We start from the raw sequence: 114,878 nt of genomic DNA, 5'->3' as shown, positions 1-114,878 counted from the left end.
CTGCGACGAGCTCGGACGCCGGCTCGACGACCTCTGGAACACCGCGCCGATACCCTTCCGCCCGCAAAATGCGGGCGCCTATGACATCCCTCAGCTCACGTTGCGGCCCGACATCGCGCCGGGCCAATCGGGCTTCGCCGCGCATGTGGCATAGCGAAGCCTGAGCGGCGTGCCGCGCCGCTCAGGTGGCGGCGACGCCGGCCGGCTGCGCTTCGATCGAGTCGACGCGATCAGGATAAAAGGCGAGGCGGCTACGGATCTCGCTGACCGCCTCGTATGGGTGCTCATAGGTCCATACGGCATTCACCGCTCGCTCGCCGCCGGACGGGATCGAGAAGTACGAGCAGTCGCCCTTGTAGGGGCAGTATGTCGCGTGGTCCGTGCGCTGCAACGAGGACATGTCCGTGTCCTGTCGCGGAATGTAAAAAACCGGCGGGTAGTTCGCCTCGCGCAACGTCAATGCGTCTTTCGTGTCGGCAATCACCTTGCCCGCCACCGTGACGATCACGCGAGACGGATTGCGTTCGATCGAAATCGGATGGTCAGGGCCGGGAATCTTCACTGGCTTCGTCATGGCGCCTCTCCTCGAGTTTGGCTCATCAGGCCGGAAAGCTCGTGTCTGCGAGGCATTGTGGCACCAATCGACTTTTGCCGTTGAGACCTCGGCACCAGTGTGGGGAATCGCTCGAAGTCCTGCGAGATCGGGCTGAGACGCCCACTGCGTCGCGCCATCTCGTAACCGTGTGTGCTGAGCCCAACCAGACTGTGCTGTGCGACGCCTTGGATCTCACACGGCCCGTTTCTTATTTATTGTCCAGCGATTGACTCCGACAGGAGCAGGTCTGTAGGCTTGCACGCTGATGGTTTGTTCATCAGGACCTCGTATATGCCTACCCTTGCACGATTCGCTTCGCCCCAACAGAAAAGTCTGAGACGCCGCGTCATCGCGATCTATGGCGTCCTCGCCGCTTTCAACATTGGCGCCTGGGTCTGGGCCTTCATCGCCTTCCATGGTCACCCTCTGCTTCTTAGCACAGGGCTGCTCGCATACGGGTTCGGCTTGCGCCACGCAGTCGATGCGGACCATATCGCCGCAATCGACAACGTAACGCGCAAGCTGATGCAGGACGGGCAACGCCCCGTCACCGTCGGTTTCTTCTTTGCTCTCGGGCATTCGGCCGTAGTCCTCCTCGTCGCGGCCGCCGTCGCCGCGACCGCGGCCGCCCTGGAAAGCCGGATCGAGGACTGGAAGGGCTTCGGCGGCGTAGTGTCGACGAGCGTATCGGCGCTCTTCCTGTTCCTGATCGCCGCAATGAACGTCGTCATCTTGCGAGGCGTATGGCGCGCGTTCCGCAAGGTACGTCGAGGCGAACCTTACGACCATGACGATCTCGATTTGCTGCTGAACAGCCGCGGGCTGATCGCCCGGCTATTCCGGCCGATGTTTCGCCTTGTTTCGAAGCCGGTCTGGATGCTGCCGCTCGGTTTCCTGTTCGGCTTGGGCTTCGATACGGCGACCGAAGTCAGCCTGCTCGGAATTTCCGCAAGCCAGGCGGCACAGGGGCTGTCGATCTGGATCGTGCTCGTATTCCCCGTGCTTTTCGCGGCCGGCATGTCGCTCGTCGACACCACTGACGGCGTGCTGATGCTCGGCGCCTACGACTGGGCATTCGTGCGCCCCATCCGCAAGCTCTATTACAACTTGACGATTACTCTCGTATCCGTTGTCGTTGCAGTGCTGATCGGCAGCATCGAAACGCTCGGCCTGCTGGCGGGCCGGTTCAATCTCAAGGGCGCAGTTTGGGATCTGATCGGTACGCTCAACGACAATTTCAACAATCTCGGCTTCGTCATCATCGGCGTGTTCATTTTTGCGTGGCTCGCATCGTTCGCGATCTATCGTGCGAAAGGCTACGATCAATTGCCCGTGCGTGCGGCAGAGCAGTAGTGCCGAGCATCGGCCGACGGAAGGAACCCGCGCTCTTTACGATTTGCGAGGGTTCCGCACAATGCACAACGCACATCGCCGCAAATCAAGCGCGCATAGATTGACCTGTCATTCCACGGCAATCAGTAAGTATATGAAATATTTACCGACATAAACACTTATTGGTGATGACTCGGAAAAAACTGCGCTATATGCTCCATGAATAAATACGGGGAGTTTGCAAAACTTTGCAAAAAAATAGAATTGCGACCCGTCACGCCCCTCCTCTAGAATGGCATCCGCGAAAAATATCGCGCAAAAAGAAGAACCGAGGGAGCGCGTTGAATGAGCTTGCGAAGTATCTCAAGTACGTTACGGGGCGGTTATGCGCAATATCAACGGCTGATCAAGCTCGATACCCGAGCTGGGCCCGATCGGCTGGTCCCGTTGCTGGTCAAAGGCACCGCTCGGCTCGGCCGAGACTATGAATTCACGGTCGAAGCGGCCGCGGTGCGCGACGGCGACCCCATCGATCCGCGCAATTTGCTCGGCGAGGCAGTCACGCTATGGATTCAACAGGCCGGTGGCGCCTATCTGCCGATTCATGGCTATGTCCACGACTTCGTCCAACTTGGAACCGACGGAGAGTGCGATTACTATCAATTGCGCTTTTCATCGTGGCTCTACTTCCTTGGCCTGCGCCGTGACATGCGCGACTGGCAGGAGCAGCGTGGCGAAGGGATTTTGACCGACGTGTTCGCGGAACACCGCCAAGCGGTCCAGCGTTACCGCTTCGAGTTGCGCAAACCGATGCCTTACTACTCCTATCGCATGCAGTGGGAGTATGACCTCGACTTCGTCTATCGCAGTATGGAGGAAGCCGGCGTATTTGGGCGGTTCGAGTTTTCCAACGACGGCAAGTCGCACACGCTCGTCATCGTGGACAGTATCGGCGCACTTCCACCGCTCCAGCCGCAGGTCGTATCGCTCGGCCACGCGGGCGCCGGCGAAGAATTCGATGGTTTCGTGTCCTGGCGGGAACGGCTGCGCTTGCAAAGCGCACGGTTTACCGCGAGCACCTTCGACTACAAGCGGCCCGATCTGTCGAAGCGCGTCCAAGCCGACACATCGACTCCCGAATCCCTGCGTGCGCAGGGCGAGATTTATGAATACACGGGCGCCTACGGCTGGGGGGCACGGGAGGACGGCGAGCGTCAGGTCGCCAACCGTGCCGAAGAATGGGAATCCGAACTGCAGCGAGTCGACGCCGTAGGGGGATTACGAGCGGCGTTGCCTGGCTACTGGTTCACGCTGTCTCGCGGCGCGACGCACACCGGCGGCTCTTCGGGCGATAACGAATACGTGATCCTCGGTGTGGATTGGGCGATCCGTAACAATGTGCCCGGGATGAACAGCTACCCCGCCTTCGATGACAGCCTGCGCGAGGAAATCGAAGCGCAAGCGCTCACGAAAACAGGGTCCACTATCGCGCACTTCGATGGCAGTCAGGGCTTCTTTCAGGTGAAAGTGGAACTGCAGCCGCGTCGTGCACCGTTCCGGCTGGCCCGCGAGCACCGCAAGCCGGAGATGTCGCTCATGAGCGCCATTGTCGATGCTGCCAATGGAGAAGAAGTCTCGACCGACCGCCTGAACCGCGTCAAGGTGCGCTATCCCTGGTATCGCGACTCGCGTGCTTCTTGCTGGGTGCGGGCGGCGTTTGCCGACGCGGGAGACCAACGCGGAGCCATCCACCCGCTGCGTGGCGGCGACGAAGTCCTCATCGACTTCCTCGGCGGCGATTGCGATCGGCCCGTTATCGTCTCGCGCGTCTTCGGCGGCGCGAGTGAACCCGTATGGCACACCAACGGGCTCCTCTCGGGTTACCGCTCGAAGGAGTACGGCGGGAGCGGCTACAACGAGCTCGCGATGGACGACTCCACCGGGCAAAATCGCGTCCGACTGTACTCCACCAGCTACCAGACGCAGCTTCATCTTGGGTACCTCATCGACCACACGAATAACACACGCGGAGCATTTCTCGGAAGCGGCTTCGACCTCAAGTCGGACGCCTATGGTGCGATCCGAGCAGGCCGAGGGCTCTACGTGTCGACGCATCCCACGTCAGCCGTCCAGCCGCTAAACGTGACCGCGGCCAGCGAGCAGCTCACGGGCGCGGAAAGCGTAGTCGACATGGCATCGCAAGCGAGCACGGCAAACCATGCCGAGAGCCTCGATGAGGGCCTGCACGCGCTGAAGCGCTTCACGGATGCGACGCGTTATAGCGTGACGGGCAGCATGGGAAGCGGTGCACATACCGCCGGAGGAGGCACCGGTAATGCGAACGGCTTCGCGTTGCCGATCATGTTCCTCGCGAGCCCCGCAAGCATGGGCTTGTCGACGCAGGATTCGATGCAGGTCGCGGCGAACCAGCACGTCAACGTCGTCAGCGGTCAAAGTACGCACATCGCAACAGGCAAGTCACTGGTTGCAAGCGCCATGGAGAAAGTCAGCCTGTTCGTGCAGAACGCCGGCATGAAGCTGTTTGCCGCCAGGGGCAACGTCGACATACAAGCGCAAAGCGATGCCATCACGGCTGCCGCATTGAAGGACATCACGATTACGAGCACCGATGGCCGAATCGTGCTGTCGGCGGAGAAGGAAATCTGGATCGGCGCGGGCGGCTCGTACATCAAGATCACCGCTAACGGAATCGAGAACGGTACGTCGGGCCAGATCGTCGAAAAGTGTGCGAGCTGGGACAAGCCGGGGCCGGCCACGATGCGGATGCCCGCTCAGATCGCCAGCGCGCCCAAGGGCTGCGCATGGAAGCTGGCCTCAGCGTCGAGCGACAGCGCCTCGAGCGTTGCACTGGAGTGAAGGCCGTGGATGCATCCGACGATCAACGCCGCGCAGACGCGGAATCGGTGCAAATCGAGGCGGCCACGATCGCGCTGCGCCGACACTTCGAGCGGCAGCATCGTGATATGCATTGCCTGCTCGTAGTGGACTCGGGAATGCGAGCGTTACCGCCAGCAAAAAACGGCAAGCCAACGTTTGAGGACTTGCCTCGCGCTGTCATCGAGGTCGACCACCCGGCGTTTCCCGCTGAGCATCAGCCCTATCTCCTGACACTCGATTTGTCACAGCCGCAAGACTGCATGTTGCTTTTCGACAGCGTGCGCGTCGCTTACCACGATCGGCGCCCCGATGACGTCGCGCAAGGGCTCGGACAGCGGATCGGCGGCTGGCTGGCAAGCTCGTTACCGGCCGATGAAGTCGCTGCGCACTGGTCCAAATATGTACTGCAGCAGGACGGCCGCGAGCGAACGTGCGCGCTGCGCTTCTATGACGCGCGCGCGTTGAGTCTGCTCTGGCCGGTGTTGACGCTCATGCAGCAGGAGACGCTGCTCGGTCCCGTCAAAGCGTGGTATGCGCTCGATGCGTGTGCTGAACTCCGTACGTACAAAGGGCTCTATCCGCCGTCGCGGGCTGAACTGCTGCTCAAGCCGGGGCAATGGAATGCGATCCACCGACATGGCTTGATCAATCGCGCACTGGCGCTGCATATGGCGGCAACGGGCCGACAACCGACGCCTGACGAAGTGAAAGCGGCTGTGGCGAGCGCGGAACGCGCCGAGCACTTTGGATTGACTGACAAAGACGACATGATCGCCTTTATCGGGCATGCGCTAGCGTGGCATCCCTACTTCGATAGCCATCCACGCGTCATAGAGGCTTTGCGCGAAGTCTCGACGGACTGCTTCTACACTGCCGCCGTCAGCACGATCAGGCCTGAAGAGATCGAGGAGATCAGGAGCGGCAGCTGGCTCGCCGGACAGAAGAACGGCACGAGCCGATCGTGGGCGTGAGACGAGATGAAGAGCGCAAAATGAAATGCGATAACTGCGAAAAGGCGGGTTTGCCGATTCTTCCGGTGCGCTACACGGTGCTGCCCAAGAAGGCGCCTGTGAAGCTGCCCGACGGCCTCAGCGGGCACCGTGTGACCGATGTGGCGCTCACGGAGCACCGATACGGTGTACGGACCTTGCGTGAAGGCTGGGTCTACCTTTTCTACGAGCGAGGCGCTCGTGGCAATCGCTACTGGGAGGCGTACCGGGTGACAGAAGACGGGCGCCTCTGGAAGCAATCTCTGCCGCTGCCGCGAGAGCCCCATACAGATCCAGCCTGCGCTAAGGCGGGCATCGCGGTGCCGATGGACATCATCGCGATCGAGCAGCCGCACAAGTGCGGCAAGGTCTACATCGCGTTTTCCGAGCACACCTGGCATCAGGAAGTTTTCGAGCAATACGCAAACGATGCATTCGCGGCTCTGCGCGAGCACCGCATGCAGGCTATCGAACCGGCAAGCTGGATTAACGGCGGCGCGGATCCGCATGGGCATGCCGTGGAGGCCACCGAACGCCGGATCGATGACGTCGTCGAGTACATGCCCGGCTTCGATCCCAAGCAGCTCGAGCTACCCGCGGCGCCGCATCCCTCAAAGCCGGCGCCACCGTTTAGCGATGCAACAGGGGCTTACAAGTCGGAATGGCTTCAAAAAGAAACGACTCGCTATCCGTTGCATATCCGGCAAGCCACGCCGGATTCCGCGAGCGCGGCGCTCGTCAAACTCATGCACGCCGTCGGCGAGACGGCCGACGGAAAACACCATCGGCCGATGATGCTCGGCTTGTGGGATGCGGTCGGTGTCGTGCATGAGCTGAACGGTTTCCGCAATGAGCCGCTCGCATGGCTGAACCAATATGCGAGCGAAGAACGGCGCTTGCAAGTCGCGGCACTCAATGACATAGAAACGGCGCACCGAGTCGTTCGCTCCAAGGAGGAACAGGAGTTGAACACTCAGGAGGACATGGCGAAACAGGCACAGGAGATGACCGGACTCGGGCGACCCGGAGCGCGGGCGGCGTTGGCCGCGCAGCGCGTGCAGGCGCTGGCTAGCGCGTCACCGTCCCGCGTCGAGCAGATCAATGCCTACTACGACGACATGAATTGGATGGCGGTCAACCAGATTCCGGGCAGCTATCAAACCCGCCTGTATCAGTTGGCCCGCTCGACCAACGCGGTCAACCCCGCCGCGTTTGCGAATTACACGAATCCCGAGCGCGATCGAATCATGGCCGATGCACGCGCTTTCGCTCAGGCAAAGCCCGGTTCGCACGACCGCGCCCTGAACGAAATGACGGCTTACCGATGGTCCGTTTATGAGGCACGCCTCGATCGTCCCGCGATTAATTTATTCAGCCAGCATTACCGGGCGCTACAGCACGACGTTTATACGTTGCAGGAAACGCGCAGCGATGACGTGGGGCAATGGCTGCTGAAGGCGCCGTTGCTGTTGGACACGCTCGAGGATTACAACTCGAACGACGTCACCGATAGTCTGGCGTTCGAGATCGTGGTGAGCGAGGCGCTATGCGGTCTGGCGAATACCCCCAAGGGAAAGAACATCGTCGACGCCCTCGTCAACAAGTGGGATCCGACGCAGGCCGAGAGTTTGATTTGGCGCGTGATTGCGTTGAACAAAATCAGTGCCCGCATCGAGCTGCGCAAGATGCTGGAAACTGCGCGCGCCCACAAGGACTCGCCGCTGGACAAAGGTTTCGATACGGTGGCGGGCGCAGCTGCCGGGGCCAAGACACTGATCGGCTATTACAAGAATTTGACCCAACTGGCGCTCGAAACCGACGAGAAAAAGATCACCCCGATTGGCAACCTGCTGCGGAGGCTCGAAATCGACCAGTTCGGCATGGTCGTTGGCGATGCGATCTTCGCTAAGTTCCGCGTCAATCAATTGGGCGACTTTGTCGGCGAGAAGATCATACAAACGCTGCTCCTGCAGCGCGCGGGCGTGTCGTATGAAGACGCGATGGATTTGGTGCGCAAGCAGGCGGAAGTCGAAAACGCGAGCCGGCAGGAGACGATCCAGCGACTTCTGAAAACGCGTGGCTTGCTGCGCGCGCCAGCGCCAGAGGGATCTGCTCCGGCTACGCAGGCGTTGTACGACATATGGGGGAAGGTCAAGCTCAACGACGATGGCGTGAAGCAATTGCGGACGCAGCGGATCGCCGTAGTCGCAGCGCTGCTGGAAGCCGTCAACTTCGCGCACCTGTTAGCTGGTGCGCCGGATAACGATACGCGACTGAAGCTCGTGCAGTCGGGCGCGTCACTGTGCGCTTCGGTTATTACCATCGTTATGTCGCCGTATTACGCCACAATTAAGGAATCTATCCGCGCGCAGAGTTGGAAGTTCGTTGGCGGCACGCTTGGGGGCGCAGGGTCGATGATTTCGGCGTGGATGGACATCGAAAAGGCCGCTACCGCCCAAGGCAAGGGACAAGGTGATCTTGCTGGCCTCTATTACGTTAAGTTCTTTGGCGGATTTATTGTTGGCAGTTTGATGCTAATCGACTCCACAAGTACGGCCGCGCCATTGCTTAAGAAACTGGCTGTACGCTACGGCTCGGAGGCGGTAGCCGCGGCGGTCGAAGCCTTTACCGAGCGAGCGGCGGTCTTCGCCGGCCTGCGGGCTGTCGGGATGATTATCGGCTGGGAAGGGACAATCGGCCTACTTTTGCTTCAAGCCCTCGCGGACTGGGTAACGCCAGATGCACTCGAAGCTTGGTGTTCGCGCTGCGCGTTCGGCACCGGGCGAGAAACGCTATTTCGTGTCACCGATCACGATGTCAAACGCTATATCGATTGCTCTCAGCAGGACAAAGACTTTATCGACGCTATGGCGAGACTGTCATGAAAAATTCTAGACTCGATATCCCAACTGTACTGCTGCGAGGAAAAATTTCCAACCTGCAGCGCACCCGGCGCAGCCATGACTTTGTCTTGACGCAAGCTCAGCAGTGGCAAGTCGGCGCGACTGCAGTTGGAGCCGCAGCGCTGAATATGGGGGCTGCAGGAATCGGCCTTCTGAATATGGCCGCCAATTCAGACGAAGAAGCCGACTGGGTTCGATTTGAAGTAGACGGCAAGGAAATCGAGGGCTGGCTATGGATGATGCCGATGCGCAACAACGACAACGTAGAAGTGGTAGCACAACAAGTCGGCGAAAACCGCTACGTTGCCTACTCTGTAATGCGCAAAAGCGATAATCTGCTGGCGGTCTACCCGCACGCCACCGCGGGTAGAAAGGCGCATTACAAAAATATCATGCGCATGATGTTTCTGACTTTTTTTATTGTCTATCCAATTTCGATTGTCGCGTTTTACATCGCCGGAAATGGCTTCGGTGGAGATCCAATCGGATTTTTTTCTGACATGGCTCTGTATGGGGGAGCCGCCTTTATTATGGTTTTTATAATATTTTACCGGGTTGCTCGAAAATTGATGAACTTCGCCTACATGGCAGAGGCGATCTTCCGCGCTTACGGTTGGCCAGATGCCGAAAACATCGACCTCCGCAAGACCTCGCGCGAGAACCGTCGCGAAAATAAACTGCCTAATTACGGCAACTTCTATTTCCGCTACAAGTGACGGCCGCTGCTGACAACGCCATCGCCGCGATTGCAAAGCTTTCATGAAGAAGATCAAGCCTGACATCTCCACCGTTCTGTTGCGCGGGCGCATCTCGAACTTGCAGCGCTCCCGGCGCAGTCACGACTTTGTCTTGAGTCAGGCCCAGCAATGGCAGGTGAGCGCCACCGGTTTGGGCGCAGCCGCAATGGGCATGGGAGCAGCCGGCATCGGACTCATCAATATGGCTGTCAATTCCGACGAAGAAGCCGATTGGGTCGAGTTCGAACTAGACGGGAAACGTATCGAAGGGTGGCTATGGATGATGCCGATGCGCAACGGCGATAATGTCGAAGTCGTGGCGCAACAAGTGCTGCACGATCAATACATCGCCTACGCAGTCAAGCGCGAGGGAGATGACCTATTAGCGGTTTACCCGCATGCCACCGCGGGCCGAAAAGCACATTATAGGAATATGAGAAGATTGATGTGGCGATCGTTTCTCGTTATATACCCAATCTTTTTCCTTATGACCTACTTTGCAAGCGAAAGAGTAGGTGGGATAGGGCTAGATGATTTGCTTTATCTAAATGGTTGCATAGCAATCGGTGGATCCCTTATGTTTGGCATCCTTTTTTATCGCGCAGCTCGAAGATTGGTGCGCTTTGCGTACCTGGCAGAGGCGATCTTCCGCGCTTATGGTTGGCCAGACGTAGAAAACATCGACCTCCGCAAGACCTCGCGCGAGAACCGCCGTGGAAACAAGCTGCCGAACTACGGAAACTACTATTTTCGCTACAAGTGAGGGTAGATGAATCTACTGCAGGAAGACGAGGAAACCATCCATGATCAATCTCATTCGCGTAGGCGACGGCACTGACCACGGCGGCAAAGTGATCACCGGCTCGCCGACGATGAGCTTCGACGGCCGCTTCGTGGCGCGCAAAGGTGACGAAGTCTCATGCCCCAAGCATCCGGACATCGCGCCGAATGTCATCGTCGAAGGCGACGAATCGATGACTGACGAAGGCGTTCCGATCGCGAGGCAGGGGCACAGGGCAACGTGCGGCTGTCATTTGATTTCGAGCCTCATATCGTGAGCACGAGTACCCGATGGTCCCGCAGATATCGCGACACGACAGCCTCGCCTACGAAGAGGCCCGGCGAGAAAATAGCAGCGCGATCGTCGCAACAGCAAATCCAGCCCCTGCGTAGAACGTGGTCGCAGCACCGAGTCGGTCCCACAACTCGCCTGCAATAACGCTGGAAACAAGCGTCACGATCCCGCTCAGCAGATTGAAGAACCCGAACGCAGTGCCTCGAAGGTGTGCGGGCGCGGCGTGCGATACCATCGTAGCGAGCAGTCCCTGCGTCATACCCATGTGCAATCCCCAGAGCGCGACGCCGACGAGCACGACGGTCCAGTGCGAGCCGTGTGCAAGCACGATATCAGCGGCCATCAACGCAATGAGACCCGCAGCCAACAGTTTCCGGTGACTCATTGCATCGGCGAGTTTGCCAAACGGATAGGCCGACAGCGCATAGACGATATTCATCGCCACCATCACGAGCGGCACCAACGCAACGGGAACGCCGCTCGCCATCGCTCGCAATACAAGAAACGCCTCGCTGAACCGCGCCAGGGCGAACACAGAGCCAACAACAACGACCCACCAGTAACGCGCGCCCAATTGCTCGAGGTTATGCCAGCGAATCGGGTTGACTCGGCGTGTGCGGGGCACCTTCTCGGGCTCTTCCACCCCAACGGTCAACAATCCGACGGCGATCAAACCGGGCACGACGGCAACCCAGAACGCGAGCCTGAAGTTGTCGGCGGACGCAAACATGATGGCGACTGCGAGTAGCGGCCCCAGAAACGCGCCGACCGTGTCGAGCGATTGACGCAGCCCATAGGCCGCGCCTCTGAGATGAGGCGGCGTAACGTCGGCAACGAGCGCGTCGCGGGGAGCCCCTCGAATGCCCTTGCCAACGCGATCGATCACTCGCGCGGCCACTACGACACCGATGCTTGGGGCGATGGCGAACAGTGGCTTGCTCAACGCACCCAACCCATATCCAGCAACCGCGAGCCACTTCCGATTGCCAAGATAATCGCTGAGACTGCCCGAAAACACTTTGACGATCGGAGCCGTCGCCTCCGCGATACCTTCGATGAGCCCAATGGCCGTCGCGCTGGCACCGAGCGTCGCCATAAGGAACATGGGCAACAAACTATGGATGATCTCGGACGAAACGTCCATGAAGAGGCTGACGCAGCCCAGCACCCATACGCTGCGTGGAATCTGTCGAAGAACACTGATCCGCGGTTCGGTTTGCATCGGCAATAGCTCTGAACGAACTCTTCATCCTCGATATCGGCGCAGTATATCCGCTCCGTATTCCAGCTTTGCCAACGAAGCGGAAGCGTACTGTCGACAATCGTAGGAACCGCTGGAAAGCCTTGCGCCACATGTCACTAGGGAGACACCGCCAAATCTTGCACGAAAAGCGCGACTCCGCACTACGCGCGTAGAACCGTCACCCCCGCTTTCTCGATGGGATCGGTTAGCTTCGAGTCAGCCGATTCCTCGACGATGATCGCCTGCGCCAAACCGATATCGCCGATGACATACGGCGAAGCGGCATTGAGCTTCGCGGAAGACGCCAGCACGACAGTCTCCGCTGCGCGGCCGGCGAGCGCGCGTTTGACGTAAGCCTCTTCGAAGTCGCCCGTGCTCAAGCCGGCCTTCGGATGCACGCCTGTCACGCCCATGAAGTAAATGTCCGCATGAACGTGCGACACGGCCTCCACGGCCGCGGCGCCGACCGTGACGATCGAATGCTTGTAGAGCCGTCCGCCGATAAGCACCACTTCGATCGACGGATGATCCGCGAGCGCGACCGCGACGCTTGGGCTGTGCGTTACGACGGTCGCCGAGAGATCCACGGGAAGGCTGCGGACCAGGTGCGCCGAAGTCGTCCCGCCATCGATGATCACAACCTGCCCCGGCGCGATCATTGCGGCGGCCCTGCGTGCAATGCGTTGCTTTACGGGCGACTCCATCTCCTCACGTTGCGCGAATGGCGCAACCGCCGGCGACGCCGGCAATGCGCCTCCATGCACGCGCTGAAGCAAGCCCTCGGCCGCCAGTTCACGCAAATCGCGGCGCACCGTATCTTCAGAGACATCGAATCTGACGCTCAGCTCGGTTGCCAACACTTGTCCATCGCGCTTGAGCGCATCGAGGATCGCCTTCTTTCTTTGACTTGTCAGCATGGCCATGCACGAATTATCTTGAAATTGCACGAATATGCACGCTAGTATAAGCGATGTCGGACAACGAGGGGAACCACAATGACGATGACGTCGATGAAAGACCGCGTGCGCGTGATCGATACGCAGGTGCTGGCGGATGACTGGTACGTGCTGAGGAAGGTGACGTTCGATTTCCTTCGCAGCGACGGAACGTGGCAGCGTCAAAGCCGCGAAACCTACGATCGCGGAAACGGCGCAACGATCCTGCTCATCGATCCGCACTCGAGCAACGTCGTATTGACGCGCCAGTTCCGGATGCCGGCGTTCGTGAACGGGTACGACGGAATGTTGATCGAGGCGGCGGGCGGGCTTCTCGACGATGCCTCGCCCGATGTGCGCATTCGTGCGGAGGCGGAAGAAGAGACCGGTTATCGGGTCACGCACATTCGTAAGGTCTTCGAAGCATTCATGAGCCCGGGGTCCGTCACGGAGAAGCTTTACTTCTACATCGGGGAATACGACGCATCGATGCGCGTCGGCTCCGGCGGCGGATTGAAGGACGAAGGCGAAGATCTCGAAGTCATCGAAGTGCCATTACGTAGGGCGCTTCAGATGATCGAGCAAGGGGAAATCATCGACGGCAAGACGATCATGCTGCTCCAGTACGCCGCACTGCACGAACAGGAGCTTTTGTCGGTTCACCGACACGACCACCGCGGCTGAGCCGCAAGAACTGGTAACAAGCTGCTGATTCACGCCGCACATGCGAGCTTTCGGTCGGTGCGTCCGCGCTTATCTTCGTTGCCGTCGGGGCACGGACGCCGATCTCTCAGCGGAAAGGCGCGGCCATGCCCGCGATGCCATCCCCGAGCTGCACAACGAGAGGTCGCCCATGATTCGTCACATCGACAAGTCCGCATTTCATCCACGCCGGCGCGCGACGGCGTCGGTTATCGTCCCGCTCGTCGCGCTAGCGGCGACGATTCAACTCGCCCATGCGGCAAGCTTCAAGTGTCCGCACAATGCTTCGGTGTCCGAAAAGCTGATATGCAGCGATCCGCGGCTCTCGGCGCTGGACGATAAGCTCGCCGTCGTCTATCGGCTCGCCAAAGATGCCGCCCCGGTGCCCGATGCGATAGAGGCGGACCGAGTCGCGCAATGGCAATGGCGCCAACACAACTGTACGGACAAGGCCTGTGTCGCGGACTGGTACGAGCGCCGCATACGCGAACTCGGTGCCGACATTGCCCATGGACGAAACGCGGAAGTTGCCATGCTTGCCGCCAACATGGAGGAACAGCACATCGAACCCGAAGCGAGGGCCGCCGTCGTTCAGTTGAAGGGTTTAGGCGATGCAATGACCGTCGACAGCAACGGCAATCCGCGAGTCGATCAGCGTTCGGCAGCCTGCGCGAGCAAGCCCGGCCCCGACAGTTGCTTCGTTTCGAGCGCCCATGAAGCCGTCGCGGGATTGGACAAAAAGGAAAAATAACGGAAGCGTCACGAAGACAACGCGCGCGGGAGCCGTGTCACGTCCGAGCCGAACCGGACGCTCGTCAGTGCCGGTGCCGATGGTGAATGTCGGGAAAATGCGCGTGCGTGTGCGTGATCGGCAGATGCGAATGCGGATGCACGTGCGGCTCATCGCCGCTATACGGAAAGTCATGATCATGTTGATGATGTTCATCATGACGGTGCCGATGCGTGTGCGCGAGCGGTTCATGAGTGTGCTCATGCTCGTGTCGCTCGCGCACATGGAGCCAGACTCCGATAGCCATCAAGCCTGCCGCGATCCAGAACAGGGCCGGCGGCCACGCGGGCCAGATCGCAAGCGAAAGCATTACGCCGAACAACGGCGCGACCGAAAAGTAAGCGCCCGTTCTCGCCGTTCCGAGGTGGCGCAGCGCCACGACGAAAAGCACAAGACTCACTCCGTAGCCCGCGAACCCGGTCAGCATGGCGGCCGCGATCGTCAGCGCGGACGGGAGATGCGTCCCAGCGGCAAATGCGATCGCCAGGTTCACGGGCCCTGCCACCAACCCCTTCAGACCCGCGATCACCATTGCGTCGTTCGTCGACACTCGGCGCGTCAGATTGTTGTCGATAGCCCAGCACAGACACGCGCCGACGATCAGCAGCGCGCCAGTAGCCAACCCATGCCCGCCCGGCTGCCATGAAAGCAGGACCCCTCCCGCAACGATCGCGATCATCCCGAGGAAGATCTGCAGATCGACATTTTCACGAAAGACGACCCAGGCAATGACCGCCGTCAGCACCCCTTCGAGATTGAGCAGCAGTGAGCTCGAGGCAGCGGGCGTCGTCGACAGGCCGAGCATCAGCAGCGCGGGGCCCGCCACACCACCGGCCACGATCGCGCCGGCCAGCCAGGGGAGTTCGCTCTTTTGGATGCCCGCGCCATCGATATGCTTGTCGCCGGTTAGGTCTCCTGACAATCGGCGAACGATAATGGCGATGCCCAACCCCAAACCGCTACCGAGATAGAAAAGCCCCGCCACCATGAATGCGGACGTCGATCCGAGCAACGCCTTGGCGAGGGGTGTCGCCGCGCCGAAGAGCGCCGCGGCGACGAGCGCAGTCAGAATCGCAGTCAATCTCGGGTTCATCGAAGCAGCCAAATTGATTGGTCAAGGTCGAATCGCAGCATACCCGATCGCAATCAGCCTTTCGACGCGGCTATCGAAGCCGAAGCATCGAGGCGCCGGTAATTCGACAACGCGGCAACTACTCAGAACGTCACAACCGTCCGCAACCCCACCACCGCCTCATTGCCGATCCGCGCACCGCCTTCTGTCGGATTCGGAATACCGCCGCCCGGCCGGAAGAAGTATTGGAAATCCGCCTGCAACAGCCACCATGGCGCCACCTGGTACTGGTACGTGGCCTCGACGACGGTTTCGGCGGAGCGCACCGGATAGCCGGGCGTGGTCAACGCGGCCGTATCGCGATCGAATGCGCGCGCGCTCGCACCGATATTCGCGTAGCCGACAGCAAGGCCGACCGAATCGTTGTCACGCCCCTTGAACGGCGCCTTCAACACGACGCCCGCGTCGACGTTGAAATTGACGACGTTGCGGTCGCCCGGCGCGCCCATCGCGCGAGTAAACACGCCCAATGACCGCGGGCTGTCGGGGCTCGGGCGCCAGACCATCTGATCCGCCACGGCATAGACGCTCCAGTTGCCGCGATGCGTAGCGGGCACGCCGCTCGAGAGCGGGCTCGCCAGCGAGACGCCGCCGCTGTCGTAGTGCTGATCGGAGAAGCGCGCGTTGTTATACCAAAAGCCGATCTTGTACGTGCCCGGCAATCCGCTTGCTTGCGGCGACGCCGAGCCCTCGGCCGGCGGCTGGTTGATCGCGTACTGGAGTTCGCCGATCAAGAGCGCACCGTTGTGAAGATTGAACGTCGTGCCACTGGCGTTCAGCTTCTGCACGTCGCCAGTGCCCGGCGCCGGATTACCATCGAAGACACCGCCCAGGACGGTCAACGAATTCGTCGGCTTGAAACGCAGTCTCACGCCGAGTGACGACAACGGGTAAGCGGGGCCGCCGGCGGGCATATCGGCAGCAGGCAGCACGGGCCAGCCGAACGTCGCGTTCACGAACGTCGCCGAATATTGGCTGACGATGAATTCCTGGTCGAGACTCTGCTGACCGACCTTCACGTCGAGCTTGTCTCCCAGCGACTGCTGATACCAAAGCTCCCACAAGCGCGTCGTGGCCTCGGCCTCGACGCCGCTCACGCTCTGCAGCGCGCCGAGGTGCGACGCAGTGATGCCGCGGCCATGGATCTGCAACGCGTCGACGAAGAACTGGCCGCCCTTGATCCCCAACGCTTTTTCCATATCAACGTTGAGGCCGAACTGCGTGGCGCCGTCGTAGGCAAGGCCTCGCTTCGACCCGCCCGTGAAGTTCCCAAAAAGCTCGCTCGTTTCCTGGATATTCAACGTCACACCGTAGTTGCCCAGCCAGGTCCGCAGTCCACCCATATCGCCCAGCAGGTTGCTGCGCTCCCAGAACCCGGTTGGGGCCGCCGGTGCAGCAGGGGTTTCAGGTGCGGGGGCCGCGGCTGTTTCGGGCGAAGGTGCGGCCGCCTCGGCGGGCGCGGAAGCCGCCGCGACGACAGGCGCGGAAACGGCCGCGCTTTGCGTTTCCGCGCGGGTCGCCTCGGACGCGGATTCCGCGTAAGCGGGCATAGCCGCGCCCGCGGTGAGCGCGAACGCGAGCAGTGTCCCTGTGTAACGGGACGGCGTCGCCGTCGCGAAGGCGGCGCCGGCAAAGGCGAGAGTGGAACGAACCCGCATAGATGCGCTGTCACGGAGAATGGGCGGGATTTGGCGAACGAATATCATTTGTCTTCTCGATTGCGATTTGGAACCGCGCCGGTTCATGCGCCCGCGAACCAGCGGGCGCGACCAGCACCGTCGATGCACACTGGCACGTGCCCGAAGCACGCGGCGAACGGTCGAACAAAAAGGAAGCGGCTCGAGAAGGACCGTGGGCATCGGTCCCGAAACAAGCGCGCTGACCCGGCAATCGCGGTCAGCGGCACTGGAGATCAGACGTCGCTAACGCACGATTGCGAATTGGCTGCCGGCTCGCACCGGCCGACAAGATCGACTACTACTTGCGTCCACGAAGGACTCCTCTTTCGAAAACAGGGCGGATTCTATGCGCGGTGCTTCCGCTCCCGCAAGTAAAAAAATCGTGACAATCCGATGTGTTGAAGAATCGCATGGCCGCATGGCGCGGCAGCGGTACTTCTGCGTTGTTGGAATGCCACAGACACCGTCATCGCAGATGACGTCGTTCGCAACGCTAAGCAACGGATCCGCAACGCTACTCGGCATTCGTGGTGAGCTGGGCGGCGACGAACTCCTCGCCGATCGAATCTGCCGCCGTTCCGGCATGCACTGCGGCCTCAGTCCAAAGCTCGCTGTCGGGAAACCAGAAAGCGTCGCGACGAGGGGGCGAAGCCAGTGCAACGGGCAACGCGGGATTGAATATCTTCGACCAGGCCGACAAATACGACGGCGTCTTCACGAGAAACCCGCAATTCGCAAGCAGCAGGCAAGTCAGCAGTGCTTCACGAGCGATTTCCAATCCGGGGTAGCCTGCAAAATGCACGGGCACATTGCCGCTCGCCAGATATTTGGCGGGCGCCACATTGACGCGCACGCCGAACGGCCAGTCCAGAAAATAATCGATGAACTCGGGCTCGTCGCTCGAAATGAAAATGCTCGTCAAATGCGGATGTGAACGGAGGACGGACGCGACGAACGTGCAAAAGCGCTCCCACGAAATCGTCTCGGCTTCCAGCTTCTTGTCCGTGCCTCTATAGTGAACCGCGAGCGTCGATTCGCCGAGGTCCAGCGCCTGGCTGATCGCCGCAACTTCCTCGGCGATATGCGCGGCAGGGCGGTAATGCGAGAGGAACAACTTGCTCGCGCTCTCGATCCTCAGCTTTTTTTCATACTTTTTGCGCAAGCCGAGGTGAACCAGATCGTTGACTTTGGACGTCCGGATTTGTCCGGGCTGCAACGCGGCGCGCGGTTCCTGGACCGTCTCGAAGAGCTCCGAGAACCAGTCGACCTTCCCGTCGGGGTCCCCATAAATCTTTCCGCGCGCGGAGATCCGCGGAGTCAGATGCTTCTCCTCGCAATGCATGAGGACGAACAGCACCATCTGCAACACCGAAAAAAATCCGGATATCTCGTAGATATCGATCGAGAAGACATCCTTGTTGAGACGCTGCCTGGTATGTACCGCAAGGCGGGCGGGCGTGCCGACGAAATATTTGAATCCCTCGCTGCGGCGGATCTTTTTCACGAGATCCAACACGTCTCCGTACATTCGCACTCCTAATCGATCAGACCATTACCTCGAAATTCGCCACCTGCCGGCCGCGTGGGGAACGCTGGCTAATGATAATGGGGCGGCAAGGTCCGCAGGACAAAGTTACTCCGTTGTGTGATGTCACGCACATTGGAATCGGTAATCGGAGGGGCGCCGCGCGGGCCGCGGATCCACGAGGCGCCTGGATCGCGGTCAATCTTCGGATCGATCGGCCGGCGCTTCACTCATTGGCTTCAAATCGCCGAGCAAGGTCGGCAGCAACTCGCAGACGGTGGGATGGATGTGGACCGCACGCTGAACGACCGTATAAGGGGCCTTGGCATACATTGCATCGAGAAGGCAATGGATCGCTTCGTCGCCGCCCACCCCCAGAATCGCAGCGCCAAGAATCTCCTTGGTATCGGCATCGACCGTCACTTTCATGAAGCCCTGCGTCTCGCCCTTTTCGACCGCGCGGCCCACGCGTGTCATCGGGCGAATGCCGACGAGCGCGTTGCGGCCCGCATCGCGGACTTGGTTCTCCGTCATCCCGGCTCGCCCGAGCGGCGGATCCACATAGAGACCGTACGCGACGATACGGTCGCGCACGCTGCGGTTTTCACCCTCCAGTAGGTTGGAGGCCACGATCTCGTAGTCGTTGTACGAGGTATGCGTGAAGGCGCCCCGCCCGTTGCAGTCGCCGAGCGCCCATACCCCCGGCACGCTCGTATTCAATTGATCGTCGACCGTGATATAGCCGCGCTCGTTGACCTCGATTCCCGCGCGCTCGAGCCCGAGGTCGTCCGTGTTCGGCGTTCGCCCCACTGCAAGCAGCAGATGCGAGCCGACGACTTCGCGCGTGCCGTCCTTGCAATCGAGGTTGACGGCGATTCCATTCCCGCGCTTTTCGGCCGCCATGCATTCCGCGTGCGTTTCGATTCCTACGCCGTCGTTGCGCAGGATCTCTTCCACCGCCTTGGAGACGTCCTCGTCCTCACGCGAAATCAGCCGCGCGCCTTTCTCGACGACCGTCACCGCGCTGCCGAAGCGCCGGTACATTTGAGCGAACTCGAGACCCGTATAACTGCCGCCGACGACGATCAGGTGCTCGGGCAGGAAGTCGAGATCCATCATCGTCGAATTCGTCAGATAGTCGACTTGGTCGAGCCCCCGCATCGGGGGAATGAACGGTCGCGTCCCGACGTTGATGAAGATGCGCTTTGCAGTGAGCAATTCGTCGTTCACGCGCACGGTGTCGGCGGATTCGAAACGCGCGTGACCGTCGATCACGGTGCAGCGCGCAAGACCTTTGAGCCAGCGCTCGACGCCTTTGCGCGAGCGCCCCGAGATCTCGTCCTTGCGCGCCTTGACGCGCTTCATGTCGACCTCAACGGCACCGCCTATGGTCACACCGTAATCGCTCGCGCGACGCGCGAGATGGGCCGCGTAGGCACTCGCCACGAGCGCCTTCGTTGGAATGCACCCCGTGTTCACGCAAGTGCCGCCGAAGAGATTGCGCTCGACGATAGCAACTTGCATCCCCGCCGAGGACAGCCGGGCGGCGAGCGCCGGCCCGGCCTGGCCGGTGCCGATGATGATCGCGTCAAATTGAGTGGTCATGCTGCTTCACCTTTGCCAGTTATCACTGCGTTCAGCGAATGCGGTCAGTACGGCATCGATTCGATCTGAACCATGATAGGCGAAGCATGCATGACACACAGGGGAATCGATCGCCAACGCAAGTCGGAGACCGGCGTTCGCTCGTGAGCGGCGGCGCGGCGCAGCGCAGCGCAGCGATCGTGTGCTTCGGCTTCTCTTACTCGTCGTGCTCGTGCCCGTGGCCAAGGCCCAGCCCCGGCAAGGCACGCGTGCCCTCTTCAGCGACCGAGTGCAGAAACTCGGGCTTCAGATCGAGCAGACGAAGGATCGTCGGCGCCACCTGAGTCGTGTGAACGGGCGCATCGATCGTGCGAGCGTGACGAATGCCGGGGAACGAGACGACGAGCCCCAGGTGGCTATCGTCCGGCGCGTTGCCGCCATGCTCTTCGTCCTTCTTCGTGCTGGACGTATAGATGACGCCGGGGTTCGGCTGCACGATGATGTCAGGCGTGCGTCCCGCTGCCGGATCGCCGAAGCGCTCCGCGAGGCGCGAGCCCGAGAGGATGTACGCTTGCGGCCCGTCGGCGCAGATGCCGGGCGCGTTGCAGCCGAGATTCGCGTTGAGCGTCGCGACGACGGCGTTCAACTGGCTCCGGTCGCGCAGCCAGATGAGGCCGACGTCATCGGTCTGAACAAAGCCCGTGTCGACAAGCCCGGTACCGTCATTGAGGTTGCCGCTCGCCGTATTGTTCTGGCCGAAATTGCCGTTCGGATCCAGGTAGTTGTTGGCTTCGAGCAGTTTCGTCAACGTATCGCCATTCTTGACGAGCTTCGTGTGGTCCGTCGGCGATTGGCCGTGCTTCGCCGTGACGATGATCGCCGTGCTCGAATAGAGATTGCGTTGCTTCAACTCTGAGACAAAGCGGCCAAGCGCATCGTCGACATAGGCGATCGCGTTCGTCACGGCCGGGCCGGGCGTGAAGCTGGCGTCGAGATAGCCGCCGCCTTTGGCGACCGGCGCCTTCTCCGCCACGCTCAACGTCTGAAAATTCGTGCCGAAGAGCGTCGGCACCGAAGCGCTCGCCGTACCCGTCGAGTTCTTGCCGTCGATCTGATTGATGATCGCCTGCACGTGGTAGTTGTCGAACTTCTCGGTGTGCGAATAGACGTCGGTGTAGTCCGTGCCCGTCGCGGGATCGATCGAGTTGATCTCGGTGCGCGCGAGGTCGTCGACGCCCTTGCCCGACGGCCCGTTCAGCCAGTCGTAGCCCCATGCGTGCTTGTCGGCCCATGCTGTGCGCGCGCCCGCAAGGTGCTCTTTCACGACTTCGAAGATCGTGTTCGTCTTGACGTAGTTGTGCGGATAGACGGGCACACAGGCGCCGCCCACGAGCGCGTGCGGAATCGCCTGCGGATTGAAGGCGCCGCCGCCGTCGAGATGAGTCAGCGCGCCGCCATTCTCAGCATCGATGCCGGTCGTCTCGTCGAATACGACGTTCCAACCCTGCTTGCCCGAGCAGGTCGTGTCCGACGGCGCGTAAAGCGTGCGGTCGTACGACACGTCATAGAAAAGCCCCGCGCTCTTCGGCGAGCCGCCCGTTACGAGGGCGGCGAGGCCGGGGAACGAATCCGACAATCCAGGCGTGTAAGCATTCGTGTAAGTCACGCCGGATTGGGCGAGCACCGCGAGATTCGGACACGTGTTCGCGCTGATGCAGCGCGCCACGTCCTGCTCGTGCAGGCCGTCGATGCTGATGAGCAGCACATGCTTCACATCGGGCTTCGGTTCCGCGTGCGCGGCCGGATGAACACCCACTGTAATCGCGCCAGTTGCCAATAGCGCGCCGAACAGAGACCGCCGCTTGCCATTTGTCATTCCTGCCTCCTTGTTGTGCAACAGAACGGGACTGCGTAAGCGGGACTGCGTAAGAGGTCGAATGTGGGCCATCGGTAAGAATCGGTAATGACAACGAGCTTTCAGAAAGCTATCGACGATATCAGTAAGGCAGCAAGGAGATGCTCGACGAAGGCGATGATCGATCTCTTGTATGCATCGCCGGCGGCGACGACTTCGCACGGACAAAGCGCGCTCGTCATTCGCGCGTCCGCGTGCTACAACCGTCTGGCGAATCGATCGCCCACCCTGGAGCCCTAGTGAAAATCGACACGACCACCGTCCGGCTGGTCCTCGCCATCGTTGAGGAAGGCAGCATTTCGCGCGCTGCGGACAAGCTGAATCTCGCCGTCGCGGCCGCATCGCGCCGCGTGTCGGACCTCGAGCAACAGCTCGGCGCAACGCTCTTCAGGCGGGTACCCCATGGCGTCGAAATCACGGAAGCCGGCGACAAGCTGCTCCAATACATTCGGCAAATCGACAATCTCGTCGACCGCCTCGAAGGCGATGCGCAAGCGCTCAAGCACGGTCTCGACGGACGCATCATCATCGGCGCGCCCAAAGCCGTCATCATCGAATTCCTCGCTCGCGACATTGCCGGGCTTCAGCGCAAATACCCGGGCATCAGCCTGAAAATCGTCGAGGAGAACAGCAAAATCGTGCAGCAATTGCTGCGCGACAAAGTCATCGATATCGGCATATACGAGAAGAAGAGCGGCTTCCTCGATTTACCGCAGTCGCTCTACAGGCAAGACCGGCTCGTGCTCGTCTATAGCCGGCCGCATTTTCGATTCGCCGACGAGCCCCTCGGCATCGACGATATTCTCGATGTTCCGATCGTCAGTCTTGGAAAGGGATCGGCGATCTTGTCCGCGGTGCAACGCGCCTATCGCAGCCGCGGACGGCATTTTCCCAACAATTTCACCGCGAACGGCTTCGACACGATGCTGGCCATGGTGCGCCATGGTCTCGGCGTCGGTTTGATGCCGCCCGAGGTCTTGCGCAGTTTTCATCCCGAGGAAACGCTCGGCTCGGTGCAGCTAGAAGGCGACTGGCATCACCGCAGCTACGTCCTTTCCGCCGTCGATTGGCACGCACAAGAGCAAACATTGCGCAACGTCGTCGCCGAGCTTCTCGCCCATTCGCCCGCCGAATAACGCGGCGAGTTCGAGATTTCGCAATCGGCGAAATCAGGCATGACGGCCCGATGCTTGCGAGAGGCGCCGCGCTGGCGGACAGTTGGGCGTACAACCCATTCCCATTGGGAGGAGACGCCAAATGACGAAAGCCGCTCAGTTGCCGCTGGAAGGGATTCGCGTACTCGACGTAACCCAGGTCATGGCGGGTCCGTTCGCCTGCATGATGCTCGCCGATGCCGGCGCGGACGTGATCAAGGTCGAACCGGTCGAAGGCGACCAGACGCGTAGTGCGATGGGCTTCAAGATGAAGGGCCCCGACAGTATGGGCTTCCTGAACCTGAATCGAAACAAGCGCTCGATTGTGCTCGACCTCAAGAGCGACGAAGGGCGCGAGACCTTTTACGAGCTGGCGAAGACCGCCGACGCCATCGTCGAGAATTATCGGCCAGGCGTCGTGCAACGGCTACGGATCGATTACGAATCGATCCGCAAGATCAATCCGAAAATCGTGTACGTCAGCATTTCGGGTTTCGGACAAAGCGGGCCTTGGTCTTCGCGGCCCGGCTTCGACCTCATCGCGCAGGCCATGTCGGGCGTAATGAGCGTGACGGGCTACAAAGGCGGAAAGCCGGTCAAATGCGGGGTGCCCGTCGCCGATCTCGGTTGCGCGCTGTTTGCCGTCTATGGCCTGCTCTCCGCTTACATCGGTGCTCAGAAGACGGGGGTCGGCCAGCACATCGACGCGTCGCTCCTCGATTCGGCGATGGCCTTCGCGATCTGGGAGATGTCGGATTACTGGGGCACGGGCGTGCCGCCGGCTCCGCTCGGTACCGGCAATAAAATGAGCGCGCCCTATCAGGCCGTCAAGGCGCGCGATGGCTATTTCGTCATGGGCGCGACGAACCAGAAGCTATGGACCAGGCTCTGCGAATTGCTGGAGCGCCCGGACCTCGTGAAGCATCCGGACTTCGAAACCGTCTCGCTGCGCCTGAAAAATCGCGAGGCGATGATGGAAATTCTCGAGCGGGAGTTCGCCCGGCGCGACAGCGCCGATTGGGTCGACGCGCTGCTCGCTGCCGGCATCCCGGCCGGCCCGCTCCTCTCCTATCCCGAGGCCTTCGAGAGCGAGCATGCTCAGCACCGTCGCATGTGCATGGAAATCGATCATCCGGTCGAGGGCAAAGTCAAAAACATCGGCTTCCCTGTGAAAATGCTCGGCACGCCGCAACAAGTGCGCCGCCACCCGCCACGCCTCGGCGAGCACAACGACGAGATCCTCGCGGAAATCGAGAGGAGAGCATCATGAGCGAGGAAATCGGGCTTGTCGTGCATCCGTCGGGTGCGGCGGAAATCGTGATCGACCGTCCCGAACGGCACAATGCCATGACGATTGCGATGTATGAGTCGCTGCTTGCGCTCATCGATCAATGCGAACGTGATCGCGATGTGCGCTGCATCCTGCTCAGAGGCGCCGGCGGAAAATCGTTCGTTTCGGGGACGGACATCGGCTACTTCAAGGACTTTCGCGATGGCCGCCAGGGCGTGGCCTACGAGGCGCTTATCGAGCGCGTGATCGGCGCCGTCGAACGGATTGCCGTACCTACGATCGCCGTCATCGACGGCTGGGCCGTCGGCGGCGGCCTGGCCCTCGCGACCGCGTGCGATTTCCGCGTGTGCAGCGATACGTCGCGGTTCGGCGCACCGATCGCGAAGACGCTGTCCAATACGCTTTCATCGCGCAATATCGCGCGGCTGCAGGCAGCCTTCGGCGTGCCTCGCGTGAAGAAAATGCTGATGCTCGCGGATTACCTGACGGCGCGCGAAGCGCTCGATTGCGGCTATGTCTATGAAGTCTCGGCGCAGGATGCGCTCGAGACCGCGGCGCGCACGCTCGCCGAACGGCTCATGGCACTTTCGGCGGTGACACAGCAGGCGGTCAAGGAAAGCCTGCGTCGCATCGTCGTCGAGCAGCGGCTCGACGACGAGGACCTGATCGAAGAGGTGTACGGCAGCGTCGCTTTCCGGGAAGCGGTTGCCGCGTTTATTTCCGGCTCGACGAAGAAAGGCCGCTGACTGCGTTGCGCCGCTCGCGAACGGCGTTCGCGAGCAGATCGAGGACAGGCTCCGTTTGCGACCATGCCAGACAGGCGTCGGTGATCGAGACCCCGTACCGCAGCGGCACGCCCGGTTTCAAATCCTGGCGGCCCTCTTCGAGATTGCTCTCGATCATGACGCCGATGATCCGCTCGTCGCCCTGCGAAAGCTGCCGCGCCAGATCCTGCGCGACTTCGATCTGGCGAATATGCGACTTGCCCGAATTCGCATGCGAGCAATCGACCATGACTTGCTCTCGCAGGCCCGCCGCCTTCAATACGCCACACGTATCCTCGATGCTGGCGCTGTCGTAGTTCGGCCCCTTCTTTCCGCCGCGAAGAATGACGTGCGCATCGTCGTTGCCGCGCGTTTCGAAGATCGCCGCCATGCCCATCTTCGTCATGCCCATGAAGGCATGGCTCGCGCGCGCCGCGACGATCGCATCGGCGGCGATCTGCACACCGCCGTCGGTGCCGTTCTTGAATCCGATCGGGCTGCTGAGGCCCGATGCGAGCTGACGGTGGCTTTGGCTCTCGGTCGTGCGCGCGCCGATCGCGCCCCAAGCAATCAAGTCCGCGATGTATTGCGGACTGAGCAGGTCGAGAAATTCGGTACCCGCCGGCAATCCGAGGCCATTGATATCGAGCAGCAGTTGCCGCGCGCAGCGCAGCCCTTCGTTGATGCGGAAGCTGCCGTCGAGCCTCGGATCGTTGATATAGCCCTTCCATCCGACCGTCGTGCGCGGCTTCTCGAAGTAGACGCGCATGACGATGTATAGGTCGTCCTTCAGTGCATCGGCCGCGGCTTTCAGCCGGTGGGCGTAATCGAGGGCCTGGTCGTGGTCATGAATCGAGCAGGGACCGACCACGGCGAGCAGCCGATCGTCGCGGCCGTGCAGGATGTCGCCGATGGTTTCGCGGCTACGCTCGACGAGCGCCTGCACTTCGGGCGATACGGGCAGTTCGTCCTGCAGCAGCGCGGGTGAAATGAGCGGACGGACCGCGCCGATGCGGACGTCGTCGATGCGGGTCGTGTCCTGCGTAACGTCGGCAACGCCTACCTCTTTGTCGTGCAGAGGATCGTCGATGCTTCTCATGGAAAATCTCCGGAATATGCGGGCGCAGGCGTGATTATCACTCACTTCGGGGGGCGTCGATCGGAGCCCGTCGTCCCTCTGAATGATCAGTCGCTCCAACCGTCGCATTGGACGACGAACTCACCAGCGTCTACACTCAGCCGCATATCAACAGCCGGAGCCTTTTATGACAGAGCGACAGCGCATTTCATCGGGATCGGAATTCGAGGAACTCATTGGCTACAGCAGGGCCGTTGTCGAGGGTGACTGGGTTTTCGTTTCCGGAACGACCGGATTCGACTATCAGGCCCGGACGATCTCCGACGACATCGTGGAGCAGACGGAGCAATGCATGCGCAACATTGGCGACGCGCTGAATAAGGCAGGCGCGACGTTCGACGATGTCGTGCGCGTTCGTTACATCTTGCCTGACCGCAACGATTTCAAGGCGTGCTGGCCCGTTTTGCGCCGCTATCTCGGGAATGCGCGACCGGCGGCGATGATGATCGAGGCCGGCCTGTTGGACGAGCGCATGAAGATCGAAATCGAAATCACGGCGAAGCGGCGCTAACACACTAACGGCTGTACTGCCGGACGAGCCCGCTTTCAAGGCATATGCCGATATGCGCGTGAAACCGCGTTGATCCGTTCGGACTAGTCTCTGGCAATAGAGGTCTTTCCATCCGAAACGGTCGCCTCAAGAATGCTCGCCGATCTCGAATCGACACGGCCTCGTTCGAGATCGACCGGGCTCAACGCCGCGGCAAGTTTCTTCCGATCGAGACCGCCTTCCCAGGCCGACACGACGATCGACGCAACGCCATTGCCTACGATATTCGTCAGCGCCCGGCACTCCGACATGAATCGGTCGATGCCGAGGATCAGCACCATGGCGCTGACAGGCACCGTCGGCACGACCGACAGGCTCGCGGCGAGCGTGATGAAACCCGCGCCCGTCACCCCCGTCGATCCTTTGGAGGTCAGCATCGTGACGAGCAATAGCGTGACCTCCTGCCCCAGCGTCAAATGCGTATTCGTCGCCTGCGCGAGAAACAGCACCGCCAATGTCATATAGATATTGGTGCCGTCGAGGTTGAAGGAGTACCCGGTCGGCACGACGAGCCCGACGACGCCGCGCGGGCAACCGAGCCGCTCGAGCTTGTCCATCAATTGCGGCAGCGCCGCCTCGGACGTTGACGTGCCGAGCACGATCAGCAGCTCGTCGCGGATATACGCGAGAAAACGCCATAGGCTGAACCCGCACAAACGTGCGATGGTGCCCAGCACGATTGCGACGAACAGAAACGCGGTGAGATAGAAGACGCCGATGAGCTTGAGCATCGGCAGCAGGGAGACGATGCCGTAGCGGCCGATCGTGAACGCCATCGCACCGAAGGCGCCGATCGGCGCGAGACTGGTAATCATCCTCACGATCCGAAAGAACGCTTTCGATAGCGTTTCGATCAATTGCGTCACGGGCGCGGCGGGCTCCCCAAGCAGCGCGAGTGCGGTCCCGAACAACATAGCGATCAGCAGCACAGGCAGGATATCGCCCTGAACCAACGCACCGAGAAACGTATCCGGTATCACGTGCGCGATAAAACCGACGAGACCGTCACCGTGCGCGGCCTGCGCCGCATAACCCTTGACCGCGCTCGCGTCGAGCGTGGCCGGATCGACGTTGAAGCCCTCGCCGGGCGAAAGCAGATGCGCGGCAAGCAAGCCGATCGCCAGTGCGAGCGTCGACGCGAATTCAAAATAGAGCAACGCCTTGCCGCCGACGCGCCCGACTTTCCTCATGTCCTGCATACCGGCGATACCCGTGACCACCGTACAGAAAATCACCGGCCCGATGATCATGCGCACGAGCTTGATGAAGAGATCGCCGAGCGGCTTGAACGCGACGGCAACCTGGGGCGCGACGTGCCCGAGCGCCACGCCGGCGACGATGGCAGCCAGCACCTGAACATATAGGACGGTATAGAACGGCTTGCGTTTCATGTCTCCTCCATTTTTAGAGGCAAAGCGATGCTCCCCCCTTCTTCTAGCGGAAGGGAATCGGCATTGCGGATTGCGAGAATATCGGCGCGGTGGCGCTTACATCACCTGTGCCCAGGGATGACGCGTGAAGTGCGCACGTTCGAACGATTCGATGTCGGCAAGAGACGCAAGCGTGAGATCGACCGCGTCCATACCGTCGATCACCATGCGCTTGTGACGCGCGCCGATGGGGTAGGTGTAGGTGCTGCCTGATGCCGACGTCACGGTCTGCCTTTCGAGATCGATCCGCAACGACGCACCGGGCGTCCGAGTCGCTTCTCGCACCAGCGCATGGACGGCGTCGCGTTCCAATTGGACAAGAAGCAGGCGGTTGTTCATCGCGTTCGAATAGAAGATCTCCGCGAAACTCGGCGCGATCACCGCGTCGAAGCCGAACTGCTGCAGCCCCCATACTGCGTGCTCGCGGCTCGATCCGCAGCCGAAATTCGCCCCGCCGAGCAGAATGCGCGCGTTCGCGTAAGCGGGCTCGTTGAGCACGCAGTCCGCGCGGGGCGCGGCACGTTCGTCGAAACGCAAGTCGTAGAGCAAGCCATCCGCGAGACCGGCCTTGTCGATGATGCGCAAAAACTGCTTGGGCATGATCTGGTCGGTATCGAGATTGTCGATGGGCAGCGGTACCGCGCTGCCTTCAATGGTCGTCAGTCGCTTCATGATGCGTGGGCCTCGAGCGTGCGGACATCGGTGATGCGGCCGGTTATCGCGGCGGCCGCCGCCATTGCCGGGCTCATCAGATGCGTGCGGCCGCCGCGTCCCTGGCGGCCTTCGAAGTTGCGGTTGGTTGTCGACGCGCAGCGCTCGCCGGGTGCCAGCACGTCGTCGTTCATTGCAAGGCACATGGAGCAGCCCGGCTCACGCCATTCGAAGCCTGCCTCGATCAGCGTCTCAGCAATGCCTTCCTGAACGGCTGCGCGGCGCACGCTGCCGGAGCCCGGCACCACCATCGCTCGCACGCCCTCAGCCACGCGCTTGCCCCGTACGATGGCGGCGACCGTCCGCAAGTCCTCGATGCGCCCGTTGGTGCACGAACCGATGAAGACGCGGTCGATGCGCGTGCCCGCGAGCGGCCGGTTGGCTTCCAGTCCCATGTAATCGAGCGCGCGTCGCAGCGATGCGGCGGCTTCGGGGCTTGGCTGCGCCGCTTCATCGGGAATCGGCTCGTCGATCGCGATGGCCTGATCCGGACTCGTTCCCCAAGTGACGAAAGGCGCAATGTGGTGCGCGTCGAACCGGTGCTCGATGTCGAAGTGCGCATCGGCGTCGGAGTACAGGCCGCGCCAGTCGTCTACCGCTGCTCGCCACGCTGCTTCATCGAGGGAAGGCGTGTGAGCGCGCACATAGTCGAAAGTCGTCTCGTCGGGCGCAACCAGCGCGGCCCGTGCGCCCGCTTCGACCGTCATATTGCAAATCGTCATGCGCGCTTCGGCGGAAAGCGAAGCGATGGTCGATCCTCGAAACTCGACCGCGAAGCCGCGTGCCCCTTGCGCGCCGATGCGGCTGATCAGCCATATGACGATGTCCTTCGCCGATGTGGCGTAAGGCAGCGCACCATCGATCGTGATGCGCATGGTGCGCGCGAGCCGATAGACAAGCGTTTGCGTCGCCAGCACGTGCTCGACCTCCGAGGTCCCGATGCCGAAGCCGAGCGCTCCGAGCGCGCCGTACGTCGTCGTATGGCTGTCGCCACATAGCACGACCATGCCGGGACGGATCAGCCCGAGTTCCGGCGCGACAATGTGCTCGATGCCTTGCAATGGATCGTTCGCGGCGAAAAGACGGATGCCCGCGCGCTCGCAATTGCGGGCGAGGTTGTCCGCCTGCAACAGCGACGCCGCATCGCGAATCACGCGCGGCGATTCCGCATGTGTCGGAATGATGTGGCTCACGACGGCAAGCTGCTGGCGCGGACGGCGCACCGTGCGGCCGCGAGCATCGAGCGCGCTGAAAGCTTGCGGGCTCGTGTACTCGTTCATCAGATGCAGATCGACGTACAGCAGGACGTTCTCGCCATCGATGCGCGATATCACGTGCGAATCGACGAGCTTTTGGTAAAGGGTTCGGTTGGGCATACGTTACTGGGTCAGAAAGGGCAATACCCGGTCGAGCAGCAGTTGCGGCGCTTCTTCGGGAACGTAGTGACCGCAGGGCAGCGACTCGCCCTGCACTTGCGGCGCATAGGCCCGCCACTCGGCGAGCGGATCGAAGCATTGCTCGATGACGCCCTGCGCACCCCACAACGCCATGAACGGACAGGCGATCTGTTGTGCTGCATCGAGCGTGGCACGGTCGTGTTCGAGGTCGATCGTGATGCTGGCGCGGTAGTCCTCGCAGATGCCGTGCGCCGTGTCGGGATCCGACAGGCAGCGCAGATATTCCGCATAGGCTTGCGCCGTGAACGGCGCGAGGCCCGCGCTGCGCGCGCCGATGGTTTGTTTGAGGTAAAGGTCGGGGTCCGCTCGGATGAGCGTCTCCGGAAACGGCGCGGGTCGCACCAGCATGAACCAGTGCCAGTAAGCGCGCGCGAATGCGAACGACGTCTGCTCATACATGGCGAGTGTCGGCGCGACATCGAGCGTGACGAGCCGCGTCACCGCAGCGGGATGGTCGAGCGCCATGCGTGCGCCGACGCGCCCGCCGCGGTCGTGACCAATTACCGCGAACGACTCATAGCCGAGACTGCGCATGAGTTCGACCTGGTCTTGCGCCATGCGCCGCTTCGAATAGTTCGAGTGGTCCGCGGCGCCTGGCGGCTTGCCGCTGTCGCCGTAGCCGCGCAGGTCGGCGGCAACCACGGTGAAATGTTGCGCGAGCGCGGGCGCGACCTTGTGCCAGATCACGTGCGTCTGCGGATGCCCGTGCAGCAGCAAAAGCGCCGGCCCGTGCCCGCCCTTGATCGCGTGAATGGTGATGCCGTCGACGATCGCCGATGCATCGCTGAAGCCTTCGAACATGCTTGTCTCCCAACGTGGGTTCGAGTCTAATTGATGACGCATGCGATTGGGTTTCCGAGAAAGCAATCCGATCGTAACTTATGGGAACGAATCAATGGACGGCTTCTCCGATTTGAATGTGTTCGCGCTCGTGGCGCGACATCGCAATCTTGCCGCCGCCGCTCGCGAATTGGGCGTGACCCCGCCCGCCGTCAGCAAGCGGCTCGCGCAGCTCGAGCGGCGCCTCGGCGTGCGCCTGATGAACCGCACCACGAGGCGTCTGAGCCTCACGCCCGAAGGCGAGCTGTATTTGTCGAGCGGCTCACGCATTCTCGACGAACTCACGGAGTTGGAGCAGCTCGTCGCGCGCAGTCGAGGCGAGCCGACTGGCCTTCTGCGCGTGAATGCGTCGTTCGGATTCGGGCGTGCGCGTATTGCGCCGGCGGTGTCTGAGTTCGTCGCGCGCTTTCCCGCGATGAAGATCCAGCTACAGCTCACCGATCGGCCGATGAGTCTTCAGGAAGAAGGCTTCGATATCGGCATTCGCTTCGGCGAGGTGCCCGATGCGCGTGTCAACGCGCGCTTGCTGCTGGAGAACCGGCGCGTCGTGTGCGCATCGCCGGCTTACGTCGAGCGGCATGGCAAGCCTTCGGTGCCGCACGATCTGACTCGCCACGCGTGCATCGTGCTGCGCGAGAACGATTCGGCTTATGGCACTTGGCACTTTTCTCGCGGCAAGCGCGCGGAGACGATCAAAGTCGATGGGGCGCTATCGAGCAACGACGGAAGCGTGGTCCTGCAGTGGGCGCTCGAAGGGCGCGGCATCGTCGTGCGGTCGCAGTGGGAAATCCAGGGCCATCTCGAGAAGGGAAAACTGATACCTTTGCTGGAGGACTGGTCGCTGCCGAATGCGAACATCCACGCAATCTATCTGGAGCGAAACCAGCTTTCGGTCAAGCTCAGGACCTTCGTCGATTTCCTCGGCGAATATTTGCGAACCTCCGCGAAAGCGCGATGACACCCCTATACATTTCGATTAGTGGCGCCTCGGCGAGGCACGCGCGACGACGCTGGTGTTTTGCCCGTTGTCCAATCTCTGAGCCCAATACACTTCGATTTCTTGCACCAACTCCAGCGGCGGCGTGCCGTAATTTTCAAGCGCCGCCTCCTTCCGGCCCTCGATGAGAGCCCACTGGAATAGCGCGAGCACCGCTGCCGCGCCAGCCTTGTCTTTAGCGTCGGCCTGTAGCAGGACGAAAACGACGCCGGGAATGGGCCAAGCTCCATCGCCGGGCGGATTCGCGACGGTCTGATAGAAATCGTCCTCGCGTCCCCACGCCACCGTTTCCACCGCTGCATTGAAACTCGCGGCCGACGGCTCGACAAACGCGCCGCTCTTGTTCTGGATGATCGCGTAGGGCAAGTGCGCGGGCGCTGCATAGGCCAGTTCGACATAGCCGATTGCGCCTTTGATCTGCTTCACATAGGTGGCGACGAGCTGATTGCTCGTGGCGCTGCTCCCCACCGGCCACTTGACCGTCAGGCCGCGGCCCACCTGGTCGCGCCATTGCGCACTAACAGCGCACAAGTAGTTCGTCCAATTGAAGGTCGACCCGGAGCGATCGCCGCGATGAACCACGACGATCGGCAGATCAGGCAGCGCGAGGCTGGGATTGATCGCCTTGATGGCCGCGTCGTTCCATTTCTTGATCTTGCCCAGGTAGATATCGGCCAGCAGCGCGCCGGTCAGGTGAAGCCGTCCCGTGGCAATGCCATCGAGGTTGATCACCGGCACCAGGCCACCCGCCGCCACCGGAAACTGGATGAGGCCCGCGGCGCGCAATTCAGCCGGCGTGAGCGGCATATCCGACGCGCCGAAATCGACCGCACCGGCCTTTAGTCGGTCGATGCCGTTTCCTGAACCAATCGCATGAAAGCTCACCTGCTGACCGGTTCTTTCGAAATACGAAGCGGCCCACTTCTGCACCAGTGGATCGAAGAAGCTCGAGCCGGCACCCGTGATGCCGCCGGCGGCCTGTGCCGCCAGCGTATAGCCGGCAACGAAGCAAGCAACCGAGGCAGCGCGGCACACTGGCCATAGGTCGCGGGCGATTCCGGCAATGAGCGCAAAGACCGGGACGGCATTGGTTCGCTGAAATTTGTTGTTCATCGCGGCGCCCCTCATAGAGCTTTCCGGCTACGTCCGCTCATCCGTCAAAGGGTCGTGGCACGGCGGCAGGTGCCAATGACTGTATGCGCTCACTTCACGGGTATGAATAAGGCAGCCGTCCTAAAAGGGACTAAGGGATTGCCTTATTCAGCACTCGGGCACCGCCCTATTGGCTTTCGATCCACTGAATGGCAAAGCGCATCAATTCCTTGCCGCTATGGATATCGAGCTTTTCCTTGATATTGGCTTGATGGGCCTCGATGGTCTTTACGCTGCGATTCAGTTTCTCGGCGATTTGGCGCGCGCTGAAGCCGAGCCCGATGAGGTGCAGGACTTCGAACTCCCGTTCCGACAGGCTTGCAATCGGACCCTCCGGCCTCTTTTGAGGCACCATGAGCGCCCGCGCCAATTTCTCGTGCATGGCTGCGCTCAGATAGATATTGCCGGCCAGCACTTCGCGAACGGCGCTGACGACATGATCGGTGGCCTCGAGCTTCATCAGATACCCGTTTGCGCCGGACCTTAGGGCACGCTCGGCAAAGAGGCTCTCGTCATGCATGCTGAGGACAAGGATCGGCAAGTTCGGGTGCCGATGACGGAGGGTCTTCACCAGATCCAGTCCGGAGTCCGATTGCAGACTGATGTCGACGATGGCAATGTCAGGCTGGCAGGCCATCGCCGCCAAGGCTTCCTCGGTGCTGGCGGCCGCAAAACAGACGTGGAGATCCCCCTGCAGATTCAGCAAATGCGTCATCCCTTCCCGGATGATGGGGTGATCGTCGACGATCAGGACTCGAGTCTCAGAGCCAGGGCTAGACGATTTCGCGTGCACGGCCGAGTCCCTCCGATAGCGGGTAGCTGATAGCGACCGTGGTACCGCCCCACACATTGCGCGTCACGGTACAAGCGCCGCCTAGAAGGCTTGCCCGGTGACGCAGATTGTGAAGCCCCAGTCCCGAGACGCGCTCCATCTCTTCGAGCCCGACGCCGACCCCATCGTCGCTGATTGAAAGCGTCTGCTTGCCATCCGCTCGATCCAGGTCGATCCAGATACGACGGCCGCGGCTATATTTCAGCGCGTTGTTGACGGCCTCCTGTGCCGCACGGTACAGATTGTTTTGCATCAGCGGATCGGGCAAATCCACGTCCGGCGAGATTTGCAGCACGCACTCCACGCCGTTGAGCGTGCGAGCCGTCTCCGCCAACTCATGCAACGCGGCCGGGAGCCCACCGTATTCCATGGCAACGGGATCGAGGCCATGGGCAATCCTGCGCGTCATGAGGGACGCCTGCTTCACCAATTCGACGATGATGCCCGTATCGTCAGCGGCGGGATGGCCTTGCGTTTGCAGTTTTTGATCGAGGGCGGCGCAGTAGAGGCCCAGGCTGGTCAGATGTTGCCCAAGTCCATCGTGCAGTTCCCGGCCCATCGCTCTGCGCTGCTGATCGCCGATCCGAATCAGCTCTCCCTCCAACAAGCGGCGCTGCGCCATCTCCTCCTTCAATTCGCTGTTCGTGTTTTCCAAGTCTCGGGTACGCTCCTGGACTCGCCGTTCCAGTTCGATATGAGACGCCCGCAGCAAACTATGAACACGCCGTTCCTGAGCGCGTGCCGCCACCAGAAGCAATCCGGTTACCGCCATGACATTAGCGAAGGCGCACCATCTGACGAGGCTGTCCACCGGCGATTGAGCCGCGAAGGGCCCTGTGCCGTGAGTCGTGCCCCAGATGGCGACTAGGCAAACCATCAAGGTAGCGATGGTGGTGCCCACCCGATCGAAGCGCAGCGCCGCCCAGATAATGAACGGAAAGATCGCGAGGGCCGCGGGATAGTAGCCGTGCCCCGCGAGTTGCGGGGCGCCGAAGATCAGATAGCTGACCCAGAACGTCGCAACGGTCAGCACGCACGCCTCTATGGTGTGCCCCGCGGAGCGAATAGTGTTGGAATGGGCAAGGCAGTTGAAGAGCGGTGGGGCCACGACCAGAACCCCCATCATGTCGCCGAGCCACCATTTGAGGAAGGCCGCGCCGTACGCGGCGACCGGCACCAAGCCCACTTGGAGCAAGGCCGTCGCGCCAATCAGCGCGCTGATTGACGTACTCAGCACCGCCGCCAGGCCGACGAAGGCCAACACGTCACTGATGCGATCGAGACTGATCCGGAACCGAGCCAAACGCTTCAATGAGATCGCCGCCGTCAACGTTCCTACCATTGAGCCGACGCCAATCACGGCAGCCACAGGTACGGGAACGCCCACGGACACGTTGGCCAGAAAGGAGCCTATGGCAATTCCGGGGGCGGCCGCGACGCCCAGAGCGAATAGCGCCACCAGAGCGATGCCGCTCGAAGGCCAAACGAGAGAGATTGCGCCGCCCACGACCGCATAAGCAAGCCCTACCCTCGCACCCGCGTAATACGCCAATACAACGATCCCGGTGTACGAGATGAGGCGGAACCTGGAATTGCCACGAATGGTAACCATTGTTCGCCTCGAATTTCAGGGGAGGCAGATCTTAGCTCGCGTCGAGGCGTTCTTTCGTCAGTCGGAATGCGGCCTAAGCGACGGCGTGACGAAAGTTGCGGGAAACTGCGTATCTGTCGTAAGGATTGTCGTAGGCGGCGCCACGTTAATCAAGCGCTACAGAGTGCATCTTTGCGGTATTAAATACGGCGGCGTCCTGTGGCGCAGCTTCGGATGACGCGGTTTTGATGTTCCCTTCAAGCGTTTTACGCAATTTAGCCGGCTTCCGGGCCTTTCACAAAGGCGAGTCGGGTCCATTTCACTCCGATCCGCCGATTTTCGTTTTGCACCGATTCGGTTTGGAGATTGAGCACGGGTTGTAAACCGTGGGCATGTGCCAGCTCGATGGTCTCGTCGGCCGAAACATCGAACATCCGTCTTCCGGCTGGAACCGGACCATGCCGTAAAGACATAATCAGCATGCCGCCGCCAGACAAAAGAGCGCTCACGTTCGCCATCGATCGGCGTCGCTCTTCCTCGTCGAGATGCATCCAAACAGCCGTCAGCATCGCGAGTTCAAACGGCCTCTTCCTTGAGCGTAAGAGGGGCAGGTCCGGCAAGCTATCGTCGACCCATTCGATTCGAGGCGAGGAATGCAGCTCCATTCCTGCGTTGCGCAACTGATCCACGGGCTCGACGGCCACGACGCTGTGCCCCATTGCTGCAAAGGCAGCCGCGTCGGTCCCGATGCCCGCCCCAATGTCGAGAACGGTCGACGGGTTGGCTGGTATCAGATGCAATATGGGTCTGTGATGTTCGGCAAACGAAACGCGCCGCCATTGCTCGACGAGAAGCGGCGCATTCTCCGCGTAGCCCTCGGTGCCGCTCACGTTATCGGACACTGCGGTCTCCCGGTTCTGGCCCTGGTGCTTTAACCAAGACTGCAGTGGTGTCTTTGCCACTATCCCGATTGTTGTTATGTTCGTGTTTGAACGAGGTACGCGATAGTCTCCGACGTCGGCATACCCGTGCGCTTTGGCTAATCATGGATCTACTAGTCTTCAAGCTCGTCGTCACGCCGCTGTTGCTGTTGGCTGCCACCCTGGCCGTTCGCCGCTGGGGCGAGGCAATCGGCGGGCTCCTCGTAGGCCTGCCGCTCACGTCCGGGCCGATCTCGGTTTTTCTGACTCTGGAGCATGGACCTGCGTTTGCAGTACAGGCTACGGCAGGATCGCTTGTCGCGACGGCCGCCCAAGCGGCGTTTTGCGTTGCGTATTGCAGAATGGCACGCGTGGGGTGGCCGATAGCCCTCGCAGGCGCATGTGCCATGTTTTCCATCGTAGCCGGCCTTTTGCAGCAAAGCTGCGCTATCGGAAACCGGCCTGTTTATCGTCGCTATCGTGGCCATCGCACTCGCGCTCATTCTCATCCCTAACAAGGCAGCCCCAACGGGTAAGCTCGATCCGCCGTGGTGGGATTTGCCCCTGCGTATGGCGCTCATCGCGGGCCTGGTCGTCGGCGTGACGCTCATCGCGCCTTACGTCGGTCCCGAGGCGAGCGGCGTACTCGCGTCGTTCCCGTTCATGGCGATCATCCTTGCGGTTTTCACTCACCGCATGATCGGCCATACGGCCGCGCAACAATTGATGCGCGGCATGGCGGCGGGACTTTTGGGCTTTGCCGCGTTTTTCTATTTGCTGAGCCTGATGCTGACGCGCTTGAGCTTGTTTGCCGCTTACGGTGGTGCGATTTGCTGCACGCTCGCAATACAAGCGATCTGGTTGTACCGGATGTGCCTGCCGGTCACACTGCCGACGGAGTAGTCGGCAGCGCGGCGAGCTTGGGAATGGGCTAAACATCCGTTCAGAAAATGAAGCCGGTGTTGACGAATTTCGAGTGGTGGTCGGACACGATCGCGTCGAGCAGTTGCTTGCTGCTGTCCGTCTGCTTCGCCGCGACCATCGAGCGGATGGAAAACGCGCGCAGCGCATCGGTCACCGAGAGCGTCCCTTCCGCCGAATCCTTGCGGCCGGCAAACGGGAACACGTCCGGCCCGCGCTGACACTGACAGTTGATATTGACGCGGCACACCTGATTCACGAGCGGGTCCACGAGCGCGCCGATCTGCGCCGGATCCGAACCGAAGATGCTCACCTGCTGCCCGTGCTCGGACGTCGTCACGTAGTCGAGCGCGGTTTCGACATCGTCGAACGGCGCGACGGGGATGATCGGCCCGAACTGCTCTTCACGATACAGCATCATACCTTCGGACACCGGGTACACGACGGCCGGGTAGAACAGCGTCTTGTAGAACACCCCGCCCGATGCGTTGACGACCTGCGCGCCTTTCGCCTTCGCATCGTCGATCGCTTCGCTCATGTAGGCGGTGCGGTGCATGCCGGGCAGGGGCGTAATCGCAACGCCTTTTTCCCACGGCATGCCGATCTTCATCTTCGCGAGTTCTTCGGTAAAGCGCTTCAGGAACGCGTCGACGATCGAACGGTGAACGAGCAGCATCTTGAGGGCGGTGCAGCGCTGGCCATTGAACGACAATGCGCCGAGCAGACATTCCTTCACGGTCAGTTCGAGATCGGCGTCGGGCAGTACGATCGCGGCGTTCTTCGCGTCGAGGCCGAGGATCGCTCGCAGCCGGTGCGACTTCGGGTGCTGCTTCTTCAAGTGATCGGCGACCTTGCTCGATCCGATCAGCGCGAGCACGTTGATCTTGCCCGACGCAAGCATGTGCGGGACGACGACCGCGCCCGGCGCGTAGATGGTATTGATCACGCCTTTCGGAAACGCATCGCGGAATGCCTCGAGCAGCGGCTCGAACAACAGGGTGCCGTACTGTGGCGGCTTGAACACGACGGTATTGCCCATCAGGAGCGCGGGGATCAGCGTCGCGAACGTCTCGTTCAGCGGATAGTTATATGGCCCCATGCACAATACGACGCCAAGCGGCGTGCGGCGAATCTGTCCGATCGTACCTTCCGCGATCATGAAACGCGAGTTCGCGTTGTCGAGCTCCTTCAGCGCGTCGATCGTCTGCAGCATGTATGTGACGGTGCGATCGAACTCTTTCTGCGAATCGGCGAGGCTTTTTCCGATCTCCCACATGATCAGATTCACGATCAGCTCGCGCCGGGCAACCATTCGCTTGATAAAGTCCTGCATGCAGGCGATGCGTTGTTCGACCTTCATGGTCGGCCATTCGCCGCGACCGGCGTCGTAGGCGCGCACGGCGGCATCGAGCGCCGCGTCGCTCTCCGGCTCACCCATCACTGGATAACTGCCGATCTCGACCTGCTCGATCTCGCCGTCGGCCTGCCGCACGCAGACGGGCGATAGCACGGTCTTGGTCGCGCCGTCCCAGGGCTTGAGCGTGCCGTCGACAAGCGACACGCGCTGGTGGATCGGCGATTTCAGCCTGAATTCGGCCGGGATGTCTTCAGAGGCGGGAAATAACTGCTGTAGGTAGGCGGAATCAGGCATGGCGGTCTCGCTTGACTGAGGGCTCGAGCAGCCAATTGTACGGCCGCCCGGCGCGACCTACCTTTATAACGGAGGATTGACGTTCGCCGGAGCGGGTGGTCACCGCAACCAAGCCCGCCCCCGTTGCAAAGCGCGTCGACGATTGCTGCACTCATCAAACGCGCTTATGCCACCGGCGCACCATATCCGCCGCCACCCGGCGTTTCGATGACGAATGTGTCACCGGGCGCCATCTGCGCGCCGCCGACATGTGCAACAGGCACGATGGTGCCGTCGGCTCGCTCGACGTAGTTGCGCCCGAGCGCGCCCGCCTCGCCCCCCGCCGCACCGAATGGCGCATGCACGCGGTTGTTCGACAAGATCGACGCCGTCATCGATTCAAGGAAGCGAATCCGCCGGATAGCGCCGTTGCCGCCGCGCCAGCGCCCTTCGCCGCCCGACCGGCTGCGGATGAAATGCGATTCGAGCCGCACCGGATACCGCCATTCGAGTACCTCGGGATCGGTCAGCCGCGAATTCGTCATGTGCGTCTGCACGGCATCGACACCCTCGAACCCGGGCCCCGCGCCACTGCCGCCGGCGATCGTTTCGTAGTATTGGTGCCGTGCGTTGCCGAACGTGAAATTGTTCATCGTCCCCTGGCTCGACGCGACACGGCCGAGCGCGCCGTAGAGCGCATTCGTGATCGCCGAAGAGGTTTCCACGTTCCCCGATACCACCGCGGCCGGATACACCGGATTGAGCATCGATCCTTCCGGCACGATCACGGTCAGCGGCTTCAGGCACCCGGCGTTGAGCGGAATGTCGTCGCCCACGAGCGTGCGGAACACATAGAGCACCGCCGCCATGCACACGGCCTTCGGCGCGTTGAAGTTGTTCGGCAACTGCGCCGACGTACCGCGGAAGTCGATCTGCGCGCACCGAGCGCACGCATCGACGCGGATCGTGACTTCGATCACCGCTCCGTTGTCGAGCGGATAGCGATAATGTCCGTCCCGCAGTGCGCCGATCACGCGCCGCACGGCCTCTTCGGCGTTGTCCTGCACGTGCCGCATATAGGCACGCACGACGTCTTCGCCGAACTGCGCGATCATCCGGCGCAGTTCTTCGACACCCTTCTGATTCGCCGCGATTTGCGCGCGCAAGTCGGCCATGTTCTGCTCGACGTTGCGCGCGGGATAACGGCCCGACGCGAACAGCGCGCGCGTCTCGCGATCGCGCAACGCGCCGCCGGAGACGAGTTGCCAGTTGTCGATCAGCACACCTTCTTCGTCGATATGAGTCGAGTCGGGCGGCATGGAGCCCGGCGTAATCCCGCCGATGTCGGCATGGTGACCACGCGAGCCCACATAGAAGAGCGGTTCGGCCGATCCGTTCGCGAACACCGGCGTAATGACCGTCACATCGGGCAGGTGCGTGCCGCCATGATAGGGATCGTTGAGCATGAACACATCGCCATCGCGCATTCGTCCGCGGTTGCGTTCGATCACGGTGCGGATGCTCTCGCCCATCGAGCCGAGATGCACCGGCATGTGCGGCGCGTTGGCAATCAGATTGCCGTCGGCATCGAATATCGCGCACGAGAAGTCGAGCCGCTCCTTGATGTTGACGGAGTACGCCGTATTCTGAAGCGTCAGCCCCATCTGCTCGGCGATCGACATGAACAAGTTGTTGAAGATCTCGAGTCGCACGGGATCGGCGTCGGTGCCGAGCGAACGGCGTGTCGGCAGCGGAACCACACGCGTGAGCACGAGGTTCGCGGTGTCGGTCAACTCCCCGCGCCAGCCCGGCTCGATCACCGTCGTGCCATTCTTTTCAGCGACGATCGCGGGACCGTCGAGGACGTCGCCTGCAAACAGTGTCTCGCGCACGTAAAGCGGCGCATTGTGCCACGCGCCACCTGAATAGAAGCGAACGCTGGTATCGGCGGTTGGCGCTCCCTGCGTGCGGCGGGAAACGGGAGCAACGTCGAGCGGCGCGTCGGAGCGGCCGATCGCTTCGACCGATGCGAGCTCCACGATGAGCGGCGTTCCCTCCATCAGAAACGCGTAGCGCTGCCGGTAAGCGTGCTCGAACGCCCGACGCATGGCATCCAGGCTGCCCGCCGGCACCGCAATCGCCGAATCGGTGCCGCGATAGCGCAAATGCGCGCGGCGCACGGTGTCGATCCGCGCCGATGGCACGCCCTGCTCGCGCAGCACGCCCACGGCTTGCTCGGCGAGCGCGTCGAGCGTGTCGTTCAGCAGCAGGAGCGTGGCGTCGTCGAGCTCCGCCTCGATGGCGCGCTCGCGCATCGCGGTCTGGTCGGCCAGCCCCATGCCATAAGCCGAGAGCACGCCCGCAAGCGGATGCGCGAACACCTTCGTCATCCCGAGCGCGTCGGCAACGCCGCATGCATGCTGCCCGCCCGCGCCGCCGAACGTCGTCAGCACATAGCGCGACACGTCGTGGCCGCGTTGCACCGAGATCTTCTTGATGGCATTCGCCATGCTTCCGATCGCGATCTCAAGAAAGCCTTCGGCCAGTTCCTCAGGCGTTTGCCGACGTCCCGTCGCGGCGAAGATCTCGTCGGCAAGCGCGGCAAAGCGCTCAGCCACGACGTCGCGATCGAGCGGCGCGTTGGCATGCGGGCCGAACACACGCGGGAAGTAGTCGGGCTGAATCTTGCCGAGCATCACATTGCAGTCGGTCACCGCCAGCGGGCCGCCGCGTCGATACGAAGCCGGCCCCGGGTTCGCGCCAGCCGATTCGGGACCCACGCGCAGCCGGCTGCCGTCGAACGTCAGCACCGAGCCGCCGCCGGCCGCAACCGTATGGATGCTCATCATCGGCGCACGCATCCGCACGCCCGCCACCTGGGTCTCGAACACGCGCTCGAACTCGCCGTTGAAATGCGAAACGTCGGTCGACGTGCCGCCCATATCGAAACCGATCACCTCCTCGAAGCCGGCCGCTTGAGCGGCGCGGACCATCCCGACGATGCCGCCCGCGGGCCCCGACAGGATCGCATCTTTGCCCTGGAACGCATCGGCACGCGTGAGCCCACCGCTGCTCTGCATGAACTGCAGATTGACGCCCGGCATCTCGGCCGCGACCTGTTCGACGTAGCGACGCAGTATCGGCGACAAGTAAGCATCGACAACGGTCGTGTCGCCGCGCGGCACGATCTTCATCAGCGGCGACACTTCGTGCGACACGGACACCTGCGTGAAGCCGATGCGGCGCGCAAGCTCGGCGAGCGCGCGCTCGTGATGCGTATATCGGTAACCGTGAATCAAGACGATCGCGAGCGCCCGGATGCCGCTGTCGTAGACCGCCGCGAGCGCAGCCTCCGCGCGCTCGAGGTCGAGCGGCTCGATGATGTCGCCGTGCGCGCCGATGCGCTCGTCGACTTCCACGACACGCTCGTAGAGCGCCTCGGGCAACTCGATGTCGAGATCGAAGAGGCGTGGCCGATTCTGATACGCAATGCGCAGCACGTCGCGAAAGCCGCGCGTCGTCACGAGCGCGGTCGGCTCGCCCTTGCGTTCGAGCAGCGCGTTGGTTGCGACGGTCGTACCCATCTTGACCATCTCCACTTGGGCCGGCGTGATCGGCTCGCCCGGCGCGAGGCCGAGCAGATGGCGGATGCCGGCTACGGCCGCATCGCGGTAATGCTCCGGATTTTCCGACAGCAGCTTGTGCGTCGTGAGCGAACCGTCCGGACGGCGCGCGACGATGTCGGTGAAGGTGCCGCCGCGGTCGATCCAGAATTGCCAGCGAGGCGCCGCGAAGTCGGCATGCGAGAAGTGTTCAGACATGGTGATCGAATCGAAAACGGAAACGAAGACAGGAAATGAAAACGCGCAATCGAGCAGGCGATGCGAGCAGGCGTCAGGCGGACTCGAGCTCGCGGCCGCGGGTCTCGGGCAACGTAAGCGCGGCGACGATCAGCACCCCATAGGCGGCGACCGCGAAGACGCCGATGCTCGTGCCGAGACCGTACTGCTTCGCGAGCGCACCGATCAGAAACGGGAACAGGGCGCCGATCGCGCGGCCGACGTTGTAGCAAAAGCCCTGGCCTGAGCCGCGCACACGTGTCGGAAAGAGCTCCGTCAGAAACGCGCCCATACCTGCAAAAATCCCCGACGCGAAGAAGCCCAGCGGAAAGCCGAGCCAGAGCATCGAGTGATCGGTCAGGTTCAGCGACGTGTACGCGAATGCGATCGCCATCGAGCCCGCCGCGAACAGGATGAAGTTCGGCTTGCGGCCGAGGCGGTCGGTCAGATAGGCGCTCGACAGATAACCGATGTAGGAGCCGACGATGATCGTCGCAAGATAACCTCCCGTGCCCATCACGGTGAGATGGCGCTCGGTCTTGAGGAACGTCGGCAGCCACGTCGTGATCGCGTAATAGCCGCCCTGCGCACCCGTCGTGAGCAGTGCCGCGCGCAGCGTCGTGGAGAGCAGACGCGGCGAGAAGATCTCGCCGAGGCTCGGCTTGTCGCCCTCGCTTTGCTGCGCCGCCTTCGCGTGCCGATAGACTTCCGGCTCCTTCACATAGCGGCGAATCACCAGCACGAGCAGGGCCGGCACGAGCCCGAAGAGGAAGAGCGCGCGCCATGCGGTCGCGGCGGGCAGCACCGAGAACGTCCACGCGTACAGCAAAGCCGCGGCACCCCAACCGATCGCCCACCCGGCCTGCACGAGGCCGACCGCCTTGCCGCGATCGCGCGCGCGGATCACTTCACCGATCAGCACTGCCCCCGCCGTCCATTCGCCGCCGAAACCGAACCCCATGAGCGCACGCGCGGCGAGAAGCTGCTCGTAGTTTTGCGCAAGCCCGCATAGCCCCGTAAACGCCGCGAACCACAGTACCGTGATCTGCAAGGTCCGCACGCGCCCGATGCGATCGGACAAGATGCCGGCGAGCCAGCCGCCCGCGGCCGACGTGAGCAACGTCAGCGTGCCGATGAAGCCCGCGTCGGCAAGACTGATTCCCCATGTCGCGACGAGCGTCGGGATCACGAACGACAGCATCTGCGTGTCCATTCCGTCGAGCATGTAGCCAGTCTTGCAACTCCAGAATGCGCGCCGTTCGCGCGGCCCTGCATCGGCGTACCACGCGAACATGCCATTGCGGCCTCCCTGTTCGATGTCGGCGGATGGCGCCGCCGCGGTCTTGCTGTCCATCTTTTGGCTCCTTGTCGAAAGCGCTCGAGGAAACCGCCTCGCGGCAGGCGAACGGTCGTCGCATCGAGGATGCATGCTTCCCTCCGGGCTGCGCGGATCCTCGGCTCACGGCGTGGCGCGCCGTGGCAATCGTAAAAGCGAAGCGCCGGTCTTCAGGCGCCCCGCGGCGTGCATCAGAACACGGCGAGCGATCTGTTCTCGATGTCCGTCATCAGCATGTGGCCCGGCGCGTGGGCGATGGCGAGCGGCAGGCGAGCGGCCATCAGCGCCGTCTGCGGTGTCACGCCGCAAGCCCAGAACACGGGCAGTTCGCCGTCGCGGATGGTGACCGGATCGCCGAAATCGGGGCGTGCAAGATCCGCGATGCCGAGTTCGGACGGCGTCCCGATGTGGATGGGCGCACCGTGCACGCCGGGAAAGCGGCTCGTGATCTGCACCGCGCGGATCGCGTCCGCGCCGCGCATCGGCCGCATCGACACGACGAGTTCCCCGCCGAATACACCGGCCCGGCGATTCGGGACGGTCGTCCGGTACATCGGCACGTTGCGCCCCTCTTCGACATGACGCAGCGGTATGCCTTCCCGCGCGAGCATCGCTTCGAACGAGAACGAGCAGCCGATCGCGAATACGACGAAGTCGGACTGCCAGAGCTCGTTCAACGAGTCGACGCGTTCGACCAGGCGCCCCTCCCTGTACACGTTGTACGCGGGCACATCGGTGCGAATGTCGAGATCGCGCCCGAGCGCGTCGATCGCATAGGCGCCCGGATCGCCGACCCCCAGCAACGGACACGCCTTCGGGTTCGCGTTGCAAAAGCGCAGGAAGTCAAGCGCATAGGCTTCGGGCATGATCGCGAGGTTGGCCTGCGCGAATTCGCCGCAGTGGCCGGCCGTCGGGCCGCGAAATGCGCCGTGGCGCACGGCGCGGCGAAATTCATAGGGGGTCATGAATGAATCTCTGTGACAGTCGAATGACGTTGGTCGTCAGGAATAGGCGAAGGATAGAAAAGACGAAAATTTGACGCCACCTAGTTTTTCTTGCGTTCGACGAATAGAATTTCTTAACGTAACGCCGGTTTTCCCTAGTCTCGTGAAGATTTTGTAGCGTGCAGTCTCCGCGTCGATTGCTTCGTTCTTCACCATGAACACACGCTTCCTTGAGACCTTCGTCGCTCTGGCGAAGCTGCGCAGCTTCCGCACGACCGCCGCCGAGCTGCACGCAACGCCCGCCGCGATTTCACAGCGCGTGAAGGCGCTCGAAGACGAACTGGGGACAGTGCTCGTCGACCGCGAAAGCCGTGAGTTTCGCCTGACACCGAATGGCGAGTACCTGCTCGGCTACGCCAAAGCCGTCGTCGATGCCACGCGCCAGCTGCAGGCGGCAGCGGCGAGCGACAGCGCCGTGCGCGGCAAGCTGCGACTCGGCGTCATCGAAACAGTCGTGCACAGCTGGCTGCCTCAATACATGACGCGGCTCTCGATCGACTATCCACATCTCGACATCGACTTGAATGTCGACGTCAGCGTCGTGCTGCAGCGCCGGCTCATGGGGGGAGAACTCGATCTGATCGTCCGCGTCGAGGGCAGCGACGAAGCCAGCGTCGTTTGCGATGCGCTCGCGAACTATCCCGTGCACTGGATTGCGCGCGCGGGCCTCGTGCCGGTCGCGCGCAGCGGTCTTGCCAAGCGCGTCCTCGAGCACCCTATCCTCACGTTCGGCCGCGGCACCGCCCCGCATCGCGCGCTCGAAGACATCGTCGCTATGCTTGCGCGCGCGAACGGGGTGCCGCTCGGAGAGACGCGCATTACGGGCTCGCCGTCGATCTCGGTGATCGTCCAGCTCGTGCGGGACGGGTTCGGCGTCGCGGCGATCCCGCGGCTCTTCGTCGACGCACTGATCGAATCCGGAGAGATGGTCGAATTGCCGCTTCAGCCCACTCCCCCGTCGATCGTCGTCTCGATGTCGCGTCGCGCCGATGCATCGCGTCTCGTGCATGCCGCGGCGGCGGCCGCGCGGACGGCCTGCCACGAATACTGCGCGAAAAGCGACCGGCGGCTCGTCGAGCCGTTGTAGATACCGCGCTACGAGGCCGAGCTTGGATATGTGCCGGGGCGAATGGTCACTGCGGCCAGGCCCGCCCCCGCAAATGCGCACGCGGCGCACACCAGCGCGACCGCGCGCAGCGCCTCGGCGATGGCTTCGCCTTCGGCGCGGGCGAGAGGCGTTTCAGGCGTCGTATGCGCGGCACCCGGCGCCGCCATGGATTGCGCGTTCGGTTCAAGCAGTTGCCCGGAACGGCGCGCGTCCTGCGGCACGTGCAGCTGATCGAGCCGCGCCGCCAGCGTCGCATGATGCGTCAACACGAACACGATGCCGAGTACGGCAACGGCAAGCAGACTTGCGACGCGTGCAACGGCATTGTTGATACCGGACGCCACGCCGGCGCGTTCGCTCGGCACCGAACCCATCACGGTTGTCGTCAGCGGTGCGACCGTGATCGTCATGCCGAGACCGAGCACCGCCAGCGCAGGGAAAAGGCTGGCCCAATAGCTGCCGCGCACGGACAACATCGCCAGCATTCCAAATCCGATCCCAGCGATGCCGGGCCCCATCGTGAGTAGCCAGCGCGGACCATAACGGCTCGTCCAGCCGCCGGTCAGGCGCGAAAGCAAGCCGATGATGACGGGCACTGGCAATAGCGCTGCACCCGCTTCGGTTGCCGTATAGCCGTGCGCGCGGATCAGCGTGAACGGCAAGAAGAAGAGCGCACCGCCGAGGCCGAAGTAAAGCAACAACGTAACGAGGTTCGCGCCGGTGAAATCGCGCGAGCGGAATACGTCGAGCGGCATCATCGGATTGCGACTGTTCGCTTCGATCGCCATGAACGCGGCCAACACCAGTACACCTGCGCCGATCGCGCCGAGCACGAGCGGATGGCCTAGCCCATGCGTCGGCGCCTCGGTCAGACCGAAGGCGAAGGCTCCGAGCCCTGCGGCCGCGGTTGCGGCGCCGAGCCAGTCCAACTGTTGCGATGCATCGGGGTCGCGGCTGTTGGGTACTGACCAAACGGCCAGAACGGTCGTCGCGATGGCGAGCGGCACGTTGATGAAGAAGATCGCGCGCCAGGAAAACGCGTCGACGAGCCAGCCGCCCGCCACTGGACCGATCGCCGACGTGATCGCGCCGATTCCCGCCCAGGTGCCGATCGCTCGTCCGCGTTCTTCGCCGGAGAACACAGCGCCGATGATTGCGAGACTGCTCGGGACGAGTAGCGCCGCTCCGATGCCCTGCACTGCGCGTGCTGCGATGAGCGAGCCTACTTGCGGCGCGAGCGCGCAGGCGATCGAAGCGAGCGCGAAGAGCGCGATGCCGGCGATGAACACGCTGCGGCGGCCGATCTTGTCGCCCATCGCCCCGCCCACCAGCACAAGCGATCCGAGAAAGAGCAGATACGCATCGACCACCCACTGCATTGCCGCTACGCTTGCGCCGAGCTCGCTTTGAATGGACGGCAGCGCGACGTTCACGACCGAGCCGTCGATAAAGGCCATGCTCGAGCCGAGGATCGTCGCGGCCAATGCAAGGCGCTTGCGTCGACAAGGCCGGCCGGCGCCGGCCCGTTGCGAGCGGATGACGAGCTCGTCGCACGGGCTCGCCTGCGCGGCGATGACATGCGCCGCGCGCCGCAGACTATCGGGAATGCGCTGGCGGACCAAATTCGCTCCCGCGCCGATCGATCTCATTGCAGATCGAGCAGCAGTGGTGTCACGCGCCGGCTCGCGGCTATCCCGCCTGCTCCGGCGAAGTGATGTTCGAAGATCGGGCGGCGAATCCCGGCCGCTACTCGACCCGGCCGCCAACCTTGAACACGTCGTTGAGCTCGGCGCCCGATGCGGCGCCGGCAAACCCGTCGAATCGCCCATCGGCCAATGCCTGGGCCGCGCGCATGAAGCCGCCCCACGCCGCGCGCGCGAGTGCCCCGCCGACACTGACGCGCCGCACGCCCAGCGAAGCGAGATCGTGCAACGTGAATTCGGAGGTCGAGCCGACCAATACATTCACCGGCTTCGGGGCAACCGCCGAAACCACGGCCGTGATCTGCTCACGGGTCTTGATACCGGGTGCGTAAAGACAATCGGCTCCGGCATCGGCGTACGCTTTCAGCCGCGCGATGGCATCGGCGAGATCGGATATGCCGACCACGAAGTTCTCGGCGCGTCCGACGAGCAACGTATCGCCGCCATTCTCGTCGATCGCGCGTCGTGCCGCTTTGATCCGCTCGACTGCGATTTCAACCGGAAACAGCGGCGATGCGGCATCTCCCGTCGAATCTTCGATCGACAATCCCGCCACACCAGTATCGACGGCGAGCTTGACGCTTTGCGCAACCTCGGCGGGAGTGGAGCCGAAACCATTCTCGAAGTCCGCGTTGACCGGCAGATCCGTTGCTTCGACGAGTTCACGCAAGTGCGCCAGCACCATTTCGCGAGGCGACGTGTTGTCCGCATGACCGATCGACCACGCGAAACCGGAACTGGTCGTGGCGATCGCTTTGAAGCCGAGCGTCTGCAAGTATCGTGCGCTGCCGATGTCCCAGGGATTCGGCAGCATGAAACAGCCCGATTCGTGCAGGGCTCGGAAGGCGGCGCGTCTTTCTTTGACGGTACGGGGCATGACCGATCTCCTTTGGGAGGCAACCGGTGAGTTTTAGCTCCGTTGGCCGCATCCGTCAACGAATCAGTTGCCTTATTCCGAGCGCGACGATGACGGCGCCACATACGCGATCGACGACGCCGCGCGCGCGCCGATGAGCCGATGCGACCCTAGGGTGCGACATGACGATTGCGACGAGCCCGTACCAAGAGGTAGCCGTGACGCACACCATTGCAAGCATGGCGGCGAACGTCGCCGCGGAGACATGCGCGGGGGCGGCGGAAGAGAACACCGCGGCGAAGAACGCTATCGATTTCGGGTTGGTGATGTTCGTTGCGACGCCTTGCAGAAACGCGGGATACACGCCGGTGCGCTGTTGGACCTCCATCCGACTCTCGCTGTTTGCGCGAGCGGAGACGATCAGGCGCAGGCCGAACCAGAGAAGGTAGCCGGCCCCTGCAACCTTGACGATCACCGCCAGCCAGGGAAAAACCGCAAAGACGAGGCCGACACCGAGGATCGAGCAACTCGCCCAGAAGAGATTGACGATTACCACTCCAGCGACGAGCGCGAGCGAATCCGAGCGCCCTCTGGAAGCCGCGGTATGAGCCACCGCCACGAAATTTGGCCCGGGTATGACGACACCGGCTAAATAAATGAAGAAGACGGCAATGACGGCGGATAAGTCGATCATTCGGAGGCTCTTGGGTCGGTTATCCCGTGAATCTATACGAACCAGGCGGGCGACACCAGGGCCATTAGCCAATTCGCATGAAGTCGCTCGATCAGTTCACGGCGCGCAGTTGCGTCGCTTTGTCCGAATTTCAGCGCACTAGGGTCTCACACCAACTTTCGCGGCTTATGTTTTCGCGTCGCCCAGCGCCGGTCCGCCTATTGGGCCGCATCTGCGCGATCCGGGCGATTCAACGGACATAGGTGTAACAACAAAGCGGGAGAAAAAAAGATGCACAACCGACGGCTGATACAAAGCGGGTGCGAAGGATTTGCCATTCCAGTCGAATTGCGCTCATCGATCGAAATTGTGCCGCGCGCAAGGAAATTGACGATTGGGAACGCAAACACATGACACATCCGAATCCCAATGCGGCCGAGACATCGGCCAAGAAGAGTGTCGAGCCGCCTCGCATCCTGGTCGGCCGCGTGGAGGGCGTCACCCTCTTCGGCACCGGCAACGAACTGATCTGTGTCAAACAGATGCCATTGCCGGGCGTCGTCATCTTCGTGCACGGCGTGAACTCCGAGGGCGAGTGGTACGCCGCTGCTGAGGAAGGACTGTGCGAAGGCCTGAACCGGAGGTTGGGGCGTTTGGACGACCAGCTCGCCTATCGAGGCGTCGAAGCGGGCCAGATGTCACCGGTCCGCTATATGGAAAGCCTCACACCCGATGGATACGTCAATCCTGAGCTTCTGCCCAACAGTTACATCAAGCCGGATCCGTCGTTCTCGCCAGTGATCCATTTCCGTTGGGGCTACAAGGCGAACAAGCAGGATCTCAAGGACTACGGCGCGAACCTGTTTCTCAACGAGCACAACTATTGGGGCGGCGGCCCGTTTGCGAATGGCTGTTCGAGCCTCGCGGATCTATGGAGCCCCGGGCTCGACGATCGAATCTTCGGCTGGCTCACGGTGCAGGCGTTGAATTCCACGCCGCGCCTGGTCTATCAGACGCCGCCGCGCGCCTATATGGTGATGGCGGCGCTGCGGCTCGCGAAGCTGATCAAATCGATACGCGAGAAGCAAGCCGATGTGCCGATCACCGTCGTCTGTCATAGCCAAGGCAACATGATCGGGCTGGCGGCCGCGTTTCTCGGGGACCGGATATCCGATGTCACCGATCCATGGGGCAAGGCCGGAAGCTGCGTGGCGGACGCCTACGTGTTGGCCAATGCACCGTACAGCCTCGTCGAAAAGCTGGGCATGGAGAACTGGGCGCAGCGCACGGTGCGCGATGCCGACGGCAACCGCGGCCGCGCGACGTTCAACGCTCGGGCTGAGACCTTGAAAGCCTTCTTTGAGATATTGCGCAAGCGCGCGGCGCTGGAGCCCGATGCGCGCGAACTCGACGAGGACATGGGCAACAAACGGACGTCTGCGAAAGGTAAGCCGTATAGCGCCGGTGACGACCGCACGAGTCACGGTCTGAATGGGCATACGCTTGGCCGCGTGACGCTCTATTGCTGCCCGCACGATCAAGTGATTTCCGCAACGACCGTGCAAGGGATCGGCTGGCGCGGCATGAGCGCCGAGGAGATCGAGCGGACGGGCGGTCATGGCGTCTTCACGCAGCGCGTGTTCGCATCGGGGTGGGTAGTCGGAAAGAATCCAGCCGACAGCCCTACGTATCGCTATTGGGAAGACGACTGGCGGGCGACGGTGAACCGGAGCAAGGGATTCTGGTATCCACCGTCGCCGAGTGCCGAGTTCGGGCTCTACCGAGCATTGAACGCGAACGAAAATCCGTTGGCTGCGCTGGGCACGTTGGCGTCGGCGCCGCTTCTCTATTTCGCCAGGCTCATCGCGAAGCCGCGCATCAACGCGGATCCACCCGAGAACTGGACCATCCCTGTAACCGCGCCGAAGCTGGACGAGCCGTTCGAGCCCGAGGCGATGCGCTATGGGCGGGTATCGGAGATTGTCGTCGATGGTTTGACGAGTCGGTTCAATGAGAGTTACGACCCGCCTTCGGCAGCACGGAATGCGCAAAAGCGCGAGTCCGAGAAGAACGCGGACGATCCCTACGACACCTTCCCGTCGCAAGAACCGGAACTGCAAGCACAAGGGACGCAGGAAAGCGAGGCCGCGCAACGCTACGAGGACCACGCGCTCATGCGCCAGGAGGCTCGCCGAAACGAGCGGCACGGTCGTACCAGAGGGTGGGTGGACGACAACGGCAAGGTGGTCGGCGAGGACAATCTGGCCAAGGCGACCGTCGAATACAAAGAATGGCGTAACGGGCAGATCGGCAAGATCCTGGCCGAAGGCAGCAACAACAACCCGACGAACCACTCGACGATTCTGACCAATCCGATGCACGCCAGGAAAGCGCTCGCATACGACATAGCGATCGGATTATGTTACCTGTCGGAGCGCGACTGGAAGACGCTGCGCATTGAGGCGGATTGGCGGTTCGGCGAGGGTTTGGACGACAGCAACCCGAATAAGAAGCATTCAGAGTATTTCTCGTCCGGCGAATACCGCGGTGAGGCCCTGCACGACTGGGCCAATAAGGATTCCGAGGTCATTAAACCACAAAAAATTCAGGATCAGCGTGAAGGCGATCCGTTCCTCAACATGGGGGACTTCATATGAACGCACTCATCGGCACGTGGCCGCGCCGGCTGTTGCTAGCGGTCGTCGCTGTGGTGTTGACCTTCGCGGCGATGCTGGCGTGGATGCTTTATACGGATCACCGCAACCCGCAATACTTTACCGATGAGGACTTTATGAAGCGATTGGTGCACTTTCCGTTTTGGATGGGCGTATGCATTTTCGCGGTAAGCACGTTTCTCTCTCTTTGCGTATTTGATAAGACTAATGCGCAAACTGTCACTGCGCAGCCCGTGCCAGTGGAACCGCCCAAGCCGTTCGTCGCTCAGGTGGTTGGGCTTGCGTGGCTGAACCCACTGCAGCGCCGCGACTATCCCACGGAATGGCAGATCCTATGGACGCTTGGTCTCGTCAAGCCGAACAAGGACGACGACATGGTACGAACGAAGCCGCACAAATTCTCAGCGCTTCAGTCGATTGGTGCCCTCGCCTACGGCAACGAGGGGAGTGAAACGTTCAAGGGCTTCTATCACAAGTACGTCGACAAGCTTATCCTGCGCTTCACCGATAAATACGCGATGAATGCGAAGTACTTCTACACGGTCAAGCCGGACAATCGAAGGAAATGGCGCGAACTCGCCGGCATTCACATCGAGTTGGCGATACCGTCTGATCGACTAGATCCCGTCGAAGCGGCAACCTACTTGAGCGACCGGATGGTGATGTTCTTCGACATCGGCAATAAATCGTTCCCTGATCTGTGGAGCAAAGACACGCCACCCGACGTCCGGATCACCCAAGGCGGCGCCAACGCTGGCTTCACCTCACTGAACGCTGCACTCGACTACCTCCAGGTACATCCCCAAGAAAGCGTCTGGGTGATGAACTGGGACGCACCGAGCTTCCCACCGAACGACGCCCAGCTCAACGAAAACATGGTGCTGCTGATCCTGGCCGGTCCGGAGATGAAGACCGAGCGCGCGCCGCTGGCATGGATCGGCAAAGCGGCGACGGCCAACGTCGGCGACTACGAAAAGAAAGCCGGCACCACTCGAGCGGTCCAAGCATGGAAGACGGCAATCGCCGCCGCGGCGCGCAACGCGAACAGCTCAACCGACAACATCGATTACATCATCCACGACGCGGGCATGGGCACCGACGAAGCTTCGAGCCGTATCGGCACGCTCGGCCGTACGCTGACGGAAACGCTGCTGGAATTAGAATTCCAGAAACAGACGTTCAATACCCCTCGCTTGCTCGGCGATATGGGTGCCGGCAGCGCACTCACCAACGTCGTGCTCGCGATCGGCCGCGCAAATCACTTCGGAGAACGCGTGTTGGTGGCGGGCACGACGAACCCGGACGAAGCCTTCGCCGTCGTAATCGCTCCACCCGAGAAGCCGAACCCGATCGATGCCGACGCGGACTGGTTCAGGGCGCGGGGTGATGGCGACGCCTACCTGCCGTGGTGGGGACGTCGCTACGACGAGACCTACTACAATCAGCAAGGCTGGTCTTGGTGACGGAACGCTCTACCGTACGAGGCGCCATCCGAGTCAGAGGCGCCGCGAGACCAGCCATCATGCTCCGGATCGGCTCAACGCAGTTCGATCGGCTTGCCATGCGGCGTTCGCCGTGCGGCTTGGTCCCACTCGTGCCTGCGCTGGACGAGCGTATCGACCGTCACGCAGCCTTTCGCCATAGCGATCCGTTCGAGCGCCGTCAGCCAGTGGACATAGTAGGTGTCGCCGTGATCAGGGTCGCGGCCGCTTGCGCATCCCGGATCGCGGCGCTCAAATACTCGGCCCACTCCGGCCACGTGAACAGCCCATGCTCGTATAGCGCGAGCGTCATCGCAAACACATTTGCCTGCCACGGGGCCGTAAAAACCGGCTCGTTCCCGTCGCGAAACCACGTTCGAACGTCCGCACTGCGTTCCGGTGACGGCGATTTTTGCGGCATCGTCATATCTGCTCCCCTATGCCGACTACCGGCTCAAGATAAGGCTCCCAGCAGTCGACGCAGACCGACGATGCCGTCGTGTCCCCGCCCCAAAGCTCGGCCGCATCAAAGCGCACCGTATAGAGCCATTGCGGTTGCTCGCCCTGGCCTATCGCATTGGTATCGGGAAAGACATGCGCACCGTGTCGTGCAACAACTTCGCCTCGCTTGCCGCGGCAATAGCGCCGCAGACGCGAGCAGCGATTCGAGCGCACGCACACGCAGATCCATATCCGACAATGCGCTGCCTTCGTCGTGGTCGTGGTGGGAATGCGTCCGATGCTCGGCCGGCAAAACATCACGCGGATGATCGTGGCTCATTGAAGTAGTCCGAACCAAGGCGACACACGCCCAAAGTATGGTTTGCGAGGCGAGAAAATGCAAACCGATGCTTCAGAGGTCGCCTTTCACTCCGACGCCCAACTGCGGCCTCCGATGCTTCCACAAGTAATGCGCCGCCACGATCGCAGCAGCAAAACCCGCCGCCGCCCCCACACCGACACCGCAGCGCGGGCCGAGCCGATCGGCAACCCACCCCACGATCGGCGCGCCAAGAGGCGTGCCGCCGAGCGCGATCGATGCACGTATCGCGATCACGCGGCCTCTCATGCTCGGTTCAGCCGACAGCTGCATCAGGCTGTTGGATGAATTCGTAAAGGTCAGGGCAGCGACGCCGACGACGATCAGCGCCAAGCCGAATAGCACATAATCGGGCATCAGCGCCGCCATCAGCAGCCCGCCGCCGAACACGGCGGCGCCGGCGAGCAGCAGACCGAACGTCGGCCGTTCTCGTCGCGCGGCCAAAAGCGCACCGATCAGCGAGCCGACCGCCATCATCGACATCAGCAGACCGAACCGGTCCGCGCCGACGTGGAACACGGACGCGGACATCGTCGAAATGTAGATGGGAAAATTGAGCCCGAAGGTGCCGATGAGGAAGAGCATGATCGCGGTGACGCGCAGCTCGCGGTGCTCCCAGACGTAGCGAAGACCTTCCCCGAAATGGCCACGCGTTCGCGCGATTCTCACGCGCGCGTGAAGCTCGTCGCGCCGCAACAGCGTGAGCGACCACACTACGGCGACGAACGACGCCGCGTTGAAGAGAAACGCCCAGCCGGGCCCTACCGCCGCCACGATGACGCCCGCAACGGCTGGCCCGATCAACCGCGCAGCATTGAACGACGTCGAGTTCAGCGCTATTGCATTCGACAGGTCTGTATCGCCGACCAGGTCATAGACAAACGTCTGCCGCGCAGGCTGATCGAACGCGCTGACCGTGCCGAGCAGGAAGGCGAGCACATAGACGTGCCAAAGCATCACCGCTCCGAACACGGTCAGCAGACCGAGCATCAAGGCGAGCACGCCCTTTGCCGCTTGCGTCAGCAGCAACAGCTTGCGCCGATCGAAATAGTCGGCCGCGAATCCGGTCCACGGCAGAAACAGCAACTGCGGCCCGTATTGCAGCGCCATGACGATGCCGACCGCCGTCGCGTTACGATGCGTGAGCCCCGTCAGCACGAGCCAGTCTTGTGCCGTGCGCTGCATCCAGGTACCCACGTTCGAAACCAGCGCGCCGGCTGCCCAGATCCGGTAGTTGCGATTGTTCAGCGAACGAAAGACGCCTTTCATCAGCGAGCGATAGCGATGCGGTGTGCCGATTCAACGATTCACGCGCGGCTCTTTTTCAGCAGCGCGAGAACTTCGCTCGTGGTGCCCGTCTCTCCGAGGCGAGGAAAAATCCGGGTAACGCTGTTCGCATGCGCGTCAGCGTTCGTGTCCGTCATGGCATCCGTTGCGAGCGTGACGTTGTACCCCAGTTCATATGCAAACCGCGCTGTCGATTCGACACCAATGCTCGTGGAAACGCCGCAGAGGACGATCTGTGTCACACCGCGCGTGCGGAGATAGTCGTCGAGATTGGTATTGGTGAAAGCTCCCCACGTACACTTGGTTACGGTGTAATCGTCGGGTTGGCGGTTCAGCTCGGCCGCGAGTTCCGTCCAATCAGCCGGCAGATCGGAGAGCTTGCGCGATTGCTCTGCTCGGCCTGGCGCCCCGCCCGCAACGTTGACCAACACCACGGGCAGCCGATGGCGGCGGAAGGCATCAGCGAGCGATGCCGCATTCGCCACTACGCCGCTGACCGGATGCACGGTCGGATACGAAAGGATTCCGTTTTGCAGATCGATGACGACTAGCGCGGTCTTCGGATCCAGTGTGGTAAGCGGCATGACGGTTCTCCTTGAGTAAGCCGAGGTGTGCGTCTGTCGATGCCTATGCATCGACGAGCCGCTGAATCAATTCCAGTGATTTCGCGAGCCGCCGCTGTTCCTCGGCGGTCAGCCGGCCAAGGATTGCGTGCGCCAGCCAGTCTTCGCGCGCGGCGCGTGCGCGCTTCACGTGCTCGCGGCCGGCATCGGTCAGCGAGAGCACAGTCTGCCGACCGTCTGCCGGATCCGGCTCACCGACGACGAACCGAGCCGACTTCAACGCGGCGACGAGCTCGCCCATCGACTGCGGCCGCATGCCTTCGGCGCGCGCAAGCGAGGAGACCGTAGTCGGCCCTTCCCGATCAAGGCTCGCGAGTACACGCATTTGCGTCCAACTTAGCTCGCCAAGCTGCGTTTCTTCACGCAGCCGCCGTTTGAGCCGGCCCAGTACGAGACGCAAATCGCCCGCCAGCGCGAGGGCTTCGGCAAATCCATGGGCGTTCTGGGGCTTGGACATCGGTGACGGGCGTACGGAAAAATATATGAAGGCTACCTGGCAAGGTTACCTTCATATATCGGCATTCGTCAACCCAAACCCCAAACTGAACTCGCCCTGATCCGAGAGAATAGAGTCCATCACGGGCGTTTCGCCACATGACCCGTTGCGCGGTATGACCACTGTGGCTGTAGGAAAAGCGAAGAAAGCGTCTTCCGTGGAGCAAGATTCCAGTGCACGCCTAACCGGGAAATTTCCAACTATACTGGCCTTACCCTTCCCTGGCTTCAACCGCGCCTCAGCCGCCAACTGTGAGTGCGTCGTGAACCTCGAACGCAAACACACTTTCTCTTTCGCCCCTGACGGCGAGCACTTCCTGCTCGACGGCGAGCCTTTCCAGATTCGCAGCGGCGAGATGCACCCCGCCCGCATCCCGCGCGAGTATTGGCAACACCGGATCCGCATGGCCAAGTCAATGGGGATGAACTGCATCGCCATGTACGTCATGTGGAACTACCACGAGACGCGTAGAGGCGTGTTCGATTTCGAGAGCGGTAACCGCGATATCGAGGCCTTCATCCGGCTATGCCAATCCGAAGGGATGTGGGTCCTGCTGCGCCCGGGGCCGTATGTTTGCGCAGAATGGGATCTGGGAGGTCTCCCGTCATACCTGCTGAGCGATCCGGACATCCAGTTGAGGACCGACTCGGCCACCGATTCGCGCTACATGGCGGCGGTGGCTCGCTACATCGATGAACTGATACCTCGCATCAAGCCATTGCTGATCCGGCACGGCGGACCGATCCTGATGATCCAGATCGAGAATGAATTCGGTTCGTACGCGAGCAATTCGGCTTACCTCGAAGAGCTCAGGCAGCTCTGGCTCAAAGGCGGCGTAACGGGGCCTTTCTATACGGAAGACGGTCTCGCGCAGCTCCAACGCAATCGCACCACGGTGACCGGCGGTGCGATTGCGCTGAGCAATGGAGACGCGGCACAAATCGCAACTGTACGCCGCGAATTCCCCGCGGTGCCCGCGATGGCGGGTGAGGTGTACCCAGGGTGGCTCACCCATTGGGGCGAATCAGATTTCGCGGGGGTGGACTATGACCTCTCCGACGTCTTGCGCGCGTTCATGCAGTCGAAACTGTCGTTCAATCTGTATGTCATTCACGGCGGCACGAGCTTTGGTTTTTATGCCGGCGCGAACCTGGACGGTTCCGGCAACTATCAACCCGACATCACCAGCTACGACTATTCGGCACCGATCAGCGAGCAGGGCGTGGCGACGCCGAACTATGTAAAGTACCGCAACATCATCGCCAGCTACTTGCCTGAGCCGTTGCCTGATATACCCGACGCGATCGCGACGCTTAAATGCTCGGGCGCCGATGCCTTGGTGCCAACGCTCTATGCGTCGATCTGGGACAACCTGCCCCCGGCACTGCCGCGCGAACAGCGCGTCGATCCACAGCCCTTTGAGCGCTATGGTCAGGCGTTCGGCTTCGTGCTTTACCGCACTCGGCTGCAGGAGTACGCGAGCGGTGTGATGGATATCAGCAGTGTTCATGACTACGCGACCGTTTTCGTGGGCGAACACTATGTGGGCGGGGTGTCGAGAGCGCAAACCCCGCAGAGCTACGCTGAGCCGCTCCACCTGATGCACCGAGCACCGCTTGCGCTGCCGTCGGCGTTGCCCGATGACGAGTCAAACCGTGGCGGCGCGGTATCGTTGGAAATCTTGGTCGAGGGCATGGGGCGTGTGAACTTCGGCCCCGCGATCGTCGACCGCAAGGGCCTGCTCGAACCGGTCACGATAAAAAACGTTGACGGGTCGCTCTCGTTGCTTGAGGGCTGGGAAGTTTTTCTGCTGCCGATGGACGAAGCGTTTATCGCCAACCTCAAGAAAACGTGTGTGAACCCGCTGAAGCCCGGCCTCTTTTTTAAGGCAAGCTTGCGGCTGAATGAAGTCGGCGACACCTGGCTCGACATGAGCAACTGGACCAAGGGCGTCGTCTGGGTCAACGGACACAATCTCGGGCGCTACTGGAATATTGGTCCGCAAAGGCGCTTATATTGCCCCGCGCCGTGGCTTGCCCAAGGTGATAACGAAGTACTCGTTTTCGACCTGCACCAGATTCAGGCGAAGCCGGTGCAACTTGCGGATACACCGTCTTAGCGGAACCGCAGTGGCCGATGCGGAGGATACGCCTCATCCACTTCATTGCTCCGCTCATTCGACCGGCAACAGTTCCAGCGTGAGCACTTCAAACGGCGCGAGCTGGACTTCCTGTGGCAGATCTGCATCTAGCACCGCAGGAATTCCGGAATCCCCTGCACCCCAAACGCGACGCGAAACGAATCGTCCCGCCGCGGCCGCCGGCAGCTCCAGTTGCCGCCGCAGATCCAGCGCGAAGCGTCGTGCACGGCTGTCTGGATTGCGCAGCGTCACGATCGCCTTGTGCGACGTCCACGCCGCCCAACCGTATACCGCCTGTTGGTCAGGTGCCCCGCCGATCCAATGGCTGTCGCGCAGAACATCTGCGTTCGCGCGCGCCCATCTGGCGGCGTCCGCGAGCACATCCCAATCCTTTTCGCTCAGCAGCGACGGCGTAATGTATAGCTCCTGCAATTGCGTGCCGCTGCCGAAGTAGGATCGTACCTCGTTGGCGAAACCATTGCCTATCGCCGAATTGAGGCGCGGATTGCACTGCGCGTAGACGATGCCATGCAGCATCAGCGAATTGAGCGGAAAGTGCGGACTGCGCACCACGACGTTGCGATACGTCTGGGCGTCGCGGTACGTGATCCAGCGCTCGCGGTCAGTGCCGGTTCCCGCGAAACCATCGTCCTCGCCGCCGCGCCAGATAGCGTCCACATGGCGTAGCCAGAACGGTGACGGATGCGTCCCCGTCGTGAGATTGATGAAGGTTTCGGGTCTAGCCGCGCGGACGTCCTCGATGAGATGAATCGCCGCATCCCAATCACAATCGAAGAGGCTACCCGGAAACGCCTTGTCGGCGTTGCCTGTGCCGTCGAACTTGAACTGGTTTACGCCGTGCTTATCAAGCAAGTCCATCACCATTTCATGAAAGCGTCGATAGTAGCTCGGGCCCGATAATGCAAAGCCGTCATCGATGACCTCATACCCGGCGGCACGGCCGCGCGTCACGCGTTCTTGTTTCGGCGGTCCGTAGCCACCCCAAGGGGACAACCATACGCCGGGCGCAGCGCCGTATCTTGCCGCAGCGTCGTGCAGCGGAAGGAAGCCATTCGGAAATTCCTCACTGAAATGCCAGCCGCCACCAAGATCGTCCCAGCCATCGTCGAACAGAAACGAATCAATCTTCACCCCGCGCGCCCTATGCAATTTGCGGCCGATTGTTTCGATGCGCTCCAGCGCTTGTGCCTGTGTGTATGGCGTCAGGTACCCGATGTCGCCCCAGCTGTTGTAGTGCAGAAACGGGTGATAGGCGCGAGCCCGCTCCCGTTCGAGATAGGTGGCGAATTCGCGCCGCAACTGACCGTCGGGCGATACGCCTGCCACTGCCGAGCAAACCAGCGTTCTGCCCTTTCTCAGCGGCGACGCGCATTGCAGGGTAAAGCTGACATTCTGGCTATCCACATGGCTTGCTGCCATCGGCAGCTCGAACCCCAGATAGAAGTTCCCCGCAATGACGGGAGTGCCCTTCAGTTCGCGACTGGCTTGAGCACCGACAGCGCGCGTCCTCAGCAATGAAACGACAGCGATGTGTTCGTCCCGAAGAAGCGCCGTAACCGCTAAGCGCTCACGCAGATATCGTGATCCTTCGCGCTGCTCCACGCTCCATTCCACGCGTAGACGCCCTTGAGTGTCGACCAGCGTGGTACTCACGCTTCGACCCGCGATGCGTTCGGCCAAGCGGGATGCGTGGGGGTTGGGTGCAAGCGCAGCTTCGCTCACCGGCGCAACGACCCTTAGCTCATCCAGGCCTACGCGGCTTCCGTCAGCGAGCAACAGCGCGAACGGCGCGACGATGGGCAGCGTGCGGTCCCGTGCGCAATCGATCAACGAAAACTCGGCGAGACGTGCATCTTTGACCGCCCACCGCAATGCAATGATGTCGTTACCGAATGAGCAAGCATCGCCCCTCATTTGGAACACGGGCATGCCGGCTTGCTGAGGCAAAGCATCATTGGCGCGCATGGCGAACCTATCTCGAGCGGGAGCGGTTTCCATATAGTAGTCGCCCCGGAACGATTCGTTTTACGCGTACTACCGCAGCTATAGCAAAGCGATGTGAGGTTCGCCTACTTCACCGCCCCCAGCGCCAGCCCCTTCACGAGATACCGCTGCAGCCACGCGAACACGACTGAAACCGGCAGCGTCGCGCACAGCGTCGCCGCCATCACCAGATGCCATTCGACCGTGTACTTGCCGGCGACCATGTCGGTCACCTGCACGGTCAGCGTCTTGTTCTCGGGCGAGCGGATCAGCGTATAGACCACCGCGAACTCATTCCAGGCGCTGATGAACGTGAAGATCGCGGTCACGACGATCGCAGGCACGGCAAGCGGCAAGAACACCTTGAAGACGGCCTTCGTCCGTCCGCACCCTTCGAGCCACGCCGACTCTTCGAGATCGCGCGGCACGGTCTGAAAGTAGGACGACAGCATCCATACGGCGAACGCAATATTGAATGCAGCGTAAGAGACGATCACACCGAGCTTCGAATCGACGAGGTTGCCGTTGCCATACGGGATCATCGCGGCGAGCCTGAAGAGGCCAACCACGAGCAGAATCGGCGAAAGCATCTGTGTAACGAGCAGGAACTGCCGATACACGCCGCGCCCTCTGAACGGAAAGCGCGCGAGTGCATAAGCGGCGGGCACACTGACGGCGAGCGCGAGCGACGTCGACAGAAAACTGATGACGCAACTGTTCTTCAACGCGACGCCGAAGTTGGCCGCATCCCACATCTCGACGAAGTTCTCCCAGCGCCAATGCACGGGCAGCCAGCGGGCCGGATAGACGAAGATCTCATCGGCCGGCTTGAACGCGGTGCACAGCATGACCGCGAACGGGAACAGCACGATCACGATCAGCGGGGATAGCGCGAGCCAGCACCATACGGTGCGTTTCAATTTGGCGTTCACGATGCCTCCCGCCGGGCCGCCCCAAGGGAGGCATCCGCCCCCTCGCGCCCCGAAGGGGGCACCCGCTCGGGGGCCCCCTGAGGAAGTCCCCGTGTGGGAGGGGGCAGCGAACGAAAGTGAGTGTGGGGGTCGTCCATTATTCCCCTTCCTGCTTAGGCTGCAGCCGTAAGTAGATCACCGTGAAGATAAAGAGCATGACGAGCATGATCAGCGACACCGCCGCCGCCTGGCCGGGGCGCCCGAGCCTGAAGCCGAGCTCGTAGAGGTACGTGACGAGGATATGTGTGCTCTCATCGGGTCCGCCTTGCGTCATGACCCAGATAATGGGAAACGAATTGAAGACGTAGATGACGTTCAGCAGGATCGCCATGTTAACGAAAGGCCGCAGTAAAGGCAGCGTCAGCTTGCGGAACTGCTGCCACGCGCTCGCGCCTTCGATGCGCGCGGCTTCATAGATATCGGCCGGCACGGAAGAGAGACCGCCCAGAAGGATCGTCACCGTGAACGGAATCGACACGAGGATGCCGATACCGATCTCCACGGGAAAAGCGATCTCCGGCCTCGCGAGCCAGTGGATCGCCCCGCTGATCAGCCCGAGCCGCTGCAGCGTGACGTTGACCATTCCGTAGTCGTCGTTGAACGCCCAGCGCCAGACGACGGCCGTCATCGTCAGCGACACCGACCAAGGCAGCATCACTATCGTGCGCGCCACGCCGCGCCCGTAAAAATCCTGGTTGAGCACGAGCGCGACCGGCACGGAAAGCAGCACCGTGCCACCGACCACGCACGCTGTCCATACGAGCGTGCGCCTGACCGAGCCAATAAAGACGGGATCGCTGAATACGTCGTAGAAGTTCTGCAGTCCGTTGAAGCCGCGTATCGCCCCGAAGCGCGAAACATCGTGCACCGACTGGTACACAATGTTGAAGATCGGGTAGCTGATGATGAAAAGCGCGAGGATCAGGCTCGGCACGATCAGCAGCCATGGCTGATTGAAGCGCGACGCCGCCGGACGGCCGACACCGGTTTGATCGTAGGAGAGATGGGCCATAAATTCCGTGCATGGACAGGCGGCGCGGGCTCGCGCCAGGCCGCCCGCCGTGACATCGTTACGTCAATGCCCGAGCGACTTGTCGGCCCTGGCGGCCGCCGCGTTCAGCGCATCGGCCGGTTTCGCCTTGCCGAGATAGATCGACTGCATCGCGTCCGTCACGGCCTTCGCCGTGTCTTCCCAGCCGGTGACGGTCGGCGCGAAGCGGGCCGTCGGCAGGAGCGCGACGAACGCCTTGGTGTCCGGATCGTTGAACGCCGGATCGTCCGCCTCAGCCTTCGTGGTCGGCAGGAAACCCTCGGTGCTCGTGAACTCAACGCGCGGTTCCTTCGTGAACAGATAGTCGAGGAATTTCCACGCCGTCTGCTTCACCTTCGAGTTCTTGAACATCATGATCGAATCGGTGACCGCGTAAGTCGCGTGCGTCGTACCCATCGGAATCGGATCGATCCCATATTTCAGGTTCGGCGCTTCCTTCTTGATCTGCTTCGCGAGGAACGGCGCCGAAATCATCATCGCGACGCGGCCCTGCTTGAAAAGGTTCTGCACGTCCTCGCGGCTATATCCCGTGACGCCCGGCTGCGTCAGCCCTTCGTCGATCATCATCTTGTACATCGTCGCGGCCTTGACACCGGCCGGCGAATTGAATGCCGCCTTGTCCGCCTTGTTGACGACCTCGCCGCCATACGTCCACAGCGCGTAGTAAAAGTAGACGTCCGTTTCGATCTCCTTGCCTTGCAGCCCGAAGCCCGCGATGCCCTTGGCCTTGAGCTTCTTCGATGCATCGATCACGTCGTTCCAGGTTTTGGGACCATTCGGATAACCGACCGACGCGAGCATGTCCTTGTTGTAGTAGAGCGCGCGCGCGGAAGCTGCGATCGGCAGGCCATAGGTCTTGCCGTTGATCTGGCCAGGGGCCAGGAACGGGCCGATGAAGCGGTTCTTGAAGTCCGGCGCCATGTAGCTGTCGAGCGGCTCGGCCACGTCGTCCTTCACGAAGTCGAGGAGCCAGCGCGTGCCGATGATCGCGAGGTCAGCGTTGGCACCGCCGGAAATGTCCGTCTGCAGCTTTTGTTGCAGCGTGTCCCAGTTCACGTCCTCGATCTTGATCGTCGTGCCGGGGTTAGCCTTCTCGAAGTTGCGGGCCATCTTCTCGAAGTATGGCGCGGTCGCATCGCTGTAGTGGGCGACGGTGACCCGGACCGTGTCGGCCGAGGCCGACACGGCGAGTCCAGCAAACGCCAGCGCCACGGCGAGTTTGCCAAGCGCGAGGGAAGCACGGGATTGCAACGACATGTTGACTCTCCTGAATGAATCCGCCGCCTGACAGGCCGCCGGGTTGTTGATTATTCGATTTGCAAAAATCCTACGTTACGAAAATTCGCTTGTCACGTAGGATCTTCGGCATTTCCCGCGCGCCTATCATTTGCCTAATATCTTGTTAACAAAGTGAAAATGGTGCAGTGCGGACTGGGTGGTCGGCATGGTCGTCTTAGCGCGGGCGAACCAGTCGGAGGCGGGCTTCCGTGGCGGTCTTTTGAAAGCGACCCAATAGGCGAGGACAACGATGAATCGTGTCGTGCTAGTGACTGGCGCATGCGGCGGAATCGGCAGCGCGCTCTGCAGGCGTTTCGTGGAGGCAGGGGACCACGTGCTCGCGCTCGATATCGACGCCGGGGCCCTGAGCGCACTTGCTGGTGAGCTCGGCGCGGATCGCATGAGCCCTGTCACGGCGGACTTGAGCGAGGCAGCAGCCGTCAAATCCGCCGTCGCACAGGCCGTTGCCGCTAAAGGCCCTGTCGACGTGCTCGTCGCCAACGCGGGCGCCGCGCGAAGCGGCACGCTCGCCTCCACCGATCCGGCAAGCTGGCAGCATGATGTGCATCTCAACCTGAACGGCACTTATCACACCGTCGAAGCCGTGCGCGCTTCGATGATCGAGCGCAAGCGCGGCGCAATCGTCCTGATCGGCTCGGTGAACGGCATGACCGCGTTAGGTCACCCGGCATATAGCGCCGCGAAGGCGGGCTTGATCAGCTATACCAAGGCGCTTGCGATGGAACTGGGCCGCCATGGCATCCGCGCGAACATCGTCTGCCCCGGCACCGTGAAAACACCGGCCTGGCAGGCGCGCGTCGACAAGAATCCGCAGGTGTTCGAAGCACTGAAGAAGTGGTACCCGCTCGGCGACTTCCCAACGCCCGACGATGTCGCCGACGCCGTGATGTTCCTCGCCTCGCCGATGGCGCGCGTGATCACCGGGGTCGCGCTGCCGGTCGACGGCGGGCTCTTGGCGGGCAACCGGCTAATGGCCGAGGAGCTGACGCTCGAATCGTTTTGATCCTCGCTTCCATCCTGTAACCAAAACGACGCATCCAACCGAAACGAGGACAGCATGGCAGCAGTGCAGATGAGCGGCATCTTCAAACGCTATGGCGACACCCAGGTCGTGCACGGCATCGATCTTTCGATCGACGACGGCGAATTCGTCGTGCTGGTCGGCCCGTCGGGTTGTGGCAAGAGCACGCTGATGCGAATGGTCGCCGGGCTCGAAGAGATCACCGGCGGCGAGCTGACCATCGGCGGCAAGCGCGCGAACGGGCTTTCGCCGCAGCAGCGCAATGTATCGATGGTGTTCCAAAGCTATGCGCTCTACCCGCATCTGTCCGTCTTCGAGAACATCGCCTTCGGTCCGCGCATCCGCAAAGAGCCGGCAACGCGCTTCAAGCCGCGCATCGAGGCCGCCGCGAAGATGCTGAACCTCTCCGGCTATCTGGACCGCTTGCCCCGCGCGCTGTCGGGCGGCCAGCGGCAGCGCGTCGCGATGGGGCGCGCGGTGGTGCGCGAGCCGGAGCTGTTCCTGTTCGACGAACCACTGTCGAACCTCGACGCGAAACTGCGCGTGCAGATGCGCACCGAGATCAAGGCGCTGCATCAGCGCTTGAAGAATACGGTGATCTATGTGACTCACGATCAGATCGAGGCGATGACGATGGCCGACCGCATCGTCGTCATGAACGCGGGGCGCATCGAACAGATCGGCCGGCCGCTCGAACTGTACGACAAGCCTGCGAACCTGTTTGTCGCGAGCTTTCTCGGCTCGCCGTCGATGAATTTCGTCGAAGGCGAATGGCAGCGCGACGCTCAGGGAGCGCGGCTTTTGCTCGCCGATGGCGGTTCGATTGCGCTACCGCAGATGAATCTTTCCGCGGCTCCCGGCGCGAAAATTACGCTCGGCGTCCGGCCCGAGCACATCGTAACGCGGGCGTCCGAGGGCGTGATGATGGAAGTCGAAGTGATCGAGCCGACCGGCGCCGAAACCCACGTGTACGGCAAGATCGGCGGCAGCACGTGGTGCGCCACGACGCGCCAGCGCGCGTCGATCGAGCCCGGGCAGCGGGTCATGTTGCGCCTGCCTGCCGAGCACGTGCATCTGTTCGATACGGGGAGTGGACAAAGGCTGGGGTGATACCGAGCAGTGCGGCGGCGCAGGGCTTCCCTCTACCCGCTCGCCTGCGACAATCTCGCGCGCTTGCCGTGCAGAAACCGGCGCACGGCGGGATCCCGCTCTAGCCCGATCGCGACATCATACGCGCCGAGCGCTTCTGTCATCGCACCCGCGCGGGCGAGCAAATCGGCGCGCGCGGCCCAGTACGGTTGATAGTCGGAGAGCCGCGGATCATCCGCATACGGCGCGAGCGCGTCGAGCGCCGCCTGCGGGCCGTCCCTTTCCGCCAGCGCGATCGCACGGTTCACCGCAACTACCGGAGAGGCCGCAATCGCGAGCAGCGCATCGTAAAGCTGCACCACTTCGTCCCAGTTCGGGCAACGCGTCCGGCAGCGGTAAATATGGGCAGACTGCAGCGCGGCCTCGAGTTGAAAGCGGCCGATCGCGTTGAACGTGCTCGCGCGCCGCAGCAGTGCATCGGCTGCACCGAGCATCGGCGCGTTCCATGTCGCTGGATCCTGAGCCGACAGCGGCACGTAGTTGCCCGCCGCATCGCGACGTGCGTCGCGCCGTGCCTGCGCATACAGCATCAGCGCGAGCAGACCAAGCGTCTCGGGCTCCGCGGGCAGCAGCTCAACGAGCACATGCGCAAGATAGAGCGCCTCGTCAGTGAGCTCGCGCCGAACGACATCGCCTCCGACCGGGTCGGTCCACCCTTCCGCATATGCCGCATAGACCGCTTCCAACACCGCATCGAGCCGGCCCGGCAATTCCTCGCGCTCGGGCACGGTGAACGGAATGCCCGCTTCAAGGATCTTGGTCTTCGCACGCACGAGGCGCTTGCTCATCGCCGAGGGAGACATCAGAAAGGCGGACGCAATCGTCTTTGCTTCGAGCCCTAGTACCACTTGCAGCATGAGCGGCGTGCGAATCGCGGCCTCGAGCGCAGGGTGTGTGCATGCGAACAGCAACGCAAGCCGCCGATCGGGCAATGCACCGCCTTCCCGCTCGTCGATTTCACCCGCCAGGATCGCGAGCTGATTCGCCACCTCATCGCCAACCTGACGATGGCGCACGCCATCGATCGCCCGTCGGCGCGCGACCGTCATCAGCCATGCTTCGGGATTCGCGGGGCAGCCGCGCTCCGGCCAGTCCGCCAGCGCGGCCGTGAACGCGTCGGCCAACGCGTCCTCGGCCGCGGCGACGTCGCGCGTTCGCATCGCCAGCAGCGCGACGAGCTTGCCGTAGCTGCGGCGAGCCACTGCCTCCGCGATGGAGCGCGCAGCGTCCTCAGCGTCGCGCTCGCCGCCGGAAAGACTCATGCCGCGGATCGCGCATAGTCGGGAGCGTTCCAGACCGGGCGCACTTCCATGAGACCGTGCGCCGCGCCAGGGCAACGCGATGCCCATGCGATCGCGGCGTCCAGATCGGGCACATCGATCAGATAGTAGCCGGCAAGCTGCTCCTTGGAATCGGAATACGGGCCATCGAGTACCCGCGCCTTGCCGTCGACGAGCCGTACCGTGGTGGCCGTATTCGTGTGCTGCAGCCGGTTCGCGCCCACCAGCACCTCCGCCTTCTTCAGCGATTCGGTGTACGCGTGATACGCGGCAACGCCTTGCTGCCGCTCGCTGTCGCTCATCTCGTTCCAGCGGTTTTCTTCCGAATAGATCATCAACAGGTATTGCATTTGAGCCTCCGTCGTAGAGTTGAGGCGGTAACTACATTGGGCCGCCATGACAATGACGCGCGGGCCGGACGCCGATGGACATCAGCGCCGAAAAATATTGCGAGGGAAACATCGGTTCGACGATCGCCGAACCGCTCGGCCCCGAGGAGCCGATAGTGTCACGAAAACGCCATCCAGGCGCCCGCGACAATACAACCGGCGCCGGCAACGCGTGCGACCCACCGTCCCCACGGGGTGAGCTTTTCCAGGAGGACGAGCAGTGCCAGGAGCGCGATCCAGAGTACGTTCATCACACCGACCACGAACAAGAGCGCCATCAGGACCCAGCAGCAGCCGACGCAATAAGCGCCGTGGAGAAGCCCCAGCTGCAAACAGCCGAGGACATTGCCGCGAAAGCCGCCGTGTCTCATCAGGAAGCCGAACGGCGTCCGGCACTGGGCGAGGCAGGCGTTCTTGATTGGCGTCCACTGGTAGAGGCCCGCCGCGATCAGCACGATCGATCCGAGCGCGATATTGGCGCTCGCCATGCGCGCATCGAGGAGGGCTGCCCGCTCCAACGCCCATTGGACAACCGTTGCCGCGAGCGAAAATCCGGTCCACGACAGAAAATAGCCCGCGGCGAACCAGCCGGTCGCCGCGAGCGGCTTGCCTGCGATTTTCTTGTTCCGACCCACGCGGGCATACATGAGCAGCATTGGCGCCGCGGAGGGCGCCATCATGCCGACCATCATCACCGCCCACATCGCGAACACGAGTGCGAATTCGACAGCGCTCCACGGCGCGGCGGCCGGCGCCATCCAGCCGAGGCCCGCAGGTACCATGCGGTACCCGCGCATGCTCATACCACCCATGCTCATATCGGCGGCAAGCCAGAGCACATAGGCCCACGCTAGCGCAGCGACTACGCCGAGAGCGCCCGCAACGACGACGCGATCGCGCCGCAGCACCGCTTCCAGAGTGCCATCGCCCATGAACCTACGATCTCATCGGCCCAGCCGACGGACCGCCTCGTCACGTACATCGATCAAGTCGGGTTCGACCAGCTGATGGACGCATAGAACCCGTTCTTGCCGGAGTTGTCCCAGCGCATGCCTCGATCGCTGAACGTATTGCCGGGCGCCCCGACCGCCAATGCCATCTTGTCGGGGCTGATCGGATGGCCGAAATTCGCCCACATCTCTTCGCCCGGATGCATCGTCGGCAGGGGATCGACGGACATGTGCAGAATGCCCGGGATTTCCGCGGAGCGCGTCTTGCCCTCGATGTGGAAGGTGATCGGGACCCTGCTCACCCCCAGGTTCTGGCTGACGAGCGGTGTGAACGCGGCCATAGGACCTCCGGCGGCGCCGCTGAAAATCGCAGCTAGCGCCTCGGTCTGCGCGTCGTCGGCGCGCTCATCGACGTACGTGGCCACCGACCATTCTCCGTCCGCCATCACCCCGGGTGAGTGGAAGACAACCAGAACATTGAGACCATCGAGCTCGATGTCCCCATAGCGGCCACTTGCGACATGGAAGATCAGCGGGACGTCACAAAAGCCCTCGGTCGGTCGCGAAGTCAGCGGGGCGGCCGCCGACACGAGGCACGGACACACGATGCTGCAACTGCAATTCTCGAAATAGTCACCGGAAAGGTGCCATGGGACTTGATCCGCCATCGCTCTCTCCCCATTGGGTCGAACCCGATAGATTACGTTCGGACAAGACATGCGTAGAGGAATATTAGGCTGCGCCCGGAAGAACAGAAAGCCGATTCCACGGCGAAACACGCCTTAGTGTCTTCGAGCTGGATCAGAAGGAAGCCTTACCGCAACTTGATGAAATCGATGAACGCGCGCAGTGGCGCGGGCACGAGACGCCGGCCCGGGTAATACAGGTACGGCCCCGAGAACGGCCGCCACCAGGGCTCGAGAACGGGTTCGAGCGCTCCGCTCGCGAAGTACGGGCGCAGCCAAGCCTCGAAGAGATACACGATGCCGGTTCCGGCGAGCGCCGCGTCGACGAGCAGATCGGCCCCGCCGCCGATTTGGACCAGGAGGGGCCCCGACGGATCGAGACGTACGATCTCCCCGTCGCGCTCGAATTCCCAGAGCGGCATCGCGCCACTCGCGAAACGTCCGCGCAGACAGGCGTGATCGAGCAGTTCTCGCGGGTGCGCCGGCCGGCCACGGCGATCCAGGTATGCAGGCGCCGCGGCGGTTGCGAAGCGTTGCAGTCGAGGCCCGATCGGCACGGCGATCATGTCTTGCTCCAAGCGCTCCTCATAGCGGATGCCTGCGTCGCAGCCCGCGGCCAGTATGTCGACGAAGCTTTCCTCGGCGATGACTTCCAGCCGTATCTCGGGATAGGCGTCGAGGAATGCGGGGACGATCGAAGGCAGAACCAGCCGCGCCGCACTGACCGGGACGTTGAGTTTGAGCGTCCCCGTTGGCCGGTCACGGAATTGGTTGACGATGTCGAGCGCCGCCTCGACTTCCGTCAGTGCGGGCCCGAGGCGTGCAAGCAGCCGCTCGCCGGCTTCCGTCGGCACGACGCTGCGTGTCGTGCGATGAAGCAACCTGACGCCGAGCTGCGTTTCGAGCCGGCGTATCGCCTCGCTAAGCCCGGATGCGCTGGCGCCGCTGGCACGCGCGCCCTCGCGGAAGCCCTTCGCACGCGCCACCGCGACGAACGCGCTCAGATCACCAAGGTCCACTTGCATTGTTCGCTTCCCCGAACGGCCTGTGCGGATTATGGCCTATTCCCGTTCGACAACGAAGCGCTTAGTCTTTGTGGATCATTCGAGAAAGGAGAGCAGCGATGTCCAGTGTCCGCCAATCCGGCACATTTTCCCTCGGCGACCGCCCGGTTTACCGTCTCGGCTACGGTGCGATGCAGCTCGCGGGGCCCGGCGTGTTCGGCCCGCCCAAAGATCGCGATACGGCACTGGCGTTGCTGCGCGAAGCCGTCGCATCCGGGGTCAATCACATTGACACTAGCGATTTCTACGGCCCTCACGTCACGAACCAATTGATCCGCGAGGCGTTGCATCCGTATCGCGACGATCTCGTCATCGTGACGAAGATCGGTGCCCGACGCGGCGACGACGCGTCGTGGCACCCGGCATTCTCGGCTGACGAACTGACGCAAGCGGTGCACGACAACCTTCGCAACCTTGGCCTCGACGTACTCGACGTCGTGAATCTGCGGATCATGTTCGATGTGCATCAGCCCGCCGAGGGCTCGATCGAGGCCCCGCTCACCGTGCTGGCCGAGCTTCAGCGGCAAGGTCTCGTGCGCCACATCGGGTTGAGCAACGTCACGCCCACGCAGGTCGCGGAAGCTCGCCGGCTTTGCGATATCGTCTGCGTGCAGAACCATTACAATCTCGCGCACCGGGCCGATGACAACTTCATCGACGCACTCGCTCGGGACGGAATTGCCTACGTGCCGTACTTTCCGCTCGGCGGCTTCAGCCCGCTACAATCCTCGATCCTCAGCGATGTCGCGGCTCGGCTCGATGCGACGCCGATGCAGGTCGCGCTCGCGTGGTTGCTCCGCCGAGCGCCTAATATCCTTTTGATTCCCGGCACGTCGTCGCTCGCGCATCTGCGCGAAAACCTCGCGGCAACCGCTATCGAGTTGCCCGAAGAAGCGGTACGCGAACTCGATGGTGTGGCGCGTATCGACCGACACGGCGCTGAGCGCTAGCGTTTGATCTGAATCCGCTGCGGTACAAGTAGGCAGAGACCGCCGACTATCATGCCGGCAACCCTTGCAACAGAGCCTGCCTTGACCGGGACGTCATCACACGAGGAGTCGCACCGCTCTTTCATCTGACTTTCACGTTCTCTTATCGGAGCAAATGAGGTCCGGACTGTTGTACGATACGCGAAGCCTTGCCTGCGAAGTCCCACCTCGGAACGAGGCGCAGTCGCCTCGCTTCTCCAATCTCTCCTGAGCTCCGGAATATGAGGCACTTGACGTGGCTTGCCTGCTTGGTCGGCGTGGTTGCCGCGCTCGAACTGTTGGTTCGGGCCGGCACATCCGATGCGGCACATCTTCTGATACTGCTGCCCGCGTTCATCTTCAGCGTGGCCGCATTGTTCGGAATCTTGTACACGTTGTTGGCCACAGTGCTCGTTTACCGGTTCTTCGCGCAGCCCACGTCGGAACCCTCGAGTTTCCCGCCGGTCACGATCGTCAAACCGCTCCATGGTGACGAGTGGGAGCTGCTGAGCAATCTGACGAGCTTCTGCGAGCAGGACTATCCGGGGCCAATACAGTTTCTGTTCGGCGTGCAAGACAGCGCGGACCCCGCTTTGAAGGCGGTCGAAACGCTTCGACGTCTCTATCCGGACGCACACGTCACCGTGGTGACCGATACGCGCATGCACGGGCCGAATCGGAAGATCAGCAACATTCTCAACATGATGCCGCACGCATTACACGACTTGCTGGTGTTCGCCGATAGCGATGTCAGCGCCCCTCCGGACTACCTTCGCCATGTCATTGGGGAGCTGCAAAAGCCCAACGTCGGGCTCGTGACCTGTGTCTATCGCGGCAGGCCCGGCCCCGGATTGTGGCCAAGATTGTCGGCGCAATGGATCAACTATCACTTCATGCCCAGCGTGATGACGGGACTGGCGCTCGGTCTCGCGCGCCCGTGCTTCGGCCAGACCATCGCCACGCGGCGCACGACGCTCGAGCGGATCGGCGGATTCGGCCAGTTCGCGCACCTGTTGGCGGAAGACAATGCGATAGGCGAGGCCGTCCGCAAAACCGGCCAGAAAGTCGCGATTCCGCCACTCGTCGTCTCGCATACGTGTGAGGAGCCGAGCGCGCGGGCGCTCGCCGCGCATGAGCTGCGCTGGAGCCGAACGATCCGCGCAGTCGATCCGCTCGGGCATCTCGGCTCGGTGCTCACGCATCCAGTGCCGCTCGCTCTGCTTGCCGCGCTGCTGTCTGAAGGGGCCGCGTGGGCATGGCTGCTCGTGCTCGCCGCGCTCCTCGCCCGCATCGCGCTGAAATGCCTTTCAGACTCGGCGGTTCGAGAACCCGGTCGCGACTTGTGGCTGCTGCCGCTCAGAGACGTCGCATCGTTCGCAGTCCTGATCGTCAGTTTCTTCTCGACGCGCGTGATCTGGCGAGGCGCCAGCTTCGAAGTCGATCGCAACGGGCTGCTGCGCCCCGTCCAGGACAAATAGCCATGGCCCGCACGTGTTTTGATGCCCGCATCGCCCGGGCTCACCAAGTAATGCTCGGGCTTCGCGCCGGCAGGCCAGCGGCGCTGCACGACCTTTGTTTCATATTGACGGCACCATGAAACATCTAGGCCCGATTGCAGCAGTCGTCGGACTGGCCGTCGCCGTTTGGCTGGTCTGGCGCGAGGACGCCCACGCCGTGCTCGCGCTGATGCGCGCCGCGGGCGCGGGGCTGCTCCTCGCCGGCATCGCGCACGTGTTGCCGATGCTCGCCAACGCGAAGGATTGGCAATTGCTGATGCGCGGGGCAATCAAGCCGAAGCTGTCGGCCGTACTGGGCCTCGTATGGATTCGCGAATCCGTGAACGGCATGTTGCCCGTTGCGCGGATAGGCGGCGAGATCGTGACGTTTCGCATGATGCGGCAATGGGGCATGCGCCCCGCCGCGGCGATGGCGAGCCTGATCGTCGATATTCAACTCACGCTCATCAGCCAGGTGATTTTCGCCATAGCCGGCATCGGCTATCTGCTCGGGCATACCGTGTCAGGTTCAGTCGAGCTGGCAGCGAACTTCGCATGGGGCCTGGCATTGCTGACGCCCGTACTCCTGTTGTTTTCGGTCGTGCAGCATGCGAAGCCGTTCCAACGCCTTACGCACTTCTTCAATCACGTCACGAGCGGCAAGCTGGCGACGCTCGTCGGCGAGTCAGCGCGCATCGATCAATCGATCAAGAGGATCTGGCGCCAGCCAGGCATCGTGACCCGCTACCTGTTCGTCTGGCAGTCGCTGCAGTGGCTCGCGACGGCGCTCGAGATCTGGCTCGCCCTTTACTTCCTCGGCGCGAAAGTCAGTTTCCTGAAGGCGGTCGCCCTTGAATCGCTCGTTCAAGCTTTGAGCAGCGCGGCGTTCTTTGTTCCAGGCGCGCTCGGCGTCCAGGAGGGGGGATTCCTGCTGATCGGCAGCGCGCTAGGCCTCGATGCGCAGACCAGCTTGGCACTCGCGGGCGCCCGACGGATACGCGACTTGATCATCTTTTTGCCGGGACTCTTCGCTTGGCAATATGCCGAGTGGCGCCGCAAACGCCAAATCGAGGTTACGCAGTAAGTTCATCATTCGGAGGTGCGCCATGAAAAACGGCTCGTCCGACACGCAAGCATCGCTGGTGGTGGTGCATCCCGATCGCGAAATCGCCACGACTCAGCGCTTGCCTTATTTCGTGGGTATCTCCGCCGGTACCGTGGGTTCGAAGAATTTATCGATGCATCTCGTTGTCGTGCCGCCCGGCGGGCAGGCGGAACCGCATGTCCACGTCGGTTACGAGACGGGGATCTACGTGCTCGAAGGCCGTGTCGAGACGCGCTATGGCCCGGGCCTGCGGGAATCAGTCGTCACCGAGGCCGGAGATTTCCTGTTCGTGCCACCCGGCGTACCGCATCAACCGGTCAACCTCAGCGACACAGTGCCCGCGCGCGCGATCGTCGCGCGCAACATGGCCGAGGAAAACGACCGGGTCGAGCCGTATGATCCTGGTGCGGAGCGATAAGCTGACGTAAGCATCGTCGATTTCGTTCGCTCGCTCGACTGCGAGACCCAATCAATCACGCCTCGTTCAGCAGCGTCGCGGCAAATCGTCGGTACAGCCAGCAAGAACACGCAGCCCCAACGATCAACGCAATGACGAGCATCAGCGATTGACCGAGCGAAAAGACGTAGGGCAAGGATTCTGGCGCCAATGTCACGACCCAAAAGCGCGCCATGAAAAACGCAACGACGATAGCGAGCGGGACCGGCAACCCGGTCAAGAATTGTGACGTCACGATGCGCCAACAATGGCCGCGCGTGTCATGCCATGCCGCACGCCAACGAATCTTCCCGCCGCTCGCGACATGGCAGAAAAGGAGGCTGAACCTGGCACATACGAAAAAAGCCAACAGGAAGACCACGCAAGCAATCGCGAGCAGAAATGCCACCATTTGGAAGCGGTGGAAACCATTCGCGCGAAGTGCGAAGGAAGAGCCTCCGATGACCAGCAGCGCGAAGAGCACGCAAGGGATTCCAAGCGAGAGGGCGACGAGGCAGTAACGCCAGAACTCCTTTCCGAAGATAGAGATTCGCCCCGCTCCGCGCTCCCCTTGCATGAAGTCATGCATCACATGTACCGGCAAAGCGATCATGGCGATGAACCTGACGAGCGAAAGCGGCAGCAAGAGAACGCGCCATGTACTGTGCGAACGCATCAGCTCGATCGAAAGGGTATTGGCGGCAAGAAAAACCAAAAATGGGACTATCGCTAGTGCCGGTCTGCGCATCAGCAGTCCCCAGCTATCGGCCCATGCGTCGCGGAAGCAATTCCAGAAGGTGGTTCGTCTCATTGATCCCCCGTCTTGCAAGCGTCACGATATTTGTTCGTCTGTGACCGCGATTTTTCAGTATTTATGCAAGGCCATTCGCGGTTGAAAGCGATTCGAAAGTCGAATAATGGCGGCAACTCAACGTCATTATTGATCGTCACTCTATCATTTAATGCGCTCGACGCAACGAATATGCCGGACGTAGCGCTAAGCGGCGCACGTGACGCGGCGCGTCATGCGGCGAAGGCTTTTTGAGACTGCACCCGTCAATCTTCCTCGCCATCCTCGACCGCCTTGCGTTCCCGGCGTTCTTCATTGCCACGGCGCGCGCGCAACCGTTGTCGCGAGAGCACGCCAATTACCTGATCCGTCGTTGCGTCAGGGGGAATTTCGTTCCGGATCACATTTGGAATCATCGGCAAGCCGGAGCGTTGCCGCCGCAAAGCCCTGGCTATCGCCTTGCGACACTCGTCCCCGTGACAGTCCCATTCGTCACGAATTCTTCCGCAGTAGCGACACTTTTCCATAGCAACAAGTCTAACGCCAATCGCCGAAGGCTTCCGGCAACGGGAGTCGTCCAGGCTAAGGACAGCATTGTGCGGCGTTCTGAAGCGCTTCGTGGCCGGCCCCTGCGCCGCTGGTCCATGCCGATACTCCGGCCGGATCGATAAAGAATCGGCAGACCTCCCGCTCGCGCAGCAAAGCGTCCTCGACCGCGACGTCAAGCTGAACGCCGCCGATATTCAGGTGTGCGAAACGTTCTCCGTCACGGAGTTCGACCGAATCGACGACGGCCTCGAGCGGCCCTCGCGCCGACAGCCGAATCGCCCGCGATGCAACGCGCCACATCACCCGCGTCCCGACCTCGGTTAAACGGTCCGCCGTTTCCAACACCAATCGATCATTGATCCTGATCGATCCCGGTTCGGAGACCACGCCTGTGCCTATATTGCGCAAGCCGAGCAGTTCGGCCACGCGCATGTTCGCCGGTTGCCCGAATACGCTTTCGATCGTTCCCGCCTGTAGCGCGCGCCCCTGATCGATCACGAGAATCTCGTCGGCGAGCAGCGCCGCCTCGTCGGGGTCATGGGTGACGACGATCGTGACGGCCGCGATTTCGCGCTGCAGATCGCGCATCGATCGCTGCAGACGGCGCCGCCGCGGCGTGTCGAGCGCGGCAAACGGTTCGTCGAACAACAACAGATGGCTGTGGCGCGTGAGCGCTCGCGCAAGCGCGACACGCTGGCGCTGCCCGAGCGACAGCTCGCGCGGAAAACGGCCCAACAATCCCGTCAACCCCAGATGGCCGGTCCAGTAACGCGCGGCGGCCGGATCCCCGTCGACAGGAAACGCCAACTGCTCGCCGACCGTCATGTGCGGAAAGAGCCCGTAATCCTGCGGCATATAGCCGATCTGTCGCCGCTCGGGCGGCAATTTTGAAAAATCGGTAGGGCCAAGCATGACCGTGCCGCCCGCGTTGTCCTCGAGGCCTGCAATGAGACGCAACGTTAGCGATTTCCCGGAACCGGAAGGCCCGACGATGGCGAGCCGCCGCGTTGAAGGCGCCCACGCGATATCCAGGCTGAATGGCCCCAGCCGGCGACTCACGTGGATGGCGAGCCGCAGATCCCGGCTCGGCACCTTTGCGACGGAATTCGGCACAGGGACGAGCGGTTCGTCGCCGTTCTCGATGTGGGATACCGCTTTTTCATATCGGTTGCCGCGGCGATAGACCGACAACGCAGCGCATACGACGGCGATGGCGAGCGTCGGCAACAGCAACGGCATCATCGCCGGCAAGCCCTGCCCGCCGAAGACGACATAGGTATAAACGGGCAACGAGTACGGGTGGTAGGCGACCATCACCGTCGCGCCGAATTCGCCGAACGCGCGCAGCCATGCCAGGGCAAGCCCTGCGCGAATCCCGGGCCACGCGGCCGGCAGCGCCACACGAAAGAAGCGGCTGGCCGCGTGGTGCCCGAGCGTTGCGGCAACGTCTTCGAGCACCGGGTCTATCGACGCGAACGCCGAGCGCGCTGCCACGATCAGAAACGGCGCGGCAACGAACGTCTCGGCGAGCACGATGCCCGTGAATGAGTCGGTCAGCAGACCGCTCGCCGCGCGTCCGATCGAGCTGTAAGGGCCGAAAAGAAAAAGCAGCAGCACACCGCTCGTGAGCGGCGGCAGTGCCAGCGGCAGCTGAACGACGAAGCCGAGCAGCGACATCGCCCGCGACGACGAACGTGCAAGCCAATAGCCGAGCGGCACGCCGCCGATAAGAATGAGGAGCGCCGCGACGCTGGCACTGGCAACCGACGTGCCGACCGCCGCTCCCATTGTTCGCCAATCGACGCTCGCCCAATCCGCGTGGCCGATTTGAGGCAGGCTCGCGATGAACGGCGCGCAGAGATAAACGGCAAGGAGGACGGCAAGCGCAGCGAGCGGCCGCGCCACGGTTGTCTTCATCGTTTCAAGGCCCCGCTTCGACGACCGCCTGCAGTGATGCAGGGATCGCCTGAGCGTCGCCCGTCACCGCCGGCTTCACGACGTCGACGCCGTGCTCCCGCAGCAGCGTGCGCCCCTGTGCGCTCAACAGAAAATTAACGAACCGCGCGGCGCCAGTCGGGTTGGCAGCATCGGCAAGAATCGTCAGCGTGTAGCTCGCCTTGACGCCGAGCTCGGGCGCAGGGCTCACTGCGGCTATCTTCAGGTCAGACGTTTCCGTCGAATAAAAGAAACCGGCATCGAGCTGGCCTGACTGAAGTCGGCCGACAAGCGTTTCCTCAGGCAATACCTGAGCGGGGTTCTCCGGAGCACCGAGTGTCTTCTCCACGAGGTCGGGCTGGCGATAAAGCTCGGCGGCCTTTTTCATCATCTCCACCGTAAACGCACCCTTCGGATCGAGTGCGGGATCGGTACGACCGATGCGAATACCGGGCTCTTGGAGCACTTCGTCCCAGCGCTTCGTCTTGAAGTCGTTCGCAAAGCGGCTTTGCGGGTTGTAGCCGATCATGAGCGGGGATTCCGCGAAATTGACGTACCACGTGACGTGATTGCCGTTAGCCGTTCCCATCAGGCTCGTATTGACCTTGGGGCTTGCGCTGATGAAAACGTCGCCGCGCCGCAGTTTGCCTTTGATTTCGTTCGCGATCTTGTTCGATCCGGCCGCATAGCCCTGAAAGCGCAGCCCCGTCTCCCTTTCGAAGGCGGGACCGACGCCGCGCTCCATCAAATTGACGAGCGAGCCCGCGTAGAGCACTTTGACCGTGTCGTCGTCGGCGGCGTGTGCCTGCGTTCCAAACACGGCGGCCAGAACCGCGCAGCAAACGAGCAGCTTGCGAAGCATGTCATCCCCGGGAGCGTTATAGAGTTCTGTATATTACGACGACTTGCCGGGATTGTACTGCGATATTGGCGACAGAAACGGCCGCTTCATGGCCCGCGACCCGCCCTTTCGGTCGGCCAGGAGTAGCTCCCTGCCGTCATCCCCTGCCATGCTTGGCTTTGCAAGAGATCAGCGACGCGAAGCGACCACGATGCCACCGACGATCAGCAAAAACGCCACAGCGTGATAGGGCTGCGGGGGCTCCCCGAGAAACGCGGCCGACATCAGCGCCGCAAACAACGGAGCGAGATTCGCAAAGAAGCCCGCGATGTTGGGGCCGACGCGCTGCACGCCGAGCCCCCAACAACAGTAGGCGAGCACTGCCGGGCCGATGCCGACGTAGAGCAGCGCGGCCGCGAGCGGCCAGCCCCAGACGATACGCGCGTCGGTCGAAGCCCATTCTCCAGCGGCGAACATGCCGGACCAGAATAGGCCGAAAGTGATTTGTGCGAGCAGAAATGCCGACCAGTCGTTGCGCCAGCGGGCGGGCTCGCGAGAGCGCGTCAGCAGCCAACTATAGATGGCCCAGGCAAAGGCCGCGACGAGCATCAAAAGGTCGCCGGGGACCAGCCGGAAATGCGTTAGCAGTACTAACTGTCCGCGGCACAGCACGAGCACGACGCCGGCGACGGACAAGACGATCCCGATGAGCTGCCGAAAACTGATTCGTTGTCCGAACCATATCCAGCCGACAAGCAGCATCCAGACCGGGATGCTCGATGCCATCAACGTGACGTTGAGGGGACTCGAACTCTTCAGCGCCAAGTACTGCAAGGCGTTGTAGCAGCCGACGCCCAGCAGGCCGAGCACGGCAAATCGACGCCAATGCGCCCAGAGTCCGCTTGCCGGACTGAGTACCCGTCCCGCGAGCGGCAGAAGAATGAGGAAGGCCAGCGCCCAACGCAGAAAATTCAGCGTGACGGGCGGCACCAAACCGCTCACCATCCGTCCGACTACGGCATTGCCCGCCCACATCATCGGCGGGACGGTGAGGAGCACGGCGGTGCTTGCGGTAAGGCGTTGAGGAAATTGCGCCGACATCGGACGTTGGCTCCTGGCTCTTTTGTTGGAGACGGCATTAGAACGCAAATGCACACGGAATCTCACCTAACCCCTAGCGCCGCTGCGGTGATGCGCATACGGAACGTCGAAGTCCTCCCAACGTCATTGAGCTCCCTGAGAACTTTGCTTATACTCAAAGAAACCAGCCTTTGCTTTGAGTATATTGTGAAAACTCGCCAGCTTGCAGAACTTCTGCCTTATGAGGCCGAGAATGTGGCTCGCGCGCTGGGTGAGACCATTTCCCTGGCACGCCGAGCACGCTTTTGGACGCAAGGCGATCTCGCCGCGAAGATGGGCGTCAGTGTCAACACGGTGGTCAATCTCGAAAAGGGCCGACCGTCGGTCTCGTTGGCGCAGCTGCTCAAGGCACTATGGACTCTGGACCGCTTGAACGTGCTTCAGGATTCGCTACGTCCCGAACTTGATCCGGTGGTCCAGGCCGAGGGGCTGCGCCGCATTCCGCGACGAGCTCGCGGAGACCGTCATGGCTGAAAAGGAGCGGCCGGTATGGGTGTGGCTTCCTGGCCGAACCGAACCTGGGAAGGCAAGTCTGAATCTCGCCGATGTGACGCCACAAAGGCGGCAACGGATGAGATGATCGCCAGCGCCGAGATGTGACAAGCAGCCTGTTGGCGGCTCCGCAGGTAGCGCGTTAAAGATCCACAAAGCGAGGCCGTAATAGCCAAGGAGTGGGCGCGAGCCTTTGACATTGACGGCTTTTGATGGCATCGCTTCAACAATAACGACCAACCACACGAGGGGTTCGACAATTCCATGAAACGCCTTCTTTTGATTGCCCTGTGCCTGGCCTCCTCCGCCGCTTTCGCGGGAGAGCGCAGGCAAGTCCTGCTCGAAACGCCGGTCACTTACGCTTCGGGTGCCGGCGTGGTCGAGCGAGTGAAGGACGAGTGCCACATCGATGATTTGTTGACGCGTCGCGTCGGGGAAGCCCTTCGCCGGCTCAATCGCACGGGCGAAGGGACGATCGACGCGAACAGCGCTCCAGGCGACGCAGAGGTTCTGAGACTGCAGATTACCTATGTGATGGGCGTGGGCGGCGGCGCATGGACGGGGCCCAAAGCCATCTCTCTGTCAGCCGATCTGATCGACAACGGGAAGGTCGTCCGTCACACGAAGTTCAAGCGTTGGTCTGTCGGTGGCGTGTGGGGCGCATTTAAAGGCACTTGCTCGATTCTTGATCGCACCAGCGTGGCCATCGCTAAAGACTTGCGGCGCTGGGTTCACAATGCGCGTTATGAAATCAAGGACGAAGACGCGCCAGACGAAGCTTCGGCGCCGGAGGCCGGCTCTGCGACGGGTGCAGCTGCTTCCGCGACGACGGCACAGGACAGCGGGGACAAAGACGATTGAGCGAGCGGCGGGCGCGCGCCCGCCTCGGTCTAATGTACCGGCCGGGCAGCGATACCCGGCTTCTTCTTCATGCCGGATGGTGACAGGCCGCCTCCGTCGCCTGCTCGGTCTTGGCCGCTCCAACCCGCGGCGTCGGATTCGCCCTTTGCTATGTAACGAGCGACACGAGCAGCACATAATCCGCATGGTGAGCCTTGCCATATGCGTGCCAGTCGCCGGCAGTCCGGTGAGCCCGATCGCCTTCGTTTTTCGGCGCATTTTCGATTGGCTAAGGCTTCACTCCGGCAGGAACGCCGGATCCAGAATCATGCTCCAACGTCCACGGACAGGTTTCAGGGGACTCCTCAAGGCCCGTTTCGTTTTCACCGCTCAACACGGCCTTGCTCCATACCAACTCGAGCCATTGCGCGTCGTTGAACTTGCGTCGTAGACTCGGCGCTTCGTTCAGCACGTAGACCACGTCCTTGCGCTGAACCGCGATCCCACGTGTCCAGCTCTTGCCCCGCAAGGCAGGCTGATACTGCCATTTGAGCAAGCGCGCCGACGCCCGATTGTCCGGCCCGTCCGGATCAGCTGGAAGAGATGGAGGGTGCCGCACAAACGCGGCTAAAAAGGAGGCTCGTCCGTGTACAACGAGCTCATCAGCGATACACTTCGCGTCGATTGCCCAAGCGCAGAACCTCGATCGTGATGCGCTTGTCGTGAATCTGACAGATCAGCCGCCAGTCGCCGACCCGGTACTTCCAGAATTCGCCTAGCTCACTGCCTTTGAGGGCCGCCCCAGTTGCACGTGGATCGTCTTGCACCTTCAGGCGCCGAAGGAATGTCGCGATGCGCCGGGCAATCTCGCGGTCCATCTTCTCAAGCTGCTTTTCCGCGGTTTTCGAGATCTCAATCCGCCAAGCCAAGCCGCGCCTCCACCTCCTCTAGCGACGAGGTCTGTTCCTTTCCCGATCGGATGCGCTTCGCCACGCGCTCGGCCAAGTACATGTCTTCCAAGTCCTCCAGGTGCTGCTCGATGGCCTCGCGCGCATAGAACGTCTTGGTGCGCCCGGTGCGCTTCGCCAGCGACTCTAAGCGGGATTCGATTTCTGCGGGTAAGCGAATGGCTAGCATGGCAGCCTCCGGAAAGCTTGCTATACATGTATAACGCATTATACTTCTTCTCATCATTCCGAGCCCGCCTCATCGTCGTGCATGGCCAAAAAGTCGGCCACCGTCGCCGGCGGCCGATCCTCCGGCGTCAGCGTCGCACGCGTGAGCCGCGCGGGATGCTTAGCCGAATGGATATCCTTCAGCGCCCGGATACTCACCCGCGTGTAGACTTGCGTCGTGTTGATGTCCGCGTGCCCTAGCATCGCCCGGATGAACCGAACGTCGGCCCCGTTTTCCAGCACCTGCGTCGCTATGGCGTGCCGGAACAAGTGGCAGCTACCGATGTTGCCGAGCCCGGCCGCTCGCACGTGATTACGCATCATCTGCGTCATCCGGTTATCGAGAACGCTCGGCCCGTTACCGTCTGGAACAGCGTGCCGTCATCGCCCGCCACGGCCGGCTCCGGCTGCACCTCGTCGCGATACTGAGGCACCCACCCCAGCGCTCGATCGCTGATCGGAATCATCCGATCTTTCTTGCCCTTGCCTGCCGGACCATGAGCGTGCCACGCCTGTAATCGACGCCGCGTTGCTGCAACCTAGTGATCTCGATAGGCCTGATCCCCTTGCTGTAGAGTGTCTCCAGCATCCCAGGTGCCCTCGGCCTATCGCGTCAGCTTGACGCGCCTCTCCGCCGTGGCCACTCCGACGACCGTCAAGTTGAAAGCAATCCAGGGGCGAAGGGAAACAAGTTCATGGCTTGTACCGGTGGACTTTTCACGTGGGCACTGATGCTGTAGGCGAAGCTCCAGTCTTTCACGGACATTACAGATCGCTTTCCACATTCGTGCCACGCGGTCGGTGTCAATGTGAGACTGATGTTGCGTAATTCGCACGTTCCGCCCAGGGTGACACTGGAACCGCCCCACCTAAATGCATCATCTAACCAGCTTGCCAATCCACAGCATAGGCGCCACTACTCGCGGATTTTTATGCGATCCGCATACAAGAGCCGCATTCTGCGCGTATAGGCGTGACGTTAAATACTGAGATAAGCAAACTGCGGTTTGTCGATGACATTGAGCCACCGATCTCGAACCGATGCGAACAAGAAATGTCCCACCGTTCACGAACGATCCTTCGACGACGACAAGCGCGCAGACGCCATCGGTAGGCTTCCTCCTCCTAGTCGTGCTGGTAGGGCTCAACTTTTTCCGGATCGGATGTCAGCTGGTCGTCACCGCATGGTCCGCGGTGCAAATCACAGGGCGGACGGAGTCCGCAGGTCAGATCCTGCTCATCACGAGCATGGCTAACCTTGCGCTCTCCCCATTCATCGGCGCGCTTATCGATCGTTGCGTAAGAAAAAAACCGTTGGTAATGGCGGGACACGCTGGCATTTTGCTTTGCGGCATGGCCCCCCGTTTCATCGATTTTGTTTTACCTAACCTCGTACCCTTCCACGGTCTTGCCTTCGTCGCACTGCTTGCCAGTGTGTCTAGCATCGTCATCGGCGGCGGAATGGACTACTTCACAAAGCTCACCATTGCATCAGATGACCGGATCAAGAAACTTGCGACGATTAGCTCCGTATCTCAGCTCGCACTAATCGCAGGCACCGCGTTCGGTGGCTACATCGTTTCCTGTGTGTCATGGCGGAGTGCATTCCTTCCAATTACCGGATGTAGTTTCCTTGTCGTCGCCCTTTGCGCCTTTCGCCTGCCGCCGTTCACGCTGGCCGCTGTGAATCAACCGGACAGGAGGCGCGGGGTGTTCTTGGCTGGTCCCACTCTTTATCTAAAACATCATCACTTGTTTTCCATCACGTGCTGCTCCGCGCTGGCCTTCGCAATTGGACAAGCCACGAATACACTCTTGCCGCCGCTAATGAGCCTTCATCTCGGGCTTACGGGCAGAAGCTATTCTCTTGTGGAGGCAGCGTGGTCGATCGGTGCACTCGCAGCGAGCGTTGGCTTGGCGAAGATCCCGAAGGTCAGAGTCGGCGACCTCCGCAATGATCTCGTCCTCATTGTGATTGTCACCGGCCTGTTATCGATTGTTCCGCGCTTGCCGTGGCTGCCTGCGTTGCTTGCGGCGCACCTGCTGTTGGGTGCCGCCTTTTCGCTCGTCCGCATACGTAGTGAAACGCGCTTCTTAACGGAATGCCCCACGCACCTCCTCGGCCGTTTCCGCGCGAATAGCTTGTTTATCACCAGCTTGGTCGGCGTCGTCATTTTTATGACACCGACGGTCTGCGACCATTTCTCCATTCCAGCCCTCTATCAACTGCTGTCAGCGATGGTAGGCATGTCGGCAACCGCGCTCCTCGCTTTTGGCTGGCGTCAGCGAAATTCGGTCGGTTCGCAACGGCGGCTAGTAACGAGCCGAAACCGTGCACGAAACGCACGCCGCCGCCGATCGTAGCCGTTTGCACCCGGCAACGACGGCGACGCCCGTGTACAACAATGGCCAACCGAGCAATCTCCTCCTCAACCCGGGCAATTCATCTCCTTCATCGCCCGCTGCATCTCCTCCGGGGTCACATCACGCGTATGCGACGCGATATGCCACTGATGCCCGAACGGATCTTCGACGAGCCCCCAGCGATCGCCCCAGAACATGTCGGCGAGCGGCATCTTGACAGTCGCTCCTGCCGCCACGGCCTGTTCGAACGCTTTGTCGGCGTTCTCGACGTACAAGTAAAGACTGACAGGCGTACCCTTGAGCGCCTTCGGGCCCAGGCAGTCGTGTTCCGGTGCTTCGTCTGTCAGCATCACAGGGGAATTGCCAATCCTGATCTGAGCATGCGCGATCTTGCCTTCGCGGCCCGGCATGCGGAACAGCTCCGTCGCCCCGAAAGCCTTCGTGTAGAACGCGATAGCCTCGGAAGCGTTCGCGCAGACGAGGTGAGGCGTAAGCGAATGCATGCCTTCGGGAATCGGCTGGACGGATGTCGCGGACATGATGATGGCTCCTATTGGAACGTTATGAGGAAAAGAGCCGCACGGTCGAATCGATGCTTCGACTGGCTCCATACCCACGACGAACGATAGTGCGTCGAATCGACATCCGCCCACAAACTTTTAGTAATCGCCCTCCAGCCACACCCGTCAATGAGTACAGCGCTTAAAACACACTCCGCCGCCGCGACATAGCGGCAAACCGCCTCACGGCCCGACTTTGGCGATATGCAGAAGATTCGTCGTCCCGGATTCGCCAAATGGCAAGCCGGCCGCGATCACGATCGAGTCTCCCGGCTTCGCGAATCCCGAGCTTCGTGCGGCTTCGCAGGCGAGCGCGATCATATCGTCGACATTGCGAGCGTTCCTGAACGCAATCGAATGAACGCCCCAAACGAGGGCGAGCCGACGTGCCACCGCCAACGAAGGCGTCATTGCAATGATCGCGGTCGCGACACGCTCTCTCGCCGCGCGCACGCTCGTGAAACCTGACGACGTATACGTCACAGTCACGGCCGGACCGATGAGCTGAACGACCTCCCGCAGCGCGCAGCATATGGCATCGGCCGCAGTCGACTGTGCGCGCGTATGTGAGGCATCGATTCCGGACCTGTACTCCGGGTCCCGCTCCACGCGCTCGACGATCCGATTCATCATCGATACGGCCTCGAGCGGATATTTCCCGCTGGCCGATTCGGCCGACAGCATGACCGCATCGGCGCCTTCGTAGATCGCGCCCGCCACGTCCGAAGTCTCGGCCCGGGTGGGAACGGGCGAGTTCGTCATCGATTCGAGCATCTGCGTCGCAACGACAACCGCTTTTCCAGCCGCCCGGCAAGTACGCACGATCCGCCGCTGCAACTCCGGTATCTGCTCGGCCGGCAGCTCGACCCCAAGATCGCCGCGCGCCACCATGATGCCGTCGCAACGGTCGACGATTTCATCGAGATGATCGATCGCCAGCGGCTTCTCGAGCTTGGCCATGATCCACGCGCGATCGCCGATAATCTCGCGCGCTTCGTCGATATCCTCGGCGCGCTGCACGAACGACAGCGCCACCCAGTCGATGCCGTTCTCGAGCCCGAACGCGAGGTCTTCGCGGTCCTTGTGCGTCAATGCTGAAATCGGCAGCATGACGGCCGGTACGTTGACTCCCTTACGGTCGGAAATGCGCCCGCCGACGACGACAACGGTGTCTGCGAAATCGTCCCCTTTCCGCTCTACGCGCAGACGAATCTTTCCATCATCGAGCAACAATTCGGACCCGGCGTCGATCGCTTCGAAAATCTCGGGATGCGGCAGCGGCGCTCGCGTGGCATCGCCGGGCAACGAATTCAAATCCAGACGAAAGTGCTCGCCGCTGCGCAGCTCGGCACTGCCGCCCTCGAACGTGCCGAGCCGCAGCTTCGGCCCTTGCAGGTCGAGCAAAACGCCGATCGGCCGGCCGCTCTCCTTCTCGAGCTTTCTGATTTCCGTCAAGCGCCGCAGATGGTCGTCATGCGTGCCATGACTGAAGTTGAGACGGAAGACATCGACGCCCGCCTCGAACAGCTGCCGAATCGTCTTCCCGTCGGAACTCGACGGCCCGAGCGTCGCGATGATTTTCGCGTTACGTTCACGCTTCATCCTGCATCTCTCCTCAAGTCGCCTGCGCCTCGCATAGGGCAGCGCCCATGCCGACGCGAAACTTTAGTCCTGCTCGGGAGATGCGATAAGCCCACTCGCAGTCAGCAATGAATGTACGAGATGTATCGAATCGGTGCGTGACCAGCCCGCTCGGAACGCGTCCGCGTCTCCCGATACGGCCGATGCCGGAACCGCGGGCGCGCCGCTCACTCGGGGCGAAAAAGCTGCGTGGAAAACTCGATTCCGGCTGAACTCAGTGCCGCCGTGGTTCTCTCGTCGTCCTCGCTCGTCCTCAATTCGACGAGACCGGCACCCTGCAATCGCGACAGCGTCCGGCGCAGTGTGCTCATGGGCAGGTCCGTCCGCTTGCTGAGCTTCGGCAGCGACCAAGGCTTGTCGGGCGATTCCTGCCACGCCGTCCAGAGATACAGGAGCACGGTCATGACGACGGGGTCGAGCTCGTCGTCGTGCGTCTTTGCCTGTTCGTCAGGGGCCAAGTTGCGCTCCTCTCCTCGTCCGTGGAAGGTCGAATACGGTGTCGCGCGGGTCTCCCGCCGTCAGATCGACGTCGGCCGCCCGCTATCGCGCGCCATGGGCCACGAGCTTGCCGATCGTCACGAGCGCGTTCTCGAGCTCGGGAGACCATTGATAACTATAGTTGAGGCGAATGAAATTGCTGTAGCGGTTCGACGTCGAGAACATATAGCCGGGCCCGATCGTGATGCCGCTTTCGAGTGCAGATTGGTACAGCTTCATCGAATCGAGCTTCTTGGGCAGCTCGACCCACAACACATAGCCGCCCATCGGCTCCGATGTACGCGTTCCCGCCGGAAAGAAGCGATCGACGATCGTCTTCGTCAGCTTTGCCTGCTGCCGGTACAGCTTGCGCACTCGGCGAAGATGGTGCTCGTAGCCGTCTTTTTCGAGGTACTCGGCAATCGCGAGCTGTGGGATCGACGGTGTCGTCAGCGTGTTGAGAAACTTGAGCTTCTCCACCTGATCGCGATATCGGCCAGGCATTGCCCAGCCGATGCGGTAGGCGGCGGTCAGACTCTTCGAAAACGACGCGCAGTGGAGCACGATGCCCTTCTTATCGTACGATTTCAGCGCGCTCGGATGCGCCTCGCCAAAATAAAGCTCGTTGTAGACGTCGTTTTCGATGATGGGCACGTCGTGGCGCGACAGCAGCGCGACCAGCGCGCGCTTTTTCCCGTCGGGCATCTGGAATCCGAGCGGGTTCTGAAAATTCGGCATGACCATGCACGCCGCAATCGTTCGTTTCTTCAGGATTTCTTCGAGCGAGCCGAGATCGATCCCCTCGCGCGGATGCGTCGCGACTTCGATCGCGCGCATGCCCATGCGCTCGATTGCGTGCAGCATCGCGTAAAAGGTCGGCGACTCGACTGCCACTGTGTCGCCGGGCTTGCCGACCGCCTGCAGGCAGAGGTTGATCGCTTCTGTCGCTCCGACGGTCACCACGATTTCACGTGGATCGACCGCAATGCCGTTCTCGTGGTAACGGCGGGCGATTTGTCGAATGAGATTGGGGTTGCCTGGCGGCAATTCGTCGGTCACGCCCCATATCGCCTTGTCGCGTCCGATCGAGTACGCATAGCGGTTGATCTTCTCGAACGGAAAGGGCCGCGGGTCCGGATAGGGCGAGCCGAGCGGTATCGCTTCATCGGTGCCGATCGAGCGAAGTGTCGAAAGCACGAGGCGGCTGACGTCGACCTTCGACGAAACGGCGAGCGGCTTCGAGGGACGCAACCCCGCCACGTCGCGCTCAGCGGCGTCGGCGGCACCGCGGCGAACGAAGTACCCCGACTGCGGTCGGCTCTCGATCACCCCTTTGCTCTCGAGCAGCAGATACGCACGGATGACCGTCGTGATGCTCACCTGCCGATGCTGGCTCGTCTGCCTGACCGACGGAATGCGGTCTCCCGCGCGAAAAACGCCGCGTTGGACGAGATCGTCGATGTCCTTCGCGAGCTGTTCGTAGAGTTTCACCATAGGCCTTCCGCGTCCTTCCCGGGGTAACGCGCCAACGGCGCCACTGCCTGCACACAATCCATGCGCGCCGCGCCCTGGCCTGGCTTCGGTGCACCGTCCTAGAGCACAGTTCCAGAACAGATCAGCATTCCGCAGAACTGTACTCTTTTTCCGGACGCCGATGTGTGTGCCCCGGATAGGCCTCGATGCCCTTACGCTGCAACCATCGCATCTGGCAATACTGCAACGGGCCGCACGAGGCGCCGTTCGCCATAGCGACAAGTCATCGCAACCGACGTCATGGACAAATCGAAACCGCAAGGGCGCATCGAGCCCTATCATCACCCCGCGGCAGGCTGGGGTGCGCTCAAGTACGTCGCGATCAACCTGATCAAGGAGAAGGTCGCGGGCGGCAACTACCGGACGCTCTTCAAGCAAAACCAGCCCGATGGCTTCGATTGTCCAGGCTGCGCGTGGCCCGATCGTAAGCACTCCTCAACGTTCGAATTCTGCGAAAACGGCGTCAAGGCTGTCGCGGCCGAGGCGACGACGAAACGCGTGACGCCCGCGTTCTTCGAAGCCCATACGATCGAAGCGCTGATGAAGCAAACGGACTATGAGCTCGAGCAGCATGGACGGTTGACCGACCCCATGGTCTACGATGCGCTGACCGACAAATACAAGCCGATTTCGTGGAACGGCGCTTTCGCGCTGATCGCCGAGGAGCTGAAGAAGCTCTCCTCGCCGCACCAAGCTGCCTTCTATACCTCCGGGCGTGCGAGCAACGAAGCCGCATTCCTCTATCAGATCTTCGTGCGGATGTTCGGCACGAACAACTTCCCCGATTGCTCGAACATGTGCCACGAGGCGACGAGCCGAGGCCTGCCGGTGACGGTCGGCATCGGCAAGGGCACGGTCACGCTCGACGACTTCGAGCTCGCCGATACGATTCTCGTCTTCGGCCAGAACCCGGCCACCAATCACCCGCGCATGCTCGGCGAGCTGCGCGAATGCTCGCGGCGCGGCGCGACCATCGTCTCGATCAACCCGCTCCGCGAGCGCGGGCTCGAACGGTTCGCGAGCCCGCAGCATCCGATCGAAATGCTGACGCTTTCGAGCACGAAGATCGCATCGACGTTCATTCGCCCCAAGGTGGGCGGCGATTTCGCGCTGCTCAAAGGGGTCGCGAAACGCGTGCTCGAGCTCGATGACGAAGCGCGCGAGCGCGGCGTGGAGCGCGTGCTCGACCTCGACTTCATAGAGGCCCATACGCACGGCTTCGACACATTCGCCGCTGATCTGCGCGCCGAAAGCTGGCCCACGCTCGAAGCAGAATCGGGCGTGCCGCGCGAGGACATCGAGGCGCTCGCGCGCATCTACGCCGACGGCAAGCGTGTCATCGCGACGTGGGGTATGGGCCTGACGCAGCACAAGAACTCGGTGGCGACCGTGCAGATGCTGTCGAACCTCATGATGATGCGCGGGAACATCGGGCGCGAAGGCGCGGGGCTCTGCCCCGTGCGCGGACATTCGAATGTACAGGGCAATCGAACGGTCGGCATCGAGGAGAAGCCGACGCAGGCATTTCTGGACCGCCTCGGCAAGGTGTTCGACTTCGAGCCGCCACGCGAGCACGGCTACGATGTCGTCGAGACGATCGAAGCCATGATCGACGGGCATGTTAAGGCGTTCATCGGTCTCGGCGGCAACTTCGCCATCGCGACGCCCGATACGCCGAGGACATTCGATGCGCTGCGCTCTTGCGACCTGACCGTCCATATCGCGACAAAGCTCAATCGCAGTCATCTCGTGCACGGCAGGCATGCGCTGATTCTGCCGACACTCGGCCGAACCGAAATCGACGAGCAAGGCGGCGTTGCGCAAGGCGTCACGGTGGAGGATTCAATGAGCATGGTCCACATCTCATACGGAATGAACGTTCCGGCGTCGAAGAACCTCCTGTCCGAAGTCGCCATCGTGGCGAACATCGCCCATGCGACGCTCGGCAGCGATAAAGTGGACTGGCTCTGCATGGCGAACGACTACTCGCGCGTCCGCGATGCGATCGAGCAAACGATCGACGGCTTCGAAGACTACAACGCGCGCATCGCACACCCCGGCGGCTTTCATCTGCGCGTGGCATCGCGCGAGCGCGACTGGAAGACGGGCACGGGCAAGGCGAACTTCGTCGTCAACGCGATCGAGCACGATACGCCGATCGCGCGTGCGAAGAAGCTCCACGGGGAACGCGTGATGGTGCTCATGACCACGCGCTCACACGATCAGTACAACACGACGATTTATGCGCTCGACGACCGCTATCGCGGCGTGTTCGGCCAACGCCGAGTCGTCTTCATCAACCGCGCCGATCTCGAAATGCTTGGCCTGAAGGCCGGCGAATGGGTCGACTTGACGACGGTGTGGGACGACGGCATCGACCGTCGCGCCGATTCGTTCCTGCTCGTCGAGTACGACATCCCGCGCGGGTGTATCGGCGCCTACTACCCCGAGACGAATCCGCTCGTGCCACTCTCGAGCGTGGGTGACGTGTGCAATACGCCGACTTCCAAGTCGATACCCGTACTGCTCCATCGCTCTGCGCCGCCGGCCCTCGCTGCTTGACCGCGACGGCCTGCGCGGCCGGTGTTTCAGGCACTGACGACCCGCCGCAAGAAGCGCCATAGCCGCTCGTCGTTCGAATAAGGAACGTTGAAGCGAAACCAGGCGCTCGCGGCATCATCGGGGCGGAAGTAGGAGCCGGGTGCAAGCCAGATGCCGTCGCCGAGCGCTTCGGTCGCCACTTCAGCGGCACGCTCGTCCTCAATGGGCAAGCGCGCCCAAAGGAAGAGTCCCGCGCGCGGTCGATGAAAGATTTCGAGCCCCAACTCGTCCATGCTCGCCTCGACGGCCGCATGCGCCTCTTTGAGCCGCTCGTCGACGCGCTCGACATGTCGCGCGTAATGCCCCTCGACGAGAACCTTGTCGACGATGCGCTCGATCGTCTCGGACGACGTCAACCCGACCGCCATCTTGATCCGCGCGAGCTCACGCAGCACGTCGCGTTGACCGACGACGTAGCCGCAACGCAGCGCGGGCGTGACCGTCTTGGAAAACCCGCCGATGTAGAGCGCGCGCTGCAATCCTTCCATCGCCGCGATGAGCGGCGTGTTCGACGGCGCGAGTTCTCGGCTCACGTCGTCCTCGACGATCCACATGCCGGCCCGCTCGGCGATCTGAACGAGCCGGAATGCCGACGCCATGCTGAATGTCGCGCCGGTTGGATTTTGCAGCGCGGTGTTCACGAAGACGGCCTTCGGACGATGCGTCACGACGAGCGCATCGAGCGTGTCGATGTCGAGCCCGGTCGGGGTGCGCGGCACGCCGACCACCTTCAAGCCGGCCAGCTTCAGAATCTGCAGAAGATTGCAGTAGCCCGGGTCTTCGACGATGACGACATCCCCTGGCCTCAGCAACGTGCGCACGATCAGATCGAGTGCCTGCGTCGCGCCTTGCGTCAGCAGGACGTTATCGAGCGCGGCAGGCAGCCCGAGGCGATCGAGTTGCTCCGCGATTCGCTCGCGCAGCGGCGCGAAACCGTAGGGATGCCCATAGTCGGCCAGACGCGCCGCCGGCACGCGCGCCAGGGCGCGCAACGCCTGATGCAGGCCGCCTTCGTTGACCCACTCGTTCGGCAACGTGCCGCATCCGGCCTTGATCGACACCGAATGGTCGGCATAGACGTCCGAGAGCAGCCAAGTCGCCGTCAAGCTCGGCGGCTGCCAGGCCGGCATCTCGCTGCGCGTCGCCTCGCCGCGTGCGGCGACGCGGTAGCCCGAGCCCGGTCGCGATGCGACGAGCCCCATCGAGACGAGCCGCCCGTAGGCCTCGGTGACCGTGAATGTGCTGAGCCCGTGCTCGCGCGCCAGCTGCCGCACCGACGGGAGCGCGGCGCCCGCCCTCAGCGTCTGCGCGTCGATTGCCTGCGCGAACGCGCGCACCAGTTGCTCGACGAGCGTCGGCGCGCGCGCCCGGTCGCGCTCGAGGTTCAGATCGATCAAGGCGGGCACGCTGTCATCTCCCCTTCCCAATACGGTTACCGCCAATTTACCAGCACAGTTGGCAGAGCGGTGCAATAACTGTGCATGTCCATCGGCTGACGGGGGGCGCTAGAGTGATTCATCGCCCATGCCGAGAGCGCGCTTCGCATCGTTTGATCGCAGCGCCGATCGAAACCCTACAACAGGAGAAAAGCCGTGACCGCTCACCCCGCGTCCGACGATCTTGCAAATTTCTGGATGCCGTTTACCGCCAACCGCCAGTTCAAGGCCGCGCCGCGGTTACTCGTCTCGGCGCGCGGCATGTACTACCGCGCGAGCGACGGGCGCGAAGTGCTCGACGGCTGCGCAGGTCTCTGGTGCGTAAACGCGGGCCACTGCCGCGACGAAATCGTTGCGGCTGTCCAGCAGACGGCTGCCTCGCTCGACTATGCCCCGCCGTTTCAGATGGGCCATCCGCTCGCCTTCGAAGCGGCGGCAAAAGTGGCGAAGGTCATGCCGGCCGGACTCGATCGCGTCTTCTTCACGAATTCGGGCTCGGAGGCCGTCGATACGGCGCTCAAGATCGCGCTCGCTTATCACCGCGCACGTGGCGAAGGGCAACGGACGCGGCTCATCGGACGCGAACGCGGCTATCACGGGGTGGGATTCGGCGGCATTTCAGTCGGCGGCATTTCGCCGAACCGCAAGGCGTTCTCAGGCTCGCTGCTCGGCAACGTCGACCACCTGCCGCATACGCACAACCTCGAACAGAACGCGTTCTCGAAGGGGCAGCCGGCGTGGGGCGCTCATCTCGCCGACGAGCTCGAACGTCTCGTCATGCTGCATGATCCTTCGACGATCGCGGCCGTCATCGTCGAACCCGTGGCCGGCTCGACGGGCGTGCTGATTCCGCCGCAAGGGTATCTGCAGCGGCTGCGCGAAATCTGCACGAAGCACGGCATTCTGCTGATCTTCGACGAAGTCATCACGGGCTTCGGCCGGCTCGGCCGCGCGACGGCGAGCGAATTCCTCGGCGTGACGCCCGATCTCATCACGCTCGCCAAGGCGATCAACAACGCGGCCGTGCCGATGGGCGCGGTGGCCGCGAGCCGCAAGGTTCATGACGCGATTATGGAAAGCGGTCTGCCCGGCGCGATCGAGCTCTTTCACGGCTACACGTATTCGGCTCACCCGGTCGCAAGCGCAGCCGCCATCGCCACGCAGAACGTCTATCGCAAGGAAGACCTCTTCGCGCGTGCCGGTCGTCTCGCGCCCGCTTTCGAACGCGCGGCGCACGCGCTTGCGGATGCGCCGTATGTGAAGGACGTACGCAACCTGGGGCTCGTCGCGGGCATCGAGCTGGAGTCGCGTGCCGACGCGCCCGGCGCGCTCGCCTACGAAGTGTTCGTCAAGTGCTTCGAGGCAGGCGTGCTCGTCCGCTACACGGGCGACATCCTCGCGTTCTCGCCGCCGCTCATCATCGAGGAGGAACAGATCGAGAAGATCTTCGGGACGGTCAGGAAGGTGCTCGCGACCGTGCAGTGAGCGATACGCGCACGCGATCGACTGCAATTTCGTTCAAGATCCCCCGTTCGACGCAGGCTAACTTCGCGCTCATCTTTCGACGAGACGAAGAGGTCTGCAAATGGGTTCACGCCTGACTGGCTATTTGTTTTGCGCGCTCGCGATGATCGGCGTCGGCAGCACAGTCGTCGCGAGCAAGCTCATTGCACACGGACTGCCGCCGTTCTCCGCCACGGCACTGCGCTTTGCGATTGCATTTCCCATCTTGATGGCGACAATGCGCCTCACGGGTGAGCGCTGGCCGCGCCTGCGCCGGCGCGAGGCTTGGCTACTGGTCGCGCAATCCGGTTGCGGCAGCGTCGGCTATACCGTCTTGTTGCTGAGCGGCATGCGCCTCGCCTCGGCCACCGATGCGGGCGTCATTGCGGGCAGCCTGCCGGCCGTCGCGGCGCTCGTTGCCGTCCTTGCGTTGCGCGAGCGGCCCGGCGCGATGACGATCGCGGCCGTCGGGCTGGCCACCATCGGTGTCGTCGTCTGCACGCTGGGCGCGGATGCGGCCGCGGCTGGCGCACGCCCGGCCTCGCTCGCGGCGCCCTCGCTGCTCGGCGATCTGCTCGTGCTCGCCGCCGTATTCTGCGAAGGGTTCTTCATCCTGCTCAACAAGCGGTTGCAAACGCCCGTCTCGCCGCTACAGATGTCCACGCTGATGTCGGGCATCGGGCTCGCCTTGTCGCTCGTGCCGGCGCTCTTCGAGCGTCCCTGGACCCCGGCCGGCATCGACCGATCGGCGTTGGCGGGCGCCGTCTACTACGCGCTCGTGCCGACGGTCGGCGGCTTCCTGCTTTGGTTCGCCGGCGCGGCGCGCATTGCCGGCGCGCAGGCGAGCGCGTTCACGGCGTTCGTCCCCGTATCGGCAGCCGCGTTCGCGGCGCTCGTTCTGCACGAGTCGGTCGGGCCGGCACAGTGGTCGGCAATGGGATGCGTGCTTGCGGCCGTGGCGCTGATCGCGTTCGAGGGGGCCCGGCGCGAATGACGCCTTCGACGTTGAAGGCATCAAACGTTCGGCATCCCCGATACGCTGGAGGTACCGACGATCGACAGAAACTCGCGGCGAGTGGAAGGATCGGTCCTGAACGAACCGAGCATCCTTGACGTGACCATCGCGACGCCGGGCTTGTGAACGCCGCGCGTCGTAATGCACTGGTGCGCCGCTTCGAGAATGACGCCGACCCCTCTCGGCTGCAGAATCTCGTTGAGCGTATCGGCGATCTGTACGGTCATCTTTTCCTGGATCTGCAGCCGTTTCGCGAATGCGTCGACGAGCCGCGCCAGCTTCGAGATGCCGACCACGCGATGCTTCGGCAGATAGGCGACGTGCGCGCGTCCGATGATGGGCACCATGTGGTGCTCGCAGTAGCTCTCGAAGCGGATGTCCTTCAGCACGACCATTTCGTCATAGCCGTCGACTTCCGAGAACTGGCGGGCGAGGATTTCGCGCGGATCGACGTTGTAACCCGAGAAAAACTCCTCGTAAGCACGCGTGACGCGCGCGGGCGTATCGCGCAGGCCTTCGCGATCGGGGTCGTCGCCGGCCCAGCGCAGCAACACGCGCACGGCGTCCTCCGCCTGCTCGCGCGTCGGCCGTGCTAACCAGCGCGTCGACGGATCCACGTCCATTGCGGCGCTCGCCTTGGTCTTGGCCATCGGCTCGCTCTTCTTCTTCGATCGGGGTCCGCTGGTCATCGCTGACTGTCCTCCTATGATGTAGCGTATGGGGCTTGATGTTGGCGCACTCGAGTCGACCTCGATGCACGAGCGAACCGTCGCAGTATTCAGCATCGGCCGCTCCGGCCATTGTTTCACGTTTCGTAGGGCCCTGCGCACGTCCGCGGCGCGCGCTGAGCGCCATCTTGCACAATAAATGCTTCCGTCCGGGAAAAGGAGCGCCTTATGCCTTACATCAATGCCAACGACATCAGCCTCTACTATCGGATCGACGGCGCGCAGCGAGCCGATGCGCCGTGGCTCGTCTTATCGAATGCGCTCGGCACCGATGTCGCGTTGTGGTCGCCGCAGATCGATACGCTGTCGCGGACGTTTCGCGTCTTGCGTTACGACACGCGCGGCCTCGGGCGCTCGAGCGCGCCGGCCGGCCCGTACACGATCGAGCAACTGAGCGCCGATGTGCTCGCTCTCCTGGATGCGCTCGGAATCGAACGCGCGCATTTCTGCGGAGTTTCGCTCGGAGGCGCGACAGGAATGGCGCTGGCCGCGCGACACGGAGAGCGCATCGATCGCTTGATTTCGGTCAGCGCGCCGCCGCGCAATCCCACTTCGGCCGAAATATGGGCCGAGCGCATGAAGCAGGCACGCGGCGGCAGCATGCCCGCGCTCGCGGATGCGGTAATCGCCCGATGGTTCAGCGCCGCTTTCGTTGCGCGCGAGCCGCTCGTCTGTGCCGCCATCCGCGACATGATCCGGCATACCGATCCCGAGGGGTACGCGGGAAACTGCGCGGCTGTCGCATCGACCGATCTGACCGCTGAACTCGCCCGCATCGAAGCGCCTACGCTGATCCTGACGGGAACGCACGACGCGGCGATCGCTCCGGAAGCCGGCCGTGCGCTTGCAGCCTCGATCGCCGGCGCGCGTCATGTCGAGCTCGACGCGCTTCATCTGCCGAACGTCGAGCAGGCCGACGCGTTCACCCGAGCTGTCCTCAGCTTTCTGAACGAGCCGCGCCCGGCCGCGAGCGGCGGCTAAAAACGCGCTGCCGGCAGCGCTTACTCCTCGGCGTCGTGCTCGGCGACGAAGCGAAGCAGGTAAGCGCGCAGCGCGGCCTCGAGCGCGCGATGATCGGCGGCGTTCTTCGCGCCCGCATCCGCCTCCTCGCCGAAGAACGCGGGCGGCGCGTCATAGACGCCCACCTCGGCGCCTTCTCGCAGCAGACGCACTTCGTGCGTCGATTCAAGGTATTCGGCCACCCAATGGATGCCTTCGATATGAGCGCCGGTCCGAACGGTCGATTTCATAAATCCTCCTTCGGCTTCGGGCTTCGCGGCGGCATAGCCGCCTGCGCGCCTCATAGGAAGCGTACGCCTCTCGCGCCGCGAGCGCACGTCTTGAGACGGTCGCTTCTTCGGCTCGCCCTCGTCAGCGCGCGTCAGTGGCTGATGGCTTCCAGCATGCGCCCCTTCGTCGACGGCCCGAGCAGAATCATGCAAATGCCGACCAACATCGATGCCGCGATGAAGACGGCTACGCCGGGCACGCCATAGCTATGCAGCAGAATGCCGATCGCAAGCCCCGCGAAAGCAGCGGCGATGCGGCTCCACGAATAGACGAATCCAACGGCGCGGGCGCGCACACGCGTCGGATAGAGCTCGGCCTGATAGCCGTGGTAGGCGTATGACATCACGTTCGAGGCAAGCGTGAAGAGGACCCCGAGCACGATCAGGACGGCCGGGTCCGACGCTCGAGCGAAGAGCGCGATGACGATGCCCATGATGAGGAGGCCACCGCAGATTTGCGTTTTGCGTTCGACCTTGTCCGCGAAGAAAGTGCCCAGCAGCGGCCCAAACGGATTGGCGATCGCGATGACGAACGCATATTCGAGGCTGGCCGTCACATGAACGCCGCGATGGATGAGCAGGGTCGGCACCCAGGCGGCGAAGCCATAAAAGCCGATGACCTGGGCCATATTGAAGATCGAGAGGATGATCGTGCGCTTCAGATAGAGCGGTCCGAAGATTTCACGGAACGAGCCGCGCCCCTCCATTTCCGCCGCGGCGCGCTCGGGCGCCGGCAACGTGATGCCCTTCTCAGCGGCCACACGGCGCTCGAGATCGGCCACGATCCGCTCGGCTTCATCGGCACGGCCGTGACGCGCGAGCCAGCGCGGGCTTTCCGGAATGTTGCGGCGGATGATCCAGACCAGGATCGCGCCGAGCGTGCCGATCAGGATCACGACGCGCCAATATTCGAGGCCGAATGGCTTCGTGTCTTTCAGGATATAGGCGAGAAACGCGACGACGGGTACGGCGGAAAACGTGATCAACTGATTGACGGCATAAGCGCGCCCGCGCTCTCGGCTCGGGATCAGTTCGGAGATGTACGAGTCGATCGTCACGAGTTCGACGCCGATGCCGATGCCGGCCGCGAAGCGCCAGAGATTGATCGCGAGCCCCGAGTCCTGGAAGGCCATGATCGCCGTGCAGACGACATACCAGACGAGCGACCACGTAAAGATGAAGCGGCGCCCGAAGCGATCAGCGACGAAGCCGAACACGAGCGCACCGATCCATAAGCCCGCGAAGGTGGAGAAGACGAACGTGCCGAAGCCGGCGACGGCGAGCGGCGCCAGCGCGGCGAAAAAGCCGAGCGATTCAGGCTTGAAGAGCCCCGATTGAACCATGCCCGGCGCGACATAGCCGGTAAAGAAGAGATCGTAGAACTCGAACACGCCGCCAAGGGAGATCAGGATGACCATGGTCCAGATGGTCCGGGACGGCGGCAGCCGATCGAAGCGCGCCGCGATTTCAGCCGATTTTTGAGTGGACATCTTTGCCTCTATGTCTTCTTGCATTTTCGTCTTCTCGCGTTTTGTTTTTGAAAGCCTTTTGATATTCAAGGCAGTCAGGGAAAACCCCGCCCGAATGTCGCATGACGGCAAGGGCTTAACAATGCGTGTGACTACGGACGCATGCTCCTAAGCGTTGCGGCGGCTCGAGCGCGAACCGCCCGATGCAAAGCATTGCCCGGCGCCTCAACGCACCGCGGCGGCGTAGCCAGCCGGCGTCACGCCGAAGAAGCGCACGAACGCGCGCGTCATATGGCTCTGATCGGCGAAGCCCGCGCCGAGCGCCGCGTCGGCCAGCGCAGCGCCCGCCGCGATGAGGCGGCGAGCGAGCGCCACGCGCCGCTGAATCAAATACGCGTGCGGCGGCAAGCCCGTTTCGCGCGTAAATTCACGCAGCAGCTGAAAGCGGCTCAGCCCTGTCTCGGCCGCGAGATCGGCAAGCGTCAGGCCGCCTGCGGGATCGTCATCGATGCGCATGCGCGCGCGTGCGACGGCGACATTCGTCCGGCCGCGCAGCAACGGCGCGGATTGCCGCAATCGAACGGTGGTGTGGCGCGCCACGACGTCGGCGAGAAAGGCAAAGAGCGCTTCTTCGCGTGCCATGGCGTCCGATGCAAGTGGGCCCTCCACCACCGCGGCGAAGGCTCGATCGAAGAGGTCCGCGAACTTCGCATCGCGCAGCACTGGGCGCTCGATTTCGAGCGACGCGGGCGATGGCGCGCCGAGATCGCGCGCGATGTCGTGCACCAGCAGCGGCTCCAAGTAGAGCATGCGCCAACTGCGTCCACGCGCGTCGAACGGCGCGCCGTCATGCACTTCGCCGGGATTGACGGTGATGGCGTCGCCGGCGCGCGCCTCGACAGGCCCGCATCCGCTCGCCGAGCGCTGCGCTCCGCGGACGACGACGCCGACGCCGAAGCGGTCATGAGAATGGCGAGCGAACGACCGGGCGGTGTCGGCATACGTTGCCTCCACGCCTTCCAACGCGCAGCGGTACATCACGACGCGGCCGTTGCGCCTGGTGTTCATTTGCGCGCGCGCCTCGCCGGCTCGTGCTCGCGCTCGTCGGCGCGCGCCCCCTCGCGCACGTTGCCTTGCGAAACGTGGGTCCCCGGCGCGACGCTATGCGTCAGCCAGACGTTCCCGCCGATGACCGCACCCCGGCCGATCGTCACGCGGCCGAGGATAGTCGCCCCGGCATAGATGACGACGTCGTCCTCGACGATCGGGTGCCGAGGCTGCCCCTTCACGAGCGTGCCGTCGCCGTCGGCGGGAAAGCTCTTGGCGCCGAGCGTCACGGCCTGATAGAGCCGCACGCGCTCGCCGATGACGGCGGTCTCGCCGATGACGACGCCCGTACCATGATCGATAAAGAAGCTCGGACCGATCCGCGCACCTGGATGTATGTCGATACCCGTCGCGGAATGGGCGATCTCGTTGATGAATCGCGCCAATAGCGGGACGCCGAGCTGATGCAACGCATGCGCGATGCGATGGTGCATAACGGCGAGCACGCCCGGATAGCAGAGCAAAATCTCGGTGACGTGCTGCGCGGCCGGGTCGCCGGCAAATGCAGCCTGAATATCGCTGACGAGCAGCGCACGGATGGACGGCAGCTGAGTGCCGAACGTGCGCGTGATCTGGAACGCCAGCGCCCCAAGGTCCGCCTCGGACGTCTCGGCATGCTCGGGCAAAAAGCGCAGCGCGCGGCGAACCTGCTCGCTGAGCAGCCTCAGCGTACTGTCGAGCGTATGGCCGACGTAATAGTCGACGGTCTCGTCGGTCAGATCGGGGGCGCCGTAGTGCGTCGGAAACATCGAGGCGCGCAGTCCGTCGACGATATGAACGATCGCGTCGCGCGAAGGCAGCTCCCGGATGCCGCGCGGATGGCGCGTGCGATGCCGCTCTTCGCGGGAGGCGCGCAGTTCAGCGACGATCGTCTCGAGTCCCCAGTGGCGGGCAAGCGGATTGGACATGGCTCGACGAAAACCGCATGGCGCGGCCTGAAAGTAAAAATCTGGAAGAGATTACCGCGTTTTATCGGCACGCGCCCGACGCGGGTCTACACCGTCACGCTGCTCGCGTCGATCAAGCGAACCGCCCAATCGCGCGCGTGAGCGATGGCGGACGCCTCGTCGGAAAAACGCAGATCGGATGGAAAGAAACGATTGGCCACGAGCTCGCCATCGCTCGTGCGCGAAATGACGACGTACGGTTGATAAGTGCCGTCCACGGCCCGCGCGGGCGCGCAGTTCAGCAAGTATCCCCGATGAGTGAATGCGGCGTCGGAATGCATATTGTCGCCTGCCTCCAAATCCCCTCTCGCTAACCTTTCTTAGTCGCCAACAGGTGGCGAAATCGGGCAGGCCGCGGCTCGTTCTTGATCGTGGGCGCCGGCTGCCGGAAAGGAATCATACTCCCGAGAAACCACCGGTTCCATGAAGAAATAAAATCGGGCCGGTGCGAGCTCCCGGTACGCCGTCTCAGCCGCGTCAGGACCGAGGTTCCAAAATGAGAATCCGGGAGAACCCTCGCGCCATGTCGAGAAACCGGGAGCATACGCCTTGCCCGGCGAGCCGGCGACATCGATCACGGGATGAGACACACCCTGCACGATCCATGCTTGAAGTTGCGAGCGGCTGCGCTACGATGAGGGGAAAGACGACGCGCGTTTGAAACGCGTCGAACGTTCCTCCCGCCCGACCATAGTGGCGCACGCGATCGCGAGCGAGTAGACCATGAATGCAAGCCGCCTGATTTCCGGCGCGCCGAGACGGCGCGCCTGGCTCGCGCCCGGATCCGGTCCTGGCTCTCTCGAGCCGGCCGCCGCCACGCGCTTTCGTGTCGCGGTCATTTGCCTCCTTGTGAGCTATGCGCTCGCATGGGTCGAAATTCCGCTGGAGTTCGCGTTTCAGCCCAGCGAAATCAGCGCGGCCGGCGCGTCCGCGCTCCTCGCGGCCATCGTCGCCCGAGTGCTGCTCGGCGCGCTTTACGTCTTCGTCGCGTTGCATCGCGCCTGGGCTCGCTGGATCGCCGTCTCGCTCGGCTTGCTTGCAGCGTTTTTCGTCACGCCGATGCTACCCGGCGAGTGGCACGTGTTTCCGCTTGCGGCCATCGTCACCGGCCTTGGTGTGATCGGCAAACTGGCGGCCGCGATATTGCTGATGCTGCCGCTGAGAAGGTTGCGGGTCGCGCAATGACTTGCCGCCTCTTTCAACCATCCGAAGGAGCTCAACAATGAAAGTTGTCGTCATAGGCGCAAGCGGCACGCTCGGCCGCGCCGTATGCGCCGAACTGAAGGCGCGGCACGAAGTGATCGAAGTCGGGGCATCGCACGGCGACCATCATGTCGATGCGACGAACCTTCCGAGCGTCGAACGGCTCTTTCACGAAATCGGTCGCGTCGACGCAGTCGTGACGACGATCGGCAAACTGCACTTCGGACCGTTTCGCGACATGACGGCGGACCAGTTCTGGATCGGCTTGCGCGACAAGCTCATGGGACAGGTCAACGTCGTGCTCGCCGCGCAACATCATCTCAACGACGGTGGCTCGTTCACGCTGACGGGCGGCATCCTCGCCGAGGAACCCATCCGCGACGGCGTCAACGCAACGACCGTCAATCTCGCGCTCGAAGGCTTCGTGCGCGGAGCGGCGATCGAATTGCCGCGCGGCATTCGCATCAACCTCGTGAGCCCGACGGTGCTCGAGGAATCGATGGGTGCCTACGGCGCATATTTTCGCGGGTTCGAGCCTGTGTCCGCTCAACGCGCGGCGCTTGCTTTTTGTCGCAGCGTCGAGGGGGCGCAGACCGGACGCGTCTATCGCGTCGTCGGATGACGAGCTCATCTTCGTGCGGCGTGCGGGACCATCCCGCCCGCCGCAACGGAGGCGCGCTCCGCGCATCAGCGGCGTTCGAACGCGCCGTCGCGCAGCCGCCAGAGCTCGAGCGGGTTGTCGTCTCTCAATGCCTCGGGCAGCAACGCTGCCGGCAAGTCCTGGTAGCAGACGGGCCGCAAAAAGCGTTCGATGGCCAACGTGCCGACGGACGTCGCGCGCGGATCGGACGTCGCCGGGAACGGGCCGCCATGCACCATCGCATGAGACACCTCGACGCCCGTCGGATAGCCGTTGGCGAGAATCCGCCCGGCCTTGCGCTCGAGCGTAGGCAGCAGTTTGCCCGCCAGCCCGAAGTCGTCCGATTCGACATGCAGCGTCGCGGTCAACTGACCTTCGAGATGCTCGGCCAGATCGATCATCTCGTCGATGTTCGAACACGTGACGATCAATGACGTCGGCCCGAAGATTTCGTCCTCGAGCGGCGGCTCCGAAAGGAACGTTTGTTTCGACGCGCCGAAGAGGACGGGCAGCGCCGCATGCGCGGCTTCGCTCGCCGCCCCTTCGGCAATCTGCTTGACGCCGTTCACGCCCGTGCGCCGTTTGACGCCGTCGCGATACGCGGAAGCGATGCCGGCAGTCAGCATGGTCTGCGCGCCTTTTTTCTCGAGCGCCCTCGCCGCGGCATCGACGAACGACTGCAGGTGCGGCCCCTCGAGCACGACGATCAGCCCGGGGTTCGTGCAGAACTGGCCGACGCCGAGCGTCAGCGATTCGACGAATCCGTTCGCGATCGTCTCGCTGCGCGCCGCGAGCGCGCCCGGCAGCACGAAGCTGGGATTGACGCTGCTCATCTCCGCGAAAACCGGAATCGGCTCGCGGCGCCGCGCCGCGATAGTCGAGAGCGCAAGACCGCCCGCGCGCGATCCCGTAAAGCCGACCGCCTTGATTGCCGGATGCGCGACGAGCGCTTCGCCGATCGCGTTGCCGGCGCCGACCACGAGCGAAAAGATACCGGACGGCAAGCCGGATTCGGACACGGCCTGTTGAACGGCCCGGCCAACGAGCTCGGACGTGCCCAAATGCGCCGGATGCGCCTTCACGACGACCGGACAGCCTGCCGCGAGCGCCGAAGCGGTGTCCCCGCCGGCGACCGAAAACGCGAGCGGGAAGTTGCTCGCGCCGAATACGGCGACGGGGCCGACGGGAATCTTGCGCATGCGCAAGTCGGGGCGCGGCAGCGGCTTACGCTCGGGCAGCGCCGAATCGAGCGTCGCGCCGAGCCAGCGGCCATCGCGAACGAGCGCGGCGAAGAGCTTGAGCTGTCCGACCGTGCGGGCGCGCTCGCCCTCGAGTCGCGCCTTCGGCAGCGCCGTTTCAACGTGCGCTCGTTCGATGAGCGTATCGCCGAGCGCCATGATCCGATCGCCGATCGACTCCAGCAAACGCGCGCGTTGTTCGAGCGGCGCGTGCCGGAACGCATCGAACGCCTCGCGCGCCAGCCCGCAGGCGCGGTCGACATCGTTCGCATCGCCCGCTCCGAATTCCGGATCGATTTCGACATTTCGCGCGGGGTCGAACGCGCGCAACGTTCCCGACGTGCCACGCACCGCTTCGGCACCGATCAACATCTCTCCTGTGATCTGCATCATCAATCTCCTTGGTAGAAACGAAATCCCGAAAACGCTCACCATTGGGGCAAGCGATGCATCGACGGTGAACCAAGCAAACGGCGCTCCGTTCACCGATGACTGACCGCAAAGGCTCGCCGGGCGGGTCTCACGCGCCGAGAGCGGAGCCGATTCCGATCGCTCGCGGCAAGCCGACGCCCGCCATCTTACTCATCCTCGAAGCGATCCCGGAAACCCTCACCTTGGACCGTTCGCGCTTTCCGCGACCGATCGCCGGCTCGGCGATGACGCAGCGTGCACCGGCTCGATGTCGAACGAATGATCAATGCTCATGACAGAGCATCGACGACGAGCACGATATTCAGCGCGATGACAATCAGCGCACAAGCGATCGCAAGCGCTGCCATCGGACGGCCGAGCCGGTAGGGGCCCATCGTTTGCCGGCGGCACGCGAACGCGATCAGCGCGGCCATCGGCGCCGGCACGGCGAGGCTCAGTACGACCTGACTCGCTATCAGCGCGCGAGTCGCATCGACACCGAGCCCGACCACGACGAAGCTCGGCACCATCGTAGCGAGACGGCGCAGCCACAGCGGCACGGCGAAGCCGAGAAAATCGCGCATGATGAGCTGACCCGCCATCGTTCCGACGGCCGAACTCGAGATGCCCGATGCCATGAGCGACGTCAAGTAGAAACCGGCGGCAGTGGCGCCGAAAAGCGGCGTCAAGGTCCGATACGCATCGCCGATCTCGGCGATCTGAGGATGCCCTTGGTGAAATGCGCCCGCGGCCATCGCGACCATCGCCATGTTGACGATTCCCGCCACCCCGAGCGCAATGATGACTTCAACGTTCGAGTAACGAAGCAGCTTGCGCCGGTCCTCTTCCGTCGCCGGCTTGATGCGCTCGCCCGTTAGCCCCGAGTGAAGAAAAAGCGCGTGCGGCATGACAGTCGCCCCGATGATGCCCACGGCGACGAGCAGCGCCTGGCTGTCGTCCAGTGTCGGCACGAACGTTCCGCGCGCCACCGATCGCCAATCGAGCGGTACGAGTATCAGCTCGGCGAGATAAGCGATCGCGATGACGCCGACAAGCGCACCGATCGTCAACTCGATCGGCCGAAAGCCGCGCCCTTGTAGTAGCAGCAACGCCCAACTGAGCGCGGCCGTAATGCCCATGCCGGCGATGAGCGGCAAATGCGCGAGCAGCGCGAGCCCGATCGCGCCGCCGAGGAACTCGGCCAGATCCGTCGCCATCGCCGCGATCTCGCTGACGATCCACATCGCGGCGGCGACCGGCTTCGGCAAGCTGCGTGCGCATATCTTGGCGAGGCTCGCGCCGGTGACGAGCCCCAGGCGCGCCGAGATCGCCTGGAACAGCATGGCGACGAGGTTCGCGAACAGCACCACCCAAAGCAGGCCATAGCCGTAGCCCGCGCCCGCCTGCAGGTTCGTCGCGATGTTGCCGGGGTCGATATAAGCCACCGAGACGACGACGGCCGGCCCGGCAAACGGCAGGAGAATCCTGAGGCCGCGGCGGCGGCCGTCGAGCACCTCGCGGACGTCCAACGCCGTTCGGGCGCTGAGACTCTTCCGGCGTTCGGGCATCGCCGACTCGTTCGTCGCACTGCTTCGTTCGGGTTCAAACGACATAGGCTGCACACGCGAGAGGCGAGAGGCGAGCGGCACCCGGCATCGCGCCAGTCCGACGCCGATGATCGATAGCTTGAGTGTAGCCTTCTCGAGGGAGCAACGCCTATGCCGGCCGACGGGCCCATCGGTGAACTGCCCGCTGGAGCCGCCCCTTTTTTACGCTTCGGTCTATCGCCAGGAACGAAAACTGCTCAGTCGACAGCGTTCGTTCATGATGCCCGTTCCGGATGAAAAGTCGCTTGGGTGTGTTGCCGGTCCGCTGGCGCAACAACGCGCGGAGCTCGCATCACTCCGTTCTGCCGTGGCATTGCGCAACCGCGGGTTCGATTTGCGTGACGACGCTCGCCTATGCGCTACCCAATCAGGACGCGCTGGCGCCCGCCGGTATCCAAGCCGCTCACATCTTGCGGCTTTGGAACCTCACGCTGATCGTGTGCGGCGTCTTCTTCGCCGCGGTACTGGCCGGGGTTCTCGTCGCACTGCTGCGCCGCGAACGGGCCGACGTCGCGACGCCGCCCGATCTCTCCGGCAATGTGCGGCCCGAACGCGGCGTGCGGCGCAGCGTCGTGGCCGCGACGGTCGTCTCCGTCGTCGCGCTCGTCGGTCTCGTCGTTGCGGACGCGCTGACCGACCGCGCCCTCTCGCAGATGCCTGTCGCGCGCGCATTGCATATCGAGCTCGTCGGTTGGGACTGGTGGTGGCAGGCGGACTATGCTCCCGACGGCGACGCGCCCGGCTTCTCCACCGCGAATGAATTGCACATCCCGGTCGGCCGCCCCATCGTCGTTTCGCTCACCGCCGGGGATGTGATTCATAGCTTCTGGGTACCCAATCTGCACGGGAAAAAAGACCTGCTTCCCGGCATCCGATCGACGGTTGAGTTCCGTGCGGACAAGCCCGGCATCTATCGAGGCCAATGTGCTCAGTTCTGCGGGACCGAGCACGCGCTGATGGCGCTTGCGGTCGTCGCCGAGCCGCCCGATCGCTATGCGGCCTGGGCCGCCGCTCAACGCGAGAACGCCCCCGATTCAGCCGACACACTCGCGCAACGCGGCAAACAAGTCTTCGAGCAGTCGGCCTGCGCGAGTTGCCATACCGTGCGCGGCACGCGAGCCTCTGGCGCGCTGGCACCAGACCTGACGCATTTGATGAGCCGGCAGACGATCGCGGCGGGGCGGCTCGTCAACAATCCCGCGAACCTCGCCGCGTGGATTCGCGATCCCGGGGCGTTCAAGCCCGGTGCGATGATGCCGCCCGCCAACCTATCCGACCCGGACCTTCGGGCACTTGTCGCCTGGCTGGGCACACTCCGATGAGCGATCGCGCCGACGCTTCCCGCTCCGCCGCCGCGGGCCTCCTGCTCGACGGGCCCGCCGCACCCGACAACGTGCGGCTCGCACTCGCGCAAACGTGGCGCGATCCGCCGGGCTGGCTGGGCGCGCTCGCGGCCGTCAATCACAAGACGATCGCTCACCGCTTCGTCGCCACGACGTTCGTGTTCTTTCTGCTCGCCGGCATGCTCGCACTCGCCATGCGGCTGCAACTCGCGCGGCCGGACAACCGGCTGCTCGGTCCCGACGTCTACGACACGTTGTTTACGATGCACGGCACGACGATGATGTTTCTCTTCGCCGTGCCCGTCATGCAGGCGGTGGCCGGCTATCTGATTCCGCTCATGGTCGGCGCGCGCAGCATCGCGTTTCCGCGGATGAACGCTTACGCCTATTGGGTGTACCTGTTCGGCGGAATCATGCTTTACACCGCGTTCGCGCTGGGCAGCGGCCCACGCTCGGGCTGGTTCAGCTATGTGCCGCTCGCCGGCCCCGACTACGGGCTGGGCAAAGGCTCGGACATGTGGGCGCAGATGATCACGTTCACAGAACTCTCCGCTTTGCTCGAAGCGGTCGTGCTGATCACGACGATCCTGAAGATGCGCGCGCCCGGCATGTCGTTGAATCGGCTGCCGATCTTCGCATGGGCAACGCTCGCCACGCAGTTCATGGTCATCTTCGCAATGCCCGCGATCATGCTCGCGAGCACGGCGTTGATCCTCGATCGGCTCGTCGGAACGTCGTTCTACAATCCCGCGCTCGGCGGCGACGTGCTCCTTTGGCAGCACCTGTTCTGGTTTTTCGGCCATCCGGAGGTCTACCTGGTCTTCGTGCCCGCGCTCGGCTTCATCTCGTCGATCGTGCCGACGTTCGCGCGCCGCCCGATGTTCGGCTACACCGCCGTTGTGCTTGCGCTGATCGCCACCGCGTTTCTCGCGTTCGGCCTATGGGTGCACCATATGTTCGCGACGAGCGTGCCGCAGCTTGGCAAGAGCTTCTTTACGGCTGCCAGCGTGATGATCGCCATTCCGTCGGGCATTCAGATCTATTGCTGGATCGCCACGCTCGTTACCGGGCGCCTGAACGTCAAGACGCCGCTGCTGTTCGTCCTCGCCTTCTTCTTCATTCTCGTGATCGGCGGTATGACGGGCATCATGCTCGGCTCGGTCGCGCTCGACCTGCAATTGCACGACAGCTACTTCGTCGTCGCCCATCTGCACTACGTGCTGCTCGGCGGCGCCGTCTTTCCGCTGTTCGGCGCGTTCTACTACTGGTTCCCGAAAGTCACCGGGCGCATGCTCGACGAGCGCACCGGCCACTGGCAGTTCTGGCTCTTTTTCGTCGGCTTCAACGTCGCGTTCTTTCCGATGCATCTGCTCGGCTTGCACGGTATGCCGCGTCGCGTGTGGACCTATCCGGCCGGCATGGGGTGGTCGACGATGAATCTCGTCGCGACCGTGGGCGCATGGACGATCGCGGCGAGCGTGCTGCTCTTTCTCGTCAACGTCGCACGCTCGTGGCGACACGGCAAGCCGGCGGGCGCGAATCCGTGGGGTGCGGGCACGCTCGAATGGGCCACGACGAGTCCGCCCCCACCGCACAACTTCGATGCGATCCCCGTCGTGCACGGTCGCCATCCGCTCTGGGATCCGCCAGGCCAACCGGCCTACGTGAGCGGCCTCGCCGCCGATGCGCGCGAAGTGCTGCTCACCACGGTGCTCGATGCCGAGCCCGATCTCCGCTCGCTGTTTCCGACACCGTCGATCTGGCCGTTCTTGAGTGCCGTCGCGACGACCGTGCTTTTCATCGGCTCGGTCTTCACGCCGTGGGCGATCGTTTGGGGTTCGATTCCCGTCGTCATCACGCTGACGGTCTGGTTCTGGCCGACCCGGAGGCATCATGCGCGAGCACTTGCGCTGGAGCGCGGGCCATGAACGGTGAAACGGTCACCGGAACGCGCGCCGACATGGCGCCGACGGCGCTCGACGTGACGAAGCTGCCGACGTTCGGCTTCAGTCATCGAAGCCTCATGTGGTGGGGCACGGCAGGACTCATGCTGATTGAAGGCACGGCGTTCGCGATCGCCGTGGCGATGTATTTCTATCTTCGCGATGTCAACGTCGCGTGGCCTCTGACGGCGCCACCGCCGAAGCTGCTATGGGGAACGTTGAATCTCGCGATTCTCTTCGCGAGCCTTGTTCCGAACGAGCTGGCCAAACGCGCGGCGCAACGGCTCGAGCTGCGCGCATGCCGGATCTGGTTCGTCGTCTGCCTCGCCTTCGCGCTCGCATTCCTCGCGGTGCGCGGCTTCGAGTTCGCCACGCTCAACGTCAAGTGGTATGCCAATTCGTATGGCTCGATCGTCTGGTTCCTGCTCGGCCTCCATACAACGCACCTCGTCACCGACACGATCGACACGGCCGTTCTCGGCGTGTTGCTGTTCACGGGGCCGCTCGAGGGGCGGCGGTTCGTCGATGTCAGCGAGAACGCGCTCTACTGGTATTTCGTTGTCCTAAGTTGGCCGCCGATCTATGCGGTCATTTATCTGGCCCCGCGTCTGCCGCACTAGCGGCGAGGCGCCGAAACGGCAAAGAAAGGGAAGAACCGGCACGATGAAAACCTGGCTCGGACTGCTCGCCGCTCCGGCACTCGTGCTCGCCGTGCAGAGTATCGACTATGCGCTCGTCCAGCTCGCCTGTGCGCGGCATAGCATGGTCTCGCTCAACATCGTCAGTGCAATCGCATTCGCGGTTTCGTTGTTCGCCACGATGCTCGCGTACCGCAAATGGCGCACGACGGCGGCGCCGTTTCCGGCGAGCTACGACGCGCGTGCCGCACGCGCGGCATGCCTCGCATTCGCCGCGACGATCCTCGGTGCGCTGAGCGCGTTGATTCAACTGACAATGTGGTTTCCCCAATGGCTGCTTTCGCCTTGCCGATGAGACCGCGCCGCACGCCTCGCGCGTGGGCGGCTGCAGCGGCATTCGCGGCCTGCGCCGCGGCGCCGTCCGTGCTCGCGCATCCCTTGCCCGCCGCCGAACGCTCGATGCCTTCGACGTTCGGCTGGGAATTCACACCGTGGGTAACGACGTTGCTCGCCGTCAGTCTCGCCGCTTACTGCATTGGGTATGTGCGCCTGCGTAGTCGCGGCAACGCAGGGCGCCCAAAGCGCAATGCGTGTTTGATTGCGTTCGCCGCGGGTTGGCTGGTTCTCGCCACCGCGCTTGTCTCTCCGCTCGATTCGTTGAGCGAAGCGCTTTTCTCCGCGCACATGGTGCAGCACGAATCGATGATGATCGTCGCCGCGCCACTGCTCGTGGCAGGGCGGCCGCTTGGCATCTGGGTCTGGGCGCTGCCGCGGCGCGCGCGCAGCGGCGTTGGCCGCGCCGTCCACTGGCGCCCTTGGCGCGCGTTCTGGCGATGGATCGTGTCGCCGGTACCAGCTTGGATTCTGCACGCAGCCGCGCTTTGGGCGTGGCACGCGCCAGTGCTCTTCGAAGCCGCACTGGCGAATCCGCTCATCCATACGCTGCAACATGCGAGCTTTCTCATCACGGCGCTGCTGTTCTGGTGGAGCATCGTCGGCGACGGCGCCACGCGGCGCCGCAGCGGTCATGCGATGCTCTCGCTCTTCACGACGATGGCTCACACAGGCGCTCTCGGCGCGCTGATCACCTTGGCGCCGGGGCTGTGGTACCCGTCGTACATCGAGCCCGCGAGTGCGCTCGGCATCGATCCGCTCCGCGATCAACAGCTCGGCGGACTGATCATGTGGGTGCCGGCGGCGCTCGCCTATCTCCTTGCCGCGCTGGGTGTCGCCGGGCGCTGGCTCGCTCGGGGCCGCGCACTGCCTGCGGCACCGCGCCCCATAGAAGTGGTCGAAAGCCGTTCCCGCGGCTCGGGCGCCCCTTCGGTTCAGGACGCATCGCCATGAATCCAACACGCCTGACGAGGCACCTGTTGCTGCTGGCGCTGCCCGCAGTCGTGGCTGTTGCGGCAGTCGGTGAGTGGGTGCTGCGCGTGAATGCCGGCTCACCGGCCGAGGGCACCACGAGGCCGTCACCGGCCGGCGACACCGCACCGAGCGCCGCATTGCTCCAACGCGGCGAGTATGTAGCCAAAGCGGCCGACTGTGCAGGCTGCCACACGGCGCCCGGCGGCGGTGCGCCATACGCGGGTGGCCTTGGCATGGGCTCGCCGTTCGGCACGATCGTCAGCAGCAATATCACGCCGGATCCGCGTTACGGGATCGGCCGGTATGACCTCGGCGATTTCGAGCGTGCCATGCGGCACGGCATCGCGCCCGGAGGCACCAGGCTCTATCCGGCCATGCCGTATCCGGAATTTTCGAAGATGTCCGACGACGACCTGCGCGCGCTTTACGCGTTCCTCATGCACCGCGTTGCGCCGGTCGCGAAGCCGAACGCGCCCTCCGACGTTGCGTTTCCGTTCAACCAGCGTTGGGCACTGCGCTTCTGGCAGCTCGTCTTCATGCCGAAGCCGTTCAAAGCTCATCCGGATCGAGATGCCCAATGGAACCGCGGCGCTTATCAGGTGCAATCGCTCGGACATTGCGGCGCATGCCATACGCCGCGCGGCTTCGGATACGAAGAGCGCGGCTACGACGAATCGTCGCCGCGCTACTTGACGGGCGGCATCAACGACAACTGGTTCGCGCCCAACCTGACGGGTGACGCAGGATCGGGACTGGGCCGGCTCGGCGAGGCGGATATTGCACGCTTTCTGAAGACGGGCCATGCGGCCGGCAGCATCGCCTACGGCAGCATGGTCGAACAGATCGAAGACAGCACGCAGTACATGTCGGATGACGACTTGCAAGCGATTGCGCACTATCTGAAGTCGCTGCCGGCGCGCGAAGAGTCGGGCAGCTACGAACCGGACAATCAGACGGCGCAGGCTCAGACGAACGGCAACCGCGTGCGCGATCCGCAATCCGTGGGCTTCAATGTCTACCGGTCCTTTTGCGCGCGGTGCCACGGCGAAGACGGAAAGGGCATACCGAACGTCTTCCCGGCGCTCGCCGGCAATCCGTCGGTGCTGGCCAAGGACACGACGTCGCTGATCCGGCTGCTCGTCGAAGGCGGCAGCAGCCCCGCCACGCAGTCAGGGCCGCCGCGCCAACGCATGCCCGGTTTCGCGGGTACGCTCGTCGATGCGCAAATCGGTCAAGTGCTGACCTACGTGCGCAGCGCCTGGGGCAACGACGCGCAGCCGATCAGCGGCAACGACGTCAACAGCCTGCGGCAGACGCTGCACAAATAACGCTTACAGAAACTCAAGGCTGACGCTGCCCGCCCTGGTGACGCGGCATCTTCTGTTGGTTTTGCTGTTGCTGTCCCTGTTGCGGCGCGCCGCGATCGCTCTGGCGCGGATTGCTGGGAGCGTTGTTGCTGGACTTCTTCGATGTCATGGCAGTCCTCCGTTGTATCGGGTTGGAAGGCTCGAAGCGACTCATTCAACTCCCGCAACGAGCATACCCACCTTCTTCATTGCGTCCTTCCTCATGCTGGAACAGCCGTTGCGAACCAAGAGATGCCGAGCATGGTGCCGGCGATCTGACCGCGGTGCCGATGCGGTCGAGGAGAATGCGATGACGAAGCCCCAGGAACACCTCGTAGATTGGTTGCGGGATGCCTATGCGATGGAAAAGCAAGCCGAATCCATGCTCAAAGCGCAAGCGTCCCGGCTCGAGCACTATCCCACGCTCAAGCAGCGCATCGAGCAACACATCGACGAAACGTTGTCGCAGCAAAAGCTGCTCGAACAACGCCTCGAGCAGCTGGGCAGCGGCCCATCCACGATCAAGGATCTCACGGCGCGCATCGCGGCGTTCGGGCAGGCGATGGGCGGCATGACGATGACGGACGAGGTCGTCAAAGGCGGTCTCGCCGGGTACGTCTTCGAGCATGTCGAAATCGCCTCGTACACGACGCTCATCGCAGCCGCGAAAGCGGCCGGAGACGCGGAAACTCAACGATGTTGCGAAACGATCCTTCCGCAAGAGGTCGCGATGGCGAAGTGGCTGATCGAGAATCTGCCCGAAGTGGTGACGTCGTACGTTTCTCGATCGGAAGCCAATACGGAGGCCAAACGGTAACGATACGTCGAAACGCTCGGCCTGGCCTGCAATCGCTTGGCGACGCGTTTGCGGGCCGTGCGCCGGCGACATGCGCGGCCGAAGCGGCGCTTGTAGAGTGCTATCCGGTTCGACGGGGGGCGGGAATGCCTCTCGTGCGTGCGCGCGTCAGTGCTCCGCGCAACGGTAGAAATCGATTTGCTGTCCGGCGGCGACGGCCCGGCGCAACCAATCGGGCATATCGCCGTAGCCGTCCCACGTGTTGCCCATTGCATCGCGATAGAGCACGGGCCGCTCCGGTTGCCGATCGGCCGAAATCGATTCGGCTACGGCCTGCAACGTAATTCCGTATTCGTCCATGCGGCGCCGGAGCCAGCGAATTAACCGTTCGCGAGCCTCTCCTTCAAGCTGTTCCATCGATGATTCCGGTTATGGTTGATGCGGGAGCTCGAGCTCCCCTGTTGGACCCGAGCCGAATCATACTCGACTCGCGGCGATGAGCGGTCGCAACCGCCCGGCGGCGGGGTCCGAATGAACCCTCGCCAGATCGTGTTTCGTGCTGCCAACTTCAATTATCGATACAAAATCTCG

Annotated in this window: 104 protein-coding genes and 2 pseudogenes (1 of these 106 only partly in view); 43 read left to right on the top strand and 63 right to left on the bottom strand. The window is 62.6% G+C overall.

From position 1 onward, the window contains the following. A protein-coding gene (locus tag C9I57_RS03065; protein WP_107149131.1) for an NAD(P)H-dependent oxidoreductase crosses the window boundary here: on the top strand, positions 1 to 154 show its final stretch. It extends 623 nt beyond the left edge of the window; only the last 154 of its 777 coding nucleotides appear in the window; its start codon lies off the left edge, out of view; the stop codon is at positions 152 to 154. A gap of 27 nt (positions 155 to 181) precedes the next feature. Here C9I57_RS03065 and C9I57_RS03060 read toward each other — a convergent pair whose 3' ends face one another. Further along, a complete protein-coding gene (locus tag C9I57_RS03060) occupies positions 182 to 574 on the bottom strand; it encodes a DUF427 domain-containing protein (protein WP_107149130.1) in 393 nt (130 codons plus the stop codon). 312 nt (positions 575 to 886) lie between these two features. Between C9I57_RS03060 and C9I57_RS03055 the strand changes: the two genes are divergently transcribed. The 7 genes from C9I57_RS03055 (at position 887) to C9I57_RS03025 (ending at position 10,512) form a co-directional block, all read left to right on the top strand. Continuing rightward, the gene (locus C9I57_RS03055; protein WP_107149129.1) at positions 887 to 1,948 is read left to right on the top strand and encodes a HoxN/HupN/NixA family nickel/cobalt transporter; all 1,062 of its coding nucleotides are present in this window, start codon (positions 887 to 889) and stop codon (positions 1,946 to 1,948) included. A gap of 324 nt (positions 1,949 to 2,272) precedes the next feature. After that, positions 2,273 to 4,804, top strand: coding sequence for a type VI secretion system Vgr family protein (locus C9I57_RS03050; RefSeq protein ID WP_107149128.1), 2,532 nt, complete (start codon positions 2,273 to 2,275; stop codon positions 4,802 to 4,804). Between the two features lie 5 nt (positions 4,805 to 4,809). Continuing rightward, complete coding sequence (locus C9I57_RS03045) at positions 4,810 to 5,796, top strand: DUF4123 domain-containing protein (protein ID WP_258187465.1); 987 nt, start codon at positions 4,810 to 4,812, stop codon at positions 5,794 to 5,796. Continuing rightward, positions 5,787 to 8,699, top strand: coding sequence for a T6SS effector BTH_I2691 family protein (locus C9I57_RS03040; RefSeq protein WP_308835493.1), 2,913 nt, complete (start codon positions 5,787 to 5,789; stop codon positions 8,697 to 8,699). The genes C9I57_RS03045 and C9I57_RS03040 overlap by 10 nt, the downstream gene beginning before the upstream one ends. Then, positions 8,696 to 9,433, top strand: coding sequence for a putative type VI secretion system effector (locus tag C9I57_RS03035; protein WP_107149125.1), 738 nt, complete (start codon positions 8,696 to 8,698; stop codon positions 9,431 to 9,433). The genes C9I57_RS03040 and C9I57_RS03035 overlap by 4 nt, the downstream gene beginning before the upstream one ends. 43 nt (positions 9,434 to 9,476) lie before the next feature. Further along, positions 9,477 to 10,217, top strand: coding sequence for a putative type VI secretion system effector (locus tag C9I57_RS03030; RefSeq protein ID WP_107149124.1), 741 nt, complete (start codon positions 9,477 to 9,479; stop codon positions 10,215 to 10,217). Positions 10,218 to 10,257: 40 nt separating this feature from the next. Continuing rightward, complete coding sequence (locus C9I57_RS03025) at positions 10,258 to 10,512, top strand: PAAR domain-containing protein (protein WP_107149123.1); 255 nt, start codon at positions 10,258 to 10,260, stop codon at positions 10,510 to 10,512. A gap of 48 nt (positions 10,513 to 10,560) precedes the next feature. Here C9I57_RS03025 and C9I57_RS03020 read toward each other — a convergent pair whose 3' ends face one another. Beyond that, positions 10,561 to 11,751, bottom strand: a complete 1,191-nt coding sequence (locus tag C9I57_RS03020) for an MFS transporter (RefSeq protein WP_107149122.1) — start codon at positions 11,749 to 11,751, stop codon at positions 10,561 to 10,563. Positions 11,752 to 11,933: 182 nt separating this feature from the next. Further along, on the bottom strand, positions 11,934 to 12,737 hold the full coding sequence (locus C9I57_RS03015) for a DeoR/GlpR family DNA-binding transcription regulator (RefSeq protein ID WP_107149273.1): 804 nt from the start codon (positions 12,735 to 12,737) through the stop codon (positions 11,934 to 11,936). A 36-nt stretch (positions 12,738 to 12,773) separates the two neighbouring features. Between C9I57_RS03015 and C9I57_RS03010 the strand changes: the two genes are divergently transcribed. Beyond that, a complete protein-coding gene (locus tag C9I57_RS03010) occupies positions 12,774 to 13,391 on the top strand; it encodes a GDP-mannose pyrophosphatase (RefSeq protein ID WP_107149272.1) in 618 nt (205 codons plus the stop codon). Positions 13,392 to 13,560: 169 nt separating this feature from the next. Next, positions 13,561 to 14,160, top strand: a complete 600-nt coding sequence (locus C9I57_RS03005; protein WP_107149121.1) for a lysozyme inhibitor LprI family protein — start codon at positions 13,561 to 13,563, stop codon at positions 14,158 to 14,160. 64 nt (positions 14,161 to 14,224) lie between these two features. Here C9I57_RS03005 and C9I57_RS03000 read toward each other — a convergent pair whose 3' ends face one another. The 5 genes from C9I57_RS03000 to C9I57_RS02980 all read right to left on the bottom strand — a co-directional run bounded on the left by C9I57_RS03000 (position 14,225) and on the right by C9I57_RS02980 (position 21,995). Continuing rightward, complete coding sequence (locus tag C9I57_RS03000) at positions 14,225 to 15,292, bottom strand: DMT family transporter (protein ID WP_107149120.1); 1,068 nt, start codon at positions 15,290 to 15,292, stop codon at positions 14,225 to 14,227. A 122-nt stretch (positions 15,293 to 15,414) separates the two neighbouring features. Next, entirely contained in the window at positions 15,415 to 16,881 is a 1,467-nt protein-coding gene (locus tag C9I57_RS02995) for a carbohydrate porin (RefSeq protein WP_258187478.1), read from the bottom strand. Positions 16,882 to 17,524: 643 nt separating this feature from the next. Then, positions 17,525 to 18,538, bottom strand: coding sequence for a hypothetical protein (locus tag C9I57_RS02990; protein WP_258187464.1), 1,014 nt, complete (start codon positions 18,536 to 18,538; stop codon positions 17,525 to 17,527). 195 nt (positions 18,539 to 18,733) lie between these two features. Then, complete coding sequence (locus tag C9I57_RS02985) at positions 18,734 to 20,140, bottom strand: FAD-containing oxidoreductase (protein ID WP_107149118.1); 1,407 nt, start codon at positions 20,138 to 20,140, stop codon at positions 18,734 to 18,736. A gap of 196 nt (positions 20,141 to 20,336) precedes the next feature. After that, positions 20,337 to 21,995, bottom strand: a complete 1,659-nt coding sequence (locus C9I57_RS02980; RefSeq protein WP_107149117.1) for an alkaline phosphatase family protein — start codon at positions 21,993 to 21,995, stop codon at positions 20,337 to 20,339. 278 nt (positions 21,996 to 22,273) lie between these two features. Here C9I57_RS02980 and C9I57_RS02970 point away from each other — a divergent pair, with 278 nt between their 5' ends. The 3 genes from C9I57_RS02970 (at position 22,274) to C9I57_RS02960 (ending at position 25,225) form a co-directional block, all read left to right on the top strand. Then, positions 22,274 to 23,170: a LysR family transcriptional regulator gene (locus tag C9I57_RS02970; RefSeq protein WP_107149115.1), complete on the top strand. Its 897-nt coding sequence runs from the start codon at positions 22,274 to 22,276 to the stop codon at positions 23,168 to 23,170. A gap of 121 nt (positions 23,171 to 23,291) precedes the next feature. Further along, a complete protein-coding gene (locus tag C9I57_RS02965) occupies positions 23,292 to 24,458 on the top strand; it encodes a CaiB/BaiF CoA transferase family protein (protein ID WP_107149114.1) in 1,167 nt (388 codons plus the stop codon). Further along, positions 24,455 to 25,225, top strand: a complete 771-nt coding sequence (locus C9I57_RS02960; RefSeq protein ID WP_107149113.1) for an enoyl-CoA hydratase — start codon at positions 24,455 to 24,457, stop codon at positions 25,223 to 25,225. The genes C9I57_RS02965 and C9I57_RS02960 overlap by 4 nt, the downstream gene beginning before the upstream one ends. Here C9I57_RS02960 and C9I57_RS02955 read toward each other — a convergent pair. Beyond that, positions 25,194 to 26,342 (bottom strand): 3-deoxy-7-phosphoheptulonate synthase, encoded by a 1,149-nt coding sequence (locus C9I57_RS02955; protein ID WP_107149112.1) that lies wholly within the window; start codon positions 26,340 to 26,342, stop codon positions 25,194 to 25,196. The genes C9I57_RS02960 and C9I57_RS02955 overlap by 32 nt on opposite strands. 166 nt (positions 26,343 to 26,508) lie before the next feature. Here C9I57_RS02955 and C9I57_RS02950 point away from each other — a divergent pair, with 166 nt between their 5' ends. Next, entirely contained in the window at positions 26,509 to 26,892 is a 384-nt protein-coding gene (locus C9I57_RS02950; RefSeq protein WP_107149111.1) for a RidA family protein, read from the top strand. Between the two features lie 83 nt (positions 26,893 to 26,975). Here C9I57_RS02950 and C9I57_RS02945 read toward each other — a convergent pair whose 3' ends face one another. From C9I57_RS02945 to C9I57_RS02930, 4 genes are all read right to left on the bottom strand, one after another. Then, entirely contained in the window at positions 26,976 to 28,322 is a 1,347-nt protein-coding gene (locus C9I57_RS02945) for a dicarboxylate/amino acid:cation symporter (protein WP_107149110.1), read from the bottom strand. Positions 28,323 to 28,418: 96 nt separating this feature from the next. Then, entirely contained in the window at positions 28,419 to 29,033 is a 615-nt protein-coding gene (gene leuD / locus C9I57_RS02940; RefSeq protein ID WP_107149109.1) for a 3-isopropylmalate dehydratase small subunit, read from the bottom strand. After that, the gene (leuC, locus tag C9I57_RS02935) at positions 29,030 to 30,448 is read right to left on the bottom strand and encodes a 3-isopropylmalate dehydratase large subunit (protein ID WP_107149108.1); all 1,419 of its coding nucleotides are present in this window, start codon (positions 30,446 to 30,448) and stop codon (positions 29,030 to 29,032) included. The genes leuD and leuC overlap by 4 nt, the downstream gene beginning before the upstream one ends. A 3-nt stretch (positions 30,449 to 30,451) precedes the next feature. Continuing rightward, a complete protein-coding gene (locus C9I57_RS02930) occupies positions 30,452 to 31,330 on the bottom strand; it encodes an alpha/beta fold hydrolase (RefSeq protein WP_107149107.1) in 879 nt (292 codons plus the stop codon). A 94-nt stretch (positions 31,331 to 31,424) separates the two neighbouring features. Between C9I57_RS02930 and C9I57_RS02925 the strand changes: the two genes are divergently transcribed. Next, complete coding sequence (locus tag C9I57_RS02925; RefSeq protein ID WP_107149106.1) at positions 31,425 to 32,327, top strand: LysR family transcriptional regulator; 903 nt, start codon at positions 31,425 to 31,427, stop codon at positions 32,325 to 32,327. 18 nt (positions 32,328 to 32,345) lie between these two features. Here the strand turns inward: C9I57_RS02925 and pstS are convergent, their stop codons facing one another. From pstS to C9I57_RS02900, 4 genes are all read right to left on the bottom strand, one after another. Beyond that, positions 32,346 to 33,479, bottom strand: a complete 1,134-nt coding sequence (pstS, locus tag C9I57_RS02920; protein ID WP_107149105.1) for a phosphate ABC transporter substrate-binding protein PstS — start codon at positions 33,477 to 33,479, stop codon at positions 32,346 to 32,348. A 166-nt stretch (positions 33,480 to 33,645) separates the two neighbouring features. After that, a complete protein-coding gene (locus tag C9I57_RS02915; protein ID WP_258187463.1) occupies positions 33,646 to 34,311 on the bottom strand; it encodes a response regulator in 666 nt (221 codons plus the stop codon). Next, complete coding sequence (locus tag C9I57_RS02910) at positions 34,292 to 35,962, bottom strand: MASE1 domain-containing protein (RefSeq protein WP_107149103.1); 1,671 nt, start codon at positions 35,960 to 35,962, stop codon at positions 34,292 to 34,294. The genes C9I57_RS02915 and C9I57_RS02910 overlap by 20 nt, the downstream gene beginning before the upstream one ends. Before the next feature lie 254 nt (positions 35,963 to 36,216). Continuing rightward, a complete protein-coding gene (locus tag C9I57_RS02900) occupies positions 36,217 to 36,843 on the bottom strand; it encodes a class I SAM-dependent methyltransferase (RefSeq protein WP_107149101.1) in 627 nt (208 codons plus the stop codon). Positions 36,844 to 37,341: 498 nt separating this feature from the next. Between C9I57_RS02900 and C9I57_RS33110 the strand changes: the two genes are divergently transcribed. Continuing rightward, positions 37,342 to 37,764 carry a hypothetical protein gene (locus C9I57_RS33110; protein WP_258187462.1) on the top strand — a complete coding sequence of 141 codons (423 nt, stop codon included), beginning with the start codon at positions 37,342 to 37,344 and terminating at the stop codon, positions 37,762 to 37,764. 40 nt (positions 37,765 to 37,804) lie between these two features. Here C9I57_RS33110 and C9I57_RS02890 read toward each other — a convergent pair whose 3' ends face one another. The 4 genes from C9I57_RS02890 to C9I57_RS02875 form a co-directional block, all read right to left on the bottom strand. Then, the gene (locus tag C9I57_RS02890; protein ID WP_107149100.1) at positions 37,805 to 39,433 is read right to left on the bottom strand and encodes an NADP-dependent glyceraldehyde-3-phosphate dehydrogenase; all 1,629 of its coding nucleotides are present in this window, start codon (positions 39,431 to 39,433) and stop codon (positions 37,805 to 37,807) included. A gap of 164 nt (positions 39,434 to 39,597) precedes the next feature. Next, positions 39,598 to 43,233, bottom strand: coding sequence for a hydantoinase B/oxoprolinase family protein (locus tag C9I57_RS02885; RefSeq protein ID WP_107149099.1), 3,636 nt, complete (start codon positions 43,231 to 43,233; stop codon positions 39,598 to 39,600). A gap of 73 nt (positions 43,234 to 43,306) precedes the next feature. Then, positions 43,307 to 44,605 (bottom strand): MFS transporter, encoded by a 1,299-nt coding sequence (locus C9I57_RS02880; protein WP_107149098.1) that lies wholly within the window; start codon positions 44,603 to 44,605, stop codon positions 43,307 to 43,309. 173 nt (positions 44,606 to 44,778) lie between these two features. Continuing rightward, positions 44,779 to 45,552 carry a putative hydro-lyase gene (locus C9I57_RS02875; RefSeq protein ID WP_107149097.1) on the bottom strand — a complete coding sequence of 258 codons (774 nt, stop codon included), beginning with the start codon at positions 45,550 to 45,552 and terminating at the stop codon, positions 44,779 to 44,781. Between the two features lie 193 nt (positions 45,553 to 45,745). Between C9I57_RS02875 and C9I57_RS02870 the strand changes: the two genes are divergently transcribed. Next, positions 45,746 to 46,678 (top strand): LysR family transcriptional regulator, encoded by a 933-nt coding sequence (locus C9I57_RS02870; protein ID WP_107149096.1) that lies wholly within the window; start codon positions 45,746 to 45,748, stop codon positions 46,676 to 46,678. A gap of 8 nt (positions 46,679 to 46,686) precedes the next feature. On the opposite strand, the gene C9I57_RS02865 is transcribed toward C9I57_RS02870, so the two are convergent. The 3 genes from C9I57_RS02865 to C9I57_RS02855 form a co-directional block, all read right to left on the bottom strand. Then, complete coding sequence (locus C9I57_RS02865) at positions 46,687 to 48,348, bottom strand: MFS transporter (RefSeq protein ID WP_181321699.1); 1,662 nt, start codon at positions 48,346 to 48,348, stop codon at positions 46,687 to 46,689. A gap of 97 nt (positions 48,349 to 48,445) precedes the next feature. Continuing rightward, complete coding sequence (locus C9I57_RS02860; protein ID WP_107149095.1) at positions 48,446 to 49,279, bottom strand: isocitrate lyase/PEP mutase family protein; 834 nt, start codon at positions 49,277 to 49,279, stop codon at positions 48,446 to 48,448. 55 nt (positions 49,280 to 49,334) lie between these two features. Then, positions 49,335 to 49,952: a LysE family translocator gene (locus C9I57_RS02855; RefSeq protein ID WP_107149094.1), complete on the bottom strand. Its 618-nt coding sequence runs from the start codon at positions 49,950 to 49,952 to the stop codon at positions 49,335 to 49,337. Positions 49,953 to 50,341: 389 nt separating this feature from the next. On the opposite strand from C9I57_RS02855, the gene C9I57_RS02850 reads away from it, so the two are divergent. Together C9I57_RS02850 and C9I57_RS02845 are read left to right on the top strand one after the other, a co-directional pair. Continuing rightward, complete coding sequence (locus C9I57_RS02850; protein WP_107149093.1) at positions 50,342 to 52,588, top strand: T6SS effector phospholipase Tle3 domain-containing protein; 2,247 nt, start codon at positions 50,342 to 50,344, stop codon at positions 52,586 to 52,588. Further along, positions 52,585 to 54,069 carry a virulence factor gene (locus C9I57_RS02845; RefSeq protein ID WP_107149092.1) on the top strand — a complete coding sequence of 495 codons (1,485 nt, stop codon included), beginning with the start codon at positions 52,585 to 52,587 and terminating at the stop codon, positions 54,067 to 54,069. Before C9I57_RS02850 ends, C9I57_RS02845 begins: the two co-directional genes overlap by 4 nt. A 74-nt stretch (positions 54,070 to 54,143) precedes the next feature. On the opposite strand, the pseudogene C9I57_RS02840 reads toward C9I57_RS02845, so the two are convergent. The 5 genes and pseudogenes from C9I57_RS02840 to C9I57_RS02815 all read right to left on the bottom strand — a co-directional run bounded on the left by C9I57_RS02840 (position 54,144) and on the right by C9I57_RS02815 (position 57,274). Beyond that, positions 54,144 to 54,514: pseudogene (locus C9I57_RS02840) on the bottom strand (nitrile hydratase accessory protein). After that, positions 54,511 to 54,744, bottom strand: a pseudogene (locus tag C9I57_RS02835) (SH3-like domain-containing protein); the annotation flags it as partial. The pseudogenes C9I57_RS02835 and C9I57_RS02840, both read right to left, overlap by 4 nt. 196 nt (positions 54,745 to 54,940) lie before the next feature. Beyond that, entirely contained in the window at positions 54,941 to 56,176 is a 1,236-nt protein-coding gene (locus C9I57_RS02825; RefSeq protein ID WP_107149091.1) for an MFS transporter, read from the bottom strand. A 38-nt stretch (positions 56,177 to 56,214) separates the two neighbouring features. Then, entirely contained in the window at positions 56,215 to 56,778 is a 564-nt protein-coding gene (locus tag C9I57_RS02820) for an isochorismatase family protein (protein WP_107149090.1), read from the bottom strand. A 43-nt stretch (positions 56,779 to 56,821) separates the two neighbouring features. After that, complete coding sequence (locus C9I57_RS02815) at positions 56,822 to 57,274, bottom strand: MarR family winged helix-turn-helix transcriptional regulator (RefSeq protein WP_107149089.1); 453 nt, start codon at positions 57,272 to 57,274, stop codon at positions 56,822 to 56,824. 301 nt (positions 57,275 to 57,575) lie between these two features. Between C9I57_RS02815 and C9I57_RS02810 the strand changes: the two genes are divergently transcribed. Next, on the top strand, positions 57,576 to 59,432 hold the full coding sequence (locus C9I57_RS02810; protein ID WP_107149088.1) for a beta-galactosidase: 1,857 nt from the start codon (positions 57,576 to 57,578) through the stop codon (positions 59,430 to 59,432). Positions 59,433 to 59,486: 54 nt separating this feature from the next. Here C9I57_RS02810 and C9I57_RS02805 read toward each other — a convergent pair whose 3' ends face one another. The 4 genes from C9I57_RS02805 to C9I57_RS02790 form a co-directional block, all read right to left on the bottom strand. Beyond that, positions 59,487 to 61,439 (bottom strand): enterotoxin, encoded by a 1,953-nt coding sequence (locus C9I57_RS02805; RefSeq protein WP_107149087.1) that lies wholly within the window; start codon positions 61,437 to 61,439, stop codon positions 59,487 to 59,489. Between the two features lie 104 nt (positions 61,440 to 61,543). Further along, a complete protein-coding gene (locus C9I57_RS02800) occupies positions 61,544 to 62,389 on the bottom strand; it encodes a carbohydrate ABC transporter permease (protein WP_107149086.1) in 846 nt (281 codons plus the stop codon). 136 nt (positions 62,390 to 62,525) lie between these two features. Next, positions 62,526 to 63,440 carry a carbohydrate ABC transporter permease gene (locus C9I57_RS02795; protein ID WP_181321698.1) on the bottom strand — a complete coding sequence of 305 codons (915 nt, stop codon included), beginning with the start codon at positions 63,438 to 63,440 and terminating at the stop codon, positions 62,526 to 62,528. Between the two features lie 63 nt (positions 63,441 to 63,503). After that, positions 63,504 to 64,736, bottom strand: coding sequence for an ABC transporter substrate-binding protein (locus C9I57_RS02790; RefSeq protein WP_107149085.1), 1,233 nt, complete (start codon positions 64,734 to 64,736; stop codon positions 63,504 to 63,506). Between the two features lie 271 nt (positions 64,737 to 65,007). Here C9I57_RS02790 and C9I57_RS02785 point away from each other — a divergent pair, with 271 nt between their 5' ends. Both C9I57_RS02785 and C9I57_RS02780 read left to right on the top strand, forming a co-directional pair. Next, positions 65,008 to 65,781, top strand: coding sequence for an SDR family oxidoreductase (locus tag C9I57_RS02785; RefSeq protein WP_107149084.1), 774 nt, complete (start codon positions 65,008 to 65,010; stop codon positions 65,779 to 65,781). Between the two features lie 54 nt (positions 65,782 to 65,835). After that, positions 65,836 to 66,909, top strand: coding sequence for an ABC transporter ATP-binding protein (locus C9I57_RS02780; RefSeq protein ID WP_107149083.1), 1,074 nt, complete (start codon positions 65,836 to 65,838; stop codon positions 66,907 to 66,909). Positions 66,910 to 66,941: 32 nt separating this feature from the next. On the opposite strand, the gene C9I57_RS02775 is transcribed toward C9I57_RS02780, so the two are convergent. The 5 genes from C9I57_RS02775 to C9I57_RS02755 form a co-directional block, all read right to left on the bottom strand. Beyond that, entirely contained in the window at positions 66,942 to 68,210 is a 1,269-nt protein-coding gene (locus C9I57_RS02775) for an RNA polymerase sigma factor (protein WP_107149082.1), read from the bottom strand. Beyond that, a complete protein-coding gene (locus tag C9I57_RS02770) occupies positions 68,207 to 68,578 on the bottom strand; it encodes a YciI family protein (protein ID WP_107149081.1) in 372 nt (123 codons plus the stop codon). Before C9I57_RS02770 ends, C9I57_RS02775 begins: the two co-directional genes overlap by 4 nt. 158 nt (positions 68,579 to 68,736) lie before the next feature. After that, the gene (locus tag C9I57_RS02765; RefSeq protein ID WP_107149080.1) at positions 68,737 to 69,549 is read right to left on the bottom strand and encodes a DUF2182 domain-containing protein; all 813 of its coding nucleotides are present in this window, start codon (positions 69,547 to 69,549) and stop codon (positions 68,737 to 68,739) included. Positions 69,550 to 69,602: 53 nt separating this feature from the next. Beyond that, entirely contained in the window at positions 69,603 to 70,235 is a 633-nt protein-coding gene (locus C9I57_RS02760) for a DUF1326 domain-containing protein (RefSeq protein ID WP_107149079.1), read from the bottom strand. 146 nt (positions 70,236 to 70,381) lie between these two features. Continuing rightward, entirely contained in the window at positions 70,382 to 71,278 is an 897-nt protein-coding gene (locus tag C9I57_RS02755) for a LysR family transcriptional regulator (RefSeq protein ID WP_107149078.1), read from the bottom strand. A 98-nt stretch (positions 71,279 to 71,376) separates the two neighbouring features. Here C9I57_RS02755 and C9I57_RS02750 point away from each other — a divergent pair, with 98 nt between their 5' ends. From C9I57_RS02750 to C9I57_RS02735, 4 genes are all read left to right on the top strand, one after another. Next, positions 71,377 to 72,267, top strand: a complete 891-nt coding sequence (locus C9I57_RS02750) for an aldo/keto reductase family oxidoreductase (RefSeq protein ID WP_107149077.1) — start codon at positions 71,377 to 71,379, stop codon at positions 72,265 to 72,267. A 260-nt stretch (positions 72,268 to 72,527) separates the two neighbouring features. After that, positions 72,528 to 73,763, top strand: a complete 1,236-nt coding sequence (gene hpnI / locus C9I57_RS02745; RefSeq protein WP_258187461.1) for a bacteriohopanetetrol glucosamine biosynthesis glycosyltransferase HpnI — start codon at positions 72,528 to 72,530, stop codon at positions 73,761 to 73,763. Positions 73,764 to 73,878: 115 nt separating this feature from the next. Beyond that, positions 73,879 to 74,865, top strand: a complete 987-nt coding sequence (locus C9I57_RS02740; protein ID WP_107149076.1) for a lysylphosphatidylglycerol synthase domain-containing protein — start codon at positions 73,879 to 73,881, stop codon at positions 74,863 to 74,865. Positions 74,866 to 74,887: 22 nt separating this feature from the next. Then, positions 74,888 to 75,304 carry a cupin domain-containing protein gene (locus tag C9I57_RS02735; protein ID WP_107149075.1) on the top strand — a complete coding sequence of 139 codons (417 nt, stop codon included), beginning with the start codon at positions 74,888 to 74,890 and terminating at the stop codon, positions 75,302 to 75,304. A gap of 55 nt (positions 75,305 to 75,359) precedes the next feature. Here the strand turns inward: C9I57_RS02735 and C9I57_RS32345 are convergent, their stop codons facing one another. Continuing rightward, a complete protein-coding gene (locus C9I57_RS32345; RefSeq protein ID WP_146166163.1) occupies positions 75,360 to 75,578 on the bottom strand; it encodes a hypothetical protein in 219 nt (72 codons plus the stop codon). Between the two features lie 12 nt (positions 75,579 to 75,590). On the opposite strand from C9I57_RS32345, the gene C9I57_RS32340 reads away from it, so the two are divergent. After that, positions 75,591 to 76,055, top strand: coding sequence for a hypothetical protein (locus tag C9I57_RS32340; protein ID WP_146166162.1), 465 nt, complete (start codon positions 75,591 to 75,593; stop codon positions 76,053 to 76,055). Positions 76,056 to 76,378: 323 nt separating this feature from the next. On the opposite strand, the gene C9I57_RS33105 is transcribed toward C9I57_RS32340, so the two are convergent. The 4 genes from C9I57_RS33105 to C9I57_RS02710 form a co-directional block, all read right to left on the bottom strand. After that, positions 76,379 to 76,639 carry a hypothetical protein gene (locus C9I57_RS33105; protein ID WP_107149073.1) on the bottom strand — a complete coding sequence of 87 codons (261 nt, stop codon included), beginning with the start codon at positions 76,637 to 76,639 and terminating at the stop codon, positions 76,379 to 76,381. Between the two features lie 55 nt (positions 76,640 to 76,694). Beyond that, on the bottom strand, positions 76,695 to 78,578 hold the full coding sequence (locus C9I57_RS02720; RefSeq protein ID WP_107149072.1) for an ABC transporter ATP-binding protein/permease: 1,884 nt from the start codon (positions 78,576 to 78,578) through the stop codon (positions 76,695 to 76,697). 4 nt (positions 78,579 to 78,582) lie between these two features. Further along, positions 78,583 to 79,458, bottom strand: coding sequence for an extracellular solute-binding protein (locus C9I57_RS02715; protein WP_107149071.1), 876 nt, complete (start codon positions 79,456 to 79,458; stop codon positions 78,583 to 78,585). Positions 79,459 to 79,626: 168 nt separating this feature from the next. Then, entirely contained in the window at positions 79,627 to 80,538 is a 912-nt protein-coding gene (locus tag C9I57_RS02710) for a DMT family transporter (RefSeq protein ID WP_107149070.1), read from the bottom strand. A gap of 186 nt (positions 80,539 to 80,724) precedes the next feature. On the opposite strand from C9I57_RS02710, the gene C9I57_RS02705 reads away from it, so the two are divergent. Both C9I57_RS02705 and C9I57_RS02700 read left to right on the top strand, forming a co-directional pair. After that, entirely contained in the window at positions 80,725 to 81,051 is a 327-nt protein-coding gene (locus tag C9I57_RS02705; RefSeq protein WP_258187460.1) for a helix-turn-helix domain-containing protein, read from the top strand. A 282-nt stretch (positions 81,052 to 81,333) separates the two neighbouring features. Next, positions 81,334 to 81,930, top strand: coding sequence for a hypothetical protein (locus C9I57_RS02700; RefSeq protein WP_107149069.1), 597 nt, complete (start codon positions 81,334 to 81,336; stop codon positions 81,928 to 81,930). Positions 81,931 to 82,198: 268 nt separating this feature from the next. Here the strand turns inward: C9I57_RS02700 and C9I57_RS02695 are convergent, their stop codons facing one another. The 5 genes from C9I57_RS02695 to C9I57_RS32615 form a co-directional block, all read right to left on the bottom strand. Beyond that, on the bottom strand, positions 82,199 to 82,465 hold the full coding sequence (locus C9I57_RS02695) for a DUF29 domain-containing protein (RefSeq protein WP_258187459.1): 267 nt from the start codon (positions 82,463 to 82,465) through the stop codon (positions 82,199 to 82,201). A gap of 106 nt (positions 82,466 to 82,571) precedes the next feature. Further along, positions 82,572 to 82,787: a type II toxin-antitoxin system RelE family toxin gene (locus tag C9I57_RS02690; protein ID WP_258187458.1), complete on the bottom strand. Its 216-nt coding sequence runs from the start codon at positions 82,785 to 82,787 to the stop codon at positions 82,572 to 82,574. A gap of 34 nt (positions 82,788 to 82,821) precedes the next feature. Further along, positions 82,822 to 83,046 (bottom strand): type II toxin-antitoxin system RelB family antitoxin, encoded by a 225-nt coding sequence (gene relB / locus C9I57_RS02685; RefSeq protein WP_107149066.1) that lies wholly within the window; start codon positions 83,044 to 83,046, stop codon positions 82,822 to 82,824. A gap of 53 nt (positions 83,047 to 83,099) precedes the next feature. Continuing rightward, positions 83,100 to 83,408 (bottom strand): tyrosine-type recombinase/integrase, encoded by a 309-nt coding sequence (locus tag C9I57_RS02680; RefSeq protein WP_181321697.1) that lies wholly within the window; start codon positions 83,406 to 83,408, stop codon positions 83,100 to 83,102. 5 nt (positions 83,409 to 83,413) lie between these two features. Next, positions 83,414 to 83,551: a hypothetical protein gene (locus C9I57_RS32615; protein WP_181321696.1), complete on the bottom strand. Its 138-nt coding sequence runs from the start codon at positions 83,549 to 83,551 to the stop codon at positions 83,414 to 83,416. A 574-nt stretch (positions 83,552 to 84,125) separates the two neighbouring features. Here C9I57_RS32615 and C9I57_RS02675 point away from each other — a divergent pair. After that, positions 84,126 to 85,448 (top strand): MFS transporter, encoded by a 1,323-nt coding sequence (locus tag C9I57_RS02675; RefSeq protein WP_107149064.1) that lies wholly within the window; start codon positions 84,126 to 84,128, stop codon positions 85,446 to 85,448. Positions 85,449 to 85,513: 65 nt separating this feature from the next. Here the strand turns inward: C9I57_RS02675 and C9I57_RS02670 are convergent, their stop codons facing one another. From C9I57_RS02670 to C9I57_RS02655, 4 genes are all read right to left on the bottom strand, one after another. Beyond that, a complete protein-coding gene (locus tag C9I57_RS02670) occupies positions 85,514 to 85,987 on the bottom strand; it encodes a VOC family protein (RefSeq protein WP_107149063.1) in 474 nt (157 codons plus the stop codon). Positions 85,988 to 86,191: 204 nt separating this feature from the next. Continuing rightward, positions 86,192 to 87,610, bottom strand: coding sequence for a pyruvate kinase (pyk, locus tag C9I57_RS02665; protein ID WP_107149062.1), 1,419 nt, complete (start codon positions 87,608 to 87,610; stop codon positions 86,192 to 86,194). Between the two features lie 206 nt (positions 87,611 to 87,816). Further along, positions 87,817 to 88,107 (bottom strand): winged helix-turn-helix domain-containing protein, encoded by a 291-nt coding sequence (locus C9I57_RS02660; RefSeq protein ID WP_107149061.1) that lies wholly within the window; start codon positions 88,105 to 88,107, stop codon positions 87,817 to 87,819. A gap of 82 nt (positions 88,108 to 88,189) precedes the next feature. Further along, complete coding sequence (locus C9I57_RS02655) at positions 88,190 to 89,617, bottom strand: aminotransferase-like domain-containing protein (protein ID WP_107149268.1); 1,428 nt, start codon at positions 89,615 to 89,617, stop codon at positions 88,190 to 88,192. 282 nt (positions 89,618 to 89,899) lie between these two features. Here C9I57_RS02655 and C9I57_RS02650 point away from each other — a divergent pair, with 282 nt between their 5' ends. Beyond that, the gene (locus C9I57_RS02650) at positions 89,900 to 92,221 is read left to right on the top strand and encodes an FdhF/YdeP family oxidoreductase (RefSeq protein WP_107149060.1); all 2,322 of its coding nucleotides are present in this window, start codon (positions 89,900 to 89,902) and stop codon (positions 92,219 to 92,221) included. A 26-nt stretch (positions 92,222 to 92,247) separates the two neighbouring features. On the opposite strand, the gene C9I57_RS02645 is transcribed toward C9I57_RS02650, so the two are convergent. Continuing rightward, positions 92,248 to 93,657, bottom strand: coding sequence for an aminotransferase-like domain-containing protein (locus C9I57_RS02645; protein WP_107149267.1), 1,410 nt, complete (start codon positions 93,655 to 93,657; stop codon positions 92,248 to 92,250). 237 nt (positions 93,658 to 93,894) lie between these two features. Here C9I57_RS02645 and C9I57_RS02640 point away from each other — a divergent pair, with 237 nt between their 5' ends. Both C9I57_RS02640 and C9I57_RS02635 read left to right on the top strand, forming a co-directional pair. Then, positions 93,895 to 95,181, top strand: a complete 1,287-nt coding sequence (locus C9I57_RS02640) for an aspartate aminotransferase family protein (protein WP_440130175.1) — start codon at positions 93,895 to 93,897, stop codon at positions 95,179 to 95,181. Between the two features lie 100 nt (positions 95,182 to 95,281). Next, on the top strand, positions 95,282 to 96,193 hold the full coding sequence (locus C9I57_RS02635; RefSeq protein WP_107149058.1) for a DMT family transporter: 912 nt from the start codon (positions 95,282 to 95,284) through the stop codon (positions 96,191 to 96,193). Between the two features lie 20 nt (positions 96,194 to 96,213). Here the strand turns inward: C9I57_RS02635 and folE are convergent, their stop codons facing one another. Then, a complete protein-coding gene (gene folE, locus C9I57_RS02630; protein ID WP_107149057.1) occupies positions 96,214 to 96,864 on the bottom strand; it encodes a GTP cyclohydrolase I FolE in 651 nt (216 codons plus the stop codon). 246 nt (positions 96,865 to 97,110) lie between these two features. On the opposite strand from folE, the gene pcaD reads away from it, so the two are divergent. Next, positions 97,111 to 97,923 carry a 3-oxoadipate enol-lactonase gene (pcaD, locus tag C9I57_RS02625; protein WP_107149056.1) on the top strand — a complete coding sequence of 271 codons (813 nt, stop codon included), beginning with the start codon at positions 97,111 to 97,113 and terminating at the stop codon, positions 97,921 to 97,923. Between the two features lie 20 nt (positions 97,924 to 97,943). Here the strand turns inward: pcaD and C9I57_RS02620 are convergent, their stop codons facing one another. The 5 genes from C9I57_RS02620 to C9I57_RS02600 form a co-directional block, all read right to left on the bottom strand. Then, positions 97,944 to 98,192 (bottom strand): hypothetical protein, encoded by a 249-nt coding sequence (locus tag C9I57_RS02620; protein ID WP_107149266.1) that lies wholly within the window; start codon positions 98,190 to 98,192, stop codon positions 97,944 to 97,946. A 131-nt stretch (positions 98,193 to 98,323) separates the two neighbouring features. After that, a complete protein-coding gene (locus C9I57_RS02615; protein WP_107149265.1) occupies positions 98,324 to 99,721 on the bottom strand; it encodes an MFS transporter in 1,398 nt (465 codons plus the stop codon). A 204-nt stretch (positions 99,722 to 99,925) separates the two neighbouring features. Further along, the gene (locus C9I57_RS02610) at positions 99,926 to 100,768 is read right to left on the bottom strand and encodes an AraC family transcriptional regulator (protein ID WP_107149055.1); all 843 of its coding nucleotides are present in this window, start codon (positions 100,766 to 100,768) and stop codon (positions 99,926 to 99,928) included. Continuing rightward, positions 100,765 to 101,715, bottom strand: a complete 951-nt coding sequence (gene epsC, locus C9I57_RS02605; RefSeq protein WP_107149054.1) for a serine O-acetyltransferase EpsC — start codon at positions 101,713 to 101,715, stop codon at positions 100,765 to 100,767. The genes C9I57_RS02610 and epsC overlap by 4 nt, the downstream gene beginning before the upstream one ends. 86 nt (positions 101,716 to 101,801) lie before the next feature. Next, a complete protein-coding gene (locus C9I57_RS02600; protein WP_018444423.1) occupies positions 101,802 to 102,035 on the bottom strand; it encodes a hypothetical protein in 234 nt (77 codons plus the stop codon). A 442-nt stretch (positions 102,036 to 102,477) separates the two neighbouring features. Between C9I57_RS02600 and C9I57_RS02595 the strand changes: the two genes are divergently transcribed. Both C9I57_RS02595 and C9I57_RS02590 read left to right on the top strand, forming a co-directional pair. After that, a complete protein-coding gene (locus C9I57_RS02595) occupies positions 102,478 to 102,939 on the top strand; it encodes a hypothetical protein (protein WP_107149053.1) in 462 nt (153 codons plus the stop codon). 37 nt (positions 102,940 to 102,976) lie between these two features. Next, positions 102,977 to 103,579 (top strand): short chain dehydrogenase, encoded by a 603-nt coding sequence (locus C9I57_RS02590; protein ID WP_107149052.1) that lies wholly within the window; start codon positions 102,977 to 102,979, stop codon positions 103,577 to 103,579. 65 nt (positions 103,580 to 103,644) lie between these two features. On the opposite strand, the gene C9I57_RS02585 is transcribed toward C9I57_RS02590, so the two are convergent. Both C9I57_RS02585 and C9I57_RS02575 read right to left on the bottom strand, forming a co-directional pair. Beyond that, positions 103,645 to 105,225 carry an aldehyde dehydrogenase (NADP(+)) gene (locus tag C9I57_RS02585; RefSeq protein WP_107149264.1) on the bottom strand — a complete coding sequence of 527 codons (1,581 nt, stop codon included), beginning with the start codon at positions 105,223 to 105,225 and terminating at the stop codon, positions 103,645 to 103,647. Positions 105,226 to 105,536: 311 nt separating this feature from the next. Next, positions 105,537 to 106,814 carry an Nramp family divalent metal transporter gene (locus C9I57_RS02575; protein ID WP_107149263.1) on the bottom strand — a complete coding sequence of 426 codons (1,278 nt, stop codon included), beginning with the start codon at positions 106,812 to 106,814 and terminating at the stop codon, positions 105,537 to 105,539. A gap of 272 nt (positions 106,815 to 107,086) precedes the next feature. Here C9I57_RS02575 and C9I57_RS02570 point away from each other — a divergent pair, with 272 nt between their 5' ends. The 6 genes from C9I57_RS02570 to C9I57_RS02545 are packed head-to-tail and all read left to right on the top strand — an operon-like array spanning position 107,087 to position 113,473. Further along, entirely contained in the window at positions 107,087 to 108,175 is a 1,089-nt protein-coding gene (locus C9I57_RS02570; protein WP_181321695.1) for a cytochrome c oxidase subunit II, read from the top strand. Further along, a complete protein-coding gene (gene ctaD, locus C9I57_RS02565; RefSeq protein ID WP_107149050.1) occupies positions 108,172 to 110,124 on the top strand; it encodes a cytochrome c oxidase subunit I in 1,953 nt (650 codons plus the stop codon). Before C9I57_RS02570 ends, ctaD begins: the two co-directional genes overlap by 4 nt. Next, positions 110,121 to 110,759, top strand: coding sequence for a cytochrome c oxidase subunit 3 (locus C9I57_RS02560; RefSeq protein ID WP_107149049.1), 639 nt, complete (start codon positions 110,121 to 110,123; stop codon positions 110,757 to 110,759). The genes ctaD and C9I57_RS02560 overlap by 4 nt, the downstream gene beginning before the upstream one ends. A gap of 43 nt (positions 110,760 to 110,802) precedes the next feature. Then, positions 110,803 to 111,132 (top strand): hypothetical protein, encoded by a 330-nt coding sequence (locus C9I57_RS02555; RefSeq protein ID WP_107149048.1) that lies wholly within the window; start codon positions 110,803 to 110,805, stop codon positions 111,130 to 111,132. After that, complete coding sequence (locus C9I57_RS02550) at positions 111,129 to 112,124, top strand: cytochrome c oxidase assembly protein (RefSeq protein WP_258187457.1); 996 nt, start codon at positions 111,129 to 111,131, stop codon at positions 112,122 to 112,124. Before C9I57_RS02555 ends, C9I57_RS02550 begins: the two co-directional genes overlap by 4 nt. Then, positions 112,121 to 113,473, top strand: a complete 1,353-nt coding sequence (locus C9I57_RS02545; RefSeq protein WP_107149046.1) for a cytochrome c — start codon at positions 112,121 to 112,123, stop codon at positions 113,471 to 113,473. The genes C9I57_RS02550 and C9I57_RS02545 overlap by 4 nt, the downstream gene beginning before the upstream one ends. A 13-nt stretch (positions 113,474 to 113,486) precedes the next feature. Here C9I57_RS02545 and C9I57_RS33100 read toward each other — a convergent pair whose 3' ends face one another. Continuing rightward, positions 113,487 to 113,621: a hypothetical protein gene (locus C9I57_RS33100; protein WP_018444413.1), complete on the bottom strand. Its 135-nt coding sequence runs from the start codon at positions 113,619 to 113,621 to the stop codon at positions 113,487 to 113,489. 180 nt (positions 113,622 to 113,801) lie between these two features. On the opposite strand from C9I57_RS33100, the gene C9I57_RS02540 reads away from it, so the two are divergent. Beyond that, the gene (locus C9I57_RS02540) at positions 113,802 to 114,308 is read left to right on the top strand and encodes a ferritin-like domain-containing protein (RefSeq protein WP_107149261.1); all 507 of its coding nucleotides are present in this window, start codon (positions 113,802 to 113,804) and stop codon (positions 114,306 to 114,308) included. A 147-nt stretch (positions 114,309 to 114,455) separates the two neighbouring features. Here the strand turns inward: C9I57_RS02540 and C9I57_RS02535 are convergent, their stop codons facing one another. Further along, on the bottom strand, positions 114,456 to 114,704 hold the full coding sequence (locus tag C9I57_RS02535) for an H-NS family nucleoid-associated regulatory protein (RefSeq protein ID WP_026230370.1): 249 nt from the start codon (positions 114,702 to 114,704) through the stop codon (positions 114,456 to 114,458). Between the last annotated feature and the right edge of the window lie 174 nt (positions 114,705 to 114,878).

Origin of the sequence: Trinickia symbiotica (assembly GCF_003028655.1) — a bacterium.
In the GTDB taxonomy this organism is placed as follows: Bacteria; Pseudomonadota; Gammaproteobacteria; order Burkholderiales; family Burkholderiaceae; genus Trinickia; species Trinickia symbiotica_A.
Note: the sequence above shows the minus strand (reverse complement) of the source record. Positions and strands in the feature narration are given on the sequence as shown.

Coding starts and splice junctions, on each gene's coding strand:
- C9I57_RS03035 (WP_107149125.1), top strand. CDS start 8,696: ATGAAAAATTCTAGACTCGATATCCCAACTGTACTGCTGCGAGGAAAA.
- C9I57_RS02755 (WP_107149078.1), bottom strand. CDS start 71,278: ATGCAAGTGGACCTTGGTGATCTGAGCGCGTTCGTCGCGGTGGCGCGT.
- relB (WP_107149066.1), bottom strand. CDS start 83,046: ATGCTAGCCATTCGCTTACCCGCAGAAATCGAATCCCGCTTAGAGTCG.
- C9I57_RS02820 (WP_107149090.1), bottom strand. CDS start 56,778: ATGCCGCTTACCACACTGGATCCGAAGACCGCGCTAGTCGTCATCGAT.
- C9I57_RS02735 (WP_107149075.1), top strand. CDS start 74,888: ATGAAAAACGGCTCGTCCGACACGCAAGCATCGCTGGTGGTGGTGCAT.
- C9I57_RS02910 (WP_107149103.1), bottom strand. CDS start 35,962: ATGGTTACCATTCGTGGCAATTCCAGGTTCCGCCTCATCTCGTACACC.
- C9I57_RS02610 (WP_107149055.1), bottom strand. CDS start 100,768: ATGAACACCAGGCGCAACGGCCGCGTCGTGATGTACCGCTGCGCGTTG.
- C9I57_RS02635 (WP_107149058.1), top strand. CDS start 95,282: ATGGGTTCACGCCTGACTGGCTATTTGTTTTGCGCGCTCGCGATGATC.
- C9I57_RS02555 (WP_107149048.1), top strand. CDS start 110,803: ATGAAAACCTGGCTCGGACTGCTCGCCGCTCCGGCACTCGTGCTCGCC.
- C9I57_RS02855 (WP_107149094.1), bottom strand. CDS start 49,952: ATGATCGACTTATCCGCCGTCATTGCCGTCTTCTTCATTTATTTAGCC.
- C9I57_RS02825 (WP_107149091.1), bottom strand. CDS start 56,176: ATGAAAGGCGTCTTTCGTTCGCTGAACAATCGCAACTACCGGATCTGG.
- C9I57_RS02945 (WP_107149110.1), bottom strand. CDS start 28,322: ATGAAACGCAAGCCGTTCTATACCGTCCTATATGTTCAGGTGCTGGCT.
- C9I57_RS02615 (WP_107149265.1), bottom strand. CDS start 99,721: ATGTCCACTCAAAAATCGGCTGAAATCGCGGCGCGCTTCGATCGGCTG.
- C9I57_RS02880 (WP_107149098.1), bottom strand. CDS start 44,605: ATGGACAGCAAGACCGCGGCGGCGCCATCCGCCGACATCGAACAGGGA.
- C9I57_RS02710 (WP_107149070.1), bottom strand. CDS start 80,538: ATGTCGGCGCAATTTCCTCAACGCCTTACCGCAAGCACCGCCGTGCTC.
- C9I57_RS02860 (WP_107149095.1), bottom strand. CDS start 49,279: ATGCCCCGTACCGTCAAAGAAAGACGCGCCGCCTTCCGAGCCCTGCAC.
- C9I57_RS02570 (WP_181321695.1), top strand. CDS start 107,087: ATGAAAAGTCGCTTGGGTGTGTTGCCGGTCCGCTGGCGCAACAACGCG.
- C9I57_RS02690 (WP_258187458.1), bottom strand. CDS start 82,787: ATGGACCGCGAGATTGCCCGGCGCATCGCGACATTCCTTCGGCGCCTG.
- leuD (WP_107149109.1), bottom strand. CDS start 29,033: ATGAAGCGACTGACGACCATTGAAGGCAGCGCGGTACCGCTGCCCATC.
- C9I57_RS02750 (WP_107149077.1), top strand. CDS start 71,377: ATGTCCAGTGTCCGCCAATCCGGCACATTTTCCCTCGGCGACCGCCCG.
- C9I57_RS02930 (WP_107149107.1), bottom strand. CDS start 31,330: ATGTTCGAAGGCTTCAGCGATGCATCGGCGATCGTCGACGGCATCACC.
- C9I57_RS02845 (WP_107149092.1), top strand. CDS start 52,585: ATGAACGCACTCATCGGCACGTGGCCGCGCCGGCTGTTGCTAGCGGTC.
- C9I57_RS02955 (WP_107149112.1), bottom strand. CDS start 26,342: ATGAGAAGCATCGACGATCCTCTGCACGACAAAGAGGTAGGCGTTGCC.
- C9I57_RS02785 (WP_107149084.1), top strand. CDS start 65,008: ATGAATCGTGTCGTGCTAGTGACTGGCGCATGCGGCGGAATCGGCAGC.
- C9I57_RS03005 (WP_107149121.1), top strand. CDS start 13,561: ATGATTCGTCACATCGACAAGTCCGCATTTCATCCACGCCGGCGCGCG.
- epsC (WP_107149054.1), bottom strand. CDS start 101,715: ATGTCCAATCCGCTTGCCCGCCACTGGGGACTCGAGACGATCGTCGCT.
- C9I57_RS02670 (WP_107149063.1), bottom strand. CDS start 85,987: ATGTCCGCGACATCCGTCCAGCCGATTCCCGAAGGCATGCATTCGCTT.
- C9I57_RS02640 (WP_440130175.1), top strand. CDS start 93,895: ATGCCGTTTACCGCCAACCGCCAGTTCAAGGCCGCGCCGCGGTTACTC.
- C9I57_RS02815 (WP_107149089.1), bottom strand. CDS start 57,274: ATGTCCAAGCCCCAGAACGCCCATGGATTTGCCGAAGCCCTCGCGCTG.
- folE (WP_107149057.1), bottom strand. CDS start 96,864: ATGGCCAAGACCAAGGCGAGCGCCGCAATGGACGTGGATCCGTCGACG.
- C9I57_RS02720 (WP_107149072.1), bottom strand. CDS start 78,578: ATGAAGACAACCGTGGCGCGGCCGCTCGCTGCGCTTGCCGTCCTCCTT.
- C9I57_RS33100 (WP_018444413.1), bottom strand. CDS start 113,621: ATGACATCGAAGAAGTCCAGCAACAACGCTCCCAGCAATCCGCGCCAG.
- C9I57_RS02865 (WP_181321699.1), bottom strand. CDS start 48,348: ATGAGATCGATCGGCGCGGGAGCGAATTTGGTCCGCCAGCGCATTCCC.
- leuC (WP_107149108.1), bottom strand. CDS start 30,448: ATGCCCAACCGAACCCTTTACCAAAAGCTCGTCGATTCGCACGTGATA.
- C9I57_RS02965 (WP_107149114.1), top strand. CDS start 23,292: ATGACGAAAGCCGCTCAGTTGCCGCTGGAAGGGATTCGCGTACTCGAC.
- C9I57_RS02650 (WP_107149060.1), top strand. CDS start 89,900: ATGGACAAATCGAAACCGCAAGGGCGCATCGAGCCCTATCATCACCCC.
- hpnI (WP_258187461.1), top strand. CDS start 72,528: ATGAGGCACTTGACGTGGCTTGCCTGCTTGGTCGGCGTGGTTGCCGCG.
- C9I57_RS02600 (WP_018444423.1), bottom strand. CDS start 102,035: ATGCATTCCGACGCCGCATTCACTCATCGGGGATACTTGCTGAACTGC.
- C9I57_RS02760 (WP_107149079.1), bottom strand. CDS start 70,235: ATGGCGGATCAAGTCCCATGGCACCTTTCCGGTGACTATTTCGAGAAT.
- C9I57_RS03020 (WP_107149122.1), bottom strand. CDS start 11,751: ATGCAAACCGAACCGCGGATCAGTGTTCTTCGACAGATTCCACGCAGC.
- C9I57_RS02560 (WP_107149049.1), top strand. CDS start 110,121: ATGAACGGTGAAACGGTCACCGGAACGCGCGCCGACATGGCGCCGACG.
- C9I57_RS02985 (WP_107149118.1), bottom strand. CDS start 20,140: ATGACCACTCAATTTGACGCGATCATCATCGGCACCGGCCAGGCCGGG.
- C9I57_RS03050 (WP_107149128.1), top strand. CDS start 2,273: ATGAGCTTGCGAAGTATCTCAAGTACGTTACGGGGCGGTTATGCGCAA.
- C9I57_RS02535 (WP_026230370.1), bottom strand. CDS start 114,704: ATGGAACAGCTTGAAGGAGAGGCTCGCGAACGGTTAATTCGCTGGCTC.
- C9I57_RS02585 (WP_107149264.1), bottom strand. CDS start 105,225: ATGCAGATCACAGGAGAGATGTTGATCGGTGCCGAAGCGGTGCGTGGC.
- pyk (WP_107149062.1), bottom strand. CDS start 87,610: ATGAAGCGTGAACGTAACGCGAAAATCATCGCGACGCTCGGGCCGTCG.
- C9I57_RS33105 (WP_107149073.1), bottom strand. CDS start 76,639: ATGGAAAAGTGTCGCTACTGCGGAAGAATTCGTGACGAATGGGACTGT.
- C9I57_RS02950 (WP_107149111.1), top strand. CDS start 26,509: ATGACAGAGCGACAGCGCATTTCATCGGGATCGGAATTCGAGGAACTC.
- C9I57_RS02960 (WP_107149113.1), top strand. CDS start 24,455: ATGAGCGAGGAAATCGGGCTTGTCGTGCATCCGTCGGGTGCGGCGGAA.
- C9I57_RS02925 (WP_107149106.1), top strand. CDS start 31,425: ATGGACGGCTTCTCCGATTTGAATGTGTTCGCGCTCGTGGCGCGACAT.
- C9I57_RS02995 (WP_258187478.1), bottom strand. CDS start 16,881: ATGCCCGCTTACGCGGAATCCGCGTCCGAGGCGACCCGCGCGGAAACG.
- C9I57_RS02775 (WP_107149082.1), bottom strand. CDS start 68,210: ATGAGTCTTTCCGGCGGCGAGCGCGACGCTGAGGACGCTGCGCGCTCC.
- C9I57_RS02680 (WP_181321697.1), bottom strand. CDS start 83,408: ATGATGCGTAATCACGTGCGAGCGGCCGGGCTCGGCAACATCGGTAGC.
- C9I57_RS02540 (WP_107149261.1), top strand. CDS start 113,802: ATGACGAAGCCCCAGGAACACCTCGTAGATTGGTTGCGGGATGCCTAT.
- C9I57_RS02885 (WP_107149099.1), bottom strand. CDS start 43,233: ATGTCTGAACACTTCTCGCATGCCGACTTCGCGGCGCCTCGCTGGCAA.
- C9I57_RS02545 (WP_107149046.1), top strand. CDS start 112,121: ATGAATCCAACACGCCTGACGAGGCACCTGTTGCTGCTGGCGCTGCCC.
- C9I57_RS02790 (WP_107149085.1), bottom strand. CDS start 64,736: ATGTCGTTGCAATCCCGTGCTTCCCTCGCGCTTGGCAAACTCGCCGTG.
- C9I57_RS02700 (WP_107149069.1), top strand. CDS start 81,334: ATGAAACGCCTTCTTTTGATTGCCCTGTGCCTGGCCTCCTCCGCCGCT.
- C9I57_RS02780 (WP_107149083.1), top strand. CDS start 65,836: ATGGCAGCAGTGCAGATGAGCGGCATCTTCAAACGCTATGGCGACACC.
- C9I57_RS03000 (WP_107149120.1), bottom strand. CDS start 15,292: ATGAACCCGAGATTGACTGCGATTCTGACTGCGCTCGTCGCCGCGGCG.
- C9I57_RS02875 (WP_107149097.1), bottom strand. CDS start 45,552: ATGACCCCCTATGAATTTCGCCGCGCCGTGCGCCACGGCGCATTTCGC.
- C9I57_RS03055 (WP_107149129.1), top strand. CDS start 887: ATGCCTACCCTTGCACGATTCGCTTCGCCCCAACAGAAAAGTCTGAGA.
- C9I57_RS03060 (WP_107149130.1), bottom strand. CDS start 574: ATGACGAAGCCAGTGAAGATTCCCGGCCCTGACCATCCGATTTCGATC.
- C9I57_RS02575 (WP_107149263.1), bottom strand. CDS start 106,814: ATGCCCGAACGCCGGAAGAGTCTCAGCGCCCGAACGGCGTTGGACGTC.
- C9I57_RS02595 (WP_107149053.1), top strand. CDS start 102,478: ATGAATGCAAGCCGCCTGATTTCCGGCGCGCCGAGACGGCGCGCCTGG.
- C9I57_RS02590 (WP_107149052.1), top strand. CDS start 102,977: ATGAAAGTTGTCGTCATAGGCGCAAGCGGCACGCTCGGCCGCGCCGTA.
- C9I57_RS02740 (WP_107149076.1), top strand. CDS start 73,879: ATGAAACATCTAGGCCCGATTGCAGCAGTCGTCGGACTGGCCGTCGCC.
- C9I57_RS02715 (WP_107149071.1), bottom strand. CDS start 79,458: ATGCTTCGCAAGCTGCTCGTTTGCTGCGCGGTTCTGGCCGCCGTGTTT.
- C9I57_RS02765 (WP_107149080.1), bottom strand. CDS start 69,549: ATGGGCGATGGCACTCTGGAAGCGGTGCTGCGGCGCGATCGCGTCGTC.
- pstS (WP_107149105.1), bottom strand. CDS start 33,479: ATGAACAACAAATTTCAGCGAACCAATGCCGTCCCGGTCTTTGCGCTC.
- C9I57_RS32615 (WP_181321696.1), bottom strand. CDS start 83,551: ATGATTCCGATCAGCGATCGAGCGCTGGGGTGGGTGCCTCAGTATCGC.
- ctaD (WP_107149050.1), top strand. CDS start 108,172: ATGAGCGATCGCGCCGACGCTTCCCGCTCCGCCGCCGCGGGCCTCCTG.
- C9I57_RS02870 (WP_107149096.1), top strand. CDS start 45,746: ATGAACACACGCTTCCTTGAGACCTTCGTCGCTCTGGCGAAGCTGCGC.
- C9I57_RS03025 (WP_107149123.1), top strand. CDS start 10,258: ATGATCAATCTCATTCGCGTAGGCGACGGCACTGACCACGGCGGCAAA.
- C9I57_RS02620 (WP_107149266.1), bottom strand. CDS start 98,192: ATGAAATCGACCGTTCGGACCGGCGCTCATATCGAAGGCATCCATTGG.
- C9I57_RS02805 (WP_107149087.1), bottom strand. CDS start 61,439: ATGCGCGCCAATGATGCTTTGCCTCAGCAAGCCGGCATGCCCGTGTTC.
- C9I57_RS02550 (WP_258187457.1), top strand. CDS start 111,129: ATGAGACCGCGCCGCACGCCTCGCGCGTGGGCGGCTGCAGCGGCATTC.
- pcaD (WP_107149056.1), top strand. CDS start 97,111: ATGCCTTACATCAATGCCAACGACATCAGCCTCTACTATCGGATCGAC.
- C9I57_RS02850 (WP_107149093.1), top strand. CDS start 50,342: ATGACACATCCGAATCCCAATGCGGCCGAGACATCGGCCAAGAAGAGT.
- C9I57_RS02890 (WP_107149100.1), bottom strand. CDS start 39,433: ATGCCTGATTCCGCCTACCTACAGCAGTTATTTCCCGCCTCTGAAGAC.
- C9I57_RS02770 (WP_107149081.1), bottom strand. CDS start 68,578: ATGCAATACCTGTTGATGATCTATTCGGAAGAAAACCGCTGGAACGAG.
- C9I57_RS32340 (WP_146166162.1), top strand. CDS start 75,591: ATGGCCGCGCGTGTCATGCCATGCCGCACGCCAACGAATCTTCCCGCC.
- C9I57_RS02980 (WP_107149117.1), bottom strand. CDS start 21,995: ATGACAAATGGCAAGCGGCGGTCTCTGTTCGGCGCGCTATTGGCAACT.
- C9I57_RS02795 (WP_181321698.1), bottom strand. CDS start 63,440: ATGGCCCATCTCTCCTACGATCAAACCGGTGTCGGCCGTCCGGCGGCG.
- C9I57_RS02675 (WP_107149064.1), top strand. CDS start 84,126: ATGCGAACAAGAAATGTCCCACCGTTCACGAACGATCCTTCGACGACG.
- C9I57_RS03010 (WP_107149272.1), top strand. CDS start 12,774: ATGACGTCGATGAAAGACCGCGTGCGCGTGATCGATACGCAGGTGCTG.
- C9I57_RS02990 (WP_258187464.1), bottom strand. CDS start 18,538: ATGTACGGAGACGTGTTGGATCTCGTGAAAAAGATCCGCCGCAGCGAG.
- C9I57_RS03030 (WP_107149124.1), top strand. CDS start 9,477: ATGAAGAAGATCAAGCCTGACATCTCCACCGTTCTGTTGCGCGGGCGC.